The 112,452-nt window shown below is 40.5% G+C and carries 96 protein-coding genes, 1 tRNA gene and 9 pseudogenes; 56 read left to right on the top strand and 50 right to left on the bottom strand.

From position 1 onward, the window contains the following. Positions 1-320: 320 nt before the first annotated feature. Genes gatB through gatC form a run of 3 tightly spaced genes read right to left on the bottom strand, consistent with a single transcriptional unit; the run spans position 321 to position 3,654 of the window. Entirely contained in the window at positions 321-1,805 is a 1,485-nt protein-coding gene (gene gatB, locus F991_RS04710; protein ID WP_004669368.1) for an Asp-tRNA(Asn)/Glu-tRNA(Gln) amidotransferase subunit GatB, read from the bottom strand. Beyond that, positions 1,805-3,283 carry an Asp-tRNA(Asn)/Glu-tRNA(Gln) amidotransferase subunit GatA gene (gene gatA, locus F991_RS04705; protein ID WP_004669366.1) on the bottom strand — a complete coding sequence of 493 codons (1,479 nt, stop codon included), beginning with the start codon at positions 3,281-3,283 and terminating at the stop codon, positions 1,805-1,807. The genes gatB and gatA overlap by 1 nt, the downstream gene beginning before the upstream one ends. Positions 3,284-3,336: 53 nt before the next feature. Continuing rightward, positions 3,337-3,654 carry an Asp-tRNA(Asn)/Glu-tRNA(Gln) amidotransferase subunit GatC gene (gene gatC / locus F991_RS04700; protein WP_004669364.1) on the bottom strand — a complete coding sequence of 106 codons (318 nt, stop codon included), beginning with the start codon at positions 3,652-3,654 and terminating at the stop codon, positions 3,337-3,339. 133 nt (positions 3,655-3,787) lie between these two features. On the opposite strand from gatC, the gene F991_RS04695 reads away from it, so the two are divergent. The 6 genes from F991_RS04695 (at position 3,788) to F991_RS17440 (ending at position 8,549) form a co-directional block, all read left to right on the top strand. Then, positions 3,788-4,834, top strand: a complete 1,047-nt coding sequence (locus F991_RS04695; RefSeq protein WP_004669362.1) for a rod shape-determining protein — start codon at positions 3,788-3,790, stop codon at positions 4,832-4,834. Between the two features lie 17 nt (positions 4,835-4,851). Beyond that, complete coding sequence (gene mreC / locus F991_RS04690) at positions 4,852-5,709, top strand: rod shape-determining protein MreC (RefSeq protein ID WP_004669359.1); 858 nt, start codon at positions 4,852-4,854, stop codon at positions 5,707-5,709. Beyond that, on the top strand, positions 5,696-6,190 hold the full coding sequence (gene mreD, locus F991_RS04685; RefSeq protein ID WP_004669357.1) for a rod shape-determining protein MreD: 495 nt from the start codon (positions 5,696-5,698) through the stop codon (positions 6,188-6,190). The genes mreC and mreD overlap by 14 nt, the downstream gene beginning before the upstream one ends. Continuing rightward, positions 6,178-6,744: a Maf-like protein gene (locus tag F991_RS04680; protein WP_004669355.1), complete on the top strand. Its 567-nt coding sequence runs from the start codon at positions 6,178-6,180 to the stop codon at positions 6,742-6,744. The genes mreD and F991_RS04680 overlap by 13 nt, the downstream gene beginning before the upstream one ends. A gap of 42 nt (positions 6,745-6,786) precedes the next feature. Continuing rightward, positions 6,787-8,241, top strand: a complete 1,455-nt coding sequence (gene rng / locus F991_RS04675) for a ribonuclease G (protein WP_004669353.1) — start codon at positions 6,787-6,789, stop codon at positions 8,239-8,241. Positions 8,242-8,375: 134 nt separating this feature from the next. Beyond that, positions 8,376-8,549, top strand: a complete 174-nt coding sequence (locus F991_RS17440) for a PA1571 family protein (RefSeq protein WP_004669351.1) — start codon at positions 8,376-8,378, stop codon at positions 8,547-8,549. Between the two features lie 35 nt (positions 8,550-8,584). Here the strand turns inward: F991_RS17440 and F991_RS04670 are convergent, their stop codons facing one another. Both F991_RS04670 and F991_RS04665 read right to left on the bottom strand, forming a co-directional pair. Then, positions 8,585-9,970, bottom strand: coding sequence for a WS/DGAT/MGAT family O-acyltransferase (locus F991_RS04670; RefSeq protein ID WP_004669349.1), 1,386 nt, complete (start codon positions 9,968-9,970; stop codon positions 8,585-8,587). Between the two features lie 224 nt (positions 9,971-10,194). Beyond that, on the bottom strand, positions 10,195-10,926 hold the full coding sequence (locus tag F991_RS04665) for a phosphoadenylyl-sulfate reductase (protein WP_004669347.1): 732 nt from the start codon (positions 10,924-10,926) through the stop codon (positions 10,195-10,197). 173 nt (positions 10,927-11,099) lie between these two features. Between F991_RS04665 and thrH the strand changes: the two genes are divergently transcribed. Continuing rightward, positions 11,100-11,717 carry a bifunctional phosphoserine phosphatase/homoserine phosphotransferase ThrH gene (gene thrH, locus F991_RS04660; protein ID WP_004669345.1) on the top strand — a complete coding sequence of 206 codons (618 nt, stop codon included), beginning with the start codon at positions 11,100-11,102 and terminating at the stop codon, positions 11,715-11,717. Positions 11,718-11,795: 78 nt separating this feature from the next. Here the strand turns inward: thrH and F991_RS04655 are convergent, their stop codons facing one another. Beyond that, complete coding sequence (locus tag F991_RS04655) at positions 11,796-13,025, bottom strand: OmpP1/FadL family transporter (protein WP_004669343.1); 1,230 nt, start codon at positions 13,023-13,025, stop codon at positions 11,796-11,798. Between the two features lie 223 nt (positions 13,026-13,248). Beyond that, positions 13,249-14,748, bottom strand: a complete 1,500-nt coding sequence (locus F991_RS04650; protein ID WP_004669341.1) for an outer membrane protein transport protein — start codon at positions 14,746-14,748, stop codon at positions 13,249-13,251. Positions 14,749-15,303: 555 nt separating this feature from the next. On the opposite strand from F991_RS04650, the pseudogene F991_RS17075 reads away from it, so the two are divergent. The 4 genes and pseudogenes from F991_RS17075 to F991_RS04635 form a co-directional block, all read left to right on the top strand. Continuing rightward, positions 15,304-15,495 (top strand): annotated as a pseudogene (locus F991_RS17075) (winged helix-turn-helix domain-containing protein); the annotation flags it as partial. A gap of 146 nt (positions 15,496-15,641) precedes the next feature. Then, positions 15,642-16,313, top strand: a complete 672-nt coding sequence (locus F991_RS04645; protein ID WP_004669339.1) for a CsgG/HfaB family protein — start codon at positions 15,642-15,644, stop codon at positions 16,311-16,313. Positions 16,314-16,330: 17 nt separating this feature from the next. Continuing rightward, complete coding sequence (locus F991_RS04640) at positions 16,331-16,699, top strand: DUF4810 domain-containing protein (protein ID WP_004669337.1); 369 nt, start codon at positions 16,331-16,333, stop codon at positions 16,697-16,699. Then, positions 16,696-17,373, top strand: coding sequence for a DUF799 domain-containing protein (locus F991_RS04635; protein ID WP_004669335.1), 678 nt, complete (start codon positions 16,696-16,698; stop codon positions 17,371-17,373). Before F991_RS04640 ends, F991_RS04635 begins: the two co-directional genes overlap by 4 nt. A 59-nt stretch (positions 17,374-17,432) precedes the next feature. Here F991_RS04635 and F991_RS04630 read toward each other — a convergent pair whose 3' ends face one another. Continuing rightward, positions 17,433-18,893: a coniferyl aldehyde dehydrogenase gene (locus F991_RS04630; RefSeq protein WP_004669333.1), complete on the bottom strand. Its 1,461-nt coding sequence runs from the start codon at positions 18,891-18,893 to the stop codon at positions 17,433-17,435. 193 nt (positions 18,894-19,086) lie between these two features. On the opposite strand from F991_RS04630, the gene F991_RS04625 reads away from it, so the two are divergent. The 3 genes and pseudogenes from F991_RS04625 (at position 19,087) to F991_RS04610 (ending at position 20,553) form a co-directional block, all read left to right on the top strand. Continuing rightward, on the top strand, positions 19,087-19,491 hold the full coding sequence (locus F991_RS04625; RefSeq protein ID WP_000669095.1) for a transposase family protein: 405 nt from the start codon (positions 19,087-19,089) through the stop codon (positions 19,489-19,491). A 37-nt stretch (positions 19,492-19,528) separates the two neighbouring features. Continuing rightward, positions 19,529-19,921, top strand: a pseudogene (locus F991_RS17070) (transposase family protein); the annotation flags it as partial. Positions 19,922-19,998: 77 nt separating this feature from the next. Next, a complete protein-coding gene (locus F991_RS04610) occupies positions 19,999-20,553 on the top strand; it encodes a phosphatase PAP2 family protein (RefSeq protein WP_034595398.1) in 555 nt (184 codons plus the stop codon). A 39-nt stretch (positions 20,554-20,592) separates the two neighbouring features. On the opposite strand, the gene F991_RS04605 is transcribed toward F991_RS04610, so the two are convergent. Further along, a complete protein-coding gene (locus tag F991_RS04605; RefSeq protein WP_004669330.1) occupies positions 20,593-21,825 on the bottom strand; it encodes an HmuY family protein in 1,233 nt (410 codons plus the stop codon). A gap of 14 nt (positions 21,826-21,839) precedes the next feature. Beyond that, entirely contained in the window at positions 21,840-23,870 is a 2,031-nt protein-coding gene (locus F991_RS04600) for a TonB-dependent receptor plug domain-containing protein (RefSeq protein ID WP_416201911.1), read from the bottom strand. A 168-nt stretch (positions 23,871-24,038) separates the two neighbouring features. On the opposite strand from F991_RS04600, the gene F991_RS04595 reads away from it, so the two are divergent. Further along, positions 24,039-25,025: a DUF6607 family protein gene (locus F991_RS04595; RefSeq protein WP_004669326.1), complete on the top strand. Its 987-nt coding sequence runs from the start codon at positions 24,039-24,041 to the stop codon at positions 25,023-25,025. A 469-nt stretch (positions 25,026-25,494) separates the two neighbouring features. Next, positions 25,495-26,304, top strand: coding sequence for a metal-dependent hydrolase (locus F991_RS04590; RefSeq protein ID WP_171063396.1), 810 nt, complete (start codon positions 25,495-25,497; stop codon positions 26,302-26,304). A gap of 52 nt (positions 26,305-26,356) precedes the next feature. Here the strand turns inward: F991_RS04590 and F991_RS04585 are convergent. Beyond that, positions 26,357-26,432, bottom strand: a tRNA-Arg gene (locus F991_RS04585). Positions 26,433-26,502: 70 nt separating this feature from the next. Continuing rightward, positions 26,503-27,858 carry an amino acid permease gene (locus tag F991_RS04580; protein ID WP_004669322.1) on the bottom strand — a complete coding sequence of 452 codons (1,356 nt, stop codon included), beginning with the start codon at positions 27,856-27,858 and terminating at the stop codon, positions 26,503-26,505. Between the two features lie 355 nt (positions 27,859-28,213). Here F991_RS04580 and prpF point away from each other — a divergent pair, with 355 nt between their 5' ends. From prpF to F991_RS04565, 3 genes are all read left to right on the top strand, one after another. Next, entirely contained in the window at positions 28,214-29,401 is a 1,188-nt protein-coding gene (prpF, locus tag F991_RS04575) for a 2-methylaconitate cis-trans isomerase PrpF (RefSeq protein ID WP_004669320.1), read from the top strand. 171 nt (positions 29,402-29,572) lie between these two features. Next, positions 29,573-30,484, top strand: a complete 912-nt coding sequence (locus tag F991_RS04570; protein ID WP_004669318.1) for a polyprenyl synthetase family protein — start codon at positions 29,573-29,575, stop codon at positions 30,482-30,484. 56 nt (positions 30,485-30,540) lie between these two features. After that, on the top strand, positions 30,541-30,909 hold the full coding sequence (locus F991_RS04565; RefSeq protein WP_004669316.1) for an MmcQ/YjbR family DNA-binding protein: 369 nt from the start codon (positions 30,541-30,543) through the stop codon (positions 30,907-30,909). Between the two features lie 45 nt (positions 30,910-30,954). Here the strand turns inward: F991_RS04565 and F991_RS04560 are convergent, their stop codons facing one another. From F991_RS04560 to F991_RS04545, 4 genes are all read right to left on the bottom strand, one after another. Further along, a complete protein-coding gene (locus tag F991_RS04560; RefSeq protein WP_004669314.1) occupies positions 30,955-31,806 on the bottom strand; it encodes an SPFH domain-containing protein in 852 nt (283 codons plus the stop codon). A gap of 19 nt (positions 31,807-31,825) precedes the next feature. Next, positions 31,826-32,287 carry an NfeD family protein gene (locus F991_RS04555; protein WP_004669312.1) on the bottom strand — a complete coding sequence of 154 codons (462 nt, stop codon included), beginning with the start codon at positions 32,285-32,287 and terminating at the stop codon, positions 31,826-31,828. A gap of 98 nt (positions 32,288-32,385) precedes the next feature. Next, positions 32,386-33,303, bottom strand: a complete 918-nt coding sequence (locus tag F991_RS04550; protein ID WP_004669311.1) for a patatin-like phospholipase family protein — start codon at positions 33,301-33,303, stop codon at positions 32,386-32,388. Between the two features lie 62 nt (positions 33,304-33,365). Further along, positions 33,366-33,992 carry a 1-acyl-sn-glycerol-3-phosphate acyltransferase gene (locus F991_RS04545; RefSeq protein WP_004669310.1) on the bottom strand — a complete coding sequence of 209 codons (627 nt, stop codon included), beginning with the start codon at positions 33,990-33,992 and terminating at the stop codon, positions 33,366-33,368. A 144-nt stretch (positions 33,993-34,136) separates the two neighbouring features. On the opposite strand from F991_RS04545, the gene F991_RS04540 reads away from it, so the two are divergent. The 5 genes from F991_RS04540 to F991_RS04520 all read left to right on the top strand — a co-directional run bounded on the left by F991_RS04540 (position 34,137) and on the right by F991_RS04520 (position 41,095). Then, on the top strand, positions 34,137-35,411 hold the full coding sequence (locus F991_RS04540) for an MFS transporter (RefSeq protein WP_004669308.1): 1,275 nt from the start codon (positions 34,137-34,139) through the stop codon (positions 35,409-35,411). A 559-nt stretch (positions 35,412-35,970) separates the two neighbouring features. Next, positions 35,971-37,233: a DcaP family trimeric outer membrane transporter gene (locus F991_RS04535; RefSeq protein ID WP_004669305.1), complete on the top strand. Its 1,263-nt coding sequence runs from the start codon at positions 35,971-35,973 to the stop codon at positions 37,231-37,233. Between the two features lie 153 nt (positions 37,234-37,386). Further along, entirely contained in the window at positions 37,387-39,027 is a 1,641-nt protein-coding gene (locus F991_RS04530; protein ID WP_004669303.1) for a phosphoethanolamine transferase, read from the top strand. A 14-nt stretch (positions 39,028-39,041) separates the two neighbouring features. Further along, entirely contained in the window at positions 39,042-39,719 is a 678-nt protein-coding gene (locus F991_RS04525) for a DNA-binding response regulator PmrA (RefSeq protein WP_004669301.1), read from the top strand. Between the two features lie 5 nt (positions 39,720-39,724). Continuing rightward, on the top strand, positions 39,725-41,095 hold the full coding sequence (locus F991_RS04520) for an ATP-binding protein (RefSeq protein WP_004669298.1): 1,371 nt from the start codon (positions 39,725-39,727) through the stop codon (positions 41,093-41,095). A gap of 12 nt (positions 41,096-41,107) precedes the next feature. Here the strand turns inward: F991_RS04520 and F991_RS04515 are convergent, their stop codons facing one another. The 6 genes from F991_RS04515 to F991_RS04490 form a co-directional block, all read right to left on the bottom strand. Beyond that, positions 41,108-41,917, bottom strand: coding sequence for an RIO2 family protein (locus tag F991_RS04515; RefSeq protein ID WP_004669296.1), 810 nt, complete (start codon positions 41,915-41,917; stop codon positions 41,108-41,110). Between the two features lie 190 nt (positions 41,918-42,107). Further along, on the bottom strand, positions 42,108-42,833 hold the full coding sequence (locus tag F991_RS04510) for an amino acid ABC transporter ATP-binding protein (protein WP_171063413.1): 726 nt from the start codon (positions 42,831-42,833) through the stop codon (positions 42,108-42,110). 14 nt (positions 42,834-42,847) lie between these two features. Continuing rightward, positions 42,848-43,531: an ABC transporter permease subunit gene (locus tag F991_RS04505; protein ID WP_004669291.1), complete on the bottom strand. Its 684-nt coding sequence runs from the start codon at positions 43,529-43,531 to the stop codon at positions 42,848-42,850. 1 nt (position 43,532) lies between these two features. Then, positions 43,533-44,276 carry an amino acid ABC transporter permease gene (locus F991_RS04500; RefSeq protein ID WP_004669289.1) on the bottom strand — a complete coding sequence of 248 codons (744 nt, stop codon included), beginning with the start codon at positions 44,274-44,276 and terminating at the stop codon, positions 43,533-43,535. A gap of 156 nt (positions 44,277-44,432) precedes the next feature. Next, entirely contained in the window at positions 44,433-45,377 is a 945-nt protein-coding gene (locus F991_RS04495) for a transporter substrate-binding domain-containing protein (RefSeq protein ID WP_004669287.1), read from the bottom strand. A 436-nt stretch (positions 45,378-45,813) separates the two neighbouring features. Beyond that, on the bottom strand, positions 45,814-47,001 hold the full coding sequence (locus F991_RS04490) for an ammonium transporter (protein WP_004669285.1): 1,188 nt from the start codon (positions 46,999-47,001) through the stop codon (positions 45,814-45,816). A 414-nt stretch (positions 47,002-47,415) separates the two neighbouring features. On the opposite strand from F991_RS04490, the gene F991_RS04485 reads away from it, so the two are divergent. Both F991_RS04485 and F991_RS04480 read left to right on the top strand, forming a co-directional pair. Beyond that, a complete protein-coding gene (locus F991_RS04485; RefSeq protein WP_004669284.1) occupies positions 47,416-48,321 on the top strand; it encodes an AEC family transporter in 906 nt (301 codons plus the stop codon). Positions 48,322-48,449: 128 nt separating this feature from the next. Next, positions 48,450-49,466, top strand: a complete 1,017-nt coding sequence (locus F991_RS04480; RefSeq protein WP_004669280.1) for a hypothetical protein — start codon at positions 48,450-48,452, stop codon at positions 49,464-49,466. A 119-nt stretch (positions 49,467-49,585) separates the two neighbouring features. Here the strand turns inward: F991_RS04480 and F991_RS04475 are convergent, their stop codons facing one another. The 3 genes from F991_RS04475 to F991_RS04465 form a co-directional block, all read right to left on the bottom strand. Next, positions 49,586-50,260 carry an HNH endonuclease family protein gene (locus F991_RS04475; RefSeq protein WP_004669278.1) on the bottom strand — a complete coding sequence of 225 codons (675 nt, stop codon included), beginning with the start codon at positions 50,258-50,260 and terminating at the stop codon, positions 49,586-49,588. Continuing rightward, positions 50,260-51,687, bottom strand: a complete 1,428-nt coding sequence (locus F991_RS04470; RefSeq protein ID WP_004669276.1) for an AAA family ATPase — start codon at positions 51,685-51,687, stop codon at positions 50,260-50,262. The genes F991_RS04475 and F991_RS04470 overlap by 1 nt, the downstream gene beginning before the upstream one ends. Positions 51,688-51,754: 67 nt before the next feature. Then, positions 51,755-54,655 carry a valine--tRNA ligase gene (locus F991_RS04465; RefSeq protein WP_004669274.1) on the bottom strand — a complete coding sequence of 967 codons (2,901 nt, stop codon included), beginning with the start codon at positions 54,653-54,655 and terminating at the stop codon, positions 51,755-51,757. 254 nt (positions 54,656-54,909) lie between these two features. Here F991_RS04465 and F991_RS04460 point away from each other — a divergent pair, with 254 nt between their 5' ends. The 4 genes from F991_RS04460 (at position 54,910) to F991_RS04445 (ending at position 57,892) form a co-directional block, all read left to right on the top strand. Continuing rightward, the gene (locus F991_RS04460; RefSeq protein ID WP_004669272.1) at positions 54,910-55,590 is read left to right on the top strand and encodes a hypothetical protein; all 681 of its coding nucleotides are present in this window, start codon (positions 54,910-54,912) and stop codon (positions 55,588-55,590) included. A 115-nt stretch (positions 55,591-55,705) separates the two neighbouring features. Beyond that, complete coding sequence (locus F991_RS04455) at positions 55,706-56,377, top strand: hypothetical protein (protein ID WP_004669270.1); 672 nt, start codon at positions 55,706-55,708, stop codon at positions 56,375-56,377. A gap of 4 nt (positions 56,378-56,381) precedes the next feature. Continuing rightward, entirely contained in the window at positions 56,382-57,188 is an 807-nt protein-coding gene (locus F991_RS04450) for an SDR family NAD(P)-dependent oxidoreductase (protein WP_004669268.1), read from the top strand. Further along, positions 57,185-57,892 (top strand): Dph6-related ATP pyrophosphatase, encoded by a 708-nt coding sequence (locus F991_RS04445; RefSeq protein WP_171063412.1) that lies wholly within the window; start codon positions 57,185-57,187, stop codon positions 57,890-57,892. The genes F991_RS04450 and F991_RS04445 overlap by 4 nt, the downstream gene beginning before the upstream one ends. Positions 57,893-57,933: 41 nt before the next feature. Here F991_RS04445 and F991_RS04440 read toward each other — a convergent pair whose 3' ends face one another. The 8 genes and pseudogenes from F991_RS04440 to sdsA form a co-directional block, all read right to left on the bottom strand. Next, positions 57,934-58,374 carry a YbjQ family protein gene (locus F991_RS04440; RefSeq protein WP_004669264.1) on the bottom strand — a complete coding sequence of 147 codons (441 nt, stop codon included), beginning with the start codon at positions 58,372-58,374 and terminating at the stop codon, positions 57,934-57,936. Positions 58,375-58,383: 9 nt separating this feature from the next. Next, positions 58,384-58,734 (bottom strand): YbjQ family protein, encoded by a 351-nt coding sequence (locus tag F991_RS04435; protein WP_034594934.1) that lies wholly within the window; start codon positions 58,732-58,734, stop codon positions 58,384-58,386. 105 nt (positions 58,735-58,839) lie between these two features. Then, on the bottom strand, positions 58,840-60,297 hold the full coding sequence (gene adeK / locus F991_RS04430) for a multidrug efflux RND transporter AdeIJK outer membrane channel subunit AdeK (RefSeq protein ID WP_004669260.1): 1,458 nt from the start codon (positions 60,295-60,297) through the stop codon (positions 58,840-58,842). Next, positions 60,297-63,467 carry a multidrug efflux RND transporter permease subunit AdeJ gene (gene adeJ / locus F991_RS04425; protein WP_004669258.1) on the bottom strand — a complete coding sequence of 1,057 codons (3,171 nt, stop codon included), beginning with the start codon at positions 63,465-63,467 and terminating at the stop codon, positions 60,297-60,299. Before adeJ ends, adeK begins: the two co-directional genes overlap by 1 nt. A 12-nt stretch (positions 63,468-63,479) precedes the next feature. Continuing rightward, the gene (locus F991_RS04420; protein ID WP_004669255.1) at positions 63,480-64,703 is read right to left on the bottom strand and encodes an AdeA/AdeI family multidrug efflux RND transporter periplasmic adaptor subunit; all 1,224 of its coding nucleotides are present in this window, start codon (positions 64,701-64,703) and stop codon (positions 63,480-63,482) included. Then, a pseudogene (locus tag F991_RS04415) lies at positions 64,690-65,338 on the bottom strand (phosphatase PAP2 family protein). The gene F991_RS04420 and the pseudogene F991_RS04415 overlap by 14 nt, the downstream one beginning before the upstream one ends. A 158-nt stretch (positions 65,339-65,496) precedes the next feature. Then, positions 65,497-67,539 carry a site-specific recombinase gene (locus tag F991_RS04410; RefSeq protein WP_004669252.1) on the bottom strand — a complete coding sequence of 681 codons (2,043 nt, stop codon included), beginning with the start codon at positions 67,537-67,539 and terminating at the stop codon, positions 65,497-65,499. A 14-nt stretch (positions 67,540-67,553) separates the two neighbouring features. After that, a complete protein-coding gene (gene sdsA, locus F991_RS04405) occupies positions 67,554-68,531 on the bottom strand; it encodes an All-trans-nonaprenyl-diphosphate synthase (RefSeq protein ID WP_004669250.1) in 978 nt (325 codons plus the stop codon). Between the two features lie 451 nt (positions 68,532-68,982). Between sdsA and rplU the strand changes: the two genes are divergently transcribed. Next, the gene (gene rplU, locus F991_RS04400) at positions 68,983-69,294 is read left to right on the top strand and encodes a 50S ribosomal protein L21 (protein WP_004669248.1); all 312 of its coding nucleotides are present in this window, start codon (positions 68,983-68,985) and stop codon (positions 69,292-69,294) included. Positions 69,295-69,312: 18 nt separating this feature from the next. Continuing rightward, positions 69,313-69,567 (top strand): 50S ribosomal protein L27, encoded by a 255-nt coding sequence (rpmA, locus tag F991_RS04395; RefSeq protein ID WP_004669246.1) that lies wholly within the window; start codon positions 69,313-69,315, stop codon positions 69,565-69,567. A 58-nt stretch (positions 69,568-69,625) separates the two neighbouring features. Here the strand turns inward: rpmA and F991_RS04390 are convergent, their stop codons facing one another. Further along, positions 69,626-70,504 (bottom strand): pirin family protein, encoded by an 879-nt coding sequence (locus F991_RS04390; protein WP_004669244.1) that lies wholly within the window; start codon positions 70,502-70,504, stop codon positions 69,626-69,628. Between the two features lie 296 nt (positions 70,505-70,800). Between F991_RS04390 and lolA the strand changes: the two genes are divergently transcribed. From lolA to F991_RS17435, 6 genes and pseudogenes are all read left to right on the top strand, one after another. Then, positions 70,801-71,496 carry an outer membrane lipoprotein periplasmic chaperone LolA gene (lolA, locus tag F991_RS04385; protein WP_004669242.1) on the top strand — a complete coding sequence of 232 codons (696 nt, stop codon included), beginning with the start codon at positions 70,801-70,803 and terminating at the stop codon, positions 71,494-71,496. A gap of 116 nt (positions 71,497-71,612) precedes the next feature. After that, a complete protein-coding gene (locus tag F991_RS04380) occupies positions 71,613-72,392 on the top strand; it encodes an RsiV family protein (protein ID WP_004669240.1) in 780 nt (259 codons plus the stop codon). 96 nt (positions 72,393-72,488) lie between these two features. Further along, positions 72,489-73,760, top strand: a complete 1,272-nt coding sequence (gene serS, locus F991_RS04375; protein ID WP_004669239.1) for a serine--tRNA ligase — start codon at positions 72,489-72,491, stop codon at positions 73,758-73,760. 66 nt (positions 73,761-73,826) lie between these two features. Beyond that, positions 73,827-75,203, top strand: coding sequence for a siroheme synthase CysG (cysG, locus tag F991_RS04370; protein WP_004669237.1), 1,377 nt, complete (start codon positions 73,827-73,829; stop codon positions 75,201-75,203). Positions 75,204-75,411: 208 nt separating this feature from the next. Beyond that, the gene (locus tag F991_RS04365) at positions 75,412-75,882 is read left to right on the top strand and encodes a tRNA (cytidine(34)-2'-O)-methyltransferase (RefSeq protein ID WP_004669235.1); all 471 of its coding nucleotides are present in this window, start codon (positions 75,412-75,414) and stop codon (positions 75,880-75,882) included. 74 nt (positions 75,883-75,956) lie between these two features. After that, a pseudogene (locus F991_RS17435) lies at positions 75,957-76,085 on the top strand (NADPH-dependent FMN reductase); the annotation flags it as partial. Between the two features lie 56 nt (positions 76,086-76,141). On the opposite strand, the gene F991_RS04360 reads toward F991_RS17435, so the two are convergent. The 6 genes from F991_RS04360 to rpoD form a co-directional block, all read right to left on the bottom strand. Next, on the bottom strand, positions 76,142-77,539 hold the full coding sequence (locus tag F991_RS04360) for an APC family permease (RefSeq protein ID WP_004669233.1): 1,398 nt from the start codon (positions 77,537-77,539) through the stop codon (positions 76,142-76,144). A gap of 316 nt (positions 77,540-77,855) precedes the next feature. Continuing rightward, a complete protein-coding gene (locus tag F991_RS04355; RefSeq protein WP_004669231.1) occupies positions 77,856-79,040 on the bottom strand; it encodes an iron-containing alcohol dehydrogenase in 1,185 nt (394 codons plus the stop codon). A 1-nt stretch (position 79,041) separates the two neighbouring features. After that, positions 79,042-79,575, bottom strand: a complete 534-nt coding sequence (locus tag F991_RS04350) for a hypothetical protein (RefSeq protein ID WP_004669229.1) — start codon at positions 79,573-79,575, stop codon at positions 79,042-79,044. An 81-nt stretch (positions 79,576-79,656) separates the two neighbouring features. Then, complete coding sequence (lipB, locus tag F991_RS04345) at positions 79,657-80,313, bottom strand: lipoyl(octanoyl) transferase LipB (RefSeq protein ID WP_004669227.1); 657 nt, start codon at positions 80,311-80,313, stop codon at positions 79,657-79,659. Between the two features lie 185 nt (positions 80,314-80,498). After that, positions 80,499-80,786, bottom strand: a complete 288-nt coding sequence (locus F991_RS04340; RefSeq protein ID WP_004669225.1) for a YbeD family protein — start codon at positions 80,784-80,786, stop codon at positions 80,499-80,501. Positions 80,787-80,939: 153 nt separating this feature from the next. Continuing rightward, entirely contained in the window at positions 80,940-82,817 is a 1,878-nt protein-coding gene (rpoD, locus tag F991_RS04335) for an RNA polymerase sigma factor RpoD (RefSeq protein WP_004669224.1), read from the bottom strand. 346 nt (positions 82,818-83,163) lie between these two features. On the opposite strand from rpoD, the gene F991_RS04330 reads away from it, so the two are divergent. Both F991_RS04330 and F991_RS04325 read left to right on the top strand, forming a co-directional pair. Continuing rightward, positions 83,164-83,370, top strand: a complete 207-nt coding sequence (locus F991_RS04330; protein WP_004669223.1) for a PA3496 family putative envelope integrity protein — start codon at positions 83,164-83,166, stop codon at positions 83,368-83,370. Between the two features lie 71 nt (positions 83,371-83,441). After that, positions 83,442-83,969, top strand: a complete 528-nt coding sequence (locus F991_RS04325; RefSeq protein ID WP_004669221.1) for a YecA/YgfB family protein — start codon at positions 83,442-83,444, stop codon at positions 83,967-83,969. A 129-nt stretch (positions 83,970-84,098) separates the two neighbouring features. Here F991_RS04325 and F991_RS04320 read toward each other — a convergent pair whose 3' ends face one another. Beyond that, the gene (locus tag F991_RS04320) at positions 84,099-84,704 is read right to left on the bottom strand and encodes a LysE family translocator (RefSeq protein ID WP_004669219.1); all 606 of its coding nucleotides are present in this window, start codon (positions 84,702-84,704) and stop codon (positions 84,099-84,101) included. 102 nt (positions 84,705-84,806) lie between these two features. Between F991_RS04320 and F991_RS04315 the strand changes: the two genes are divergently transcribed. Beyond that, entirely contained in the window at positions 84,807-85,682 is an 876-nt protein-coding gene (locus tag F991_RS04315) for a LysR family transcriptional regulator (protein WP_004669217.1), read from the top strand. Positions 85,683-85,761: 79 nt separating this feature from the next. Here the strand turns inward: F991_RS04315 and tmpT are convergent, their stop codons facing one another. The 3 genes from tmpT to F991_RS04300 all read right to left on the bottom strand — a co-directional run bounded on the left by tmpT (position 85,762) and on the right by F991_RS04300 (position 88,120). Then, positions 85,762-86,406 (bottom strand): thiopurine S-methyltransferase, encoded by a 645-nt coding sequence (tmpT, locus tag F991_RS04310; protein WP_004669215.1) that lies wholly within the window; start codon positions 86,404-86,406, stop codon positions 85,762-85,764. 26 nt (positions 86,407-86,432) lie between these two features. Next, positions 86,433-87,044 (bottom strand): DedA family protein, encoded by a 612-nt coding sequence (locus F991_RS04305; protein ID WP_004669213.1) that lies wholly within the window; start codon positions 87,042-87,044, stop codon positions 86,433-86,435. Between the two features lie 143 nt (positions 87,045-87,187). After that, a complete protein-coding gene (locus F991_RS04300; protein WP_004669211.1) occupies positions 87,188-88,120 on the bottom strand; it encodes an oxygen-dependent tRNA uridine(34) hydroxylase TrhO in 933 nt (310 codons plus the stop codon). A gap of 110 nt (positions 88,121-88,230) precedes the next feature. Here F991_RS04300 and F991_RS04295 point away from each other — a divergent pair, with 110 nt between their 5' ends. Beyond that, positions 88,231-88,719: a DUF1289 domain-containing protein gene (locus tag F991_RS04295; protein ID WP_004669209.1), complete on the top strand. Its 489-nt coding sequence runs from the start codon at positions 88,231-88,233 to the stop codon at positions 88,717-88,719. Between the two features lie 85 nt (positions 88,720-88,804). On the opposite strand, the gene gltA is transcribed toward F991_RS04295, so the two are convergent. Then, positions 88,805-90,079, bottom strand: coding sequence for a citrate synthase (gltA, locus tag F991_RS04290; protein ID WP_004669207.1), 1,275 nt, complete (start codon positions 90,077-90,079; stop codon positions 88,805-88,807). 902 nt (positions 90,080-90,981) lie between these two features. Here gltA and sdhC point away from each other — a divergent pair. The 9 genes from sdhC to sucD all read left to right on the top strand — a co-directional run bounded on the left by sdhC (position 90,982) and on the right by sucD (position 102,907). After that, the gene (sdhC, locus tag F991_RS04285) at positions 90,982-91,383 is read left to right on the top strand and encodes a succinate dehydrogenase, cytochrome b556 subunit (RefSeq protein WP_051064201.1); all 402 of its coding nucleotides are present in this window, start codon (positions 90,982-90,984) and stop codon (positions 91,381-91,383) included. Next, positions 91,383-91,748 carry a succinate dehydrogenase, hydrophobic membrane anchor protein gene (gene sdhD, locus F991_RS04280; RefSeq protein ID WP_004669203.1) on the top strand — a complete coding sequence of 122 codons (366 nt, stop codon included), beginning with the start codon at positions 91,383-91,385 and terminating at the stop codon, positions 91,746-91,748. The genes sdhC and sdhD overlap by 1 nt, the downstream gene beginning before the upstream one ends. Positions 91,749-91,757: 9 nt before the next feature. Continuing rightward, positions 91,758-93,653 (top strand): succinate dehydrogenase flavoprotein subunit, encoded by a 1,896-nt coding sequence (gene sdhA / locus F991_RS04275; RefSeq protein WP_034595396.1) that lies wholly within the window; start codon positions 91,758-91,760, stop codon positions 93,651-93,653. 14 nt (positions 93,654-93,667) lie between these two features. Continuing rightward, a complete protein-coding gene (locus F991_RS04270; protein WP_004669199.1) occupies positions 93,668-94,378 on the top strand; it encodes a succinate dehydrogenase iron-sulfur subunit in 711 nt (236 codons plus the stop codon). 725 nt (positions 94,379-95,103) lie between these two features. Beyond that, on the top strand, positions 95,104-97,944 hold the full coding sequence (locus F991_RS04260) for a 2-oxoglutarate dehydrogenase E1 component (RefSeq protein WP_004669197.1): 2,841 nt from the start codon (positions 95,104-95,106) through the stop codon (positions 97,942-97,944). Further along, the gene (gene odhB / locus F991_RS04255) at positions 97,944-99,137 is read left to right on the top strand and encodes a 2-oxoglutarate dehydrogenase complex dihydrolipoyllysine-residue succinyltransferase (protein ID WP_004669195.1); all 1,194 of its coding nucleotides are present in this window, start codon (positions 97,944-97,946) and stop codon (positions 99,135-99,137) included. The genes F991_RS04260 and odhB overlap by 1 nt, the downstream gene beginning before the upstream one ends. A gap of 130 nt (positions 99,138-99,267) precedes the next feature. Next, complete coding sequence (gene lpdA / locus F991_RS04250) at positions 99,268-100,701, top strand: dihydrolipoyl dehydrogenase (RefSeq protein WP_034595395.1); 1,434 nt, start codon at positions 99,268-99,270, stop codon at positions 100,699-100,701. A 136-nt stretch (positions 100,702-100,837) separates the two neighbouring features. Continuing rightward, entirely contained in the window at positions 100,838-102,004 is a 1,167-nt protein-coding gene (gene sucC, locus F991_RS04245) for an ADP-forming succinate--CoA ligase subunit beta (RefSeq protein ID WP_004669191.1), read from the top strand. A gap of 12 nt (positions 102,005-102,016) precedes the next feature. Next, complete coding sequence (sucD, locus tag F991_RS04240) at positions 102,017-102,907, top strand: succinate--CoA ligase subunit alpha (protein WP_004669189.1); 891 nt, start codon at positions 102,017-102,019, stop codon at positions 102,905-102,907. Between the two features lie 73 nt (positions 102,908-102,980). On the opposite strand, the pseudogene F991_RS04235 reads toward sucD, so the two are convergent. After that, a pseudogene (locus F991_RS04235) lies at positions 102,981-104,471 on the bottom strand (flotillin family protein); the annotation flags it as partial. A gap of 53 nt (positions 104,472-104,524) precedes the next feature. On the opposite strand from F991_RS04235, the gene F991_RS04230 reads away from it, so the two are divergent. Then, on the top strand, positions 104,525-105,457 hold the full coding sequence (locus F991_RS04230) for an IS5 family transposase (protein ID WP_004669181.1): 933 nt from the start codon (positions 104,525-104,527) through the stop codon (positions 105,455-105,457). 53 nt (positions 105,458-105,510) lie between these two features. On the opposite strand, the pseudogene F991_RS04225 reads toward F991_RS04230, so the two are convergent. Continuing rightward, a pseudogene (locus tag F991_RS04225) lies at positions 105,511-105,738 on the bottom strand (hypothetical protein); the annotation flags it as partial. 32 nt (positions 105,739-105,770) lie between these two features. After that, a pseudogene (locus tag F991_RS04220) lies at positions 105,771-106,229 on the bottom strand (YqiJ family protein); the annotation flags it as partial. A 59-nt stretch (positions 106,230-106,288) separates the two neighbouring features. Here F991_RS04220 and F991_RS04215 point away from each other — a divergent pair. Beyond that, positions 106,289-107,221: an IS5 family transposase gene (locus tag F991_RS04215; protein ID WP_004669181.1), complete on the top strand. Its 933-nt coding sequence runs from the start codon at positions 106,289-106,291 to the stop codon at positions 107,219-107,221. Positions 107,222-107,268: 47 nt separating this feature from the next. Here the strand turns inward: F991_RS04215 and F991_RS04210 are convergent. Together F991_RS04210 and trpS are read right to left on the bottom strand one after the other, a co-directional pair. After that, positions 107,269-107,463 (bottom strand): annotated as a pseudogene (locus tag F991_RS04210) (hypothetical protein); the annotation flags it as partial. A gap of 416 nt (positions 107,464-107,879) precedes the next feature. After that, entirely contained in the window at positions 107,880-108,893 is a 1,014-nt protein-coding gene (gene trpS, locus F991_RS04205) for a tryptophan--tRNA ligase (RefSeq protein ID WP_004669177.1), read from the bottom strand. A 164-nt stretch (positions 108,894-109,057) separates the two neighbouring features. Between trpS and F991_RS04200 the strand changes: the two genes are divergently transcribed. The 3 genes and pseudogenes from F991_RS04200 to F991_RS04190 form a co-directional block, all read left to right on the top strand. After that, positions 109,058-109,981 (top strand): DUF808 domain-containing protein, encoded by a 924-nt coding sequence (locus F991_RS04200; protein ID WP_004669175.1) that lies wholly within the window; start codon positions 109,058-109,060, stop codon positions 109,979-109,981. A 37-nt stretch (positions 109,982-110,018) separates the two neighbouring features. Then, on the top strand, positions 110,019-110,912 hold the full coding sequence (locus F991_RS04195) for a KPN_02809 family neutral zinc metallopeptidase (protein ID WP_004669173.1): 894 nt from the start codon (positions 110,019-110,021) through the stop codon (positions 110,910-110,912). Positions 110,913-111,043: 131 nt separating this feature from the next. Then, positions 111,044-112,357 (top strand): annotated as a pseudogene (locus F991_RS04190) (cation:proton antiporter); the annotation flags it as partial. Positions 112,358-112,452 lie beyond the last annotated feature (95 nt).

Below are 112,452 nucleotides of genomic sequence, written 5' to 3'. Positions count from 1 at the left end.
TTGAGTTTGAAGCAATGTACTATGATAAGATTAATCCGTTAGGTCAGGTGGCCTAACTTAAATAAAAAAGTCTCCGATAAACCCGGTACGGTTCATATTGTGGTGATTATTCAAAGATAAATGGATCTAATGGAGATGGCGTAGGGTTATATATGTCAAGCTTGATGCTTAAAAAAATTAATGGCAACATAACTCTTGAACGTAAAGAAGAATATTTTTTTAATAACAATACATATCAAAGAAATATTTTCAAGATTAAGGTGGACTTGGAGTAGTAAAAACCCGCTCTAAAGCGGGTTTTCTTTTGAACTCAGATGGTATTAACCAATCAACTTCTTCATCAATTCATTCACTTGCGCAGGGTTAGCTTTGCCTTTTGCAGCTTTCATCACTTGACCGACAAGACCGTTAAAGGCTTTTTCTTTACCAGACTTGTACTCTTCGACCATTTTTTCATTGGCTGCAAGTACTTCTTTAATGATCGCTTCAATCGCACCTGTATCGGTTTCTTGCTTCAAGCCTTTCTCAGCAATAATGTCATCCGCAGATTTTCCTTCTGCTTCCCACATAAAGCCAAACACTTGCTTCGCGATTTTTCCGTTAATGGTGTTATCGACAATACGTGCCACCATGCCACCAAGTTGCTCCGCAGAAACAGGAGAATCTACCAATTCTAGGCCAGCTTTGTTTAAAGCACCTGAGAATTCACCCATCACCCAGTTAGCCGCAATCTTACCTTGCTTCGCACCGCCAGCAGCCACCACAACAGCTTCATAGAAGTCTGCTATTTCGCGTGACAGCGTTAAGACATGTGCATCGTATTCAGTCACACCAAAGTCAGCGATGAAACGTGCACGACGCGCTTTAGGCAACTCAGGAAGTGCAGCGCGAGCCGCTTCGATTTGCTCATCAGCAATGATGACAGGAAGCAGGTCAGGGTCAGGGAAGTAGCGATAGTCGTTCGCTTCTTCTTTCGAACGCATCGAACGAGTTTCCATTTTCACTGGATCGAACAAACGTGTTTCTTGGTCGATCTTACCGCCGTATTCCAAGATTTCCATTTGGCGTTCAATTTCAACATTGATCGCTTGCTCAATGAAGCGGAATGAGTTGAGGTTTTTCAACTCACAGCGTGTACCAAATGGCTGATCTGGACGACGTAAAGACACGTTACAGTCACAACGGAATGAACCTTCCGCCATGTTGCCATCAGAAATACCCAACCAACGCACTAAAGTGTGAATCGATTTGATATAAGCAACCGCTTCTTCAACCGAACGCATATCTGGTTCAGATACGATCTCAAGTAGCGGAGTACCTGCACGGTTTAAATCGATTCCTGACATGCCTTCAAACTGGTCATGGATCGATTTACCTGCATCTTCTTCAAGATGCGCGCGAGTAACGCCTATGCGCTTGATCGTGCCATCTTCTAGCTGGATATCAATATGACCCAAACCGACGATTGGATTGTCCATTTGGCTGATCTGATAGCCCTTTGGAGAGTCAGGGTAGAAATAGTTCTTACGTGCAAACACAGATGCTTGGTCAATATAGGCATCAATCCCTAAACCAAAGCGAATCGCAAGATCAACGACTTCGGCATTCAATACAGGCAATACACCCGGCATCGCCAAATCAACAAGGCTAGCTTGTGTATTTGGGTCTTGGCCAAATTCAGTTGATGAACCCGAGAAGATTTTAGATTTGGTTGCAAGCTGCGTGTGAATCTCGATGCCGATAACAACTTCCCAACCGTCAATCAGATTTGATTTTGGTTTAGCTAACTTTTGAGCTTCAGTCATTATGCAGTCTCCTCAGCAACGCTAGCGCGCTTGGTATGCCAGTCTGTGTTTTGTTGATATTGATGCACAATCGAAAGCAATTGTGATTCTGACCAGTAGTTACCAATTAACTGTAAGCCGACAGGCAAGCTTTCTTGATCAAAACCAACAGGGGCGTTAATAGCTGGAAGACCTGCCAAGTTCACCGCGAGAGTATAGATATCACCTAAATACATTTCAGTTGGGCTGAGATTTGCACCGATCTTATACGCTGTGGTTGGCGCAGATGGCGCAGCGATCACATCGACATTTTCAAATGCTTTTAAGAAATCTTGTTGGATCAGACGACGTACTTTTTGTGCTTTGACATAGTATGCATCGTAATAACCAGCAGAAAGGGCATAAGTACCAATCAAAATACGACGTTGTACTTCTGCACCAAAACCTTCTGAACGTGAACGCTTGTACAAGTCCATCAAGTCCACAGGATTTTCACAGCGGTAGCCATAACGTACACCATCAAAACGTGACAGGTTTGATGATGCTTCCGCAGGAGCGATCAGGTAATAAGTTGGAACATAGGCTTCAGTCATGTTGAGATCAATCTCAACCAAGCTTGCACCCATTTCTTCAAGCTTTTTCAATGATTCTTCGACACGAGCTTTGACCTCAGCATCCAAACCAGAGACGTTGAAGTATTGCTTAGGAATACCAATGCGTAAACCTTTGACCGATGTAGCGTTCAAGTTGGCAACGTAGTCATCAACTTCTTTATTGATAGAGGTTGAGTCTTTGGCATCATGGCCTGCGATTACATTCATCAAGTAAGCACAGTCTTCGGCAGAACGTGCCATTGGACCGCCCTGATCCAGTGATGAGGCATAGGCGATCATCCCGAAGCGAGAGACACGACCATAGGTCGGTTTTAAGCCTGTTAAACCGCAGAATGAGGCAGGTTGACGGATTGAACCGCCAGTATCCGTACCTGTAGCAATCGGTGCGAGATCAGCCGCTACAGCAGCAGCAGAACCCCCTGATGAACCACCCGGTACATGATCAAGTGCCCAAGGGTTGCCTGTTGCGCCAAAGTAAGAGCTTTCCGAGGTTGAACCCATGGCGAATTCATCCATGTTCACCTTACCTAAGGTCACAAGACCCGCAGCTTTGGCTTTGGCCACCACAGTTGCATCATAAGGGGAGATGAAGTTATCCAGTATTTTTGAACCAGCAGTGGTTTTGATGCCTTTGGTACAAAAAATATCTTTATGCGCCAGTGGAATACCTGCAAGCACAGATGCATTGCCAGCTTTCAGTACAGCATCAGCGGCATCCGCTTCAGCTAAAGCTTGTTCTGCTGTAACCGTCACATAACTCTTTACTTTTGTGTCAATTTTGGCGATACGTTTTAAATAATGTTCAGTCAATTCACGTGATGAAAATTGGGCTTGTTGTAAGCCTTCAGAGAGTTCACGAATTGTTAAGCGATGTAAATCTGTCATATGAAAAATTTCTTTACATTCTAAATATAAAATATTGACTAATCGAATAAAAATTATTCAATTACACGAGGGACTAGGTACAAACCTGCTTCTGTCGCAGGAGCGACCGCTTGGTATTCATCACGGTGATTAGTTTCACTCACAACGTCAGTACGTAAGGGTTGTGGGTGATCAAATGGGCTTTTTAAAGGTTCAACATCATCGGTGTTAATGCCTTTTAACGTTTCCATCATACCTAAGATTTTATTCAAACTTTGAGCATATTCAGCAGATTGCGTGTCATTTAGGGATAAGCGAGCCAAATTTGCGATTTGCGATACAGTTTGCGCATTTAGATCCGCTGTCTGTGACGCATCAGATGATGTAGACATAACTTTACCTAATTCAGTATCAAAAAAATTCAAAATATAGTGCGTTATAATAAGCGATTGACTTGTTCAAATCATCACATTTAGTTAAAGTTGCCACCTTGTATTCACACAAAGTTTAATTGAGAACGCCCCCGTGATTCTAAAAAGACTACTTGGCTTGTTTTCGCCGGATTTAGCCATAGATTTAGGTACTGCAAATACACTTATTTATGCACCAGGCCGTGGCATTATATTAAATGAACCGACAGTTGTGGCGATTCGTCACAGTGGTTCACAAAAAATAGTTGCTGCTGTTGGTCTTGATGCTAAACAAATGTTAGGCCGTACCCCAGCGAATATTTCAGCCATTCGTCCCATGAAAGATGGTGTGATTGCTGATTTTGAAGTTACTGAAACAATGCTGCATCAGTTTATCAGTAAAGTACATGAAAAACGCTTGTTTCCGAATCATCCAAAAGTTGTGGTCTGTGTACCATGCAAATCAACTTTGGTTGAACGTCGCGCGATTCGTGAAGCTGTATTTAATGCAGGTGCGCGTGAAGTTCGTCTGATCGAAGAGCCAATGGCTGCTGCGATTGGCGCAGGTATGCCAGTTGAGCAAGCATGTGGTTCTATGGTGGTTGATGTTGGTGGTGGTACCACTGAAATTGCCATTATTTCATTGCAAGGTTGTGTTTACGCGGACTCTCTACGTATCGGTGGTGATGTTTTTGATGAGCAAATTATCAATTATGTGCGTAAAGCGCATGGTTGTGTGATCGGTGAAACAACTGCTGAAGTCATTAAAAAAGAAGTCGGTATGGCGATTGGAGATGCAGATGGCAAAACGCTTGAGATTGAAGTGCGTGGTCGTAACTTGGCTGAAGGTGTTCCTCGTGCCATTACCGTGACTTCTGATGAAATTACCCAAGCGATTACTGATCCATTACAAAGTATTGTCAGTGCGGTGAAATCAGCACTTGAACAAACACCGCCTGAACTCTCATCTGATATTGCAGAGCGTGGGATCGTACTGACTGGTGGTGGTGCATTACTCCGTAATCTCGATAAATTGATCGCGCAAGAAACAGGCTTACCTGTCGTTGTGGCAGAAGAACCGCTGACCTGTGTTACGCGTGGTGCAGGTAAAGTATTAGAGTTCTTTGACAATCCAAACCATGACATGCTGTTTGTTGGTTAATTCATAAGGAATAGGCGGTGCAACCGAATCTTTTTTCAAGAAAACCGCCCTCTTTTCGTTCGTTTGTTATTGCGGTCATCACATGTTTGGTCGTGCTTTTCTTTGATTGGCGCATGCCGCATGTGGTTCAACCTGCCAGAGAAGTATTGTATGCTGCGTATAATCCAATTTATGCGCTGGCAAGTTATCCCGTACTGTCGCGTGAATGGCTGAATCAACAAACCAAGTCTGAAGCTCAGTTGCGCCGTGAAAATACCGCGATGCAAGCTGAGTTATTGCAAGCACAGGTTCGCTTGCAAAAACTTTCAGAACTTTCTGCTGAAAATAATCGATTGCGTGGTCTACTTGATACGCCATTGATTATTGATGGGCGTATGCAAATCGCCGAAGTAATTGGTACAGATGCAGATCCACTACGTCATATTATTATTATCAATCGTGGTGCGCTCGATCAACTTAAAATCGGTCAGACCGTTTTAGATGACAAAGGGATCATGGGACAGATTATCGATGTCTATCCGCATAGTGCCCGAATCATGTTGCTTTCAGATAAAGAACATTCCTTATCGGTACGTTTAGAGCGTACAGGAATGCGAGCGATTGTGTCTGGTACTGGCGATTTGGGGCAGCTAAAAATGCAATATGTGCCAACTAGTGCAAATATTAAAGTGGGCGACAAAGTTTTTAGTTCTGGTTTAGGTGAACATTTTCCAGCAGGTTATTTAGTTGGAACAGTCTCTAAGGTCAGCCGTCATAACTCGGGTGAGTTTGCTGAAATTGATGTCATGCCGACTGCACAGTTGGCCAGTGGTCATCATGTCGTGGTTCTGTTCTCAGAATCTTTGGCAAAGGAGCAGCCTTATGCCGATCGCTAAATTAAATTACGCCAGAACCAATAAAGACCCACTTTGGATGATTATTCTCTCCATTGTGATTGGGTCGGTACTGATGGTCTATCCATTGGCTTATGATACATCTGGATGGCGACCGTCGGTAATGTTGATGATCACGCTATTTTGGATTCTCTATCAGCCCGTTTGGTGTGGTATTTGGTTCGCATTTGCGATGGGGATCTTTGTCGATTTATTGTTAGATGCACCGCTTGGCTTAAATGCACTGAGCTTTGTTCTGATTTGTTTTTCGACACGCTATTTTATCCGTGAACGTCGAATTTTGACCTTTGGTAATTCATGGGTGATTGCGATTATTGCCATTACTGCACATATTACCTTTTTATGGGTGGCTCAGACGATTGCAGGTACACATTTCTCAATTGCACGACATTGGCAACCGCTCATTACGGGTATACTTGCATGGCCTGTCATTTATTATTGTTTACATAAATGGCGAATATAATTTTAGCATCCAGCTCTCCTCGTCGACAGGAGTTGTTACAGCAACTCGGTTTGGACTTTCAGGTTTTTAGTCCAGAGGTTGATGAAACGGTGTTAGCGGGTGAAACAGTTGAACACTATGTTGAACGTTTGGCAAGAAACAAAGCCAAAGTTGTTTTAACGCGTTATCCTGAATCGATCGTGATTGCGGCAGATACCAGTTTGAGTTTTGCTGGAAAGATTATAGGTAAACCCGAGTCAAAGCAGCACGCCTTTGAAATTTGGTCGACGCTTTCAGGACACTGGCATGATGTGTTGTCTGGACTATGCGTCGCTCAATCCTCTAAGATGCTCAGTACAGTTGTAAAAACTCAGGTTGAGTTACAAGTCTTGAGCCATGCAGAAATGGAAAAATACTGGGCAACGGGTGAGCCGATCGGAAAGGCAGGGGCATATGCGATACAAGGAATTGCTGCACAATATATTCCTCAGATTCGTGGCAGTTATAGCAATGTCGTTGGTTTGCCTTTGCATGAAACAGCACAGTTATTAGAAAGCATAAAGGCATTTCGCTGATACTTTCGGATATAAGAATTTTTATAAAGTTTTGAGTTGGTTATGGCTGAAGAGTTGCTAATTAACGTCACACCGATGGAATGTCGTGTGGCATTAATCGAAAATGGTACGGTCAATGAGCTATTTGTTGAACGTACAGTAAAACGTGGGTTGGTCGGTAATATTTACAAAGGTAAAGTTGTACGGGTATTACCCGGTATGCAGGCGGCTTTTGTGGATATCGGTTTATCGAGAACTGCCTTTTTACATATCAATGATATGGTCTGGCCGCGTTCACAGCCGACCCCAAATGTTTTTGAACTTTTGCATCCGGGGCAAATGCTTACGGTTCAAGTCATGAAAGACATGTTGGGGACCAAAGGTGCACGTTTAAGCACGGATCTTTCTATTCCATCGCGTTATCTCGTGCTTATGCCTTATGGCAATCATATTGGGGTATCCCAGCGTATCGAATCTGAGGAAGAACGAGATCGACTGCGTGGCATCATTGAGCACATTCAGGAAGAACATCTTCTTCCCGGTAGTGTGATTGTACGTACGGCAGCAGAGGGTGTGGACGAAGCTGCAATCGCCCAAGATATGAATTATCTAAGTAAACTTTGGGAATATATTCAACGCAAACAAAAAGAAGTTGCGACCCCTGAAATCATTTTCGAAGAATTGCCACTTCCACAGCGAATTGTGCGTGATCTTGCAAGTGGTGAAACCGCTAAAATCTATGTTGATTCACGTGAAATTCATGCCAAGCTCAGTGAGTTTGTTGATGAATTTGTACCGATGATCAAAAACCGCCTGATTCACTATCCGGGGGAAAAGCCATTATTTGACTTGTATAACGTCGAAGAAGACATCCAAAAGGCATTGCAAACACGCGTCGCACTTAAATCTGGTGGTTATCTGATGATCGACCAGACTGAGGCAATGACCACAATCGATGTCAATACAGGTTCTTATGTGGGTGGTCGAAGCTTAGAAGATACGGTTTTTAAAACCAATATGGAAGCCACGCAAGTGATTAGTCGGCAACTCCGCTTGCGTAACTTGGGTGGCATTCTGATCATTGATTTTATTGATATGCAAGAAGCTGGGCATCGTGAAGAGGTGATGCGTCAGTTTGAGAAAATGCTCGAACGTGATCATGCGAAGACCAAAATTACTCAAGTTTCTGAGCTTGGTTTAGTGGAAATGACACGTAAACGTACGCGTGAATCGTTGGAACATTTGCTTTGTGAATCCTGCCCAACCTGTCAGGGGCGAGGATATGTGAAAACAGCAGAGACAGTATGTTACGAAATATTTCGAGAGGTCATGCGATATGCCCGTGCATTTGACTCCAAGGGTGGCTTTACTGTCGTTGCGCATCCAGCGGTGATTGATCGGCTCTTAACAGCAGAAGCCCCAGCTGTGGCGGATTTAGAGCATTTTGTGAACCGCGTCATAAAATTTCAAGTTGAAAATCTATATACGCAAGAGCAATACGATATCATTTTAAGCTAAAGTTGTAACAAGATTTCGCTTAATCCTTGTTACAACTGAAATTTTACTTTCTATCATGAATTTTAAATACTAGAACCATAAGATTAGCCATAGGCATTTTTCAGTGCCTTAGCAAATATAATGAGGTATATAATATGAATGTTAGTAAAAGATTAGTGAGTCACGGTTTTAAGCATGTTTTGGACAGCACCCCTGTAAATACATGTTACATGGTCGATAGCCAAGGTAAAGAAGTTCCGATTACTACGGCTATGATCCGCTCTGCTTGCCATCAACTGCTACAACGGTGTCGCGCAATTAAAAAATAAGGGGCTATGAAAAGCCCCTTAGTTTTTTCTGAAAGTTAATTCGCAACTTTTTGCTTTTCGAACTCTTGAATCTTTTGTTCAAAGCGTTGAATTTCTTCTTCTAAATGAGTCAGTAGATTTTGCATTTTAGGCAATGCATTGCGGCATGCAATCAATCCCACCTCAAGTTTATCGAGATAACTGGTCAAAGTAATATTCAGCGCTTGGCCATCCATAACGATTGAAGCAGGGTACAGCGCATCCAGTCTTGCACCATTCCAATATAAAGGCTCACGCGGACCGGGTACATTCGAAATCACAAGGTTAAATGCTTGGCGTTTAGGTAGCATGCCTGAAACGATATTTAGACCTGCTGGACCATACACAACAGCACTATAGTTCAAAATCTCATTTGCAGTCATACGGCTAAAACGTTGTTTAGAGTTTTGTACGCTACGACGAATAATTTCTAAACGTTCAATCGGGTTTTCAATGTGCGTCGCAAGATTTGCCAAAATCATGGTAATGCGGTTACTGACGTCTGAATCATCAGTACGTAATGACGCAGGAACCATCGCAATAAGCGGTTTTTTCGGCAGACTATTTTGACTAATTAAATACTCACGCAATGCACCTGAGCACACGGTAAGTACTACATCATTGATGGTCACACCCAAGACTTTAGCAATATAGCGCAAGCGATTCAGTTCAAAAGATTGTGCTGCGAAACGACGAGAAGAACTGACACGCTGGTTTAAAATTGAAGGCGGTGCTTGGAAGGTTGAAACGTAGTCTGGGTTTTTCCCCATTTCTTTAAATATTGTTTGAGACAACTCTTGCATGACCTTAGGGGTGACTTCAAGCTGAGATTTGATCCCATCTATAAAGCCTTTGATTTTGCTGACGGTCGGTGGCTTTGGTACTTTTAGACGTTTACCGCGTGTTCCTTCAACACACCATAACGGTACAACGTGTTTTTCATTTGGATCTTTAGATAGTGATTTTTCAATTAAGCGCATACCCGCAACGCCATCGACCATCGCATGGTGTATTTTGAAGTACATGGCAAAGCGATTGCCTTCAATACCTTCAATAATGTCACAGGTCCATAATGGCTTAGCACGATCAATCAGTGAACTATGCTGCTGTGAAATATAGACCAGCAATTCGCGAATACGACCAGGGTTGGGTAGTGCAATATGGCTGAAATGATGATCTAGGTCGAATTCATTGTCTTCACCCCAAAATAAACCATTGAGTTGGTTATTAAATGGAGGCACTGGAATGCTTTTTGATTGACGAATTTCTTCCACTAAGTCATGTACGAAAGTCGGCGAAGCATTCTCAGGAAGTTCGAATAAAAACAATCCACCTACGTGCATAGGCTGTTGTCTTTTTTCTAATGAAAGAAAAATGAAGTCGATTGGGTGTAATGGGCGCATAGCAGATTAGCCTCTCGTCGCATTTTTTATAAGATACTCGTAGGATTTGCTGATATTTCAACCATGAAGTGCCAACAAACCCTATAACTCTTATTAGAATTATTGAACCGTTGTGTCGAGTATATACGGTTTGTTCTGGTTAAAATATGACTTTGTACACGGCAGTCATAAAAAATAAAACCACTGATGAATCAGTGGTTTTAATATACCAAATCTGTAATTGATTATTTTTTGAGGTTGCCAGCATGTAAGCCACATTCTTTGTGTGTGGCTTCTTCCCACCACCAGCGTCCCTCACGTTCATGCTGATTTGGAAGTACGGCACGGGTACATGGCTCACAACCAATCGAAATAAAACCACGCTCATGCAATGGATTGTATGGGATTTCCATCATACGGATATAACTCCATACATCCGCACTGCTCCAGTTCGCAAGTGGATTGTATTTAATCAGTTGCTTACCTTCACCTGAAAAACCTACATCGGCTTGAACCACTGGAACGTCACTCCGCGTTGGGCTTTGATCTTTACGCTGACCTGTAATCCAGCCGTCTAAAGTTGCCAACTTTTTACGTAAAGGCTGTACTTTACGAACGCCGCAACACTCCTGATGACCATCTTCAAAAAAACTAAATAAGCCTTTTTCATCTACAAGTTGCTGAACTGCTGCTGATTCAGGAAAGCAAATTTCGATATTGATCTTGTAATGTTTACGCACAGTTTCGATGAACTGATATGTTTCGGCATGTAAACGTCCCGTATCTAAACTAAATACACGGAATGGTTTACCAATACGAGATGCGATATCAATTAATACAACATCTTCAGCGCCTGAAAAAGAAATAGCGATTTCACCTGATTGGCTTAAAGCAAGTTCTAAAATTTCTCGTGGTGATTTATCTGCATAGTCAGCAGCGAGAGCATCTACAAGGTCAATAGTCGGAATAACAGTCATGAATGTTCCTGGCGATAGGCTTGGGCATAATTGTAAATCATTCTAAGCAAAGCGGAGGGCTTGCCGTCAACTTTAATCTTGCAGAATAAAGTTGTTTTATTCAACAACAGCGCAAAAAATTGAAAATGTTAATGGTATGATACAGCAATTTTTAACCAACATTGGACGCATTCATGGAAATCGTATGCCTAGATCTTGAAGGGGTTTTAGTTCCAGAAATCTGGATTAATTTTGCAAAAAAAACAGGGATTAAAGAACTCGAAGCAACCACGCGTGATATTCCAGACTATGATGTGCTGATGACACAGCGTCTAAATATCTTAAAACAACATGGTTTGGGTTTAAACGATATTCAGGCTGTGATTGCTGATATGGGGCCTTTTGAAGGGGCGAAGGAGTTTGTTGAATGGGTGAGTACTCATTTTCAACTGATCATTTTGTCTGATACTTTCTATGAGTTTGCGCACCCGTTGATGAAGCAACTTGGTTGGCCAACTATTTTCTGTCATAAATTAGAGACAGATGAAAATGGCATGATTACCGCGTATAAATTGCGTCAACCTGATCAAAAGCGTCAAGCCGTCAAAGCATTACATGGTTTGAATTTTCGTGTAATCGCAGCGGGCGATTCTTATAACGATACCACGATGTTGGGCGAAGCAGATCATGGTTTCTTATTTGATGCACCAGACAATGTGATCGCTGAGTTTCCACAATTTCCACCACTTCATGGTTATGAAGCATTGAAGCAAGCAATTCGTTCAGTATCGCAACGCAATATTCCAGAATAATATGTGTTTTTTCACCATCGCGTGAAAAACGTATAAAACAAAAGGCGCATCAAGCGCCTTTTGTTTTATCAAACGCAATTAGAACTTATAACCAATTTTCAGACCGTAAGCGATCGCATCGTTATTGTTAAACTCGGCGATATAATTAGGCGTATCAAACTGAGAACCAGATTGTGCTTTGGCATCACCTAACCAGAAATATTTTACGCCACCTGCGATGAAGTAGTTTGGAGCAGGGCTGTATTGAACACCTATGCCTACATTCCAGTATCCTTCTGTTGGTCCAAGTGTGGTGACTGGATTACCTGCACCAGAGTCCCAACCGACAGATAGATTACCTGCCCATTGATCATTCAGTTTACGTCCTACACCCGCAGTAACCGAATATTGATCGTCGGTATAAGCGACGAGATCAAAACCTTCTTTTTTGCCAGTGCCACTCACAACAGGAGCGAGTACGGATGCAGCACCAAACTTATAAGGACGAATAGCAAAGTCTTTCCAGTTGACCCAACGTATGTTAGCAAAGGCAACGGTATTTTCCATGATCCCTGTTTGTAAGTCGAGATTGATCGACTGTGGGGTAGTAATCTCAGTTGTACCTTCTGAATGATTAATTTGATTTAAAATAGCATCAAAACCAGCATTGCCAGTCATACCTGCTACGCCATGTTTTTCATAAGCATTCATTTCGTGCTTGATCTTCGCACGGTAGGTTAGGGATGCTTTAAGGGCGATTTCAGGGATTTGATAAGCGACACCCGCTAACCAACCCACTGCTTCATCTTTACCTGTTTTAAAGTCATAGCCATTGTATGCACTATAGCTCGTGCCACGTAATAACACGGTGCTGTCTAGAGTTTGATAAACCGCACCTGCATAAAGATTCCAGTTTTGATTTGGCTGATAACCAAAAAGTAAATTTAAATTTTCAGTGCTTACCGTAACCGATGTTCTGCCGTTAAAAGGTACTGGTCGATTTTCGACAAAATTGTTTTGACCGTGATATTCAGCATCGGCACCATAAGGATGATCATAGAGTAGACCAATCGAAAAATGCTCAGTTGCTTGAATTTTTAATGCGGCACTTGGTGAGTAATACTGGTTTGCCATATCACCCGTGGAATTTTGTGAAGTATCTTTTCCTGAAACATCTGCGCTCAGAAAGGTAATACCAGCTTCAAAATAGTTGTCTGGCTGTAAAAATGCAGCGATTGACTGACCCGAACGATCTAATGCAGCAGCAAAGGCTGAGGTCGTTGGTAGTAAACTGAGTAAAACAGCTTTTTGAATGGCATGTAGCTTCATTGATATTTTCTCTCATATCACGGTATAACAAGAATGCCGCGGAAAGTAACATAATTTTGGGAAGCCTAAATATTTTACAAATGTCAATAAATGAACTGCTAAAGTCATGGAAAGGTGTTGAGTTATATGTACTTATAGATTAATCACTCTAATTTTTTTATTTAACGGTAAATTATGAGCAAAAAAAGACCGTCTTGTGACGGTCTTTTTTCGTTGATATAGATTAGAAACGGTAACCGATTTTTAAGCCATAAGCGATTGCATTGTTGTCTTCAAACTTTGCAACATAATCATTGCTACCCGCTTGAGCGCCAGTTTGAGCTTTAGCATCGCCTAACCAGAAGTACTTCACACCACCAGCAATAAAGGTCGCTGGAGTAGGGCTGTACTGCACACCTAAACCAACATTCCAATAACCATCAGTTGGACCTAAAGTCGTAATTGGGTTGCCTGCGCCTGAATCCCAACCTACAGAAACGTTACCCGCCCATTGTTCGCTGAGTTTGCGACCAACACCTGCGTTTACTGTCCATTGGTCTTCAGAGTATTCTACTAAATTGAAACCATTAGGGCGATTTACAGCTTCACCAATCTGTTTTGACAATAGACCAAACTTATATGGTTGGATCGAGAAGTCTTTCCAGTTCACCCAACGTACATTTGCAAATGCGACAGTGTTGGCCATAATTCCCGATTGGAAATCAAGGTTGACAGATTGTGGAGTTGTAATTTTTGTTTTTTCAGAGCTGTTGTTAATTACATCGATAGCATCACCTTTACCTAATAAGTTTAAAGCAGGTAAAGTTGGAAGCGTCTCATTTATATCAACTTTATGATCTATCTCAGAACGGTAAGTAACCGATGCTTTAAGTGCAATTTCCGGAATTTGATACGCTGCACCTGCAAGCCATCCCACACCGCCAGTCTCTTTGATGTTTGCATCATAGCCATTGTAGATACTATAAGCTTGACCACGAAGATTCACGGAGCCTTTTACTGTTTGATATACGCCACCAGCATAAAAGTTAAGGTTTTTATTAGGCTGGAAACCAAAAATCATAGATAAATTCTGTGAGTCTACTTTTACTTTGGTATTTCCTTCTCCAAGTAAACCGTTAACTTGCTGTAAACCTTGATCAACTAAGTTTGTTACACCTTGTTTAACGCCAGCGTCAATTTGAGCTTTTGTCGCTGGATCATTATTGTACGCAGTTAAAGTGTTCGCAAACTGTTGTTGACCTGCTGGAGTAGTTAAGTCAATACCTTGTGCTGTTAATGCGGCACCAACACGTTGTTGAGCAGAAAGATTGTTGAATTGAGTGTCGATAGTTGATTGGCGAATAACATCTAATCTATCTTGAGCTAAAATTGTATCTGATGGACTAGAAACAAACACATTATTACCAGTATATGCAGCATCTGCACCAAATGGCTGGTCGTAGAGTAAACCGAATGAGAATTTATCTGTTAATTGAAGTTTTAAAGCCGCGCCAGGGAAAAAATAATCTCCCGCCATATCATCAATTTTACGTTTACTAGTAGATTCCCCAGCTTCTTGCCCTTTTACTGTAGGATCCAAAACTGAAATTCCAGCTTCAAAGTAGTTGCCTGGCTGTAAAAAAGCAGACATAGACTGACCTGAACGGTCTAACGCCGCTGCAAAAACTCCAGTTGCAGGTAACGTTGCTAAGATCATTGCAGTGCTAAGGTGTTTTAATTTCATTTTAAATCTTTCCTTGAACTTTTAAGATTCTTAAGTGTTGAGAAGCTATGAATTAACAACAAAACAGTTGTCTATTGTGATTGGCTATAACTTCATGTAACAAAAATACCATAATTAAAATAAGAGTAAATGTTCTAAATGAACTATTCAGTACGATTTTTTACATGAAAATGAACGGAAAATAATCTATATATATTTTATACATCTGTGTTTTTATTGATAAAATCATGAAAAATATAAATTATTTTTTTTGGAGGTGTGGTTTTTTTTTGCATTTTTAAGAAAATTATTTTTTTTAAGGTCAAAGATTTTTTGTAATAAATAGGAAATTTTTTCAATACTGTTCTTTTTATTACGCTATCAGGTGGTTTAGGTACGCAGTAAATAAGTTTACGCAAAATTTACGCATCTGTCTTTTTTCAATATAGAGAATTTATGCACTCAATTTCCATACTTATGCCGAACTATTTTTTATGGCATTACCGATGTGGGAATTTATTTCCGTATTTATGTTTGCATTGCTTCTAGCGTACCCCTTAGGACGCTATCTAGCCGTTAATCCGTCACCAAGGCAAAATAGTGACGCAAAAACAAATTATGAATGAGTTGTGGGGCATCACCCATGAAGAAGATACTCACTATCTCAGAATTTTACTGAAAAAGCTTAGAACTAAAATTGGTGATTCTGCCGCAACGCCACATTATATTTTTACGATTGCTGGAGTTGGTTTGCGATTTTGCGAATAGTGTCGATTAAGTCGATCTAATTGATTGGATTATAAAATGATTTGTTCTGATTTAAATGGATGCTTGAATTGTAAATTGTTAGGTGGTTAAACGTTTTTAAGCTATAATTTTACGGTTTTTTTTATCTTTATTTTGATTGAGCAACAATGAAAAAATTATTAGTGATTACGGCATTTAGTTCTTTAGGCTTAATGGCCTGTTCAACCACAGAAACATCAAAATCAATTCAAAGCCCACAAGTGACGGCCGCGGTACAACAAATTAAATATAACGGAGCGAAAGTACCTGTTTCGATTGGTAAGTTTGATAATCGTTCAAGTTATATGAGAGGAATATTCTCGGACAATGTCGATCGTCTTGGTGGACAAGCGAAAACCATTTTAGAAACTCACCTACAGCAAACTGGTTATTTCTCGGTTTTAAACCGCGATAACTTGTCTGAACTCAAGCAAGAAGTAGGCTATAGCAATACCACTCAAGCGATCAAAGGCGCGCGTTATGTGCTCACAGGTGATGTATCTGAGTTCGGCCGCAAAGAAGTTGGTGATCAGCAATTATTTGGGATTTTGGGGCGAGGTAAACAACAAATTGCTTATGCCAAAGTGAACTTGAATATTGTGGATGTGAAAACATCAGAGATCGTGCATTCAGTGCAGGGTGCGGGCGAATATGCATTGAGCGCGCGCGAAGTACTTGGTTTTGGTTCTACAGCTTCTTATGACTCAACCTTGAACGGTAAGGTACTTGATTTAGCGGTACGTGAAGCAGTCAACAGTTTGGTTACTGATATTCAGAATAACCGTTGGACTGCACAATAAGACAGGGTCGCTGTAAAATGAAAAAAATTCTTTTCACCAGTCTGATGAGTATTGGATTGGTTGGCTGTGCTGCTGGACCTCAACCTTTATACAGTTGGGGGTCTTATACGCAACAGACCTATTTGATGTATAACGCGCCAGAAAAAGCCACGCCCAATGCACAAATCATCAAGTTAGAAGCGGAAATAGAAAAAGCAAAAGCCAAAAATCTGGCTGTTCCACCGGGACTCTATGCGCATTTAGGGTTGTTATTTTTACAACAGAACAATGCACAAAAAGCAGTTGAATATTTCCAATTGGAACGACAAGTTTATCCAGAATCAACCGTGTTGATGGATCGTTTGTTGCAGAAAATGAATGCCAATGTAGGATCGACACAGCTATGATCAAGACGTTTTTAGTTGCGAGTCTGTTGCTCACAGGTTTGGTGTTTACGGGCTGTGCATCCTCACCTGTGGTAAATAAAGATATGACTGTGTATAAGCAGCATATGCCAAAATCAATTTTGGTATTACCGCCTGTCAATGATTCCCCAGATGTGAAGGCAACCTATAGCTATTGGCCAACTGTGATCACACCTGTTGCTGAAGCAGGTTATTATGTCTTTCCAATTTCTGTGGTTGATTCGATGTTTAAAGAGAATGGCGTGACCAATGGTCATGATGCTCAAAGCATTCCGACTCAGAAATTACACGAAATTTTTGGTGCTGATGCTGCACTTTATATTCGAATTAAAGAATATGGCTCTAAATATCAAGTCATCCAAAGTGTTGCGACGGTCAGTGTAGAGGCAAAGCTGGTTGATTTAAAAACCAATGAGACGCTTTGGACAGGTGAGAAAAAGGCAGTTCAATCAAGTAATAATGGCAATAATGATTTACTCACTGCACTTGTTGGGGCATTGGTTGAACAAATTGCGGGTAGTTTAAATGATCGTGCTTATCCTTTAGCAACGATTGTGAATACGCAATTATTTACACCGACGCAGCATAATCCGGGTTTGGGCTTACTCTATGGACCACGATCTCCTCGATATCAACAAGATGGTGTTGTGAAGTAATCCATTGTTCATACACATAATAAAAAAGCCTCTGAATGAGGCTTTTTTATTATTGAAGGTTATTTAATATTTGGATCGCCTTTTTTCAAAAAGAAATGCAAAGCGAGTTTTTGTACCCATGTACCATAAGGTGGATAAAATAATTGGGTTGGGAAGAATCGATGTCGAATAAAGACTGTTTTTGCATGTGAAAGTTCTCGGAAACCTTCTACACCATGATATGTACCCATACCTGAGTTGCCGATCCCACCGAATGGTGCATCATGGTTGACAACATGCCAACCCCAGTCATTGATGGTGACACCGCCAGAGTGAGTCTGTTTTAAAATGTGATCACGTTCTGTGGCGTCATGAGTAAAGCAATATAAGGCTAATGGACGTTCACCCACTTTAATATAATCAATCGCATCATCTAAGGTGTCGTAAGTAACAACAGGGAGTACAGGTCCAAACAACTCTTCTTTTAAAATGCGCATCTCTGCTGTGCAGTTCAGTACGATATGCACTGGCATACGGCGCGCATCTTTCTCAGTGTCGTAATCACCACACACAATGATTTGAGCACCTTTGGTTTTTGCGTCTTCTAATATTTCTTGAATACGCTTTAAATGCCGGTCATTTACAATCGAAGTGTAATTGTCATTATTGTGAATATTGTTGCCATACATCGCCGTGAAATTGGTTTTACATTCCTGCACGAACTGCTCAACTTTTTCTTTAGGCACGAGCGCATAGTCAGGGGAAACGCAGATCTGACCACAATTGGTGGCTTTACCATGCAAAATACGTTTTGCTGCATCGGCTAATGGATAATTTCGGCTAATCAGTGCAGGGGACTTACCACCTAATTCAAGTGTTACAGGCGTTAGGTTTTCTGCAGCTGCGCGCATCACAACACGTCCGATCGCAGGTGAACCCGTAAAGACGATGTGGTTAAACGGTAGCGATGTGAAGAGTGATGGATCAGTGATTTCCTCACCAAACACACAGACTTCATCTTCACTAAAAACTTCAGCCAACATTCTTTTGAGCATGGCATTGGTGGCTGGGGTAATCTCAGGAAGTTTGATCATGACGCGATTGCCTGCTGCAATCGCTGCAACGAGAGGACCGAGCGCCAAATAAACGGGGAAATTCCACGGTACCACAACACCCACCACGCCTTTGGGTTGGTATTGCACACGTAAACGATTGGATAGGAAAAGTAATTCAGTACTGCGTTTGCTCGGTCGCATCCACTTACGTAAGTGACGAATCGCATGTTCTGCTTCTAATACTGAACCCAGTAAATCCAGTAGTTTGGATTCGTCTAGTGAGCGTGAACTAAAGTCAGTGTTGATCGCTGTTGCGATTGCATCTTGATAACGAATGATCTGTTTTTTGAGGTTAAATAATTTGCTGCGACGTGTGTCTAGGTCTGGATAGGGTTGAGCATCGAAAGCCGTGCATTGTTGAGTAAAAACGGTCTGCATCTTTTCATGAGCAGTATGCTCAGATGACTGTGAATGTGGGGAATTCATCATTGCTCCTTTTATGCTTCATTATCTCGATTGTTTAAATATTCTAAAGATTTTGTCTCAATGGCTTGGGTTTGGAGAATCGAATACATCATTCGTTCATCTTACTAGACTTCCGTCATAAATCAAAAAACGTACAATTTATTTGATCTTAAATTAATCAGCAAAATTATTTAATTCAAGAGATAATCCTTGGATGAAATTCAAAGATATTCAAAAATTATCAAACGTTAAGTTTCGTAGGCTTACCGGTGTTAGTTGGGCTACATTTAACCTCATGTTGGCCGAGCTAAATAAGCATTTACCTCGTCATATTGGTAAAGGACGACCGCATAAATTACCGTTGGAAGATCGTTTGCTCTTATGTATAGAATATTGGAGAGAATATCGAACATTTTTCCATCTTGGTATGAGTTACGGTGTATCTGAAACGAGTGCAATTCGTATCACACGTGTTATTGAAGATACCTTAATCCGTTCTGGAAAATTCAACTTGCCAAAACAACTTCCTAATCGAGATGAAGTGGATTGGGAAGTTGTTGTGATTGATGCCACTGAAATATTAGTTCAACGTCCAAAAAAAACAGAAGAAATGGTATAGCGGTAAAAAAAAGCGACATACCTTTAAATTTCAGCTATCTATGCACTATATAACAGGTGAAATACTGAGTGTATGTGGAAGTCATGGAAGCATGCATGATTTTAAAATATTTAAAAAAAGCATGAGGAAATTAAAATTTAAGCCCTTTTTTATCGTTGATAAGGGTTATTTAGGGATAAAGAAATTGGGTTTTGGATGCCTCATGCCATCTAAAGCAAAGAAAACTGAAAAACTAGATTCTGAATTAAAAAAGTTAAATAAAGAGATTGGTCGTAGACGAATTCAAGTAGAGCATGTATTTGGAAGGATGAAATGTTTTAAGATTTTATCTTGTGTATATAGAAATCGTCGTAAAAGATTAAACCTGCGGTTTAATTTACTTGCTGGCATATACAATTTAGATTGGGTGAAAGATAAACAATTAAATTGATTGAAAAATGATTTATGAAGGAAGTCTACTGTTGTACAATTATTGGAACTCATTCATTGATCAAAAATAGACTTGAGATGATTTTTGAAAATTTAAACCTTCATTTATTTCATTGTATAAATTCTTTTGCTTTGAAATATCCGATTTTAGACAAAATAGCGATATTCTTGGCTGATGATTTAAACACAGTCTTTATCAGTTTTCTTGTGTTTTTATTGGTTGTGCAGTGGAAAATCTACAATGTAGTGTTTGCAAAAACATTGTTCATCGTTCTTATATCATTGTTATTTTGTGATTTAGTGGATGCTTTCTATCATCATCCACGCCCATTTCAATTTGGGGTGGGACATAAATTGATCGGTCATGGTTCGAGTTCATCCTTTCCGAGTCAGCATACCTTGACGATGGTGATCATTGCATGCTCATATTTGATGGCTGGATTTAAGCTGATTGGCGGTATCGGCTTAGTTTTGAGTCTCGTGGTTGGATTATCTCGAATTTATGTCGGCGTACATTTCCCATTTGATATCATGGGGGCTTTCTTGATTGGTTTTATGTTGGTGGTAGCTGTCAATTATGGCTTAAAAGAATTGGCAATAAGATTGCGTAAAGCGATACCATTACTGAATTAAATCTAAAGAAAAACGGAGCATTGCTCCGTTTTTTATGGTTTATTTTGCTGGTTGAATATCAAACTCAAAGGTCCATGTCGTTGAGCTGTTATAGTCCGTTGGATCTGCGTAACGGATATCGGTGAGATGCATACGTGCATAGCTATTGCCTTTGTTACTACGGATCATACTTGCACCAGTAGGGTCTGCTTTAAGCGTATGCATCGCTTGTAATCCATCTGCTTGAGCAGCCGCCAGCGTTGGATAGTAGTTATACCAGCCATACGATAGTTTTTGTGGATAAGTCCCTTTATACGCTGGGTTCAGGATAGAGCTAATGGTGTTAGAACCCCAACGCGTTATTTTTGCTGAAATAGCTGCTTTGAGGTCTGCTTCAGTGCTCGCATAGGCATTGGTATCTTTGAATTTATCTAAGATGACTTTGCCTTCAGCAGAGTAGAATCCTTCAGGTTGGGATGCAACTGCACTACCAATATTTTGATTTACTTGCACATAGTAACGATTAAATGCGAGTTGCCATTTTGCTTGAGTATCTGTGGTTGTGGTGCCGCTGACAAGGTCAACATAGTTCCAGCCTTTAGTGGCATCAACGGTTAAGGTTTTGACATCATTCGGATACCGAGTGTCGATATAACGGATCGAAACATATCCTGACGTAGTTCCTTGGTAATAGTTGTATATTTGTACTGCAAATACAGGTTGATCTGCACTACCAATCACATTAGTTGAGGCAGTATTGGTGGTCACCAAAAAGGTTTTAAAATTTGGTGACATGCGATGATCACCAAATAAGTTATATTCTAAGAAACTGTTATAACCATTTGTCGTTGCCATAAATGCATTGCTGTAGGCATCTATATTCCAAGCTTGACTTGGTAAACTTCCACCTTGGGTTGCATCCAGCTCTTTTGAGAGTTGTTCCCATGTTGCTGAGAAGGGTGAATAGAGTGCTCCGCCATTACCAGATCCACTCACACCACTGTTGGTAAATAACATTGGCGTACGTGTACCCATTGCAAATTGCAAATCCCAATCCGATGCTGTACATGAAACTTCTGCTTGCGTGTCAATGTCATAGCAATAGGAAGAATTTGCACTGGGTGTAATCGTCCATTGCGCTGATTTGATTTTAAATTGGTCGGTATTGCTGGAACCATTATTTGATGCGTTGTTATTACTACTGCTTCCGCCACCCCCACCGCATGCAACCAGTAAAGCGCTTAAGGTACTTAATGCAAAAAGCTTGCAGAAATGTGTGCTTAGATTAGACATACTCTATTGATCCTTTAAAAATTATTCCAGTGAAAGCGCACACCCATGTAGCTATAGCGACCAGCAAGTGGTCGATAATCGACAGGGGCAGAGAAATCACGCTGTTCATTAAAAATGTTGTCGATGCCGACAAAGGTGCTGATCATCGGGTTGATTTGATAATCAACTTGAGTGTCGATGCTGAACCAATCTGGAGAACGAAGTTTGTTGCTGTTATCGGTGTATTCTTCACTTTGATAACGAGCGCGTATGGTCAAATCAAGCTGATCATTGAGTGCAAAATCACTACCTAGACGCGCGATATGTTTTGGTCGGCGGGTTAAGAAAGTACCTAGGGTTTTATCTTTTGCTTCGGTGTAGGTATAAGCGCCGTTTAGTGACCAAGACGGGGATATTTTCCATTGTGCTGAACTTTCAATGCCTTTGGTTTGAGCCTTTGCGACATTGCTATAGCTGTATTGGGTAATGCCGTTGTTGCTGCTTGCATTGTCATAGTCTGTTTGGATGAGGTCTTTAACATCATTCCAAAACAGATTGATGTCAGCATTCCATACTTCATTTTGAACAAGGCTAAGTCCGAGTTGGTAACTATCCGATGACTCTGGTTTTAAGTTGGGATTGCCAATGACGACATAACCTAAGTGGCTGTGATCAAAAGAATAAAAACGTTCTTTTAAATTGGGTACGCGATAGCCTTGACCGTAGCTAAAACGCAGATCAGCCAAAAGATTGTTGTGGTCATAAGCGCGATATTTTGTGCTGAGTTTAAAGGCATTGTGGTTGCCAAAATCATCATCATTCTGAAAGCGCCAGCCTAACACTGCATCTAGATTTTTGAGTAGATTGAGATCATTTTGTAGATAAAACTCATGGCGATCGCGTTGTACTTTACCGCCTTGCATTTCAAACTTACCGTTATTGCTTTGTTCTAGTTTTTCTTCGTGCCAATCATATCCGAATTGCCAATTTTGCTTATGCCAAGTCGGGAATGAAAATTGTGAACTGAAATGGTTATTTTCTTGTTTTGAGTTACGCAGTGCAGATAGAAAACCATCTACAGTTTGAACTGAAGTTGTATCATAGGTTTCATGGACAGCCTTTAAATCAAGTTTACCTAAATCTAAGAGTTGCAGTTGTGAACCTGCACTGATGCGTTGACGTTCAATGTCTTCAACTTTGTATTGTTTTAAGTTGAAAGGAGAGACAAAGAGTAAATCTTTTTGATGATCTTTTTCTTTATATTGATTGAAATCGCTCCATAACATGAACTGATCATTTGGCTGCCAAGCGCCATAAAGTGTGTATTGTTGACGTTTTTGTTCATCACCTTGCAATGGATAATCACTCGGTTTAACTGCAAAGCCATCGCTGCTGAGTTGATCTGCTAGCAAACGACCTTTCAGTGTGGCATTGGCTGCTTCAATACTGATTTTTTGATGATGGTTGTTGATTGAGGCTGATTTTCCATTGGCATTTTGTTTGCCATAAGAACCGATATCGACTTGTCCTGAAACAGATATACCTTCTTGGACTTTGTTTGTGATGATGTTAATCACACCGCCCATCGCTGATGAGCCGTATTGTGCTGATGCGGCTCCTTTAATTACTTCAATATGATCAATACCGCCAATTAGATATTGACTTAAATCAACGGTTGAACCTGTGCTTGCCGCTAAAGGTAGCCCATCAATGAGTACGAGGACTTGATCGCTACTTAGACCTTGCAATGAAATTTCATAACCTGATTTACCATGAATTTCTCGTAATAAAATTCCAGGAATATTTTTCAAAGCATCTTTTAGGGTGGTGGCGTTGGTGCGTTTTAATTCATCTTGATTGATGATCTCGGTCCGAATCGGGCTATCCAATAAGCGTTTTTCTGAGCGTGTACCAGTAACAACAATCGTATCCAATACATGTGGTGTTGACTGTTGAGCGGCATGAAGTGAATTTTGATCCGCTTGTGTATGGGTAGAAACTAAGCCCACGGCAAGTAAAGACGTAAATAAAAAGCATGGTTTAGATAAGCATGGGGGAGATTGAATAGTCACAATATGATCACTAATGAAAATTATTTCATAATGTAAATGGTAATGATTATCGTAATAATTTACAATACCTTAAATATTTATTTCAAAAAGATACAAACACTTATATGAGTGTTTTATTTTTATTGATTTAAATCAGTATCTTAAATAGGATTGGACGTTTTTATGCAACTTAATTTGTCTTATGTTTTAGTCGCAGTATTGGCTCTGGGGGGAGTAAATGCAAATGCTCAACAGCAACCAGCTAAATTAGCTGAGGCATTACAGTACTCATCTTTACATCAAAACTTAACCCAAGAACAAGCTCGTCAAGCAATATTGAAAATGGCGGGTGAGTATCGAGTTGATTTTCGTTTTGAAGAGCTGTATGCATTGAAAGATGGTTATTCGATCAAAGATGATGACTTATCAAGTGGCTATGAAACTGTAATTGTGCTTGAAAATACAGCCAACAAAGTTTCTTTACAGCATATTTTGGTTGCAAGTGGGCATGTTGTTAAGCATTGGCGTCAAGACTGGGAATATGAACCTAAACACATGTGGAGTTATATTGGCGATTACAAATGGCAAAGTATTCCATTAAAGAAACAAGAAACTAAAGGCAAGTGGTTACAAACTGTTTGGCAAGTGGACGACTCTCCTCGATATGCAGGTCTAGGGCAGTGGACGCAAAATAATGGTGCGGTTGAATGGGTCTCGAATGAAACTTATCGACCATTGCCACGTCGTGAGCATACCATTCGGAATGATTACGATGTGATTATTGGTATTAATCGCCATGCCTTAACTGCAACGGGCTGGGTGCATGAGCAAGATAATATTAAATTTGATACCAAGACCAAGACTGCGCTTGCGCGTGAGTTGGGGGTGAATCAATACAATAAAGTGGGTAATTTTGATTTCAAACCTGCTTATGATTATTGGAAAGAAAATGCAGCTTATTGGAGTGCGGTAAGAGCTGCATGGGATCAGGCATTTAATCAAAATAAAGTAGTTGCTTTAAAATTTGCCAAGAAAGATGAGAAGTCGCATTTTAGCTATTTTAATGATGAGGCGGCATCAGTTGCTGGCAAATCGGTTCAAGCAGATCAGCTGAAATTACAAGCTAAAACGCTACTTAATCAGCAGCTTGTTGAAGGTAAAATTCATTAATTAACTATAGCTTAAATCCCATGCTTTATTGAGGCATGGGATTGTTTAAAATTTGCGGAACTAATAATTATTTTTAAATAGTCGAATAAACATTCATCATAACTTTTCAAGTCGAAAATAAAGGGGATTATGTACTTTTGATTGAATATCAAAATGTTGATTAGCTTATATTTTAGAGCAAAAAATAGATATATTTTTTTCTTTATGGCGTAATTCCTATGAGGTCACAAAATGTCTTTATAGGACGAATTATGGTAATACTCTAAAAATGAATTGACAGTATGTATAGTAAGCTATAATTTAATTGTTAGTTCCAATTTGGAACTTAACTGAGGTCTCAAGAGCCATTTATATCGCTGAAGTGATTTCTTATTGGCTTGTTTTTGGGGATTATACTTTTTTCTTAATGAACTCCGTGAAGGTGATCGTGTGATTGCTTGCTAAAGCTTTATGGACGAGGGAAGCCATGATGTCAAAAGATATAAATACAATTACTGTGCGTCAAACGCAATTCAAAGCGGAGAAAATTAAAACGCATTATACTGAATCGACTTTGATGTCACATTTTCTCACAGCATTATCCATGAGCTTTCCTCAGGGCGAACGATTTTTTGTAGAAACTGTTCGAAATGTTCGTGATCAAATTAGTGATGAGCAACTACAAAAAGATATTTCAGGTTTTATTGGTCAAGAGGCACATCATGCCCGTGCTCATGAACAGTTCAATCAATTGGTTCAAAGCAGCGAATATCATTTGAAAAAATTTGAAAAGGCTTACGAGCAGGAAATGATTCGCTTACGGACTTTAAGTCCGCGTCGTCAATTGGCAGCAACGGTTGCACTTGAGCATTTTACAGCGATGATGGCGGGTTATATGCTTGAGTATCCAAACATTGTGTTCAAGGGTTTATCCGAAAATATGAGAAATCTTTGGCTTTGGCATGCTGTTGAAGAAATTGAACATAAACATGTTGCATTTGATGTATATCAGCAGATCTTTTCCAATCTGCCTCAGCGCCGTAGAAGTATGCGAACAATTACAGTGGGGTTTATCAGCAGTACCATAGTGATGACAAGTCATCTTGTATGGCAAGACCGTAAAAATACTTTATATTCGCCTGAGCAACTCTTAAAAAATGCACAAACACTTTTAGTTCTAGTACAAATGATGTGGCGTTTATTACCTGACTATTTAGCATTTTACAAAGAAAATTTTCATCCCTCCGATATTGATCAGCAGGATTTATTGATAAATGCTAGAGAATTACTAGCCAGCTAATTTATTGATACTATATTCAAACATGTCTATTCGTGTTGCTGCTTGATCAAAATGGTACGCTCAGCGGGACTCGAACCCACGTCGGTCGCTTAGGAGGCAACTGCTCTATCCAGTTAAGCTATGAGCGCATAGTGCAATGATTATAAACAAAAAAGTGATTGCCGAAGCAATCACTTTTGATCAAACCGACCAATTGCCTTATTTGTCTTTAAGATTTAGTGCTTTATAAAGAACAAACATCAATACAATCCAGATTGGGATCATCAACACAGACTCTTTAAAGCCTTGCTGCCACATGATATAGAGAACTACAGCAATAAATGCTAATACTAGATAGTTACTAAAAGGTGACCAAAGCGCAGGGAAGCTGGTTTTTAGGTCTTTCTGTTTTACCATCGCCTTAAACTTCAAGTGCGTTAAGCTGATCATTGCCCAGTTTAGAACTAAAGCACCGACAACCACATACATCAAATGACCAAGTGCTTCTTCTGGCACAAAGTAGTTCAAGAGTACGCAGCCAAAGATCAATAACGCAGAGAGTAAAACAGCAGGGATTGGTACGCCTTGTTTGTTGGTTTTGGCAAAGACCTTCGGTGCATTACCTTGTTGAGCTAAACCAAACAACATACGGCTATTGGCATACATACCACTGTTATAAACTGAGAGTGCAGCGGTTAAAATAATAAAATTCAATAAATGAGCAGCCCAGCCGATCCCCATCTGACTAAAAATCATTACAAATGGGCTTTTATCCAAACCACCTAAGTCGAGCTGATTCCACGGCACAAGCGATAGTAAAATCGTTAATGAACCGATATAGAAAATCAGGATACGAAACACGACTTGGTTAATGGCTTTCGGAATCGTTTTCTTTGGATCTTTCGCTTCAGCCGCCGCCATTCCGATTAGTTCAATACCACCAAAAGCGAACATCAGGAAAGCCAACATGAAGAATAAGCCTTCAAAACCATTTGGGAAGAAGCCGCCATGGGTCCAAAGATTACTAAATGACGCAGTTGAATTTGCATCAGCAGTCGCAATCAAGAACAAACCAAAAAGAATCATCGCGATTACTGCGGTGACTTTGATGATTGCTAACCAAAATTCTGACTCGCCGTAGAATTTAACATTGGTTAAGTTGACCGCGGTGATGACCACAAAGAAAAATAAGACTGAAGCCCAAGCAGGAATATGAGGCCACCAGTAACTAATGTATTTTGCGACAGCGGTGAGTTCCGCCATGGCAACTAAAATATAAAGGACCCAATAGTTCCAACCAGACAAAAAGCCTGGAAATTTACCCCAATATTGATATGCAAAATGACTAAATGAACCTGCAACGGGTTCTTCGACGATCATTTCACCGAGTTGACGCATGATTAGAAAAGCAATCAAACCGCCAATCGCATAACCTAAAATAATAGATGGTCCAGCAGACTGGATCACTTGTGCAGAACCTAAAAATAACCCCGTACCAATTGCCCCACCCATTGCGATGAGTTGGATATGACGGTTTTTTAGTCCACGCTGAAGTTGAGAGGAATCGTTGTTCAAAGGACTGAGCTCGACGAGGAATAAGTGGATTATTCTAATAGATTGAAAGATTTTCGCCTAGTAAAAGTACAGGAAGGCTATGACTGGAAAGTAGTTTGGAAAAATATTTTAAAATCATATATTTGAATTGACGGTAAAATGGTGGGAGAAGAATATTTGAGCAACCAAAACACTGTTTTGCTGTTTAGATCACATTTTTTTATTTTGTTGCCATTGTTAAATCATCTCAATATGCAGAATATACAGAGTAGATTTTAACCCTGACCTTAGACTTAGAAAAATAGGGTATATCGCTATACCGTAATTTTAGATGCAACATTTTGTACCAAGAACATGATAAAAGGATGAAATTAACATGAGTTCAGTTCCACAGATTAAAGTCCCAGCAACCTATATGCGTGGTGGTACAAGCAAAGGTGTGTTTTTCAAATTGGATGATTTACCAGAAGCGGCACAAGTCGCTGGTAAAGCACGTGATTTACTGCTTTTACGTGTTATTGGTAGCCCAGATCCATATGGCAAACAAATTGATGGGATGGGTGGAGCAACTTCGAGTACCAGTAAAACCGTGATTTTGGCGAAAAGTTCAGAACCAAACCATGATGTAGATTATTTATTTGGACAAGTCTCCATTGATCAACCTTTTGTAGATTGGAGTGGTAACTGTGGCAATCTCACTGCTGCTGTGGGTTCATTTGCGATTTCAAATGGTTTGGTCGAAGCAGATCGTATTCCTGAAAATGGGATATGTACGGTACGTATTTGGCAGAAGAATATCCAAAAGACCATTATTGCGCATGTACCTATCACCAATGGTCAAGTGCAGGAAACAGGTGGTTTCGAGCTGGATGGCGTGACATTTCCCGCAGCAGAGGTTCAAATTGAATTTTTAGACCCTGCTGATGATGGTGAGGAGGGAGGCGATATGTTCCCTACTGGAAATGTCGTTGATCAACTCGTTGTTCCTGAGGTTGGGACTTTCCAAGCAACTTTTATTAATGCCGGTATTCCAACGATATTTCTGAACGCAGAAGATATTGGTTATCAAGGTACAGAGTTGCAAGATCATATCAATGGAGATGCCGCTGCATTGGCTCGTTTTGAAAAGATTCGTGCTTATGGTGCAGTTCAAATGGGACTATTTAAAGATATTTCTGAAGCTGCATCACGTCAGCACACCCCGAAGATTGCTTTCGTCTCTCAACCTAAAACATATCCATCTTCAAGCGGTAAAACTGTTGAAGCAGCTGACGTTGATTTACTGGTTCGTGCGCTTTCTATGGGTAAATTACATCATGCCATGATGGGAACTGCGGCTGTTGCAATTGGTACTGCGGCTGCGATTCCAGGTACTTTGGTCAATTTGGCTGCTGGTGGTACTGAGCGAGAAGCGGTTCGCTTTGGCCATCCATCAGGCACGCTTCGTGTTGGCGCTCAGGCTGAATTTATCAATGGAAAATGGGCTGTGAAAAAAGCCATTATGAGCCGTAGTGCGCGTGTGTTAATGGAAGGTTGGGTACGTGTACCTGGTGATACGTTCTAAATTCATTGCGTGATGTTAGATAAAGTCTCCATTTTCGGGGACTTTATTATTTTGATTTGATTAAAAATTCAAACACAATTTAGGATCATAAATAATGTTATGATATCGCCATTCTGACAGGCTAAAGTGTCTTGTCATTTTATTCTTCCATTCAGATTTCCCGAGGCAATTGTGTCATCTATTTCTCAAGTTAATGCGGATGTTTTAAAACAAGCTCAACAACGTATTCAACAAGATTTATTGACCGCATTGGCTGCGTTTTCAATTCCAGAACCTTTAAAAGCAGCAGTTCACCACACCGTGATGTTGGGTGGAAAGCGTGTTCGTCCTGCTTTGTGCTATGCAACTGCTTCATTACAACCCAGCCCTAATTTTGCCGCTGCTCGTCGTGCGGCTGTTGCAGTGGAACTGATTCATTGCTATTCATTGGCACACGATGATTTGCCATGTATGGATAATGATTTATTGCGCCGTGGACAACCAACCTGTCATGTCGCTTTTGGCGAAGATACTGCTTTACTCGCAGGGGATATTTTGCAGTCGATGGCATTTGAGATTTTGGGTAGTCGTTTGTTCGATGAGCAAGGGCAGGGAACAGATGCCGCAATTGTGCTTAAACAAGTTCAGATTTTAGCAACAGCCAGCTCAAAAATGGTTTGCGGACAGGTTTTAGATATCCAAGCTGAAGCTCGAATGGTCGATCAAGCTGAATTGGAAAATATTCATCGCAATAAAACAGGGGCGTTGATTCAAGCTGCAATTATGATGGGTGCAGTGACGATTTTTGCAGGGACGGATCAGGCGATTCCTAAATTACGTCAGTTTGGACAGGCCATTGGTTTGGCTTTCCAAGTGCAAGACGATATTTTGGATATTACCGCGAGCACAGAAACTTTAGGTAAAACGGCGGGTAAAGATGAGCAGGTTCAAAAATCGACTTATCCTGCGCTTATGGGATTAGAACAAGCCCAAGCTTATGCTCAAACTTTGCATGCTCAAGCTTTTGAGGCCTTAGCACACTTTGGTGATCAAGCTCGGGAGTTGTTGGAGATTTCACATTTCCTGCTTGCACGAAAAAGCTAATTTTTTGTCATTTTAATGATCTTGCCGATTGGGATAAATTCATCGAGGAGCATCTCATGAATGGAGAGCAGTTACATCAAGAGGCACTAGAGATTGCAGCACAACTTCCTTTTGCTCAGCATACCCAGCCTTTCGGACCTGATTATGAAGTTTTTAAGATTTTAGGTAAAATCTTCTTGCTCACGGCCGAGGTGAATGGTGTCAAAATGGTTAATGTAAAATGTGATCCATATAAAATTCTAGAATACCAAGAATTATATTCTTTTATTAAACTTGGCTATCACATGAATAAAAAACACTGGATTTCTATTGTTGCAAACGATTTACTCAGCTACGACTTACTAACCGATTTGATTCATGATTCTTATACGCTCGTCGTGAAAAAGCTTCCACTCAAAGATCAAAAACGTTTGAAGGCCCAATAAAAAAACAGCCCGTAGGCTGTTTTTTGGGATATCGGTAGAGACAGTTTAGTGTTTACCCATCAATCCACGAATCGTATTCAAGACGTCAGCAGGCAATACCACAGTTTTGGCATTGCTTGATTTAGCTAACTCTTGCATTGCTTTCACATATTGTTCACCAAGCAAGTAAGCAACAGGCGTTTCTTTGTCACCAACAGCACTTGTTACCATTTCAATGGCACGTTTTGATGCTTCAGCAAGAACAACTTGTGCTTCTGCATCACGACGAGATGCTTCTAAACGACCGTCTGCTTCTAAGATCGCCGCTTGTTTCTCACCATCAGCTTTGGTTACGGTTGCACGACGTTGACGTTCAGCAGCCGCTTGAGCTTCCATTGCAGATTGCATGGTATGTGATGGTTGAATATCTTGGATCTCAACAGTTTTAAGGGTAATTCCCCAATCTGCAATATCATCAGAAATGGCTGCTTTAAGTTTTGCCTTGATCTGATCACGAGAAGACAAAGCATCATCTAAGGCCATTTCACCAGCGATTGAACGAAGAGAAGTTTGAACCATGTTCTGAATCGCCCAAGTATAGTTCTCAATACCATAGACTGCTTTTTCAGGTGTTGTAATATTGATATATGCCACAGCATTCATTACTAAAACAGCATTGTCACGAGTAATCACTTCTTGCGACGGAATATCCAAAACAATATCTTTGGTGGTGATTTTATAAGCGACTTCGTCAATATAAGGAATAACGAAATTTAGACCAGGACGTAAAGTGGTATGGTATTTACCCAATCGTTGAACAATCCATTTGTAACCTTGAGGAACGAGACGTACCCCTTTGAAAATGGTTGTCGCAACAAATGCTAAAAACGCAATGACAACTATAGTACCGACAGACATTTGAAACCCTCTTTTTTGTTTATGAAATGCAGTGTGGTTGGACGACTAAATCATTGCCCAAAATATCAATTACTCGAACGCGATCACCCACTTTGACTGGCGTTGTACAGCGACAATGCCATTCATCAGAACCCAATACAGGGAGTGAAAAGCGGACTAAAATTTGTTCGTGCTCAAGCCCAGTTTGGATGACCATCCCAACTTGCCCGATAGTCGCTTCACGAGATAGTCCTGCTTTGGTTTTATCTATTGAAAGTGGCTTGATAAATTTGAACCAAAGAATGGTACATAAAATAGATAAAATGCCCCAAGTAATGACCTGCGTTGGAAAGCCCATCATCGGGAAAAGCCACAATAAAATGCAGACCATGACTGCTGCGATGCCGAACCATAAAGCGGCGAATGCAGGTATGATCAATTCTGAAAGAATCAGTAAAATCCCTAATACAAACCAGTGCCAAGGTTCAACTACAAACTCCATAGATTTGCTCGCATTATTAAAGTATTGGAGGTGAATAAATATTCACCTCCAATACTCTAGCAGATCATTATCTTTATGAATATAAAAAGATTGTTTTTTTAGAATTTAGGCGCTGGAGCAGGCTTTAATGCAGCAGGTGACTTCTTAAAAGCAGTGATTGCATTTTGAATGGCAACAATCTTCGCTTGAGCGGCTTTCTCGCCTTCTAGGATGGCTTGATTACTCGATTTGAGATCAAGCACGCCTAAATGTCCTACTTTGGGTTGAATGACCACAGTCGCTTGTCTGAGTTCTTCATTAATACTGTGTTGCCCCATAATATTAATGGTCTGATCTAACAGCCCCCACATGCTCAAAGGCTTATCACCCGTTGGGCGAGCAGAAATATCGACTGCAATCACGATATCAGCACCCATATCTTTTGCTGTTTTAACAGGGATTGGACTGACTAAACCACCGTCAACATATTTCGTATTCCCGATGAGTGCAGGTACAAATACGTTTGGAATGCTACAAGATGCACGAACTGCTTGACCTGCATTGCCTTTGATAAACTCGGCTTTTTTACCATTATCTAAGCGTGTTGCAACAGCAGCAAAGCGGATTGGAAACTTCTCTATCGGTTTATTGCCAATTTGTGTGTTGACGTAATTCTGTAGCTTCTGACCCAGAACGAATCCTTGGCTATTAAGGGTTAAGTCACGAATATCAGATTCTTGTAGTTTAAGTGCAAGATTTTGCATTTGATAAGGGGTTTGCCCGCTGGCATAAATACTGCCAACAAAGCTACCTGCACTGGTTCCCGTCACAATTTTGGGTTTAATCCCATGTGACTCCAGTACTTTAATTACACCTATATGGGCAAAGCCTTTCGCACCACCGCCACCCAAAGCGATCGCAATAACAGGCTCACGCGCTTGAATCGTTGGAGTAGGGACAGTTTTTTTTGCAGTGGGATCACAGCCAAATAATGTGAAGCTAACAAGTGCCAAACAAGACAGTCGAGCAATATTCATATCGAGTGTAGATAAATTAACCAATGAGAAGGGCACATCAGATCAGATTTGCCCTTTTTTTTCTAGTTTTTTTTCACAAGTTTTTGTAATGGCTCGGCCAGCCATTCTGGATTCTTTGGAGAGAAGTGACCTACATAGTGTTGCATGATCTGCTCAAGATCTTGCTGATAATGTCCTGTTGGTGTGAAAGCACCTAAGCTATAAATAGTTTTGTGATCATAATCAAAGGCAAACATGACGATCGGGATACCAGCTGCATGTGCAATATGATAAAAACCACTTTTCATTTTCTCCGCTTTTTTTCGTGTACCTTCTGGCGCCATCCCGACCCATATTCTGTCGTATTGTTGAATGGTCGCAACCACTTGTTCGGTCAGACCGTGGGCAGTGTCACGATGTACAGGCACTAGTCCAGCCCATTTGAGAAAAGCTTTAAAGGGCGGTTTAAATAAAGTATCTTTGCCTAAAACAGTGACTTTTAAACCTAGACCGCCGATGGCTAGAAAACCATACCATCCATCAATATTCGAGGTATGTGGTGAGATAATTGCAACGGCTTTGGGTAGATTGGGGATTTCGCCTATGATCTTCCAGCCTTGGCGAAGAAAAAGTTTTTTACATAAAGCGCGACTAGACGCGGTTCCGCGTTGTGGAACGAGTGGCGGTAAATCAGGAAAATGTTGTGGCATAAATGAAGATATATAATGACAACTTATTTTATGTTAAACGCTGATTAAATCGGCTGCATTGGCAAAAAATAAGATTTTATTGTCACTATGCTGGAAGAATTAGATACTTAGGCGCGCTGATTGAACTCTAAAGGAATGCAAATAATGCCGAATATGCGGCAGGTTTATGTCCTGTTATTTTCTTTATATTGGGCACAGGGATTACCTGTTGGCTTTATGACGCATGCTTTGCCTGTGATTTTAAGAGCACAAGGGGTGTCATTGGCACATATTGGCGGTTTTGGTCTGTTGATGTTGCCTTGGGCGATTAAAATTTTTTGGGCACCCTTTGTTGATCGAATCGGATTGTCGCGCTTAGGGCAGTACCGCAGTTGGATCATTCCAACGCAATTATGCAGTGTGATTATCCTAATTATCCTTTCATTTTTCCCGATCCAAAGCTTGGATCAACCGAGTTATTTACTCATTTTCTTTGCATTACTCTTTCTAATGAATCTAACGGGTGCAACCCAAGATATTGCAACAGATGCGTTGGCTGTAAATTTACTAAAAAGTGATCAGCAACATTGGGGCAACACTTTTCAAGTGATCGGTTCGCGACTTGGTTTTATTGTGGGTGGTGGGGCCGTGCTTTGGGGCTTAGACTGGCTACACTGGCAAGCGACTTTTTTGACATTGGCTGGATTGGTTTTTTTGAATACGCTGCCTGTTTTGTTTTTTCAAGAACCAATACATTCCAGCAAACAAAATAACCCTGATGCAGTTGCCACTTCCGGTATTCAAGCCATTAAAAACTATTTGAATTATTTTAAATCATCCGCAGAGTTAAAAGCATGGTTGATTATTTTAGTGAGCTTTAAAGTTGCAGATGGTTTATCTGGGCCATTATTAAAACCCTTAATGGTTGATATGGGTTTAAGCTTTTCGCAGATTGGGGTTTACATCACCATGTTTGGTGCTGTTGCGGCACTCATCGGAGCAGGGCTTGCAGGTGTATTACTTAGATCTGTTTCCAGACCCTCAGCCTTGATTTTTTTCTCAGTTTTAAAAATCAGTAGTTTAATCGGTTATGTGTTTTTAGCATTTGCCTATGAACAGCAATATCAGCTTAGCCCTGTGTGGTTATATGCAGTCAATGCATTTGAAGATGCCTGTTCTGCAATGCTGCTGGTGGTGATGTTGACTTTGATTATGCAATACAGTCGCAAAGCATTTGCAGGAACAGATTTTACTTTTCAGGTGTCGATTATGGCGACAGTAAGCGGTTCACTGTACATGGTCAGTGGTGTGCTGGGGGATTTATTTGGTTATTATCATTATTTGATTATTATTGTGATTGTTGGTGTATTTACATTAATGCCGATTTACTTGTGGAAAAAAATAGTTTCACATAAAAATAATCATAAGTATTTGAAATAAGAATTTTAAATATCAAAGGTAACTCATTTCAATATTTTGAATATGCTTTTTAAGCATGCTGTGAAGTGTATGTTTTAGCCATAACCCTATGGGACAGGGACATTTTTTGCTGTTACTACGTTATGTCTTTCTCATTTAGAATGACTAAATTTCGAAAAACATGCCTTGTACCATCTAAAAAATGTCCACTGTCGCAAGCATCTGTGAAATGTCAACAGACCCTACACATAACTTATATGAATTAGGAATAAAAAATCAAAAGGAGTTGTCTGGCAATAATAAGAAAAATCATGTGAATATCTAAGTAAATTTACAAGACCTCATCGCCCTTGGGTATTAGCCTAAAGTCTAAATAAGAATAATGAAATAATTTTTTAATCGTTCTGTAAGATAAAGGTGCTGTGTAGGATTTGTTACTCAAAGAAGTAAGGGTAGAAACTTAGTAACCAAATCCATGCAACTCAATACTTTGGAAGACAGTTGGTTTTTCGGTTCTTAGGAATAGTGCAGATCAACTTAGCATGGATAGGCAATATAAAATATAGATTAGGAGTTTTTGATGGAACTATTTTTTAATGGTAAATCATTTTTAATTAAAGGCTTAGCGCTTACAGTTACGGCTTTGATGATGAGTGGGGCACATGCGGCAGCTTCAGATAAAGAAGAAATTCAAAAGCTTCGTCAAGAAGTTGAAGCTCTAAAAGCTTTAGTTCAAGAACAACGACAAGTACAGCAACAACAGCAAGTACAGTTAACTGAAGTTAAAACACGGCCTCAAGTAAATGCACCTGTTTCCCCATTAGCTTCGTTAAAATCTAAAACAGGTGCTGATGTGAGCCTGTATGGTTTCGTTCGCGGGGACGCGAACTATATTATTGAAGGTGCTGACGATGATTTTAACGCTGTAAGTAAGTCAACTGGTGAAACAAAAGATAAATTACGAGCCACAGCGAAAACGACGCGCCTTGGTTTAGATTTTACCACGCCAGTGGGTGATGCGAAGGTTGGGGGGAAGGTTGAAGTAGACTTCGCGGGCACCAATGAAGCATTACGTATCCGCCATGCATACTTAACTTATAACAACTGGCTTTTTGGTCAAACGACTTCTAACTTCTTATCGAGCCACGCACCTGAAATGATTGACTTCTCCACCAACATTGGTGGTGGTACAAAGCGTCTTCCGCAAGTACGTTATAACTACAAATTGAGCCCGACTACACAATTACTTGTTTCAGCAGAAGAAGGCGATAGCTCAGCAACTGATGATAAAGTTAAGTATAGATTACCTGTGCTGACTGCTAAAGTGACGCAAGCTTATGCGGAAGGTAAAGGTTCGGCTTCAGCGCGGGCTTTAGTTGAAAACTATAAATCAGAAAATGCGGGTGATGATAAAACCGGTTGGGGGATTGCTGTAGGTACTGACTTTAAAGTTGCTGACCCGTTGAAGCTTTTTGCTGATGCCTCTTATGTCGTGGGTAATAGTAGTTATCTATATGGTAGCAACACTGCTTATACAGTAGTGAATAATGATATTGAGCAGAATGAAGTAATCGCAGTGCAGGTAGGTGGAACCTATAAGATTTTACCGAACTTGCGTTCGACTTTAGCATACGGTGCTCACTTCGCTGATGATGGTACTGACTATGCCAAAGCGAATGTTACAGCCAATGAAAAAGTCCAACAAGCTTGGATCAACTTTATCTATACGCCAGTAAAACCAATTGATATGGGGGTAGAGTATATCAATGGTAAACGTGAAACTTTTGATGGCAAGTCTTATAAAGATAATCGTGTTGGCTTGATGGCTAAATACAGCTTCTAAAATTGATCAAAACTTAAGTTATAAAAAGTCGAGGTTAACGTTAACCTCGACTTTTTTTATATGAATAGCCACCAGTTTCGTAGAGAGCTTTAAGTCATTTTTAAGTTTCTTAAATTATATTTAAACAGCTCAGAAATCGAATTTTACAATGTGATGCCGCCACAGGAAATCAAGACCAAGACTATCTCACTATTTGCATTCAATCTGATGCTTGCAATTTGGTTAGGTGTTTTTTTGAATATTGTATTCTACGAAAAAATACAGGCACTAACGCCATATACTGGGATCAAGTCAGGATTGTTCATCACTGCATCGGTGATTGTGGTTGCAGCCGCATATTACTTTATTTTGCAGATTTTCAGTTGGACATGGACGGCTAAGCCGCTTGCGATTGTATTGGTGGTGATGGGTGGCTTTTCCTCCTATGTAGTGACGAGCTTAGGGGTGTTGATCACGCCAGACCAAATCCAGAATTTGATGCAAACCGATATCGCAGAAGTACGTGATATATGGTCTTGGGATTTGGTGATATGGGGCTTAGGCATGGTGGTATTGCCCACTATTGTGATTTTGTCCGTGACATTGAAGTCAGAATCGTTTCTTCAACACATCTGGAAAAAAGCAGTTTCTCTTGTGCTTTCGTTGCTATTGATTACGGGTTTACTGTTTATCTTTTATGTCGATTTTTCAGCGATCTTTCGTGAAAATCGTGATTTGAAAGAAATGATTTCACCACAAAATCTGATCGCATCTGTTGCATCGTATTATAAGCACAAAGCACCGAAACAGAATTTAGCATTGCTAAGCTATGGTGAAGACGCGAATATACAGGCAAAGAGTGCATCAACATTGCCGAAATTGATGGTGTTGGTCGTGGGTGAGACTGCACGCGCCGAAAGCCTTTCGTTAAATGGTTATGAAAAAGAGACCAATCCAAAACTCTCCAAGCAAGATATTCTAAACTTTTCTCAAGTCAGTTCATGCGGTACAGCCACCGCAGTCTCCGTTCCATGTATGTTTTCAGGCATGCCGAGAAAAGCCTATGATGAACAGCTTGCGAGTCACCGTGAAGGCTTATTGGATATAGCAAAGCGTGCAGGTTATCAAGTCACTTGGATTGATAATAATTCTGGCTGTAAAGGGGCATGTGATCGTGTTGAACAGTTTAAAACCCCTGAATCTTTACAACAGAAGTGGTGTAATGAGGGTGAATGTCTAGATGATATTCTCGTTGATAGCCTTGGTGTTTATTTAGCTGAACTTGATCAAAAGGACAAGCGACCGCGATTAATCGTACTCCATCAAATCGGCAGCCATGGGCCAGCCTATTACAGACGTGTTCCGTCACAATTTAAAGTGTTTAACCCAACCTGTGAAACCAATGCCATTCAAGGGTGTACACGAGAACAATTGATTAACAGTTATGACAACAGTTTGCTTTATACCGATCATATTTTAGATGTTTTAATTAAAACACTAAAAAATACAACGCAATATCAAACAGCTTTATGGTATTTATCAGATCATGGTGAGTCAACGGGTGAAAGCGGTATGTATCTACATGGTGCGCCTTATGCGATTGCACCCACCCAACAAACGCATATCCCGATGTTGATGTGGTTTTCTGACGCATGGAAACAACACGCAAAAAAACAAGTACAGTGTCTCGCTCAGCAAGCCAAAGATGAGCTTAGCCAAGATAATTTATTTCCAACCATGCTGAGCTTGTTGGATATTAAAAGTAAGATAATTAACCCTAAAAATGACATGTTAGATACATGTTTGAATCCATAAGGTGAGATGAAATCATGACCAAAATCTTGATGATAGAAGATGATTTTATGATTGCAGAGTCTACTTTGACGCTATTGCAATATCATCAGTTTGATGTGGAGTGGGTCAACAATGGCGTAGATGGCTTGGCTTTGTTAAGCAAACATGCTTTTGATTTGGTGTTATTGGATTTAGGTTTGCCTTTGATGGATGGGATGCAGATTCTTAAACAACTTCGTCAGCGTACCTCGATCCCAGTATTAATTATTTCAGCACGAGATCAATTGCAAAACCGTGTGGATGGTTTAAATCAAGGTGCAGATGATTATTTGGTTAAACCTTATGAGTTCGATGAGTTGCTGGCAAGGATTCATGCATTATTGCGGAGAGGGCATTCGGATACGGCTCAGCTAAAAAATCAGTCGCAGCTACTCAAATGTGGTGAGTTGGTACTCGATGTGGAACAACATTTGGCGACCTTTAAGGGGCAACAAATCGAGTTGTCTAATCGTGAATGGGCGATTCTAATCCCGATGGTCACACATCCCAATAAAATCTTCTCTAAAGTAAATCTTGAAGATAAGTTATATGATTTTGATAGTGAAGTGACCAGTAATACCATTGAGGTTTATGTACATCATTTACGTGCCAAGCTGGGCAAAGATTTTATTCGCACCATACGTGGCTTGGGTTATCGTTTGGGGCAAGCATAAACGTGATGAAAAAAGCTAAGCATTATTCGCTCAAGAAAAGACTGATCTGGGGAACCTCGATTTTCAGTCTATTGTTGGGTTGTGTATTGATTTTAGCCGCCTACAAAATTTCGTTGCATGAAGTCGATAAGATTTTAGATACGCAAATGCAGTATATGGCAGAGCAATCCGCAACTCGCCCAGTGCCAAGTATGGCGAGTCGTATCGAATCGCACGAAACCTATTATTATCATAAAGAAGCGCTGTTGGTTGATATTTGGGCATATCAAGATCACAACCATTTATCTGATCCAAGTCAGTTATTGCTTCCGCCAGTCAAACAAGCAGGTTTTTATCGCCAGCAGACCAATCAAGGGAACTGGCGTGTTTATATCATTCCGCTTAAACACTATCAGATTCAAGTCAGTCAACGTGAAAGTGTACGCCAAACCTTTGCGTGGGAGTTGGCGGGCAGTATGTTTATGCCATATTTGCTGTTATTGCCGATTGCGATCTTGGTTTTGGCTTTTATTATTAGTTTGAACTTAAAGCCTTTGGATGATTTTAAGACAGAACTGACTCAGCGTGATTCGGATGGACTCGCACCGATTAATAGTGATCATTATCCTCAAGAGCTTATGCCGACGATTGAAGAAATGAATCGTTTATTTGAGCGGATTCAACATGCTCAAACTGAGCAGAAACAATTTATTGCGGATGCTGCACATGAGCTGAGAACCCCTGTAACTGCATTGAATTTACAAACGCGAATTTTGATTAAGCAGTTTCCTGAACATGATGCCTTACAAAATTTAAGTAAAGGTTTAGCGCGAATCCAACATTTGGTCACACAGCTTTTAGCACTGGCGAAACAAGACGTGGCTCTGAGTTTGATTGAGCCGAATACACAATTTCGCCTTAATGATGTGGCCTTAAATTGTGTTGAGCAATTGGTCAATTTAGCGATGCAAAAAGAAATTGATTTAGGTTTTGTACGCAACGAATTGATTGAAATGCAGAGTCTTGAATCAACAGTACATTCGATTATTTTTAATTTGATCGACAATGCGATTAAGTACACGCCCAATCAAGGCATTATCAATATTTCGGTTTTTAGTGATACGGATGACTTTGCTTATATCCAAATCGAAGACAGTGGTGCTGGGATTGAGCCAGAAAAATACGATGAAGTATTGAAACGCTTTTATCGTATCCACCATCATTTAGAAGTGGGGAGTGGTCTTGGGCTTTCGATAGTCGATAAGGCGACTCAACGTTTAGGTGGTGTTTTGACGTTATCGAAAAGCCTTGACTTGGGTGGTTTATCGGTATTGGTTAAATTACCAAAGAAACTAGAGTTATATGAAATAAGCACCAAATTTGATGCTAGAAAATAAACAAAGCCTTTTTTAGCTCGTTGTGGATTCGGCGTGATCTCTTAAATAGCGTAGAAATAACACACATTTTTGAATGCGTTGTCCATCATGACCTACTTTATTGACATGAAGACGTAATACCCAATTTAAACGTTTACCGATTTTACAGATATCTTTATAGACTTGTGGTTCAGTCTGTAAAGCGTTATGAAAAATTTGGCTTGCTTGGGTTAATTGCTCTGACTCAAAATGATAAGCTGTGGAGAAAATAAAAAGTATCCAATCACGGACAAAGCAATCATGTAAGCTGAGTACATCTCGCGGGTCTGTTTCAAAATCAATAAAACTAAACTGATTCTGCTTATCGACTAAAATATTACGGGCAAATGCTTCACTTAAATACCCCTCTTTTGAATGGATATTTTGGATGGCTTGAATTGCTTGGGTAAATAATAAAAATTGTGCTTCGGGCTTTGTTCTTCGACTCGTCAAGGCTTGATCAAGTTGTTTTACTTTACTTTGATGTTGAGCACTAATATCTTCTAACAAAATCCCTTTTTCAGATAGTGCTAAAACATTTGGAGTGGAAATCCCGAGTGTTTTGAGTTGTTGGATACGTTTATATTCACATTGAATCGCAGCAGCCCCACCTTGATTGGGTACAGGGATCATGGCACCAAGGTTAAATATTTTGGCTAACCATTTTAAAGGAGTATATAACCACAACCCATGACGTTCAGACGCTTTCTTTAGCCAGACTTTACCCGTGCTTAATTCATATGCTTGGATTGAATCTTGTTGAGTGATAACAGTGGTTTCTAAGAATTTTTGAAAGTCATCCATTAGCAGCAATCTATTCCTAAGTCATCATATCCATTTCAATCAGCAGTCACTTTATCATATTGTGGTTCATTTACGGAATTGAAAATACATCTAGTGATGTGATTGATCAGAAGATAAATCATTTGATCTTATTTCAGCATAAAGCAGCCCAAAGAGGCTGCTTTATTAGCGGTTGGTATTTAAAAAAATATCAGTGCAAAATTTTATCAAGAAACTGTTGAGCACGTTCACCACGTGGGGTGCCAAAGAATTCATCCTTAGAACAGTCTTCCACAATTTTCCCTTGATCCATGAAAATAATGCGATTGGCAACCTGACGAGCAAAGCCCATTTCATGGGTGACACACATCATGGTCATGCCTTCTTTAGCAAGTCCAACCATCACATCAAGCACTTCATTGATCATTTCGGGGTCAAGTGCAGATGTTGGTTCATCAAATAACATCGCAATGGGGTCCATACATAGGGCACGGGCAATCGCGACACGTTGTTGCTGACCGCCTGAAAGTTGGGCTGGATATTTGGCAGCTTGTTCGCTTAAGCCAACTCGATCTAGATAGGCCAGTCCTTTCTTATTTGCCTCTGCTTCTGAGCGGCCAAGCACCTTGATTTGCGCAATGGTCAGGTTCTCGGTAATGCTGAGATGCGGAAACAGTTCAAAGTGCTGAAATACCATGCCTACACGACTGCGTAATTTGGTCATATCCGTTTTAGGATCATGAATGGGGATGCCATCCACAATAATTTTACCTTGCTGAAAAGGCTCAAGACCGTTCACTGTTTTAATCAGTGTCGATTTTCCAGAACCAGACGGACCACACACCACAACCACTTCACCTTGACGGATTTGAGTAGAGCAATCAGTCAGTACCTGAAATTTTTCATACCACTTACTGACATTTTGGAGGTCTATCATTACTTTATTGTCGCTCATACACGTAACCTCCTTTGTAAACGTTTAACTGCGAATGTCGCAATGGCACTGACGGTAAAGTACACCAACCCTGCAAATAAAATATATTGGGTCAGCAAGGCCATTAAGTCTCCACGGACATAGTTTGTTCTGAAAAAGTCCAGCAAACCAATGGCATACACCATGGTAGAATCCTGAAATAGAATAATGGTCTGTTGAAGCAGCAACGGGGTCATTTTCCGAAAAGCTTGAGGAAGAATAATCAGCCGCATAGATTGACCATAACTCATGCCCAATGCTGCTGCTGCTGCTGCCTGACCTTTGGGAATCGACTGAATACCTGCACGTACAATTTCAGAAAAATAGGCGGCTTCAAACAGCATAAACGCCACAATACTGGAAACGAGGGCGGTATCAATGGTCAGATATTTGCCTGTGATTGCGGTATAGATAAACGGAACCGCAAAATAAAACCACATCAGTACCAACAGCAGGGGGATGGAACGGAATAGGTTCACATAGGCCTGAGCAATCAGATTTAGGATTTTAATCGAAGATAGACGCATCAGTGCGAGCAGCGTACCAATGATAATACCGCCAATGGTGGCAATGACTACCACTTTTAAGGTGATGCTGAAACCGTGCCAGAGCGCAGGTCCAGATTGCTGCAAATCATTTAGAAAAGAAGTAAGCCATTCCATACTACTTCCCTCCTGAAATTAAACCAGGAATACGCAGACGTTTTTCCAGTAGGCTCATTGCAGAAATCAGACAGACATTGATGACAATGAAAATCAGGGTGACAAAGGTATAAATTTCGATGGTGTTTTGGGTATATTCACTGATGGTTTTCATCTGCGAAATAATTTCAGCAACCCCAACTAGCGAAGCCACAGAAGTGTTTTTTACGCAGTTGGTTAGTTCTGAACTAAGCGGGGGTAAAATGGTACGGAAAGACTGTGGCAGAATCACATAGCGATACAATTGCACCGTCGAAAAACCCATGGCATAACCAGCATTGATCTGACCTTGGGGTAAGGCTTCAATGCCCGTCCGAACTTGTTCGCAGACACGTGCCGCGGTAAACAAGCCTAGTCCGATACTGGCAGAAATCAATGCTGTAGTATTGGCACCAAGATCACTCATCCACCAGTTTTTAATTGGCGCAGGCAGAAAGTTGGGAACCACATAAAACCAAATAAATAATTGAACGAGTAAAGGAACATTCCTAAACAGAGTGACATAGGCCGTACCTATGGCTCTGGCTGTTTTATTCGGGAGCGTACGCATGATGCCAAGGATGCTGCCAAGAAGCATGGCAATGGTCCATGCCACCACAGCAATAACCACTAGCCATCCCAGACCCGTTATAATCCAGTTCAGGTAAGTGGTATCTCCCACACCTGTAGACTGCCACAAAACTCCCCAGTTCCAGCTATAATTCATAATAACTCCTGAGAAGAAGCGGGAGAACATCCATTGTTCCCCGGTTCCGCAATAATATTTTAGTTATCGAAGATAAATGACTCGATCTCTTTCATAAGTTTTACTCTTCTTTTATTTCTCCCATCGGGAGAAATAAAAGGGATTTATGCAAGAAGTCTACTGATCTCGATCATGCGGATTGCTGATTAACGCTTTTAGTTGATCAGACATCTCAAAATTTAGGTTAATGTTTTTAGGTGGAATCGGTTGCTGGAACCATTTTTGATACATTTGATTGATTTCGCCTGAAGCATAAGTCGCTTTGATTGCATCATCGACCACCTGTTTAAAGCCTGTATCGCCTTTGCGCAGCATACAGCCATAAATTTCTTGGATAGGTGCAGTACCGACAATATCCCATTTACTTGGATCTTTGGCTTTGGATTTCTCACCTGCAAGTAGAATGTCATCCATCATGAACGCGACAGCACGACCATTTTGTAACATCAGGAATGACTCAGCATGGTCTTTGGCTGAAATGATTTCACCAATTCCTAATTCTTGTTGATGCTGGCGAATATAGCGCTCAGATGTGGTGCCTGCGGTCGTAACTAATTTTTTACCTTTTAAATCAGCAAAATCCTTAATTCCTGAATCCTTCGCCGTTAACAGTCTTGAGCCGACCTCAAAGAAACCGATAGAGAAATCGACTTGTTGCTGTCGCTCTTTATTATTCGTGGTAGAGCCACATTCCAGATCCACCGTGCCATTCGACACCAACGGAATACGATTTTGACTGGTGACGAGGTTATAGCGGATTTTCAGGTCAGGCATGTTGAGTTTTTGCTTAACGGCCTCTACAACTTTAAGTTGTAAATCATGCGCATAACCGACAGGTTGGTTCGGGCTTGCTGCAATGTAGGAAAATGGAATGGACGAATCGCGATAGCCCAGCACGATGGTGCCAGAGCTTTTGATTTTGTTTAAGGTACCTGATGTGGAAGTGTCACCTTCAGTGGCTTTATCACCAGCAGCGGGTGCTTTGTTGTCACTACAAGCACTTAAGCCGAACATTAAAGCGCTTGCGCAAAGCAGAGAGGTCATGGTGCGTTTATGTGTCATGTACAAAACTCCTTTTGTATCGTTATGGACGCATTCGTCATTGTTGCTATTGAGCGGTCAGTTTTTATGAAAATTAATATCTTTTTATATGTATAAAAATACATTCGTTTTCATATTAATAGACTTCAATACGGTTGCTCAAGCGATATTCTTTACGGTTTTGTTACCAGTAACTATTGATGAATTAAGCAATTTTTAAATCTGTGAATTACAGTAAAAATTGCAGGAAATAGAAAGCATAATGTGTGCCATGATTTATATTTTTTCGACAGTTTAAAAGATAAGATTAATTTTCAGTGCGTATTGAATCATTATGAGAATCTAGAATAGATGTGCCGCTTTCACTGAGACAGCGGGGAGGAAAATACGTTGAATCAAAAGATTTTTTAAAGGGCACAAAAAAAGCGGCATTAAGCCGCTTTAAAGTATTGAAAAATTAGAACATTGATTCGTCAGAATTTGCTGAAACCTTATGAATCGAAAGGTCAGCACCACGATATTCATCTTCTGCTGATAAACGGATGCCAATTGTCAGTTTTAATAAACCATAGACGATAAAACCACCAATCAACGCAACGCTAATCCCTAAACCTGTGCCGATCAATTGAGAAATAAAAGAAACACCGCCTAAACCACCAAGAGCCTGTTGACCGAATATTCCTGCTGCAACTGCACCAAAAGCACCACAGACACCATGCAAAGGCCACACGCCAAGTACATCATCGACTTTGAGTTTGTTTTGCGTGTAAGTGAAGAAGTAAACAAAGATTGCACCTGCACATGCGCCAATCATCAATGCCCCAATTGGATGCACAATATCAGACCCAGCACAGATTGCTACAAGACCTGCCAGCGGACCATTGTGTAAGAAACCAGGGTCATTTCTACCCATAAAGTTGGCTGCCAACGTACCACCAGCCATCGCCATAAGTGAGTTGATGGCTACGAGTCCAGAGATGGCTTCGACACGTTGCGCACTCATCACGTTAAAGCCGAACCAACCAACAATCAAAATCCATGAACCTAAAGCTAGGAATGGAATTGATGAAGGTGGATGAGCGCTAACACGACCATCTTTTTTATAGCGACCATTTCGAGCACCTAATAACAGCACCGCCGCTAGCGCAATCCAACCGCCCATGGCATGAACAACCACTGAACCAGCAAAGTCATGGAAGGGTGCACCAAATTGGTTTTCTAACCATGTTTGCACACCATAGTTACCATTCCAGATCATACCTTCAAAGAATGGATAGATCAGGGCAACCAGCAGTAAAGTCGCTAATGCTTGCGAACGCATCTTTGCACGTTCTGCAATACCACCAGAAACAATCGCTGGAATGGCGGCTGCAAAGGTGAGTAAGAAGAAACAACGCATCAGATCATAGCCATGATTGGCAGATAGCAATTCGCCCGTCACGAGGAAGTTTTGACCATAGGCAATCCAATAGCCAACGAAGAAGTAGGCGATGGCTGAGATACAGAAGTCAGTTAGGATTTTGCTGAGTGCATTGACTTGGTTTTTGTGGCGTACTGTGCCTAACTCGAGGAATGCAAATCCTGCGTGCATTGCAAGCACCAATACGGCACCAAGTAATAGAAAAAAGATGTCTACATTTTGCATAACATGCTCGATATAAGTGCTAAATCCAATTCTGATGCAAAATAAACGATCATTTTTTGCACCAAAATGGATTTATCGAATCTAAAGAACCTGAGCCATCTTAGGGAAGCTCATTTTGATGTACTGAGCTATGCAAAAAACGCACCAATTTAGAGGGTATGTTTTATTTTTGGTGAAAAGTGGTGCATTTATAAATATATATCAGATAGATCGCGCTATTTTTAATGAGCCGTGCAACATTGCAACGCTTGAATCAGAATTAGAAGTACGATGTTCTAGGCTCCAAAAATTATGTTGGGTTTATGACGAGGAAAAACTGGTTTTAATATGTGTATAAATCATCTTTAATAAATGGCGTGTTGGGTTCATTGCAAAAACGCCAATGAACAGTAGAAATAAAAGCTGAGTAAAGTAATGAATAATATTGTTCTGGCCCTGTTTCCTTTGGTTGCATTCATTGCATCAGGATATCTATTTAAAAAATATAATTTTCTGAGTAAAGAGTTTTGGGCTGGGGCAGAGAAGTTAAATTACTATATTTTATTTCCAGCGTTATTGTTCCATACCTTAGCGACCACAAAAATTGATTTGCACAGCTTGAGTAGCGCTGTTGTTGCGATGTTGATCGTGGTGCTGACGGTCACGGCTGTCATGTATGTATTACGAATGTTTTGGGATATTCAGCCCGCGCGTTTTGGTGTGCATGTCCAGAGTATGGTCCGTTTCAATACTTATATTGGTTTAGCGTTGGTCGCCTCTCTCTTTCAAAAAGAAGGGATGGCGATTTTGGTGATTTTACTGGCGCTTTGTATTCCATTGGTCAATGTAATTTCAGTGCTGGCTTTAACCACCAAAGAGCAAATGGCGATCAAGCCTGTTTTGATTGCATTGCTGAAAAATCCGTTGATTGTTTCTTGTATTGTGGGTGGGTTAGTCAATGTATTAAACATTCCGATTTGGGAAGGTCTTTCTAGTTTGATCAAGCTATTCTCCGCATCGAGTTTGCCGTTAGGTTTGTTATGTGTTGGCGCAGCTTTGCAGTTTATGCAGATCAAAAAAGATATTGTGGTGTTATTAGCTGATACTTTTGCCCGACTCTTGGCTGTACCTGCATTGGCTTTTCTCGTATGTACATGGTTGGGCTTGCCAAGTTTGCAAACCCAAATTTTAGTGGTGTTTTTTGCTCTGCCAACGGCTTCTGCTGCTTATATTTTAACAAAAGTGTTGGGTGGAGATAGTCAATTGATGGCCGCCGTAATTAGCTTTCAGACCTTATGTGCTGCCGTGACCTTGCCATTGGTGATTTGGTGGATATCTTAAGCGATGAATACCTGAGCTAGCCACTTTGGGTTCTTTTAAAAATAATATGCTGTTTCATACACAAAGGAAGGTTTACTACCTTCCTCGTTTGATTGTTGCTACACTTTTTCCTTTTCAGGTGGATGAGCATGTCCTTTGATCTCAAAGTCAGCTTACAGCAAGGAGCTGAGCCGTCTGCACAGCAGAAAAAGCTGAATCGCCTGATTGATAAAATAGAACAGCAAAAAATCAGTCTTGCCACATGGCGAAATGCTCAAACCGAAATTCAACAGCACACGCGGCAAAAACTGATGCCTGTGTATCATGAACTACATGAGGTGTTATTTCAGCAGTTAGATCAACTTTGGAATCTGTTACACAGCCATGAGTTTTCCAAAGTTGATGTGCAACAACTGGATGAGAAAATTTCCCAACTTGCGCACATGTTGAAACGCTCTCAGATGTTGAAGGATGAACAGTTAAAGCTGGTGCAGCAAATCGATAGCTTTTATCAGCAACATGCACAACAATCGATTAAAAAGACTAAGAAGGTGCAGTCAGCCAAGTTTGAACAAAATGAAAGTTTTGAGCAAAGTGCAGAATTAGAAGATGAATTTGAACAGTATGCTGCGGAACAACAACAAGCTCGTGAACAAGCCAAACAACTTAGACAACAACAGAAACGTGAACAAGCTGAGCAAATGGCAGCGCAGTCGTTAAAAACCGTGTATTTAAAAATTGCTGCGATGATTCATCCTGACCGTGAGCAAGATGAAACCAAGAAAGAGGAAAAAACTGAGTTATTCCAACAGGCAAGTCAGGCTTATGAACAGCAGGATTTGTTTTATTTATTGAAACTTCAATTACAGCTTGAACAGAATAAGGGGTTAGGGGCGAAAGAATTATCTGCCGAACAATTGAAGTTTTATAAACTGGCTTTGGATGCACAGAGTCAGCAGCTAGAAAGTCAAATTAGCGAGATTTTAGATTCTTTTCAGTTGGCGAAAAAAGTCAAAGCCGAGCATGTTCATATGAGTGATGTATATAAAGCTATAGATGCTGATTGTGCTGAGTTAAAGCAGCAGTTGAAGTGGGAAAAGGAACGTTTAAAGCATATGAAAAAGGTGAGTGGGGTAGAGATGTTATTGGGGTGTGGGGTTTTGTAAACCTTAAAAAGTACCTCTCCCTAACCCTCTCCTAAAAGGAGAGGGAACGTTGTGTATCTAATAACTATTAAATTCACAAAGAATGCCCCCCTCTCCCTATGGGAGAGGGGCAGCTTAAACTAAAAGACATTACCAACTAATTGCGATAAATCTTCATCTAGAGTAATAGCCCATTTCCAAAAAGCAGAATATGAAAATTGAGGTGAACACATAGCTTTTAATTTTTCGATTTTTAGATCAATTTCGGATTGAGCTAACGGTTCAGTAGGAAATAGCAGTTCATTTTTGAGCTTTTGTAGCTGAAAACTATATCTTTGAATATCTTTGATTAGTTCACTTCTACTAATACCTCTAATCCCAGTTGATGTATTGTTATAGCATTCATCCAATAACATTACTGTAAAGTTAATAGGTTGTTGGCTTGTGATACCACTTTCTTTAACAGTTACTTTAATACTTTTATTATTTGTTATAGGACAGTCAAGTATAAGATAGCGAGATACATCATCATTAATTAGTGAGCAGTCTACTATGTTTGTATGAGTATGACTTTTAATATTATTGCAACGACTACAACTGTAGAACAAATTATTCCAATTAAATTTCTTAATTACATCCCCTCTATGTGGATCAAGATGTTCAACCTCAATATCTAATATATTAGCTCTCTCGCATAAATAACACTTCCCATGAAACATTTGTTTTAAGGTAACCACTACCTCTTCGGATCTATAATCTTTATTAGTACCTGTCAGACTTTTAGGAACTGTATTTGGTCTACTAACTGAAAACATCAATTAAGCCCTTCCTGACTTAGTTTTGCGAGTTTATTTTTTGCAACAATATATTGTAATTGAGATTCAATAGAAAGTTTTGGTAAATCCACCTCTATCCTGTCTAGAACATTTTTTATTTCAAGTAAATTATCTCTATGCATATCCTTTTCGACGAATTCGATAATAAATTTAGAAATATTAATTGTCTCATTACTTTCTGGATTAACATGAAAAAGTTCTTTAATTATGGAGTCATGAGAATAAAAACTTAGATCTTCTTCAAACAAATCACCACTAGAAATATCATAAACTACAGTCTCATTATCCGTAGATGTAATAACAAATGGCGAGTGGGTACTCACAATGAATTGTACTTTAGGAAAAGCTTTAATAAGAAATGGCAAAACTTTCTTTTGTAAAGAGATATGAAGATGTACGTCTATTTCATCAATAATGGCTATGCCGATTAAACTCTCAGGAGCTAAATCTTTTATTTGTGCACGCATTAATAAGTTGGCGTAAATGTTAAAAATTGCTTTGAAACCAGAAGATAACTCATCAAAATTAAAAAAGTTTGAATCCTGTTGAATAAGCACTTTATTGCCAGTTCTAGTAAAAATCAATTTAGTTGAATTGTTTTCAAATATCCATTTTAAATCTGATTCAACTTTTTTAAACCATCTTTCTAGTTTATAAATTTTTTGGTTATTAATACTATTTATTTTAATTGAACGTGATAAAGATAGAAGTGCTAATTTATTTAGTAATAAGTATGCTTCTAAAGCACCTTCAATATCAGTAATAGAGTGCTCTTGTGCATATTCATCATATGTTTTAAATTGATCGAAAGAAAAATCTTTTACACTTACTCTAGCAGCATCAAAATAATAAATCATATCCTTATTTAAATCATTTCCAATAATCTCTAAATTATTTTCTTTATTGATATATGAATTAATTAATTTATTGGTATTATTGAAATAGTTGTCAATATGTTGTGGTTCTTTAATGTAGAAATAGTTATTGCTCAATTTTTCATTTATTTTGGCTATTTTTTCTATTTGCCCTTTTTCTTGTAAGTCTGAGTTGGAACCTTTAAATATTTGATATCTGTTTTTTAAAATATTTGAAAAAAACTTTAAGAATTCGTATAGCTCGTTAAAGCTTAAAGTTCTAGCATCAGCTAATAACTCTTCTATAAATTCATTTTCAATATCATTAAAATTTAAAATAGAATGGAAATTTTTAGCACCGAACTGGATTTCGGAAATAAGTTTTTTTCGTAATAAATCATTATAAAAACTACTCTTCAGGCCTCTCAAATTATTAGATACTTCAGTTAGGAAGCATGTTTTACCTGAACCATTATTTCCAGTGATGATTAAGTTTTTTCCTTTAAGAGGAAGAGTTATTTCATTGTAGATAATTTTTTCGATTGACGGCATGTTTAAAATAGTAAAAGGGCTGAATCATCAGCCCTTTATACAATATATTAGATTAAATCTGCAACACTTAAAGCGCAGCAATTTGCTCCATACTTGCTTTAATTTTACTTAATTGATCAGCAAACTCAGCCAATTTCGCTTTTTCACCTTCAACCACAGCCGCAGGGGCTTTTGCCACAAAACCTTCATTTGCTAATTTTCCTGCGATTTGATCATGTTGCTTTTGAACTTTGTCTAAGTCTTTCTGCAAACGACCCAATTCTGCTTTAGGATCAATCAAACCTTTCATTGGTACAAATACTGAAGCATGGCTGACAACGCTAGAGCAAGAAAGTGGTGGTTCTTGATCTTTGGTTAAGAACTCAATACTTTCAACTTTTGCGAGTGCTTTGAATAACGCTTCAATACGAATGATTTGTTCACGCTCAACATCAGAAGTGTTTTGCAATAACACTGGCAGTAAACGCGCATTACCCAAGCCCATTTCACCACGAATATTACGCACCGCACCGATCAAACCTTGTAGCCAATGCATATCAGCTTCAGCCTGTTCATTTACACGCTCAGGGTTCGCAACAGGGTATTGCGCAAGCATAATACTTTCGCCTGAAATACCAAGTTTCGGTGCAAGTGTTTGCCAAATTTCTTCAGTCAAATACGGCATCAATGGATGTGCAAGACGTAAAGAGGCTTCCATCACCGCAAGGAGTACACGACGAACTTCTGCTTTACGTTCAGTAGATACATTTTCATCGTTCAGAACAGGTTTGGTTAACTCAACATACCAGTCACAATATTCATTCCAAATGAACTCGTAAATTGCTTGCGCAGCCAAATCTAAACGGTAAGTCGCAAAGGCTTGTTGTACCGCAGCTTCTGCTTTTTGCAGACGGCTTACGATCCACTGTTCAGGCAGTTCCCAAAGGTCTTGACGAATTTCAGAACTAATTTCTTGGTTTTCACAGTTCATCATCACGAAACGCGTTGCGTTCCATATCTTGTTGGCAAAGTTACGATAGCCTTCAACACGCTTCATATCGAACTTAATGTCACGACCTGTGTTGGCAAGGGCGCAGAATGTGAAGCGAACTGCATCCGTACCGTAAGCTTGAATACCTTCTGGGAATTCTTTACGCGTTGATTTTTCAATCTTCGCTGCTTGTTTCGGATTCATCAAACCTGTGGTACGTTTTTGTACGAGGTCTTCAAGGTCGACACCGTCGATTAAATCGAGTGGGTCGAGTACGTTACCCTTAGACTTCGACATTTTCTGACCTTCGCCATCACGGACTAAGCCATGAACGTAAACCGTTTTAAACGGTACTTGTGGCGTACCATCTTCATTCTTCATGAAATGCATCGTAAACATAATCATACGAGCAACCCAGAAGAAGATGATGTCAAAACCAGTGACTAAAACATCTGTTGGGTGGAAAGTCTTGAGGAAATAGTTTTCTGCATCTTTCTGGGCATCACCGGTCCAACCTAAAGTGGAGAACGTCCAAAGCGCAGATGAGAACCATGTATCGAGTACATCTTCATCTTGGTTTAATGCAACATCAGCGGGGATGTTGTTTTTTGCACGTACTTCAGCTTCGTCACGACCGACATAAATATTGCCTTCAGCATCGTACCAAGCTGGGATACGATGACCCCACCAAAGCTGACGTGAAATACACCAATCTTGGATATTGTTCATCCACGCCATGTACATGTTGCTGTACTGTTCAGGTACAAATTTAATGTCACCATCTTTCACTGCTTTAATCGCAGGTTCAGCCAATGGCGCAATTTTTACATACCATTGGTCTGTCAATAATGGCTCAACGATCACACCTGAACGGTCACCGCGAGGTGGTTTCAACGTATAAGGTTGAATTTGGTCTAACCAACCTTCAACTTCTGCTTGTTCAACCAATTTTTTACGTGCAACGAAACGCTCTAAACCAATATAGTCCGCAGGAGCAGCAATGCTTTTGGAGATTTGTTCACCCGCTTTCGCGATGTATTCAAATTCAGCCAACACTTCCGCATTTTTATTGAAGATATTGATGATTGGTAGTTCACAACGCTTCCCGACTTCATAGTCATTGAAGTCATGTGCAGGGGTGATTTTTACACAGCCTGTACCGAATTCTTTATCAACATATTCATCTTTAACGATTGGAACTGCACGACCTGTAATCGGTAGGATAATGTTTTGACCCACAAGATGCGAATAGCGTTCATCATCAAGCGCCACGGCAACCGCAGTATCACCCAATAATGTTTCAGGACGCGTTGTTGCAACCACGATGTGGTCTTTACCATCATGGGTACGCAGTGATTTGTCTTCAAAGAAATATTTGAAGTGCCACAATGAACCTGCTTCTTCTTTATCAGATTCTACTTCTAGGTCAGAAAGGGCAGTTTGTAACTTAGGATCCCAGTTAACGAGACGTTTACCACGATAAATCAAACCATCTTCATGTAGTTTTACAAAGACTTCTTTCACTGCATTGGACAAACCTTCATCCATGGTGAAGCGTTCACGTGACCAATCTACCGAAGAACCTAGACGACGGATTTGACGTGTAATCGTACCGCCTGATTGCTCTTTCCATTCCCAAACTTTTTCGATGAATTTTTCACGACCTAAGTCATGACGGCTAACACCCTGAGCACCCAATTGACGTTCAACCACCATTTGCGTTGCGATACCTGCATGGTCTGTACCTGGTTGCCACAAGGTGTTTTTACCTGACATACGGTTATAACGGGTCAGTGCATCCATGATGGCATTGTTAAAACCATGCCCCATATGCAAGCTACCAGTGACGTTCGGCGGTGGAATCATGATACAGAATGATTCACCTTGACCTGACGGTTTGAAATAACCTTTTTGTTCCCAAGTTTGGTACCATTTTTTCTCGATCTCAGTTGGATCGTAAGTGGTTGCGATATTTTGAGCAGATTGAGCGTCAGTCATAGTACAGAAGATCAAAATAGAATAAAAAATTGTGTCTATTGTAGCAAAAAACTGTCGAATCTGTTGTCATTTCACTGATGCCAAAGCTTATCTCATTAAATAACTTCACAAAGTGGCAACAAGCCGACGAAATGCGTTGGTTTTTTACGAATAAAACGTTAAGTTTATGTATATTGGATCACATAATTAAATAATGATGATGCATAAAACAACAAAATAACAATGCTAAAAACTTAAATAAAGGGATGGTTCATATGAGTTATTCAATTCTTTTGAAAATTAACGACGTTACACATGGGCAGTTTGAGTCGATCCGTAAACAATTAAATGCGGGCAGTAATGAAAGCCAATCCCGTGTTTTGGGGGAGGTGCTTTCCGAGATCGCGTGTGACATCGTAGAGCAAGTCTTCTCGGTCTTACTGATTCAAAACCGTAAACCATCCCATTTGACCCAACAAAATTCAGCAGAATCAGAAAAAGTCATTCAGCAAATCACGGGTGCCGTACGCAAATATATGCCGTGGTCGATTGCTTTGTTTAGCAATGATCGTTTATGTCCTTTTGCCAATTATTTTTCCGATATGATCAAATATCACGATGATCAAGTCTATGTTTCTTATCCGATAGATCCGCAATTGGTACAGCAGGTACATACCTTAGTAGAACAATTAAAACAAAATGAAATCAAGGATATGATGGATGTTTTTCAAACATTGATTCAGATCGTCGATTTGGGTGTGACCAATTTGATTCGTGAGCCGAAAAAATGTCTGAACTTTAATCGGATAGTAGATAAAACCTTAAGCGGCGTCATCAATATGACCGCACAATTGAGTTATAAGCGTTTAGAGAAAATGGGAACGCAGGTCGACACTGGCGCGGCTACCGCATGTGTGAACCATTTTTTGGCACTTATGCATACAGAACCGAATTAGGTTGTGCTAAAGTCGGTAATGAAGAGCCAAAACGATAGAAATGATCATTTAATTTGATAAAAGGCTTGTTTTGACAAGTCTTTTTTTATGGAACTCAAAAATTAAGGTTGTGAGGATGAAGACCGCCGTTTTTTTAAATATTCATGCGGATACATACGCCAGATTTGCCCATATTCGGACACAATTATTGCAAACGAGTAAAGAAAGTCAGGCAAATGCATTGGGCAGTGTTCTGTCTGAAATGGCTTGTGAAGTGGTTGAACAAGTCTTCATGGTGCTATTAAACGAAAACCAACAGCACTCAAAAACAGGTGAATCTGAAAAAGTCATTCAGCAAATATTAGAAGCGATTCGAAAATATATGCCTTGGTCGATTTCTTTTTTTAGCAATGAACGTTTAGTCCCTTTGGTAGAGTATTTATCGAAAACACTTTTAATCGAAGATGACAAGATTTACATGACTTATCCTGTAGAGCAACAGCTTGCTCAGCAGGTGATCGCCTCGGGACAGAAACTCGCTGAAGGCGATAGTCGTGAAGTCGCGAATGCATTAAAACGATTGACGGAAGTGATTGATGTCGGTGTTACCCACTTAATTCGTGAGCCTAAAAAATGCTTAAAGTTCAATTTTGTGGTCGATAAAACTTTAAATGGTGTGATCAATATGACCACACATCTCGGTTATAAGCGTCTAGAAAAGTTAGCCACTCAACTCGATCAGCAAGTGGCAGTGACTTATGTTGATTATTTCCTAAAATTTATGCGTCACCCAACGGACAGAGGATAGAGATATGGCAAAGCTTAAAACTCTTGAAAATAAAGTGGTATGGATTACTGGAGCATCTTCTGGTTTAGGTAAAGCCTTGGCACGTGAATGTGCTTTGCAAGGTGCGCAGGTGGTGTTGACCTCACGCCGTTACGACGAGTTAGAAGCCGTTCGCATCGGTCTACTCAAGCCTGAGCAACATATTTCAATTGCCGCTGATATTACCGATGAAGCACAAGTTCGTCATGCTTATGAGCAAGTCTTGGCATGTAAAGGGCGTATTGACTGGCTCATCAATAATGCAGGACTGAGCCAGCGTGCTTTGATCCAAGACACCACCATGCAAGCTGAACGCACCATCATGGAAGTGGATTACTTTTCACAAGTGTTCTTGACCAAAACGATATTGCCGACTTTTCTAAAGCAAAAATCAGGTCGTGTCGTCTTTGTTTCGAGTGTCGCTGGTTTGTTGGGTACGCAATACCGTGCGAGTTACTCTGCTGCCAAAGCCGCTATTCACATGTGGGCAAATAGCTTACGTGCTGAAGTGGCTAAAGATGGAGTTGACGTATCGGTGGTTTTCCCAGGTTTTGTCAAAACCAATGTTTCCTTTAATGCCCTAAATGGTCAAGGGAAGCCCCAAGGTCATCAGGACGAAGCGATTGAAAATGGCTTAGATGCTGATATTTTTGCGGAACGTGTGGTTGCATCGCTGATGGCTGGTGAAGAGTATATTGTGGTCGGCGGTAAAAAAGAGCAACTGGGTGTATTGGTATCGCGCTTGTCACCAAGTTTGTTGTACAAAATGATTCGTAAAAGCAAAGTGAAATAAGTGTGAGTAGTCGTAAAAAAGCAGTCTTTAATTGGAGTGGCGGAAAAGATTCAGCTTTAGCGCTTTATACTGTATTGCAGCAAAATGAGTTCGAAGTTGTTGCGTTATTAACAACGGTCAATGAAGAAACTGAATTGTCTTCGATGCATGCCATTCCACATGCACTGCTTGAAAAGCAAGCTGAAAGTATTGGGATTCCGTTGTACCCAGTGCTATTGCCCAAAGATATAAATATCTATGAACAGCGGATGCAGGATGCTGCCAATCATTTTAAAGCACAGGGCGTTCAACATTTTATCTTTGGGGATATTTACCTCAGTGATGTACGCAAATATCGAGAAGATCGTTTACATCCTTTAGGGATCGAAGTGGTCGAACCGATATGGAATCTAAATTCAACCGAAGTGATGCAGGATTTTCTAGCTTCTGGGATTCGCACCAAAATTATTGTGACCGACGCGACCAAGCTAGATGACAGTTTTATTGGGCAAGATATTGATGCAGCCTTAATCGAGCGAATGCCCGCAGAGGTTGATGTATGTGGTGAAAATGGTGAATACCACACTTTTGCTTACGCAGGGGCGATATTCAAGCATCCTGTAGATTTTGAAATTATTGAAACTCGCAAGATGTCTTATGCGTTTAAATTAGAGGATGGTGAGGAAAAAATCTATCACTATTGGCAAGCGATTTTTGCAGCGTAAGGTGGATGTCCTGTCCAATTGAAATTGCACAGGACATTTTTTTAATGCGGTGTGATAATCACTGTGCCATAGGCAAACACTTCAACCATTCCGCCTTGCATTCCCATTTCAGTGGTGCTGAGGCGCACACCTAAAATCTGATTGCCTCCCATGGATCTAGCTTGTTGTTTTAAACGCACAATCGCTTCGCGACGGGCGCGTTCGACCACACTTTCATAACTGATTAAGCGGCCACCTAAGATATTTTTAATCGATGCAAGTATGAATTTAAAATAATCATGTGAAATGACCACATTGCTGCTAATTAAATGCCCAGCATGCTCGCTGCTTGCAAATCGACGGCTATCCAATTGAATATCGGCCAACAAGCGCTCTTTTTCATCGAGCTCTCTCAAATGTTTTTGTTCGTTATAACGACCAAAGCCCCAACCTACAGAAAAGAGAATCAGGAAAATGACAATTTGAAAAATTAAGCCATCCATTGCATTTTCCTATGAACTAAATGGATCTGGGAGTTTTGGAACAATTGGTTGTACCACCACAGCAGTGCCATAGACGAAAAGCTCCGAAGCACCCTGCGCAATGTTAGAGGTAGAAAAACGAATCCCAACGACAGCATTGGCACCTAAGCCTTTTGCTTTCTCAACCATACGTTGCATCGCTTCTTGGCGAGACTCTTCTAACAATTCTGTATAGGCCGTTAATTCTCCCCCGACAATATTTTTTAGACCTGCGAGAAAGTCTCTGCCGACATGTTTACTGCGAACTGTACTGCCATAAACAACATCAATTTGACGTAAAATCTCGTGACCGGGAACTGATTCTAAATTACTTAATAACATCGTATTTTTTATACCATTAGACATTCCCCTTGAAGATAAGAAATATTGAGCATGCTTGCAATAAAAAAGCCCACCGAAGTGAGCTTTTCTTTAAAATAAGAAAGATTATGGTGTGTAATGCTTTTCAGAACTCGAAAGTTGCGGTGCCACTGTTTCATTCGTGCTGGCTTTTAACCCGCCACCCAGTGTTTTATACAGCTCAACCTGATTGTTTTGTTCAGCTTGTTGTAACAACAATAAACCTTGTTCTGCTGAGTACGCAGAACGTTGAGCAGCCAATACAGTTAAGTAGCTATCAATACCTGCACGGAAACGGGCATTAGATAGTTTATAGGTGGTATTGGTTGCTTCAACTAAACGACGTTGTGCCGTTAAGCGTTCACCAATATTGGCGCGTGTTGCCAGTGCATCATTGACTTCACGGAAAGCGGACTGTACTGACTTTTCATAGTTAGACAGTGCAATTTTCTGATCAGTTTCAGAGATTTTGATATTGGCTTTGCGAGTGCCCCAGTCAAAAATTGGTAAATCGAGACTTGGTCCAATTGACCACGATGCATTGCCAGATTTGAATAGATCACTCAAATCAGTTGATGCATAGCCAGCGGTACCTGTCAGACTAATGGTCGGGAATAATCTCGCTTTTGCAGCACCAATATTTGCACCTGCAGCACTTAAATTATATTCCGCAGCTTTAACATCAGGACGGTTATTGAGTAAATCACTCGGTAAACCAGCAGAAGATACATTTTGCTGCGTAACACGTTGCACAGGTTGCTTAGGTAATAGGTTTTGCGGTACAGGTTGACCTACTAACAGATTCAACAAGTTGCTTGCCTGAGCAATTTGAGTTTTATAATTTGCAACATCATTACGCGCGGTTTCAACTGAAATCTGAGCTTGACGCAAAGGCACTTCACTGTCGATGCCGACATCAAAACGCTTTTTGTTCAGGTTATAAGAGTCGAGTTGCGCTTTGAAGGTCTGTTCTGCAAGTTTCAAATTTGCAGTCGCAAATGAATAACTTAACCATGCTTGTGTCACTTCACTAATCAAACTGATTTGTGTTGAGTCACGCGCACTTTGGGTCGAAAGATAACTGTCGAGTGCAGCATCTTTTAGGCTACGAACTCGGCCCCAGAAATCTAACTCATAAGCGGTCACACCCAAACCAACTTGATAAGTTGAATATGGGTTATTTGGATCACGGGTAGGGGTCACTTGACGAATCGCACTACCACTCGCCCCAATCGTTGGGAGTTGATTGTTTTGTGTAATTCGATACTGTTGTTGCGCACGTTCAATATTTAAAGTTGCTGTACGCAAGTCACGGTTGTTACTCAAAGCTAAATCAATCACTTCAAGCAGGCGAGGGTCCGCAAAGAACTGCTTATAACCCTGTTCAGCAATAGAAGTACCAGAAGCGCTGTTATATGCATAGCTTTCTGGAATATCGGTTTTCACGACCGGTTCTGGGCCGCGCATGCTTTGACATGCAGTCAAAGCAAGCGCAAGTGCAGATACCGCAATGCTACGACCTGAAATAGACCATACTGTTTGCATCACGATTTATGCTCCTGAATGTTTGTAGTTTTTGGTTGGTACTTAAAGATACTACGAATCCACACGAAGAACACAGGGATAAAGAAGATACCTAAAAGTGTTGAGGAAATCACACCACCCAATACACCGTAACCAACCGAATGTTGACTACCAGCACCAGAAGAAAGTGCGAGTGGAAGCACACCAAAGCCGAAGGCAAGGGTGGTCATAATGATTGGACGTAAACGCATTTTTGCTGCATGCAACGTGGCCTCAAGCAGCTCCTCACCTTGTTCTTGTAGATCTTTTGCGAATTCTACGATCAAGATCGCATTCTTTGCAGAAAGACCAATCACGGCAATAATCGCGACTTGGAAGTAGATGTTATTCGAAAGATTTGGATCATCTTTCAGTACCATACCAAAGTAAGTTAACAAAATTGCACCGATGATGCCGAGTGGTACAACCAGTAATACTGAGAATGGAATAGACCAACTTTCATACAATGCGGCTAAGCAAAGGAAAACGATGAGTAATGAAAGCGCATATAAGAATGGTGCTTGAGCACCTGATTCACGCTCTTCAAGTGATAAACCTGTCCATTCGTAGTCGAAACCTGTTAAGCCCATCGATGGCAGTTTGGCAATAATTTCTTCTACGGCTTTCATGGAATCACCAGAACTTGTACCTGGCGCAGGTGTTCCTTGAATATTCACTGATGACACACCGTTATAACGCTCAAGACGCGGTGAACCATAAGTCCATTTGCCTGTCGCAAACGCTGAGAACGGAACCATTTCACCTAAGCTGTTACGAACATACCATTTGTTCAGGTCGTCAGGCATCATGCGGCTGTCTGCTTCGCCTTGGACATAAACTTTTTTCACACGACCACGATCAATGAAGTCATTGATATAAGAACCACCCCAAGCCATGCTCATAGTACTGTTGATGTCTGCAATGCTAACACCCATCGCACCAGCTTGCGCCTGATCGATCATGATTTGATATTGAGGTGTATCTTCTTGACCATTTGGACGTACGCCAACCAGTCGTTTGTCTTGCGAAGCTAAGCCTAAAACAGCATTACGTGCTGCAATCAGTTTGTCATGACCTTGACCCGCAGAGTCTTTCAGTTGCAAGTTAAAGCCAGCAGTAACACCCAATTCAGGCATAGCAGGGAGCTGTAATGGCATGATGTATGACGCATCTTTGACGATCATATTGAGTGCCATACCACGCTGAATAAGTGCACCAATCTGCGTCTCTGGTGTCGAACGACTAGCCCAATCTTTTAACTTAATAAAGCCAATACCCGCATTTTGTCCCACGCCTGTAAACGAGAAACCAGAAACGGTAAAGATAGATTCGACAGACTCTTTTTCATTCATAAAGAAGTCAGTCATGGTATCAATGACTTTATCGGTACGATCAAGTGTTGCATTCGGCGGCAATTGAACCAACGTCATGACCACACCCTGATCTTCTTCTGGTAAGAATGAAGACGGAAGTTTTTGGAACATGAACACCAATAAACCAATCACGGCTACATACAGAATGCCAGAGAAAAACTTAGCAGTCAGCATACGACTCACGCCGTTTTGATAGCTATGTGAAACGCGTTCAAAGCTACGGTTGAACCATCTAAAGAAGCGAGCAAAGATATTATTGCTTGGTGCTTTATTTGGATCATGCTGTTTCAATAGTGTGGCGCACAGGGCAGGAGTGAAGGTTAACGCAACAATCAAAGATAAAACCATTGCGGTAACGAGCGTAATCGAGAACTGTCGATAAATCACCCCAGTGGTTCCGCTAAAGAAAGCCATCGGTACGAATACTGCACTCAGTACGCTGGTAATACCGACAAGCGCACCAGAGATTTGTTTCATTGACTTTTCAGTCGCCGCAACAGGATCAGAGTGTTCCTCTGTCATCACACGCTCGACGTTTTCAACCACGACAATCGCATCATCGACCAGTAGACCGATCGCTAGTACCATCGCAAACATGGTCAATGTGTTGATCGAGAAACCAAAAATATTGATGACAGCAAATGTACCCAATACCACAACAGGGATTGCCAATGTTGGGATAATGGTGGCACGCCAGTTCTGTAAGAACAGGAACATGACGATAAATACCAAGATCACCGCTTCAATTAAAGTATGAACAACACTCTCAATCGATAGCTTAATAAATGGTGTAGTGTCATACGCCAGTTTATCTTCAAGACCCGCAGGGTAGTTTTTGCGTAATTCAGATAAACGTTCTTCAACGGCTTCTGCGGTATCCAGTGCATTGGAACCTGTTGCCATTTTAATGGCAAGACCACCTGCAGGCTTCCCGTTAAACATTGAGTTAAACGCATAGCTATCAGAGCCTAATTCTACACGAGCAACATCTTTTAAACGGACTTCAGCACCAGCAGCAGTGTTTTTTAAGAAAATATTCTTAAACTGCTCAGGGGTTTGCAATAAACTTTGCGCATTTACAGTAGCATTGATCACTTGATCTTTAACTGCAGGTGCACCACCCAACTGACCCACTGCAACTTGTGAGTTTTGCGCTTGTAGCGCTCTCGCAACATCACTTGGGGTGAGCTGGTAGTTTGTTAGTTTTGCAGGATCAAGCCAAATGCGCATCGCATAAGAGCCACCAAAGACTTGTACTTCACCTACACCGGCAACACGACTAATCGGTTCTTTAATCGATGAGTTTACATAGTCCTTAATATCTGAGTCTGACAAACTATTATCTGGTGAATAAAATGCAATCACTTGCAAGAAGCTTGCACCAGATTTTGTGACAGTTACACCTTGACGTTGTACGTCTTCAGGTAGAAGTGCCGTTGCTGATTGTAGTTTGTTTTGAACTTGGACTTGAGCAATATCAGGATCAATACCTTGTTCAAAGTTGATTTCAATCGATGCTTGACCATTACCAGAACTGTTAGACGAAATATAACGTAAGCCATCTAAACCATTCATCTGTTGTTCGATGATCTGGGTGACCGTATTTTCAACAGTTTCTGCTGAAGCACCAGGATAGGTTGCAGAAATGGTAACGGTTGGTGGAGCAATCGTTGGATATTGGGCAATAGGCATCTTTGACAAGGTTAAAATACCTGCCAACATGATAACTAGTGCAATCACCCATGCAAAAATGGGGCGATGGATAAAAAATTGAGCCATTCAATCTGCCCCTTATGCTTTCACAGTTGCTTTTTGTTCTGCTTGAGCTGGTTTGGTTGCATTTTGTGGATTTGCTGGTTGAGCTTGATAAGGTTTTGCTGAAACTTCCTGACCATCTTTCACTTTAGCAACACCATCAACAATCACTTTGTCTCCAGCTTTAAGACCATTGGTGATCACCCAGTTTTGACCTTGTACATTTGCAGTCTCGACTGGACGTGTTTCAACCGCACCTTTGGCATTGACCAACATCACTGTCGCCTGACCTGTTGGTAAGCGTGTCACTGCAGCTTGTGGAATCAAATAAGCATTTGGAACCACACCCTGAACAATTTGCGCTGTTGTATACATGCCTGGAAGTAACAAATGGTTTGGGTTCGAGAACACCGCACGTAAGGTTACTGTTCCAGTATCTTGGTTAACAGATGCATCAGAGAAAGTGAGTTGCCCTTCGATTGGATAGGTTGAACCATCTTCAAGTTTCAACTTTACTTTGGTGTTGTTGCTGTTGCTTAAGCTGCCTTTGCTGAGTTGTTGGCGTAAACGCAATAACTCGGCGCTAGACTGGTTAATATCAACATAAATCGGATTAAGTTGTTGAATCGTCACCAATGGCGCAGCTTGGTTCGCAGTAACCAATGCACCTGCTGTTACAGATGAACGGCTTGATTGACCTGAGATAGGCGAGCGAATGGTTGAATAACCAAAATCAACTTCAGCATTATTAACTTGAGCCTTAGCTGCTGAAACTTGCGCTTCAGCGACATTCACTTGGCCAAGTAAGTCATCATACTCTTGCTTCGATACAGCGTTGCTAGAAACAAGTTGTTGATAACGGTTTAGCTTGGTCCGAAGAGACGCTAAATTTGCTTGTTGTTGCAAGAGCGAAGCTTTGGCCGTGTCTAATGACGCACGGTTAGCACGAGAATCAAGCTCATATAGTGCTTGACCTTCAGAGACATAACTGCCTTCAGTAAACAGACGTTTTAAAATAACACCACTGGTTTGTGGGCGAACTTCTGAAATTTGATACGCAGAGGTTCGGCCTGAAAGTTCAACGTTTTGTTCAATACTCTGTGGTTGTGCAACAATAACACCGACTTCAGTAGGTGGCATTTTTTGTGCAGCAGCAGCTTGCTGTGCATCTTCTGGATCTTTGCTACAACCAACAAGTGCAATGCTTGTTGCTAATGCGCAAGCAGTGAGGGCGGGTGCCCAAAGCTTAGCCGACATCATTGTTCCACCTCAATTTAGATTTTGGATCTAAAAAAATTGTTGTTGAAATTGCTTTGATACAGCCATAACCAAAGCAACGAAGTCCAAATTAACCCAATTCCCCAACCAGCGAGTACATCTGTCGGGTAGTGAACCCCTGCATAAATTCGCGATAACCCCATCATAATAAACCACAAAGTAGATACTAAAATGACAGGAGTACGGTATCTGTGCTGTTGCAGCAGCAACATGACTAAACTCGCAAGGGTTGCAGCATAAAGACTATGGCCACTTGGGAATGATGCGCCATAAGGTTGGACCAAGTGGTAAATCTCTAAAGGTCTTGCTCGATCAACGCTCCATTTCAGAAGCCAACCAATCGTAATACTTCCACTTATACTCAATGTGATAAAAATTAAACTTTTATAGTTTTGAATCCAAGTTTGATATACACACAAAAAAGCAGTGAAAAAGAATAAAAATGGCATTCCGCCGAGTAGCGAAAGCACAATAGCAGCATGATTCAATGGAGCTGAACGATGCTCAAATAATGCTTGAATACTCAATGGATCTAAAGTTGATGTGGTTGGATAAAACAATCCAACCCCACTTAAAACTAAAAAAAAGCAACCAATACAAAGTAATAGGTACGGCATGCGGAACTCGTTATTGGCATAACCATTTTCAGGGCTATAGAAAGTTTGAAAGTGTACTCTCGAGTACACTTTAGGTCAAGTCTTGAAATTTTATGATAATTTATTTCAATGTTTTTTTAAGGTTTAGTAAAAAAATATAACAAAATTTGATGAGCGTCTCACTTTTTATCTGTTGTACTTTTTTCTTCCACGGCAACAGGTTGCTTAGGTGGCCAGAAAAAATCACTTGTTCGAGTGAGGAAATGCGTCATGACCAAATTTGCCAAAGGTTTCCATTGTGCAAAACGAACACGACGGGCACGTAAAGCCACGATAATGGTCAGGGTAAAGCTCACAAATAAGTTGGTTAAACCAATCAGCAGAACACCCAAGAATGACACAACGATTAAACCAATATCAGGTGAGCCAATGGTCATCAAACCTTGAATGAAATTGGCCGAAGCAAAGGCGATGTGACGAATATCTAAAGGAAGACCTAAAATAAAGCCAATCGTTCCCATGCTGCCTAACATGATCCCAAATAGGAAATTACCAGCCAAAGCCCCTAAGTTGGTTTCAATATAATTGGCAAATTTGTCGAGTCGTTGTTGTCCCATCCAGCGTTTCAAACGGCGGTGTTGTTTTAATCGAGGACCGACGTTGCGGTAAACGGCTAAATTATCGAAATAACCCGCAATCAAACCTGAAAAGAATAAACACACGCCCGCGATTGCTGCATGAGGAACTGCAAGCGAGGTAAAAGGATTTAAGCTATGTAGTAAGGCTGCTGATTTGGCGTGATTGAGTAAAGGTTCATCCAAATAAAACTGCCATGAAAAAGTGATCAGCGCTGCAATAGGGATCGCAATCGAGATATTGCCGAGGATCGCAATAAACTGAGTACGGATAATATTAATAATCAGCGCTGCTAACTCAGCTATTTGTGCGGTTTTACTACCTTTTTGCTGTTGAACGGTCGAGGCCAGTGCAGCGGCGGTCATTGCCGGTTGTTTGGTTGCAACAGTGAAATGCAACACATGGATCAGCATAAAGCCCAAAGCATAATTCATGCTATACAAGAATGCGTGGGCAAAAGGCGCGAGTACCAATCGAGCGGTTAATATCTTCAAGGTTGCCATCATGGCAATGATTGCACCTGCACCTGCCGCCGCTTTGTACATGCCAAAGAAGCCAGCTTTGTCTGTACTTACATAATGTTCGCCAGTCTTACTTGCATTTTCAGTCACTTGCAGCGCAATCAGTTCACTGGTTGAAGAGAGCAAGTGGCGGACACTTTTTTCATCATAATGGGCTTTGGTTAAATCGATCAGGAGTTCGCCCAGTGATTTATATCGGATTTCATCTTTACTGGCCAATAAACTCAGTAACAGTTCAATCCGGTCTATGGCTTGTTCTAATAAAGAAAGCAGATATGTCAAACTAATGCTGACACCAATTCGCCTAGTGGCGCGGCGAATCTTGAGTACAACATCACGACATTGATCTAGCATTACAAAGGCTTGCGAAGCATCTGGCGGTGGAAGCACCACAACTGCATCTTGGTCGTCGATTTGCTTTTTATACTTTTCAATAAAATCAACAATATCTCGGTTTTGCGCTAAAAACGGAGATTCATATTCGGTAATATCAGGCTGAGCATTAATAAATTCAGGGTATAAACCGATACCACTAATCCGATAGGACAAAACCGTAATGGCTTTAATCAGCTCACTTTTAGAAATTTGCTTTTCGAGGGTATTACTTTGACCTTCACCAATTAAATTAAACAGCGTAACCCAATCTTGGTTTTCAATCAGCTCTAACCACTCATGATCATTTTCTTGATGAAAAACTTTTCCAATCAGTGTTCTGAGTTGATTGCCTTGTTCTACTAAAGGGAGGAAGTGCGCGCCTAGACGTTGACTTAACTGATTCCAGAAGCCATCTAAAGATAAAATCCCGCTGTCAGCATATAAGCTAATTTGTTTGTATTGACTCATCAATCTGACGATGAAGTCTTGTAATAAAGTTGCAGAAGTGGGTGTCAATAATAATATTCTGACAAAAGCTTGAAGACGCTGTTTAACCTCTTCAGCGTCATTGGGATTTTTGGGGCGTAAACGATTGACCAATTCAATAATCAGGTTTTCGTCAAGAACAGCTTGTGGTTGATCAAGCTGTTCCTGCATTTTTAAAAATAAATCAGATAAATTTAAATGCATGGACACTCAGAAAGTTATTGTAGTCGATGTAATGCCATTAAAGTCAAATTGATCAATGCTTGGCGATATTCATTATCTGGTAGCGCTTTTAAGGCTTCTAAAGCGGCATCCGTTTCCTGTTGGGCACGTTTTTGACAATAGTCTAAACCGCCCGAGTTGTGCACTATTTCAATGACTTTATCCAAATGTTCAACACCACCAGTAGCGATGCTACGACGAATAATCGCATGATCTTCACCAGTAGAGTGAGCCAATGCAGAAATTAACGGTAAAGTGGGTTTACCTTCCATCAAATCATCGCCAATATTTTTACCTAATGTTTCTGCATCAGAGGTGTAGTCTAAAATATCATCAATAATCTGGAATGCATTGCCAAAATGTCCTGCAAATCGGCGTAAAGGTTCACGATACTCTTCTGTACCTGCCAAAATTGCAGCACCTTCGGTTGCGAGTTCAAATAAACGAGATGTTTTTCCGTGAATAATTCTTAAATAGGTTTCTTCAGTGGTGTCTGGTTGATGTTGTGATTGAAGCTGTAACACTTCACCCTCAGCAATTTCACAAGTACCTGTCGAAAAATCTTTTAATAAGGTCATGTTATTTAAATCGACCAAAAGATCGAACGCACGTGAAATCAAGAAGTCGCCGACTAAAACAGCAGTTTGATTGTTCCATGTTGCATTGGCCGTTGGTCGTCCACGACGCAAGTTAGACTCATCGACAACATCATCATGAACCAAGGTTGCCGTGTGTAGCATTTCAATCACAGCCGCCAAATGTTGGGCTTGCTGCATGTTGGCTAAACCACAGGCACGAGCAGCGAGTAGGCACATAATTGGGCGCATACGTTTACCGCCAGCTTCAACCACATGTTTACTAACCGACATAACCAAGCCAACTTTAGAGCTGATCCCTTCATTGATGAGTTGATCCATCGCAGCAAAATCTGTCGCAACAGGGGAGAGAATGTCTTGCTTGAAATCGACGACCATATGAAGAAGAGCCTCGTATAGATGGGTGAATGGTGTAAGTGTACCAAGTAATCTGTTGCTAAACAGTGATAGCAACTGTGTAATTTGTCATTTAAAACATGACGATGTATTTTCTGATCTTAATTTAGCCACAAACAGGGCGCTTCTCAGATAATACAGAGACGGCACTGTGTGAGACCTTCTATAAACACAGTTCATTTTGGTCATATTTACTTTTTGAAAATGTATTGCAAATCACAGAAAGAATCAATCAAAACAATGTGTCATCAATCTATTTGATTTTATTATAAAAAATAAATAATGCGTGTATATGTGTGCATTTATGCAAAATAACTTGTTGTTTGATCAAATTTCACTTAAAATTTGTCCCCTTATATACCCCAGTGGCGTTCGTTTTAAGCTCGATATCTTCCTTTATCGGCACGACGACACGGGCATGTTGGAGTACATTATGTACGCAGTAATCCAAAGCGGTGGTAAACAGCACCGTGTGGTTGAGGGTGAAACCCTTAAAGTTGAATTATTGAAAGCTGAAACTGGTGCAACGATTACGTTTGATGACGTACTTATGCTTGTAAACGGCGATAGCATTCAAATCGGTGCTCCAGTTGTTGCTGGCGCGAAAGTAACCGCAGAAATCGTTGGTCATGGTCGTCACGACAAAATTCGCATTATCAAAATGCGTCGTCGTAAACATTACCGTAAACAACAAGGTCACCGTCAATGGTTTACCGAGTTGAAAATTACGAGTATCGCAGGCTAACACGAGGAGTAAATAGACATGGCAACTAAAAAAGCCGGTGGATCGACGAAGAACGGTCGTGATTCGAATCCTAAGATGTTAGGTGTTAAAATGTACGGTGGTCAAACTGTGACTGCTGGTAACATCATCGTTCGTCAACGTGGTACCGAATTCCACGCTGGTGCAAATGTTGGTATGGGTCGTGACCATACTTTATTTGCAACTGCTGATGGCGTGATCAAATTTGAAGTGAAGGGTCAATTTGGCCGTCGCTATGTAACTGTTGAAGTGTAAGCTTTAATCGTTCAGAAGAACCCGCATTTGCGGGTTTTTTTATGACTGCTTTTTGGACTTATGTGTTTTCGTTTGAATATTTCCCAAACTTTCCTGTTTTTAAGTCTTCGTAAGCTTGTAAAATTTCATCATAGTTATTCATCACAAAAAAACCATGCCCATTTAGCGGTTCATGTAGAGGCTGGGCTGATAAGAATAAAAAATCGCAATTTTCTAAAGCAGTGATTTCAACATCTGTGTCGAAGCTAGACATCATCGCCATCGCTTGTTCTTCTAAAATATCTTCGTCTACGTTGAACTGAATTTTTCCTCTACGCAAATAAATCAGCGTGGTATCACCATGACTCGCAGGAAGTATAGTTCGATGACCTTTTTTAAGGTGTACATCCAATACGTTCATTGAAGTAAAGGTTTGGGCAATGCCTTGAGTCTTTTGGTATTGACCAGCAACGATACGGACATAGCCAGTATCATTTTCAAATAAGATTTTAGGAATATCTTGGTTTAATAAACTTTGGTAACGTGGCGCAGACATTTTATCTTTTGCTGGTAAGTTGACCCATAACTGCACCATTTCGAAATAACCACCTTTCTCACGAAATTCAGGGCTAAATTCTTCAATATGCTGTATGCCTGATGCAGCGGTCATCCACTGCACGTCACCTTGATGAATAATCCCGTGATTACCGGTCGAGTCGATGTGCTGTAATTCACCTGAGAAAACAAAGGTAACTGTTTCAAAACCACGATGTGGATGTTCACTTACACCCTTTTTATGACTTTTGGGTTCCAAAAGACCGGGTCCGAGATGATCCAGCAACAAAAAAGGCGATGTGGTATTGCCAAGTTCATGGTGAGAAAATACAGAAAGTGCAGGGTAGAAGTCCCCGATGGCAAATCGAGTGTCATTGCGATGGATAAAGGCGAGGCTTTTCATTATTTATACTTTTCCAGTGAGTCGTCTTTAGACTAAAAAATCCCGTATTGCGTTTAGTTTATTCTTTATCCATGACTTCTACTATCTTAAAGAATGGGAAAAGTTGTAGGGCTGTTTTAGTCATTCAAAATCAAATTTTTGCTATTACAATATCTACATAAAGCCTGCAACTTCATACATAATGCAGAACTTTGCGACACGAACTACACAAAACCGATGCTTTTCTTCATTCTTTTCATGATTGAAAACAGTAAGATGTCGTCATTACAGTAGAAATTTGATAGAAGGTTCACTTTATGAATTTCGTAAAACAAATAGCTTATGCTGCAACGCTTAGTGCAATGACACTGGCTCCTGTTGTAACGACTCAGTTATATGCTGCACCTGTCGCTGCATCGGCTCAGCAAGCAACCACAAGTTTGGTTCAGCAGTTATCCAGCTTACAGCGATTCACTGCAGATTTTGAACAAACCACCAAAGTGACCAATAATAAAGCTGTACAAAGAAAAGGACTGACTGCTCAACACATGAATCAAACCTTTAAAGGGGTGATGAAGGTTGAACGTCCAGGAAAATTCTTCTGGGAAATCACCAGTCCTTCTAAACAAACAATTGTGACGTCTGGAAAAACTGTTTGGATTTATGATCCAGATTTGCAGCAGGCAATTCGTCAAAATTTAGATGATCAAGTTGCCAATACCCCAGCATTGTTATTATCGGGTAATACCAATCAGATCATGCAGTCCTATCGAGTGACGCAACCTGATCGCTCTAAGCTGTATTACACATTATTTCCTAAACAGGAAGATAGTACATTTCAGAGTTTAACCATTAGCTTTGGTGCAAATAAAGCGCCAAACTTGATGATTTTACAAGATTCATTGGGTCAAACCACGTATGTACGTTTTAGTAATGTGAAAGTCAATCAAGCCATTCCTGCTTCGGTCTTTAATTTTGAGCCACCGAAAGGCACAGATATTATTGATCAGTGAACATTTTGATCAACTCAGCAAAAAGCCGCATTTATTGCGGCTTTTTGCTAGATACATTTCTTAATTTCAACTCTGAACAAAGCTTTGTATAGTGGGCTAAAAGATCTGAGACTTGTATGACAATGAATCCGTTAAAATTATCAAAAATTATTCCAGCACTTTCTATTGTTACGGTGATTGTATTTACAGGGTGCCAACCGAAGCAAGATCCGCAAAATAACAGTGCGACAGACGCGACAAACAAAGTAGATATTCCATTGATTCAGGCACAAGTGGTGGCTGTTAAACTGCCTAAACAGCAAGTATGTTTGGAAGATGGTTGTACCAATTATGATCTTCAAACCGTAAAAACCAATCAGCAGTGGATTGATGATTATTTTATCAATCGTATGAAGAAGGCAGAGCCGAATGCATTTGCTGATTTATCAGATCAACAAGTAAAAGTACCAGAAGGCGAACCATCTTTAAGTGAGAGTAGTACTTATGTGCGCTTTGTAGGACAGAACTACAATCTGGCGACATTTGCCATTCATAGTTATGCTTATCCCGCTGGTGCGGCGCATGGTATGTATCATCAAGAATTTGTAAATTTTGATTTAGCGACTAAAAAACATATTAATGTGAGTGAATTGATCAAAGACGGTGTGGAACAAGAATTGCGTGATGAGCTGTATGTTGCAAATCAAAATTGGTTAGATGAGCACAATATTAAAAAAGATCAATTACAGGTCAGCGATAATTATTACTATGGTGTAAATGGGATTGTCTTTGTTTATCCACTGTATGAGCTGGCTTCCTATGCAGAAGGGATGAGTGAGTTGAACTTGCCATATTATGCCGCAAAAGAATTTATCAAAGCAGAATACTTACCAAGCTTGCCTAAAGTCCCGAACTAATCTAAATACAGCATCTGCAATTGCGAGGTAGATGCTGTATTTTTTTGGGTTAAAGCCTTACACTATAGCCAGTTTTTTCTCTATTCATGATTGATTATGATCGACCCAAAATTACTTAGAAATAATATCGAAGTGGTAAATGCTGCTTTGGCAAAACGTGGTATTCAGCTCAACGTACAAGAGTGGGCTGATTTAGAAGTACGCCGTAAAGATTTGCAATCCAAAGCTGAAAACTTACAAGCAGAGCGTAATGCTGGTGCAAAGCAAGTGGGTCAGATCAAAAAGTCGGGTGGAGATGCTTCAGAAATCATGGCGCGTATGGCTGCGATTGGTGATGAAATCAAAGCGGCTGAAGTCGCTTTGGCTGAGTTGCAAGCCGAACTTGAACAAAAATCGCTTGCGCTTCCAAACTTGCCAGATGAGTCTGTACCCGCAGGTAAGGATGAAAGTGACAATGTCGAAATTTTGAAGTGGGGCACACCGCGTCAATTTGATTTTGACATTAAAGACCACACTGATCTTGGTGAATGGATGGGCGGTCTTGAGTTTGAAACTGCCACCAAACTCACGGGTTCACGCTTCAGCGTACTTAAAGGACCTTTGGCTCGTTTACAACGTGCCTTAACCCAATTTATGTTGGATACACACACGCTTAAAAATGGTTATACCGAGGCCTATGTGCCGTACTTGGTCAATGCAGAAACTTTGCGTGGCACAGGGCAACTGCCTAAATTTGAAGAAGATTTATTTAAGCTTCAAGGCGAAAAAGAATACTATTTAATTCCAACTGCTGAAGTGCCAATCACAAATTTCGTTCGTGATGAAATCATTGATGCAGATCGTTTACCGCTTAAATACACTGCACATACACCATGTTTCCGTAGCGAAGCAGGTTCTTATGGCCGTGATACACGTGGTTTGATTCGCCAACATCAGTTCGACAAGGTCGAAATGGTGCAAATCGTCAAGCCAGAGCACTCAATGCAGGCACTCGAAGATTTAACTGCACACGCAGAGGGCATTTTGCAGGCATTGGGCCTACCATATCGCAAAATTTTGCTCTGTGGTGGTGATATGGGATTCGGCGCTATCAAGACTTATGACTTAGAAGTGTGGGTACCAAGCCAAGAAACTTACCGCGAGATTTCTAGTTGTTCGAATATGGGCGATTTCCAAGCACGTCGTATGAAAGCACGCTACCGTGTGGATCAGAAGAAGATCGAATTGGTGCATACTTTGAATGGTTCAGGTTTAGCGGTTGGGCGTACTCTACTTGCTGTGATGGAAAACTACCAGCGTGCTGATGGTTCTATCGAAATTCCTGAGGTTTTACGTCCATATATGGGTGGTATTTCGTATATCGACTAAAATGCATCGAATTTGTGCATAGTTTTTGCTTTAACTCAATCAGATCTAAAAATATAGAGGCGTAGCGTGGATATTTTCCCAATCTCTTTAAAGTTGCAACAGCAACGTTGTCTGATTGTGGGTGGTGGGCATATTGCCTACCGCAAAGCAAATCTGCTAGTCAAAGCTGGTGCAATTGTTGATGTTATTGCACCAGATATTGAGCCTGAACTGCGTTTATTGTTAGAAAAATCATCAGGGCAATATATTCAAACGGCTTTTTCTGAAAATATTTTGGCAACGCCATATCGTTTAGTGATTGCGGCAACAGATCAAGCCGAAGTGAATAAAACGGTATTTGAGCAATGTGAACAGCGTAATATTTTAGTGAATAGTGTGGATGATATTCCACACTGCCGCTTTATGGTGCCTGCGATTATTGATCGTTCACCTTTGGTCATTTCAGTTGCTTCAAACGGTGCATCACCTGTTTTATCGAGACAGTTACGTACTCAGATTGAAACGATTGTGCCGCATGGCATGGGTAAGCTTGCAGAGTTTTCTGGACAATGGCGTAAACAAGTCAAAGCTAAAATAGCCAATCCTGATGAACGTCGTATCTTTTGGGAAAATTTGTATGCCAGCCCATTAAAAGAGCAGATCTTTAATGACAACGTGGATGTGGCAAATGATCTGATTCAGCAAGCACTCACTGAATGGACTGCACCCAAGGGTGAGGTATATTTGGTTGGTGCTGGGCCGGGTGATCCTGAGTTATTGACATTAAAAGCATTACGTCTCATGCAACAAGCCGACGTGGTGATTTACGATCGTTTGGTTTCAGCACCGATTATGGAACTTTGTCGCCGCGATGCCACCAAGATTTATGTGGGTAAGGCGCGTTCCAATCACTCTGTGCCACAAGATGGCATCAATGCCTTGCTGGTTGAGTATGCCCAACAAGGGAAACGCGTTTGTCGTCTAAAAGGCGGCGATCCATTTATCTTTGGTCGTGGTGGTGAAGAGATTCAAGAGTTGGTTGAAGCAAATGTCACTTTTCAAGTGGTGCCTGGTATCACCGCTGCTTCAGGCTGCTCTGCCTATGCGGGTATTCCGTTGACACATCGTGATTATGCCCAGAGTGTCCGTTTCTTGACGGGACATTTAAAGGAGGGTTCACCTGAACTGCCTTGGAATGAACTGGTTTATGAAAATCAAACTTTAGTTTTATATATGGGCTTGGTCGGTTTGGAACGCATTTGCCAACAACTGATTGCACATGGTCAGCGCCCAACCATGCCTGTTGCTTTAATTTCTAAAGGTACAACCCCTGAACAAAAAGTTGTGGTGGGAACATTGGCGGACATCGCCACCAAAGTATCCGAACATCAAATCGTAGCACCCACTTTAACCATTATTGGTGAAGTCGTCAGTCTACGTGAACAGTTAAAATGGCATGAGTGAGGGAAAGCAGCGATTGATTATCGCTGCCCGAAGCGCAAGACGAAGGCTATGCCTGAGTAAAGAGGATAAGCAGAACAACGTTTGCCCTGAGGAGTGAAAACTCCGCAAGAAGGCGAAGGCTATGCCTGAGAGACGCTCATGATTATATTCCCTACTAAATTAGGGTCCTGTGCCAAGCTAGCCAATATATGTATAAGTGAGTAATTAAGTGATTCATGTCGTCCTATACGAACCTGAAATTCCAGCGAATACAGGTAATATCATCCGTCTATGTGCCAATACAGGTGCGCAACTACATTTAGTGAAACCTTTAGGCTTTGAGCTAGATGATAAAAAGTTGAAACGTGCAGGATTGGACTATCACGAATGGGCGAGAATGCAAATTTGGGACAATATCGAATTATGTCTTGCTGATTTAAAAGCCAAAGGCGTAGAACATGTCTTTCCACTTACGACAAAAGGCTCTGCAACACCGCATACTGTTGATCTCAACCGTCCTGTTGCGTTGTTAATGGGACCAGAAACCCGTGGCTTACCTGAGCAAGTACGTTTGATGTTTCCACAAGAACAGTGGATACGTCTGCCAATGGCTGAAAACTCCAGAAGTTTAAACCTTTCCAATGCAACTGCAGTTATTGTGTATGAAGCGTGGAGACAGCAAGGCTTTAAACAACTCTGATTTTATAGGGCTTTATATATCACCACAGCCCGCTTTGTAGACCAAGCACAGTTTGATACCACTGACTGGTTTTCTCAGTTGGCTTATTGGTCCAGTCGCCATCTGATGCGAGTATTGATGAAATTCCAGCAGGGGATTTAGAAACGGCAAAACACTATGCCCAACGTGTAAAAACGATTGTAGATCGTCTTAGTACTACTTAAAAGAAAGGTGCAGTTTGAAAACTGCACCTTTCTTTATGAGTCAGATAGCGACTAAATTAGTGTTTATCGTCAAACTCATTGTATTGTGGCGCATTGTACTTAAAGCCTTTGGTTTTATAACCGAGGTAAAGCACACCAAACATCGCCCACCATAAGCCATATTTCAATGCTGTTTCTTCAATCTCGAGCCATAAGGCAAAGATACTGATAAAACCACATAATGGCACGACCACATAGTAGATGATGTCCTTTATATTCTTGGTTCGACCATCACGTAGTGCATAACGTGAGATTACCGACAAGTTTACAAAGGTAAAGGCTGTTAAAGCACCAAAGCTGATTAATGAAATCACTGTATCGAGTTTCATAAAGCCTGCAGACAACGCCACGATACCTACGATCACGATGTTATACGAAGGTGTAAAACTTTTTGGGCTGATGTGACCAAAGATCTTTTTGTTAATGATGCCATCACGACCCATCACATACATCAAGCGAGAGACGCCTGCATGGGCAGAAATTCCTGAAGCCATGACCGTTACAATTGCAAATGCAAGTACGTATGATTGGAACAGTGAACCACCTACGAGCAATAGGATTTCTGGTTGTGTTTCAGCAATATCTTTAAAGTAACTGCTTGGGTTACCAGGGAAATAAAGCTGAATGAAATACGTGCTGATAATGAAGATTACGCCTGCAAATAAGGCAGTTAAGAAAATTGCTTTAGGCAGAGTCTTCTCAGTATCTTTGGTTTCTTCAGCAAGTGAACTCAATGAGTCAAAGCCGGTAAATGAGAAGCAGAGCAGGGTTGCACCAGTGACTAACGCACCAACTGAGGTGAGCTCATTCCAGAATGGTTCTAAACTCCAGAGTTGGTATTGGGTTTCGGCAGTGATCGGACCATCCGCGTTTACACCCATCTGCAATTTGCTGTAAACCAAGTAGGTAAATGTACCGATAACAATTAACTGTACCAGTACGATCCAACTATTAAAGTTTGCAACGAAACGCACACCGCGTAAGTTAACGCCCGTCATAAAGGCCGTCAATAGAATCACCCAAACCCAATGATTAACACTTGGGAATAGTGCAGTAAGATAAATTCCTGCAAGGATGATATTGACCATTGGTGACAGTAGATAGTCTAACCAAGACGACCAGCCCACCATAAAACCGACATTCGGATGAATCGATTTTTGAGCATAGGTATAGGCTGAACCAGACGATGGATAGCGTCTAATCATATGTCCATAGCTAATCGATGTCAGCAAAATGGCAACCAGTGCGAAGATATAAGAGGTTGGGACGTGGTGATTACTTGCTTCCGATACTAGACCGAAAGTATCAAATAACGTCATTGGTTGAATATATGCCAAACCAATAATAATGACGTGCCACAGACCTAATGTTTTTTGCAGTTTAGCTGCTGATTGAGTCCCAGAGATGTTTGTCAACGGCGTTACCCTCGTTATCGTTGATCAAGGATCAGCTATGGTTTAAGGATCATTCGAGACGAAAATGATCCCCCCTACAGAAAAAAAAGCGAAGTGCGCCAATCTATCCTAAATTGGCATAAATTGTCAGCCCTTTTATGCTTTTTTAGCAATTTTTTTGCCAATTGGGGAGAAAAGTAGATGAATTATGGGTTCACTTGAAATACAAAAAACCCTGAGTACCATTCTTGCGGAGTCATGCTCCTTGTGCTTTGGTTGCACTGCAAGGTTAGGGTATCAGGGTTTTGAGTAATAATTATTTATTTAAATAATTGAATTACCATGCTTTTTGTAAAATCTCGCGAAGTTCTTTGAGGTTGGCTTCTTTTGGATTGTAAATGATAGAACCATCATTCAAAGCCTTTTCTGCCACTTCATCGAGTTGTGCTTCAGTGATTTTACCTGTTTCACGTAATGTACGTGGGAGTTTGGTCAGGCTATATAAACGATCACGCATGGTCAAAATTGTCGCAATTGCTTTATCTGCACGTTGGTTTGCTGGCGTTTGCGAATAAATGTCTGCACCCGCAAGTGGCAATAATAACTCACCAATTTTCTGACCATTCACTTCTTTGTTGTATTCCAACACATACGGCAGGAATAAACTCATGCATAAACCATGAGGTAGGTGAGCAACTGCACCCAAAGCGTGACCGAGTGAATGCACTAAACCAACCATTGAGTTAGAGAATGCAATCCCTGCCATAGTTGACGCTTGCGCTAGTTCTAAACGACCTTGGGCATCACTTGGATTGTCTAAAACTTTAAATAGGTTTTCACTAATCTTTTTGATACCTGCACTGGCATAAGCATCGCTTAATGGATTCGCAGCTAAACATGTATAGGCTTCAACACAGTGTGTAAGCGCATCCATACCTGTCATCGCTGTCAGATGAGGCGGTAGCGTCATGGTCATCCGTGGATCAAGAATCGCAGCGTGTGGCATCAGGTAATATGATGCAAAAGCCAGTTTTACATTACGTTGCGTATCGGATACCACAGCCACCATGGTTGCTTCTGAGCCTGTGCCTGATGTGGTCGGAATAACAAAGAATGGTTTTAATGGTTTTGGTAGGTTATGCGCACCTGAGTACTGGAGTAGGTCATCGCCGCCCTCAGATACCAAGATGTTGGTGGCTTTAGAGGTATCAATGACCGAACCACCACCAATCGCAATAATCGCATCACAGTTTTGCTTACGGTAAAGTTCAGCCGCTAAACGTACAACTTCTAAGCTTGAATCTGGTGGAACATCATCAAAGATTGCACCGATGACGGCATCTGTGGTGCTAAAAGCAGCTTCAATTGGGCTAAGCAAACCATTTGCACGTACGCCTTTGTCGGTAATGATGAGCGGACGTTTAGAGCCTAAAGTCGCGAGTTCAAAAGGGATGTGCTCTAACGCAGCGTTACCAGCAATGACTTTTACAGGACAGAAAAATTCGTAATAAGGCTTAGCCATGTTAAGCGCTCCGTTTGAAATATGATTTAGCGACTTTGAGATAAATGTTTTTTGCACCTGTGAATTTTTCTTTTAATGTCAATTCAGCTGGGTAGCGTTTTACTGCAAGTGAAGCGACCAATTTAGGCAAGATCAACGCTTCCATTTTATTTAAGCAACGTACTAGACGAATTGCACTGGATACATCGCCATCAGCAATCATACGATCATTGGCAAAGGCTTGAGCTGTACTTTCCTGAAAAGAGAAAACCAAGAAAGCATGGGTCAAATGTTTAAAGGTAATGGTTAAATCAGGCTTGCCTTTGTAATTAGATAAAAGCTCTAATGTTTTATCTTCTGTCACTCGTGCAACAAATGCAGGTCCATTTGGAAACACATTCATTGAAAGTATAAAATGAACAGGAAACTTTGACACTTCCTCGTGTACTTCATCATCCACTTGACTTGCCATGACTAAACCGCGACCCACGACATCCATCATGAGTTTGACGTAGGCAAGTTGCAAAGTGGGCTTCACTGCTTTGGTTGAAATCACTTGCGTATCCCTTGTTAAAATTGTGCAAAAGCAAATTTAGAGTATTTACTCTAATTTATTTTTTTGAAATTGAAAAGTAGTTTATTCAGATTTGACTGAGAGGTCACGAAAGAAATCTGTATTCTGTAAATAACAAATAAAATCCTGACTGACTTGCTCAAAGCTTGGGTAATTCTTTAGCAAGTCTTGTAAGCGTACCATTTCTAAACCTGCGTATCCACAAGGATTAATGGTCTGAAAACCCGCGAGGTTACAATTAATATTGAGCGCTAAACCATGATAACTCCGACCACGGCGAATTTTAAAACCCAGTGAACCAATTTTACGGTCATCGACGTAAACACCGGGAGCATCGGACTTGGCATAAGCTTTAATTTGGTATTGTTGAAGTATATCGATCATGGCTTGTTCAGTAAAACTGACCAAGCTGCGCACGTTCCATTTCAAGCGATTTAAATCAAAGAGGAAATAAGCCACCAGTTGTCCTTGGCCATGCCATGTGATTTGCCCACCACGATCAGTCTGAACGATCGGGAGATCACTTTGCATCAGGATATGTTCAGCTTTGCCTGCTTGTCCTTGAGTCAGTACATCTTGGTGTTGTAATAACCAGACCTCATCAGGTGTATGTTCATCCCGAGTCTCGGTAAAGTTTTTCATGGCTTCAAAGCGATCTGTGTAGTCTTGAAGATCATTGAAGCAACGAATGATTAAAGAGGGCTTATGATCAACGCTCATTACAACCTTATTTCCTTTGGTTATTCAACTTGAACATTCAACTCACGAGATTGATATTGATGATGCAATTATTTCGAAGATATAAACAGAGAACCGTTAAAACGCTGTGCCATGATCTAAGTTTTTACGTATTTTTCCCGTTTAAAAGAAAAATCCAAAACACTTTCGTATTTTGGATTTCTTCATTAAAGCGCTGTCTTAATTAAAGGACAAGCGGCAAGATCTGCGTATAAGGCATGAACTTGTTCCAATTCTTCAAAACGCAATTGCGCTGTTAAAGAATGGTATTTGCCTGTACGTGAAGGCTGAACTTTTACTGTTTCGCCATCAAATTCAGGGAAGTGCTTCTGCAAAATATCAACAACAGCCACTCGAAGTTCATCCCCTGCATTACCAATCAATTTGATCGGATAGTCCATTGGGAAAACCCAAAGATGTTCTTGCAATTCACGAGAAGGAGTGCGGTCTAACATGAGCAACCTCTTTAATTTGAAACGCCTGCATCAGCGCAGGCGTTTTTGATCTAATAGATAAATGGGGATGAAGTGCTTAACTTCAAGTCCTGCACGATCACCTTGTAGCGTATGCTTCTCAAGCTTTGATCGTAGCGCAAAACTTCCCAAATATTAGTCGTTTTCCAAGAATGAACGTAAGTGTTCTGAGCGAGAAGGGTGGCGAAGTTTACGTAAAGCTTTTGCTTCAATTTGACGAATACGCTCACGTGTTACATCAAATTGTTTACCTACTTCTTCTAAAGTATGGTCGGTTGGCATATCGATACCAAAACGCATTTTCAATACTTTAGCTTCACGTTCAGTTAAGTTTTCAAGCACTTCGCGCGTTGCTTCTTTTAAGCCTTCTGAAGTAGCAGCATCGATTGGAGATGTGATGTTGCCATCTTCAATGAAGTCACCAAGATGCGAATCTTCATCATCACCGATCGGTGTTTCCATCGAAATCGGCTCTTTAGCGATTTTAAGCACTTTACGAACTTTAACTTCGTCCATTTCCAGACGTTCGCCTAATTCTTCAGGAGTAGGCTCACGCCCCATTTCCTGAAGCAACTGACGAGAAACACGATTGATCTTGTTGATGGTTTCGATCATGTGTACTGGAATACGAATGGTACGCGCCTGATCCGCAATCGAACGCGTGATCGCTTGACGAATCCACCAAGTTGCATAGGTCGAAAATTTATAACCGCGACGATATTCAAACTTATCTACGGCTTTCATCAAGCCGATGTTACCTTCTTGAATAAGATCGAGGAATTGCAGACCACGGTTGGTGTACTTTTTCGCGATCGAAATAACCAAACGTAAGTTTGCTTCAACCATTTCTTTCTTAGCACGACGAGCTTTCGCTTCACCAACAGCCATACGTTTAGAAATATCTTTAATATCCTTAACGTTTAACTCAAGCTCTTTCTCAATATCGGCAATCTTTTGTTGAAAAGCCAATACATCAGGGCGAACTTTTTCTAAATGTCCTTTGATCTCAGCAGGTGCCTTCGCGATTTGCTCATCTAACCATGCTGGGTTAGATTCTTGCTCAGGGAACGAAGTACGGAACTGGTGACGATCCATACGACCACGACGTACTGCATAGCGCATGATTTCACGTTCATTGGTACGGATTTGTTCATGTGTACCACGAATCATTTCAGAAATGATGTCAAATAGACGCGGGGTAAATTTGAACATCATAAAGACAGTTGCGAGTGACTCGAGCGCAACTTTTGCTTCTTCGCTATTGCGACCATGCTCTGCGATAACCGTCTTTGTTTCGTTCCAAGCTCTTTCTAATTCAGTGAAACGCGCTTTAGCAATTTCTGGATCTGGACCTGAGTCAGCTTCAGAATCATCATCGCTTTCAGATTCTTCTTCGTCATCATCGTCTAGTTTAACTTCTTTGGTTGTTTTTACAGAATCAGTTTCTTCTACAAGTTCTGCTTCTTCAATGACTTCAGGAATTTCTTCGTCAGATTCTGGGTCTAAATAACCAGACAGAATATCGGCAAGACGACGTTCACCTGTTAAATAATCATTATATTCTTGTAATACCACTTCGACTGCGTTTGGCCAGTATGCGATAGAATGTAAAACATCACGTATGCCTTCTTCGATACGTTTTGCAATACTAATCTCGCCTTCACGAGTAAGGAGTTCAACTGTACCCATTTCACGCATATACATACGCACAGGGTCAGTCGTACGACCAGGTTCGCTTTCAACCGACGCTAATACAGCAGCAGCTTCTTCTTCAGCAACTTCATCTGTTGTTTCAGTAGATTCACCAAACATGGTGTCATCGGTTTCTGGTGCACGTTCATGCACAGGAATACCGACATCTTGAAGCATTTGAATAATGTCTTCAATTTGCTCACTTTCTGTAATTGAGTCTGGGAGATGATCGTTAACCTCAGCGTAAGTTAAGTAACCTTGTTCTTTGCCTCGGCTAATCAGAGCCGCTACTTGTGAAGTAGGGGAATGCATATCGCTCATCTTTGCTTACTCTTTGTTGAATCTGTGGCGGTGAAAAACCGTGCATGATAGCACAATTCACTGGGAATGTTTTGGATTTGATCCGTTTGCTTTAAATAAAAAATATGTTTGATTTTAAGGTCGTGTGTTAAATATGGGGTTAAGCAATAATTTTTCAAGACTTAAATTCCTAAAAGCGTTTTTTATTGGTAATGTCCTTAGACTATAAATACACAAAAAAACCGCCGAAAAAAAGTACAAAACATCATTTTATAGCGAAAAAATCAAATAAAACTTGACACGGAAATCTAAGACAGATAAATAGCGGCTAGACCCATTTATATTTTTGCATTACGAGGTAGTGTTAGTGTCTTCTACAGATTTTGAATTAGATGATGATAACTACGGTGAGGACGATGCTGGTTTTGATGAGTCGTCAAGTAAACTCACCGCTAAAGAATCATTAGAAAAGCGCCGTTTAATTGATGATCTACTGGCTCAACGCCGTTTGGAACGAGAATTAAAAGATTTTGACTATGATTTCGACGACGATGATCTTGATGACGAAGACTAAGCAAAATTGCTGAGACTTTATGTCCTAAAATGTTATGCTGTTGTGGATGAATTTTTAGAATTGGATAGAGAATGAGCACGTTAGATTTAGACTTATTGAGTAATTATCTTGACGGTGATCAAAACGAATACGGTCTAGATTTCGCTGCGACTCATGGCTTTTTGTGTGCGATTGCGGTCGGCCCAAAATTTGATCGTTGGTTAGATGAGTTATTCGATAGTAATCAAAAGAAAGTTCCAACTGAAGTGATTGAGCAAATCAAGCTTTGGTTGGAGGCGCTTCGCCAAAATTTAGCCAATGAAGATGGAATCGAATTTCCATTTGAAATCGAAGAAGCAGATGTGGAATCGAGCTTGGGTGATTGGAGCGTTGGTTTTGTTGATGCGATGTTCTTAAATGAAGATGCTTGGTTTGCACCTGAGTTCGAAGAGCAGTTGATTGATCTAACTTTGCCGATCATGGTGTTTAGTGGGATTGATGAAGAAGATCCGCAAATGGAATCTTTCCGTCGTAATGGTCAGTTGATGGACGAATTAGCTGAAGAAATTCCAGATAATTTGAATGAGCTTTATTTAATGTACCACACGCCAGCTAAATAAGTCTCAAAGATCTAAGTTTAGTCGCTTACGATCTGTGTAAAAGATTAAAACGTCCCTAGAGGACGTTTTTTTTCAACTATTGCAAGTTAAAGATAGGGTGATCATTGAGTGGAGTTGCTCTATTCAGCACTATAAATTTGCAAACAATAAACTCAGACCTAAAGCACTGAGTACAACACCAATAATACGATTGATTGCTACTTGTTTGGCGAAAATTTTATTTCTAATCATTTGGGTAGAGCAAAAGACAGCAATTAAACCAAACCAGAGTAAATGGCTACCAGATATAAAAATGCCATAAGCAAAAAGTCTGCTTATATTATTTTCTGAGGTCAAAATTTGCGAGAAGATACTGATCACAAATAAAGTGGTTTTAGGATTAAAACTATTGGTTAAAAAGCCATGTTTGAATGCTTGTCTGCTAGTTATATCTGTACTGTTTTGATCAAAAATAACGGGTGCTTGAGTGAACGTTTTGTAGCCAATACAGACCAAATACGCTGCACCAATGTATTGAATAATATAAATTAGGTTTGGAAGGTATTGTTGCAGAAACGTTAGTCCAATTAAGCTGTAGCTGATATGGACCCAAACACCACAAGCGATTCCATAGGCAGTCCAGACCCCAGATTTTCGACCGTAGAGATAACTATTCCGCGTGACCAAGGCAAAGTCTGCGCCGGGACTCATAACGGCAAGTATCGTGACCACAGTTATCGCTATTAGCTCATTCACTCATCTATTCCTGAAATATTGATTCTAAGTATCTTTATATTTTTCATATATTTGTTATATTGAAAATCGAAATTAATTCTTATTTATGTATGAGTTTTTGGAATGATAGAGCGGTTATCCTTGAATTCACTTAAGTTTTTTTATTATGTGGCGCGTTATGAAAGTATGACGATTGCTGCGGAAAAGTTATTTGTGACTCAAGGAGCGGTCAGTAAGCAGCTTAAAAATCTGGAAGATAGCTTAGGTTTTAGCTTATTTATCCGTGAAACTAGAAAGTTACGCTTAACCAGTGAAGGCGAAGTGTTGTTCGATTGCTGCCAGCAAGTTTTTCAGCACATTGATCAGTGTTTGATGCAGTTGCAAGATAAGACTAAAGCACAAAGAAATTTAGTGCTTTCGTGTGAGCCAACTCTTGCAATGAAATGGTTGATTCCACGGTTGGCGCAATTTAAACAGCTTTACCCTGATTTTGAGGTCAGCCTTTTCACGGGTGGTGGAGCGGTCAATTTTAAGGATCAAAATATAGACTTAGCCCTTAGGCGTGATGATTTTGATTGGGGGAAAGCGATTTATAGTGAAAAAATTGCAGACGAATATATGTTGTGTGTCGCTACAAAAAATAATTCACGACATGCTAAGCAGATGTTTATTTCCACATCAAGACCAAGACTATGGCAACACTTTAAAGAGACTCACAAAGGACAGTATCAAGACTGCAAGAAATCCTCACTTGAGCATTTTTATTTATGTATTGAAGCTTGTTTAGCTGGATTAGGGGCTACTGTTGTATCTGCGTATATGGTTGAAAGGGAGATAAAATATCAGATGCTGGAGCTGCTTCATCCTGTATATCAGGATGGTTCTGCTTATTTTTTATTGTCGGCTCAGCCATTTGAAGATGATATGCGTAAGGTGCTGTTTCGAGACTGGTTGAGTGCTGAGATGAGAGCAAGTCAACTCAGGTTTGGTTTGAGCTAAATCTTATGATGACTTGGGTAGATCAAAAAGCATTGATCGCTAAAGAGATTAATCAATACTTTTGTGTCCGACATAAGGTTTAATCATTCGTCGAATGTTTGCTTAGACACCAAGCATGTTCATATGCGGTGAGTTTGCCTTTTAGATTTTCAGTGTTTGATGCTAATAATTTAATATCGTAATAACTTGCATAATGTGCCACTAGTTCATATTCAGGAACAGAAAAGGGCGGTCCTGCTAAGAGGTTTTGATCGTAGTCTAAGCTGATAAGTAATTGTGGTGCTTGGTTTGTGATTTTTAAAAGATGTTGCGTATATGATGTGCGCATTTGCTCTGGTAGTGCGATTAGCGCTGCTCGATCATAAATTGCATCAATCTTACCGATTTGGGCTGCTGTTAACTCAAAGAAATCACCGACAAAGAGGTCAATCTGAGTATGCTGAAAATGAGTCAAGTGACCTATTTTAGCTTCTTGAAAAGAGAGTCCTAAATCTAAAATCAGCTCTTGAATCGCAATTGGACTTAGATCTATTGCTATCACATGATAGCCTTGCTCAATGAGCCAGTTTATATCTAGGCTTTTACCGCATAGAGGAACAAAAATGCGTGCATTTTTCGCAAGATTTAGGCTGGTTAAATATTTTGTAAGTAAGGTGTGAGGCTGGTTTTGATGAAAGCCGATACTGTTGGTTTTCCATTTGTCATGCCAAAAATCATGTTGCATTTTTAAGTCTCAATCTTTATTTAGAATTATCTTTTTGATAAATAAAATTTCTTTGCCAATCGCCACAAAATATAAAAGACAGCAATGGTTAAAATGATATAACCGACGCGTTGTATGACCGCGGTCATTAATGCCTGATTTTCACTAAAATAATAACCGACAAAGGCAAGAAAACTGGTCCAAATTATGGTTCCAGCAGCGCTATACGTCATGAATTTACCAAAAGGCATCTTGCTCATTCCCGCAGGAATACTAATCAGCGAGCGAACTGCAGGAATCATTCGACCAAAAAAGACAACACGATGCCCGTGCTTTTCAAACCAAGTTAAAGATTTTTCCAAGTCAGTTGTGCTTATTCTTAAATATTTCCCATAACGTGCAATAAAATGGAATAAGTGTTGCTGTGGAATCTTTCGACCAACCCAGTACAACAGCATTGCGGCTAACAGTGAGCCTGCACTTCCTGCAATAATCACACCGATCAAACTCAGGTCACCTTTCGCAGCTGTGTAGCCCGCTGAGGTCATAATCACTTCTGAAGGTATCGGTGGAAAAACATTATCGAGAAACATGAGAAATGCGATACCTAGATAACCTAGTTTCTCCATGATGGATAAGACCCAATCTTCTAGTCCCATAGTGCCTTTGAATATTGTTTATGAATTTAAAGCAGCTTAATTGTGATTCGATGAATGCTCAATAAGGTATTGGTTAACCGTTTTAACAAAACGAAAAAGCCTTAGTAGAAACTAAGGCTTTTGAAATTCGGGTGTATACACGCTTATAGGCGTTTGCGTTTTGCAGCAGTAATTTGTGATTGACGCATACGGAAGCCTGCTTTTTGTTTGTCCGTTGTTTTATCAATACAATAAGCACATGAAACACCGTGTTCATAGCTTGATAACTCTGATTCGGCTTTGGTCAGAGGCCAGCCACACGCATGACATTTGATGTTTTCACCTTCTTCAACACCGTGCGTCACCGCAGTTCGACCATCAAAGACAAAGCATTCACCTTCCCAAAGACTTTCTTCGGCAGGGGTTTCTTCGAGGTATTTTAAAATACCGCCTTTAAGGTGGTAAACTTCGTTAAACCCTTCTTGTAAGAGTAGGGAAGTTGATTTCTCACAACGAATACCACCTGTACAGAACATCGCAATTTTTTTGTCTTTATGCTGCTCAAGGTTTTGTTTTACGTAGTCTGGAAATTCACGGAAAGATTCAGTTTTAGGATCAACTGCACCCTTAAATGTACCTGCTTTATATTCGTAATCGTTACGTGTATCAATTAAGATCACATCATCACGCGCAATCAGTTCGTTCCATTCTTTTGGATCAAGATAGTGACCCACTAAATCACGTGGTTTAACTTCGACACCTAAAGTCACAATTTCATTTTTAAGTTTGATTTTCATTTTACGGAATGGTTTGTCAGAGCTATGAGACTCTTTGTATTCCATTGACGTAAAACCTTCATCCAGTAAAAAACGATGAATTGTATCAATTGCTGCACGATCACCTGCAACCGTACCGTTGATTCCTTCTGAAGCTACAATCAGAGTTCCACACAAATTGATACGATTCACTAAGTCTAAAAGACGTTGTTGCAGATCAGCTGCATCTGAAACTTCTTTAAATTGATATAGTGCCGCAACAACCCAATTTGTGGTCGCTTGCTGTTCTACAGGTGCAAGCTGTTCTACAGTAGCGTTCATGGATAACTCCAAATGTATTAAGATAGGAAAATTAAGGCGCACATTTTAGCGCGAAATCTGAAAATAAGCGAGAAAACCATAAAATTAATATGGTTTTATAGGAGTTGGTTTTGAGTAGTGATCGTCGAATTCCATCATTGACGCCATGTGCAGGGCGTTGTTCAACGGTATTTGGTGATCTGGTGTGTCGTGGTTGTCGCCGTTTTAATCATGAAGTCATTCAATGGAATACATATAACCCAGAACAACGATTGGCAGTGTGGCGGCGCTTAGATGCGCAGCTAGACCAAATCTTGGTTCCGTTGTTGCCCAATGCGGATTTTCAGCAAGTTGAAGGTTTTATTCATAGTCGGCATATTCGCATACTGGACACTGCGAGCGCAGGGCGTAAGCTTTATCACGCGCTAAAGCTTTGTGAAAAAAATAAACAACTTGCCCATGATAGTGGTTTGGGTGTTACTGATAAGCAAGTAAAGCCGATCTGGGATGAGTTTGAGCGTCGTGTATTGGCTTTGGCCAAGGCGAGTTATGAATTGGCTTGGTTACGGGCAAATGGTATTAGTCATAACTTGATGCGTTTATTGGAAGATGATGATTGATGTGTTGAATACGTATGTTCTTTTGATTTTCAAATAAAAAAAGCTGCCATATGGCAGCTTTTTAAACATTAACTTTATTTTAAAATTAACGTTTGATATCGCGTTGAGTCTCGCCAGTATAAAGCTGACGTGGGCGACCGATTTTGTACGGAGATGCGTGCATTTCTAACCAGTGGCTGATCCAGCCAACGGTACGACCAAGTGCAAAAATAACAGTGAACATATCAGTTGGGATACCGATTGCTTTTAAGATAATGCCTGAGTAGAAATCGACATTTGGATAAAGCTTACGTTCAACGAAGTACGGGTCGTTCAGTGCAATTTTCTCAAGTTCCATTGCAAGTGCAAGCTGAGGATCATTGATACCAAGCGCTTCAAGAACTTCGTCACACGTTTGTTTCATGACTTTTGCACGTGGATCAAAGTTTTTATACACACGGTGACCGAAGCCCATGAGTTTAACTTCTTTGCGCTTCACTTTTTCCATGAATTCAGCAACGTTTTCTACGCTACCTATTTCATCTAACATGCGAAGTACAGCTTCGTTTGCGCCGCCGTGAGCAGGTCCCCAAAGTGCAGAAATCCCTGAAGAGATACATGCGTAAGGGTTCGCACCTGTAGAACCAGCGAGACGTACTGTCGATGTAGACGCATTTTGCTCATGGTCAGCATGAAGCGTGAAGATACGATCCATTGCTTTAGCAAGAACAGGGTTTACTTTGTAATCACGGTCAGCAGGTGTTGCAAACATCATGTGTAAGAAGTTTTCTGCATAACCTAAATCATTACGTGGGTAAATGAATGGTTGACCTACTGTGTACTTGTAGCTCCAAGCTGCAAGAGTAGGGATTTTTGCAATTAAACGAATTGCGGTAATTTCGCGGTGATTAACATCTTCAATATCTAAAGCGTTGTGATAGAACGCAGATAAAGCACCAACAACACCAACCATGATCGCCATAGGGTGAGCATCACGACGGAAACCATTAAAGAAACGGCTAACTTGATCGTGAACCATCGTATGGTTGCGCACTTTAGCGTCAAATTCTGCTTTTTGTTCAGCAGTTGGAAGCTCACCATTTAACAATAAGTAGCAAGTTTCTAAGTAGTCTGCTTGAGTCGCTAATTGATCAATTGGATAGCCACGGTGTAATAACACACCTTTGTCACCATCAATGAATGTGATCTTAGATTCGCAAGCAGCTGTCGCCATAAAACCAGGATCGAAAGTAAAGTGACCCGATGCCAATACATCTTTAACGTCAATTACATCTGGGCCCAATGTGCCGCTGTAAATTGGTAATTCAATTTCTTTGCCATCAAGCTGTAATACGGCTTTTTTGCCAGTTGCTGCAGACATTCAATAGATCTCCTGTCCTGGTGAATGATTATCTGACTCGAAATCCTAATCTTGTCATGTGCGAATCAGACGGTGTCAAAATTTGCTATAAGATTAGTGGCTACTAAAATTTTGTCAATTATACTTAGGGATAAAAAATGACGTTGCTACAGTCAATTAGTCATTCAGTATCAAAGGAAAAACTGAGTAAAATCACAGCACCGGTCGAGTATAATATGTCAAATCATGTTTCAGGTGCATAAAAAAAATGAAGCATCAGTACAATTGTAAGTAAATTTTTATTTCGGCAATATTTTGGTGCTTATAAAATAAAGACTTAGAATAATTCAAAATCCTATATACCTCATGGCTTAGAGCTGAATAGTCATTGAAAAAATACTGGAAATGTGTATTCATTTTGGAATAATTGATTCATTGTGGTGCGCTTGTTTGTATAAAAAAAACTCACTTCTTTTTTGTATGAGATCGCAAGGAATAGATTATTGATTATTCATATTTAATATATAAATGGGGGGTATTATTTTTGACAATATTTATAACGGTGTGATTTGCACTGAATTTACGCTAAAAACGTGTATTTTTTATGAAATAAACAAGAAAAAATCAATGGAAGTGAAAAATATTTATAAATAATCCCTTGTTATTTTTATCTTTAAAAAACATGTGGATATCTTATTTTTATTTGGTGGTTTATCATTGTTGTTGTCGCTGCACTCGTGAATGATTCTTATTTAATGGGTTTTTAGACTAAAGCGAAATCTGATTGTTTGTATTTTGATATTTCACGTCTTATAATTCGGTGTCGTTATATATAGGTTAGGCATGTGCTGTTCTTGCCTGACAATGCCAGCTTTCCTTTGAATTAATTCAAACAAACTCCAGTTGGAGTTTCTACCTACAGGATGCCCGCTGTGAAAAGCAACAGACCTGTCAATTTGTCCATGGGTCAAGTGTTAGCGGTAAATTTACGCTCACCCGTGGCTATTGCATCAATTCTACACCGTCTATCAGGTGTAATCGTTTTCTTACTCGTCGCAGTTCTTTTATGGATTTTGGATAAATCTTTATCTTCACCAGAAGGATTTGACTACGTTAAAAATGTCGTTTTCGGAAATATCTGTGTACGTTTTATCGTATGGGTATTTGTAGCCGGCCTAATTTTCCACTTCATCGCAGGGATCAAGCATTTGCTTGCTGATGTCGGTTTTGCTGAAGAGTTACAAAGTGGTCGTATTGCAGCTACAGTTTCATTAATCTTGTCTGCGGTTTGTATTGTCGCAGCCTTCGTATGGATTATGTTCTGATGAAAAGTGCTACAGGTTTAACAGGTTCAGGTTCTCGCGATTGGTACATCCAGCGTGTTAGTGCTGTGGTGTTGGCTGCTTATACTGTTGTTATATTCGGTTGGATCCTTTGCAATAGCGGATTCGGTTATGAACAGTGGGCTGGCTTTATGTTGACTTTGCCAATGAAGATTTTTTCTTTATTAGCAGTGTTGTCGCTGGTTGCACACGCTTGGATTGGTATGTGGCAAGTCTTTACTGATTATGTAACGACTCGTCAAATGGGTCCTTCGGCTTCAGGTTTACGCCTTGTGCTCACTACTGCTGTGATTATTTCAGTATTCGTGTACGCAATCTGGGGTATCCAGATTTTCTGGGCAAATTGATAGGAAGAGATCATGGCAACTACCCCTAAAGAAAATTATTCAAACATCCAAACCCTATCATTTGACGCCGTTATCGTCGGTGGTGGTGGTTCTGGTATGCGTGCTGCTTACCAACTTGCTCAAGCTGGTTTAAAAGTTGCGGTATTGACCAAAGTATTCCCAACACGTTCGCATACGGTTGCTGCTCAAGGTGGTATTGGTGCGTCGTTAGGTAACATGCAGGAAGATAACTGGCACTATCACTTTTATGACACGGTTAAAGGTTCTGACTGGTTAGGTGATCAGGACGCAATCGAGTTTATGACGCGTGAAGCACCGAAAGTTGTTTATGAGCTTGAACACTTAGGTATGCCTTTTGACCGTAATGAAGATGGTACGATCTACCAGCGTCCATTTGGTGGTCACTCTGCAAATTACGGTGAAAAAGCTGTTCCTCGTGCTTGTGCTGCTGCTGACCGTACCGGTCATGCATTGCTTCATACTTTGTATCAAAGCAACGTGAAAATGGGGACTCAGTTTTACGTTGAATGGATTGCATTAGATTTAATCCGTAACGAAGCAGGCGACGTACTTGGTGTGACAGCGATTGACCAAGAAACAGGTAATATTGCTGTGTTCCAAGCCAAAGCAACATTATTTGCTACTGGTGGTGCAGGTCGTGTTTACCGCGCATCTACCAATGCCTATATCAATACTGGTGACGGTCTTGGTATGGCGGCGCGTGCAGGTATTCCATTACAAGATATGGAATTCTGGCAGTTCCACCCAACAGGTGTTGCGGGCGCGGGCGTATTGTTGACTGAAGGTTGTCGTGGTGAAGGTGGTATCCTTCGTAACAAAGACGGCGAACCATTTATGGAACGTTATGCTCCGACTTTAAAAGACTTGGCACCACGTGACTTCGTATCACGTTCTATGGACCAAGAAATTAAAGAAGGTCGTGGCTGTGGTCCTAAAGCGGATTATATCTTATTGGATATGACGCATTTGGGTGCTGAGACGATTATGAAGCGTCTACCATCTGTATTTGAGATTGGTAAGAAGTTTGCAAACGTTGACTGTACTAAAGAGCCAATTCCTGTTGTGCCAACAATCCATTATCAAATGGGTGGTATTCCTACCAATATTCATGGTCAAGTGGTTGTACCGCATGGCGTGGAAGAAGGTGAGTTTTCTGCACATTATGATAAAGATTCGAAAGAATATACCTATAAAGGTACGCGTGATTATGTAAAACCTGTTAAAGGCTTTTACGCAATTGGCGAATGTTCTTGTGTGTCTGTACATGGTGCAAACCGTTTAGGTACGAACTCATTGCTTGATCTTGTTGTGTTTGGTAAAGCAGCGGGTGAACATATCATTGACTATGTGACTAAACATCATGGCGATGACTATGCTCCACTTCCAACAGATGTATTGGAAAATACATTGGTGCGTGTGCGTAAATTGGATGAATCTGCTACGGGTGAAAATGCACAAGAAGTTGCAGATGTTATTCGTGACATCGTACAAGACCATGCTGGTGTATTCCGTACTCAAGCGTTGCTTGACAAAGGCGTGAAAGAAATTCTTGCGATTGAATCACGTGTGCGTAACATTCATTTAAAAGACAAATCTAAAGTGTTTAACACAGCGCGTGTTGAAGCATTAGAAGTTGAAAATTTATATGAAGTTGCAAAAGCAACCTTGATTTCTGCTGCTGCTCGTAAAGAGTGTCGTGGTGCGCATACCGTTGTTGATTATGAATTAGCACCTGATCACCCGACTTATTCTTATGGTCGTCGTGATGATGAGTGGATGAAACATACGTTATGGTATTCAGCAGACAATCGTCTTGAATATAAGCCAGTACGTTTCCAGCCATTGACGGTTGAAGCAATTGAACCTAAGCCACGTACATTCTAATTGGGAGAACAAAGATGAGTAGAGGCACTCGTACATTCGAAATCTACCGCTATGATCCTGATAAGGATAAAGCGCCGTACATGCAAACTTATAAACTTGAGTTAACCGATAAGCACCGTATGTTGCTTGATGCGTTACTTGCGTTGAAAGTGCAGGATGAGACATTAACATTCCGCCGTTCATGCCGTGAAGGTATTTGTGGTTCGGATGGTGTGAACATCAATGGTAAAAATGGTTTGGCTTGTTTGTGGAACCTGAACGACTTACCAGAGAAGATTGTGATTCGTCCTTTACCTGGTTTGCCAGTCGTAAAAGACTTGGTCGTAGATATGAACCAATTCTATGACCAATATAACAAGATTCACCCATTCTTGATCAATGATCAACCTGCGCCAGCTAAAGAGCGTTTACAGTCTCAGTCAGAGCGTGAACATTTAGATGGTTTGTATGAATGTATTCTTTGTGCATGTTGTTCAACAGCATGCCCATCATTCTGGTGGAACCCTGACAAGTTCCTTGGACCATCAGCTTTGTTAAATGCATATCGTTTTATCATTGACTCTCGTGATACAGCGACACAAGAACGTTTGGCTCGTTTAGATGATCCATTTAGCTTGTTCCGTTGTAAGGGCATCATGAACTGTGTATCTGTATGTCCTAAAGGGCTAAACCCGACGAAGGCAATTGGTCACATTCGTAATATGTTGTTAGATCAAGCGGGTTAATTTCGTTTTCTAACGCAAAAACGGAAGTTTCGAAAGGAGCTTCCGTTTTTTATTTATTGAAGTTTTACTTCTAAAAATTGCAGGTGAATAAGTCCCTGAGTGTGTTAATTAGACATATAAGTCATACTGTTAAGCTTAATAATAAAAATGGATATGTGATGGAGTGGCTTATTTTTAAACACTGTGCGTGATGTTTGTGCAAGAATTGTAGCGTTTGTTAAACTTTGGTCGATAAAAGCGCAACTTTTATAAAAAGGGCGGTATATTAGAGCATAATTTGATGTATGTATTTCGCTGCTTTATGGATGGTATGTGTCAAAAAAATCAATCCCCGCTTGATAACATGTTAGCATTTCTGTCACAGCTAAAAGCAAAAAATAAGTTTATTCTTAGAGGTGTCTTCGGCTGATATCTCAAGCTTTTATTTTGGCTTTTTTTACTGGGGAAGTCATTTTAGAAAAGTTAAAGTTTGATTTAATTTTTCTAAAATGATTTGCAAAAAATTGCTCGATTTCATCGAGTATAAGAATGAGTTATGTGCTTTGAATTGAAAGTGCATAGCTCATTTATTACATCAAAGGAAATATTCCGGATGTGTAGTAATGATGTCTCAAGGTCGTAAGATCTTGGGCTGTAGTGTCTTGTTACCAATTTGACATTATGAATCATGGGTGCGCTTAAAAGGCAACCCGTAATATTTTTTGCAATAGGAAATGGGTCCAAAAATGCAAGAAGTTGCTGACGCGCTGCGTCTTGACACTGAACTTTCTGCTGATAGTGCAGCGTATATTGAAGATCTTTACGAGCTGTACCTATCATCTCCAACCTTAGTCTCTGAGGATTGGCGTGAATATTTTGATAAATATCCTAAAGGTGATCAGCCACACGGTAATGTGCGTGAACAGTTCCTTTTATTAGGACGTAATGCCAATCGTGTGCAACCTATGGTACAAAGTACTGTTAGTACAGAGCACGAGCGTCGTCAAATTGGTGTTTTACAACTCATCGCTGCGTACCGTAACCGTGGTCATCAAAAAGCTAAACTTGATCCATTAGGTCTTGCGAAACGCGAAGAAGTTCCTGACCTTGATTTATCTGAACATAATTTAACTAAATCTGATCTAGATACTGTATTTAATACAGGTAATCTTGCAATTGGAAAAGCAGAAGCAACATTGTCAGAAATGATTGAGGCAATGGAAGCAACTTACTGCGGTTCAATTGGTGCAGAGTATATGCATATTGTTGACACCAAAGAAAAACGTTGGATTCAACAACGTTTGGAAAGTGTTCGCGGTAAATTCCAGTTAAATGCAGAGCAGAAAAAAGCTGTACTTGAGCGCTTAACGGCAGCTGAAGGCTTGGAAAAATACCTTGGCAACAAATTCGTTGGCGCAAAGCGTTTTGGTGTGGAAGGCGGTGAGTCTTTTATTCCAATGGTCAACGAGCTGATTCAACGTGCAGGTGCAGTTGGTTGTAAAGAAGTTGTAATTGGTATGCCACACCGTGGTCGTCTCAACTTGCTTGTCAATATTATGGGTAAAAACCCAGCTGACCTTTTTGGTGAGTTTGAAGGTAAAAGCATTCATAAGAAAGGCTCTGGTGATGTGAAGTATCATCAAGGTTTCTCATCAAATGTTATGACCCCAGGTGGCGAAGTTCACCTAGCTTTAGCATTTAACCCATCCCATTTAGAAATCGTTGGTCCAGTGGTTGAAGGATCTGTACGTGCACGTCAAGTTCGTCGTAAAGATATCGGCGGTGATGACGTACTTCCATTGATTGTTCACGGTGATGCTGCATTTGCAGGTCAAGGTGTGAACATGGAAACCTTCCAAATGTCACAAACGCGTGGCTATACGGTTGGTGGTACGGTTCATATCGTGGTCAATAACCAAGTCGGTTTTACCACTTCAGACCCACGTGACACACGTTCTACAGAATACTGTACTGATGTAGCAAAAATGATTCAGGCGCCTATTTTCCATGTCAATGGTGATGATCCTGAAGCTGTTATTTTTGCGACGCAAATTGCACATGATTTCCGTCATGAATTCCGTAAAGACGTGATTTTGGACTTGTTCTGCTACCGTCGTCGTGGTCATAACGAAGCGGATGAGCCATCTGGTACTCAACCATTGATGTATCAAGTCATCAATAAAAAAGCGACAACTCGTACTTTATACGCAGATCAATTGGTACAAGAGAAAGTGCTTGATCGTTCGACTGCTGATCAAATGGTAGAGGATTATCGCGCTGATTTAGAGGCTGGTAATCACGTTGCCAATGCATTAGTACGTGAACCAAATAAACATATGTTTGTCGATTGGACACCGTATCTAGGTCACGAATATACAGATGTTTGGGATACAACTTTTGATATCGATCGTTTGAAAGAACTTGGTAAAAAGATGAATACATTACCTGAAGGTTTTGTGTTGCAACGCCAAGTGCAAAAAGTGATTGATGACCGTGTGAAAATGCAAGCTGGTGAAATGCCACTCAACTGGGGTGCTGCTGAAACTTTAGCTTATGCAACACTTTTGGATGACGGTTTCCTTGTGCGTATTACAGGTGAAGATGTCGGTCGTGGAACGTTCTCTCATCGTCATGCAAAATTACACAACCAAGTTGATGGTTCTGTATATATTCCTCTTTGTCACATTAAAGAAAATCAGCCTCGTACAGCGGTATATGATTCTTTATTGTCTGAAGAAGCTGTACTTGCATTTGAATATGGTTATTCAACTACTTTGCCAAAGAGTTTGATCGTTTGGGAAGCACAATTTGGTGATTTCGTTAACTGTGCACAAGTGGTGATTGACCAATTTATCGCTTCGGGTGAGACCAAATGGGAACGTGTATGCGGTCTTACCATGTTGTTACCTCATGGTTATGAAGGTCAAGGCCCTGAGCATTCATCTGCACGTTTAGAGCGTTTCTTACAGCTATGTGCTGAAGAAAATATGCAGGTGATGACACCAACGACTCCAGCGCAAATCTTCCATGCGTTACGTCGTCAAGCGGTTCGTCCTATTCGTAAGCCTTTGATCGTGATGTCACCGAAATCTTTATTACGTCACAAACTTGCGACTTCAACTTTAGATGAATTAGCAAATGGTGCATTCCAAACTGTGATCGATGAAGTGGATCAAATCAACAAAGCTGAAGTGACTCGCTTAGTGCTTTGTGGTGGTAAGGTTTATTACGATTTACTCGAAAAACGTCGTGAGCTTGGTTTAAACAATACTGCGATCGTTCGTATTGAACAATTGTATCCTTACCCAGAGCAGCGCTTAGCTGAAGTCATGGCTACATATCCAAACATTGAAGATCTTGTTTGGGCACAAGAAGAACCGAAGAACCAAGGCGCTTGGTTGTTCATCGTTCCTCGTTTATATGAAGACATGCTTAAATCTGGTAAACAAATTCGTATTAGCTATGCTGGTCGTGAAGCATCTGCCGCACCTGCCTGTGGCTCACCGTACTTGCATGCAAAACAACAAGCTCAGCTCGTCAATGACGCACTTGCAATTGAAGCTGAACAATCAGGAGATTCTCAATAATGGCAACCGAAATTAAAGCACCGGTATTCCCAGAGTCAGTTGCTGACGGTACGATCGCAACTTGGCACAAGAAAGTAGGTGAACCTGTATCACGTGATGAAGTGATCTGTGACATTGAAACCGATAAAGTTGTTTTAGAAGTGGTTGCTCCAGCTGACGGTAGTTTGGTTGCAATCATCAAAGACGAAGGCGAAACAGTACTTTCTGACGAAGTGATTGCACAGTTTGAAGCTGGTGCTGTTTCTGCGGCTGCTCCTGAAGCTGCTGCACCAGCGGCTGAAGCTCCTGCTGCATCTGCGCCAGCGGCTGCATCAACTCAAGCAGTTGATCAAAACCAAGCGCCTGCGGTTCGTAAAGCATTATCTGAAACAGGTATCAATGCTGCTGACGTACAAGGTACAGGCCGTGGTGGTCGCATCACTAAAGAAGATGTTGCTGGTCATCAAGCTAAACCTGCTGCATCAGTTCAACCATTAAGCGTTGCTGTAGGCGAGCGTATCGAAAAACGTGTTCCAATGACGCGTTTACGTAAGCGTGTTGCTGAGCGTTTATTGGCTGCGACACAACAAACTGCAATGTTAACGACATTCAACGAAGTTAACATGAAGCCAATCATGGAAATGCGTAAGCAATATAAAGATGCTTTCGAGAAGCGCCATGGTGCGCGTTTAGGCTTTATGTCTTTCTTTGTTAAAGCGGCGACTGAAGCACTAAAACGCTACCCAGCGGTGAATGGTTCTATTGATGGCGATGATATCGTTTATCACGGTTTCTATGACATCGGTGTTGCTGTATCGAGTGAACGTGGCTTAGTTGTTCCTGTACTTCGTGATACTGACCGTATGAACTATGCAGAAGTTGAAAACGGTATCCGTGACTACGCTTATAAAGCACGTGACGGTAAATTAGGTATCGAAGACATGACTGGTGGTACGTTCACGATCACCAATGGTGGTACTTTCGGTTCATTGCTTTCAACGCCAATTTTGAATACGCCGCAAACAGCTATTTTGGGTATGCATAAGATCCAAGAGCGTCCAATGGCGGTAAATGGTCAAGTTGAAATCTTACCAATGATGTATTTAGCACTTTCTTATGACCACCGTTTAATCGATGGTAAAGAAGCTGTAGGTTTCTTGGTAACAATCAAAGAGTTGTTAGAAGAGCCAGCTAAACTCATTCTTGACCTATAACTTATTACTTAAAAATCCCCCTAAATCCCCCTTTATAAAAAGGGGGACTTTCACGAGTCATAAACGTATTAAGATTTGTGAAAATTCTTTTTCAAAAAAAGGTTAGGGGGAGATAAAAATGGAGATAAAAATGTCTCAACAGTTTGATCTTGTTGTTATTGGCGGTGGACCTGGTGGTTACGAAGCAGCGATTCGTGCTGCACAACTGGGTTTTAAAGTTGCTTGTATCGAAAAACGTATTCACAACGGTAAGCCATCTCTAGGTGGTACGTGTTTAAACGTGGGTTGTATCCCTTCTAAAGCATTACTTGATTCTTCTCACCTTTATGAAGCAACGATTCATGAACTTGCTGAACACGGTATTAGCACAGGTGAAGTTAAATTTGATTTAGATACTTTGCTTGCTCGTAAAGACAAAGTTGTAGAACAATTGACAGGTGGTGTTGCTCAATTACTGAAAGGTAATGGTATCGAGTGGTTACAAGGTACGGGTAAATTACTTGCTGGTAAAAAAGTAGAATTTACGCCTTTCGAGGGTGATGTACAGGTTTTAGAGCCTAAGTACGTGATTCTCGCGACGGGTTCTGTGCCAGTAAATATTCCTGTAGCACCTGTTGATGAAGACTTAATCGTTGACTCGACTGGCGCATTAAAATTCCCAGAAGTTCCAAAGCGTCTGGGTGTGATTGGTGCTGGTGTGATCGGTTTAGAACTTGGTTCTGTATGGCGTCGCTTGGGTGCAGAAGTTGTTGTATTTGAAGCAATGGATACTTTCTTGCCGATGGCGGACAAAGCATTGGCGAAGGAATATCAAAAAATCTTGAAGAAACAAGATTTAGATATCCGTATCGGTGCAAAAGTATCTGGCACAGAAATTAACGGTCGCGAAGTAACCGTTAAGTATAACCAAGCTGGCGAAGACAAAGAGCAAGTGTTTGACAAGCTCATCGTTTGTGTAGGCCGTAAAGCGTATGCAGAAGGTCTATTGGCAGAAGACTCTGGTATTAAATTGACTGAACGTGGTTTGGTTGATGTCAATGATCAGTGCTTAACCTCTGTTGAAGGCGTTTATGCAATTGGTGATTTAGTTCGTGGTCCAATGCTTGCACATAAAGCAATGGAAGAGGGCGTAATGGCTGTTGAGCGTATTCACGGTCATGCTGCTCAAGTGAACTATGACACGATCATCAGTGTTATTTACACGCATCCAGAAGCAGCTTGGGTTGGTCTAACTGAAGAACAAGCCGTCGATAAAGGTCATGAAGTTAAAGCAGGTCAGTTCCCGTTTGCGGTGAATGGTCGTGCATTGGCTGCTGGTGATACTGCTGGTTTTGTTAAATTCGTTGCTGATGCCAAAACAGATCGCCTGTTAGGTATGCACGTTGTTGGTCCAAATGCATCTGATATCGTACATCAAGGTATGATCGCACTTGAATTTGTATCTTCAGTTGAAGATTTACAATTGATGACTTTTGGTCATCCAACATTCTCTGAAGTTGTACATGAAGCAGCGCTTGCTGTTGATGGTCGTGCAATCCACGCGATTCAACGTAAGCGTAAATAAATTAAAAGTGTGGTTCGCCACACTTTTTTTGAATGATGATGATCGCTTTTATACGGTGATCATTTACTCAATATGTAGCAGTCTAGTTTTAAGTATATCTAGGCTGTATCACACAAACAACATAGTAGGTAACTAAATGAACTTACATGAGTATCAAGCTAAAGCGTTATTGAAAGAATATGGTATGCCAGTACAAGAAGGTATCTTGGCAACCAATGCAGACGAAGCAGTTGCTGCATTTGAACAGCTTGGTGGTAAATTCGCAGTAATGAAAGCGCAAGTTCATGCTGGTGGCCGTGGTAAGGCTGGTGGTGTTAAAGTTGCAAAATCTAAAGAAGATGTTATTGAATTCGCTAACAACATCATTGGTACTCGTTTAGTAACGTATCAAACAGATGCAAATGGTCAACCTGTTAACAGCATTATCATTGCTGAAGACGTTTATCCAGTTGAGCGTGAGCTTTACTTGGGCGCGGTTGTAGACCGTTCTAGCCGTCGTATTACTTTCATGGCTTCTACCGAAGGTGGTGTAGAAATCGAGAAAGTTGCAGAAGAAACGCCTGAAAAAATTATCAAAGTTGAAGTTGATCCACTCGTTGGCTTACAACCATTCCAAGCACGTGAAGTTGCGTTTGCTTTAGGTTTGAAAGACAAGCAAATTAGCCAATTTGTAAAAATTATGGCTGCTGCTTACCAAGCATTTGTAGAAAATGATTTTGCATTATTTGAAATTAACCCACTTTCAGTTCGTGAAAATGGCGATATTTTATGTGTTGATGCGAAAGTAGGTATCGATTCTAACGCGCTTTACCGTTTACCTAAAGTTGCTGCTTTACGTGACAAATCTCAAGAGAATGAGCGTGAGTTAAAAGCATCTGAATTTGATCTTAACTATGTTGCTTTAGAAGGTAACATCGGTTGTATGGTGAATGGTGCTGGTCTTGCAATGGCTACAATGGACATCATCAAGCTTTATGGTGGCCAGCCTGCAAACTTCCTTGACGTTGGTGGCGGTGCAACTAAAGAGCGCGTAATCGAAGCGTTCAAAATCATCCTTGCTGATACGTCTGTACAAGGTGTTTTAATCAACATCTTCGGTGGTATCGTACGTTGTGACATGATTGCTGAAGCAATTATTGCAGCGGTTCAAGAAGTAAATGTAACTGTACCAGTTGTTGTTCGTTTAGAAGGTAACAACGCTGAGTTAGGTGCTAAATTACTTGATGAATCTGGTTTGAAATTAATTTCTGCGAACGGTTTATCTGATGCCGCAGAAAAAGTTGTAGCTGCAGTTAAAGCGTAAGGAGTATCAATCATGAGCGTATTAATTAATAAAGACACTAAAGTATTGGTACAAGGTTTTACTGGTAAAAACGGTACTTTCCACTCTGCACAAGCTTTAGACTACGGTACAAAAGTTGTTGGTGGTGTGACTCCGGGGAAAGGTGGTTCAACTCACCTTGACTTACCTGTATTTAACACAATGAAAGAAGCTGTACGTGAAACACATGCTGATGCAACTGTGATCTATGTACCAGCTCCATTTGTTTTAGACTCAATCATTGAAGCAGTTGATTCTGGCGTTAGTTTGATTGTTGTGATCACTGAAGGTGTTCCAACAATCGACATGCTTAAAGCAAAACGCTACTTAGAAACTAACGGTAACGGTACGCGTTTAGTTGGTCCTAACTGCCCAGGCGTGATCACTCCAGGTGAATGTAAGATTGGTATTATGCCAGGTCACATTCATCAACCAGGTCGTATTGGTATCATCTCACGTTCAGGTACATTGACTTATGAAGCAGTTGCTCAAACAACTAAGCTTGGTTTAGGTCAGTCTACTTGTATCGGTATTGGTGGTGACCCAATCCCAGGTATGAACCAAATCGAAGCACTTCAATTGTTCCAAGACGATCCAGATACTGATGCAATCATCATGATCGGTGAGATCGGTGGTACAGCAGAAGAAGAAGCAGCTGAGTTCATCAAATCTAACGTGACTAAGCCTGTAGTTGGCTATATCGCTGGTGTAACTGCACCTAAAGGTAAGCGTATGGGTCACGCTGGCGCAATCATTTCTGGTGGTCAAGGTACTGCTGAAGAGAAATTCGCTGCATTTGAACGTGCGGGAATGGCTTACACTCGTAGCCCAGCTGAGCTTGGTTCAACGATGATGCAAGTTTTAAAAGAGAAAGGTTTAGCGTAATTCGTTAGATTTTAATCTGAAAAAAAACCCCAATATTTTTTATTGGGGTTTTTTATTGGAGTGAATAAATAATTTATTCAGATTTTGGCTTTAAGTTCTGAGTCAAACCATTAATATCACCGCCTTGTAAGCCAAGTTCACTCATCAAACTATCGATGAGAGGCGCTTGTGAGCGATAGCGTAGGGCGCTATTAACGACCTGATCAGATAAAGAAGTTTGGCTATTTTCAACTGCTTCGCCAGATCCGCCGCTTCCACCAGCAAAGCCACTCAAACCATTGACCTGTAAAATTTTGATGTCATCAATATTTTCCATTGGTTTAACACTTTCACGGATAATATCTGGTAAATGTTTAAGAAGTGCTAAGCGTACTTGCATTTCTACCTGTTCAGCAGAGAGTACGTTGGCTGCTTCATTGACCGCACGTGTACCTTCAGCATCAACTTGGTATTGTTTTTCCAAGGCTTGAGCAAGCAATATTTTTGCATCCGCTTCACCTTTTGCTTTTAAGCGAACTTTTTCAGCTTCGGCTTCAGCACCAATACGAACTGCCTCAGCTTCATCAGCAGCAGCCTTTTTACCTGCATCAGCTGCAACAGTAATCGCAATCGCATCTTTCTCAGCAGATTGTTTTGCTGCAACCAATTCAACGGCTTTCTGACGCTCTGCGCGTTGTGTTTCACGTACGGTGATGACTTCTTCTTCTGCTTTTACTGCTTCAGCACGTGCTTTATCTGCTTGCGCTTTTGCTTCAGATTCAGCACGTGACTTTTCAGCAATGGCAATGGCGCGATCTTGCTCTGCAAGTTCAATGGTTTTCTTTTGTTCAACTTCTGCTTTTTGAATGAGCTGTGCTTTTTGAATATTTTCATTTTCAACATCACGTGCCGCAGCAATACGCTTCAATTCAACTTCACGCTCAGCAGCAATACGTGCTTCTTCTGCTTCACGTTTTTTGCCAGCTTCTTGAGACGCAATTTCAGCCGATTGTTCAGCTTTTCGAATTGAAATTTCTCGCTCTTGTTGTAGTTTTGCGTATTCTTCTTCACGTGAAATTTCAAGACGTTTACGTTCAGCTTCTAAATCTTTACTGCGAATGGCAAGATCAGTATCTTGTTCGATATCGTTACGTTTTTTACGACGATCCTCAATGGTTTCTGTCAGCTTGGTTAAACCTTCAGCATCGAACGCATTTTGTGGATTAAAGAATTTAAAGCTGGTTTGATCCAAGCCTGTTAATGACACTGTTTCAAGCTCTAAACCATTCTTTGATAAATCTTCTGATACCACTTGCTGAACTTTTTGCACGAAGTCGACGCGTTTTTCATGTAGCTCTTCCATTGCCATTTCTGCGGCAACTGCACGTAAAGAGTCTACAAACTTACCTTCAACTAAATCTTTTAGTTCAGGTGGGGACATGGTCTTTCTACCCAGCGTCTGAGCAGCCGTTGCAATTGATTCAGCCGTTGGTTTAACGCGAACATAAAACTCAGCCATAACATCGACACGCATACGATCACGGGTAATTAAAGCTTGGTCGGCAGCACGTTTCACTTCTAAACGGCTTTGTTGCACAAACCTATCTGTAAAGGCTTTTTCAGCGATATAATTTTCAAATGAAGAAGCCTACACACAAAATCTACCGCACAACCAATTGGCCCGCATATAACCGAGCACTCATTAATCGCGGAAATATTGCCCTTTGGTTTGATCCTGCTACGCAATGGTATGCTCCATCAAAAGGCAAACAAGGGCGAAATCAAACCTACTCCGACGCAGCCATCCAATGCTGCTTAATGATTAAATCCTTATTCCGTCTATCTTTACGTATGGTCACTGGCTTTGTGCAAAGTCTGATTAAACTTTGCGGATTAAATTGGACCGCACCAGATTACAGTACGCTTTGTAGAAGACAAAAGCATATTGATATTGTAATCAGCTACCAAAAAAGTAGCGATGGGCTGCATCTACTCATGGACTCTACAGGCATGAAGTTTCTAGGTGAGGGCGAATGGAAACGCAAGAAACATAGACCTGAATATCGTCGCCAATGGCGTAAACTTCATATTGGTATAGATGCTAAAACCCTACAAATACGAGCAGTTCAGCTTACAACCAATAATGTCAGTGATTCACAGGTGCTTGGTGATTTACTTAATCAGATTCCACAAGATGAGCAGATTAACTCTGTTTATACCGATGGAGCTTATGACACCAAGCAATGCCGTCAGGTCATTGCAGATCGGCAAGCGCATGCGGTGATTCCACCTAGAAAAAATGCGAAACCATGGAAAGATACAAAGAGTAGCTCGCTAGAGCGAAATGAATTACTTCGAGCAATTAAACGTTTAGGCAGGACACTATGGAAAAAATGGTCAGGCTATCATCGGCGAAGTTTGGTTGAAACTAAGATGCATTGCATCAAATTATTAGGAGATAAACTCAGTGCAAGGAGTTTTGATAGCCAAGTGAATGAGATCCATGCACGTGTAGCAGTCCTTAACAGATTTACGGAATTAGGTCGCCCACTTACCCAAGTTACGCCTTAAATTTGGCTCAATTAGGGGCGCTTTGCATTTCAAATCTTTGTGCAACAAAGCCCTTCTAAACGTAAAGTATTCATATTTACAGGAATGATTTCATGTAAAACTGGTAGTACAATCGCACCACCATTTAAAATAACTTTTTCACCGCCCCAACCTGTACGTACAAAAGAGACTTCTTTACTTGAACGTGTATATAATCGAGCAATTACAACACCAATAAAAATCAGTACAGCAAAAATAATACCCGTAATAATTAGAATTTCAGTCAATGCTGAAGTAAGCATTTAAATACCCTCTATGTAAATAATATAAAAAATTAAGTGGCAATTGCTTGAAAGCCAATTTTGGTTCTTTGCGTTAAAATAACGTCTTGTCCTTGATGAAATATAATATCAAGTTCCGGTTCAACCAAGACATAATGTGTCTGACCAAATTGGTCTTTAACTTTTGCTTGAGCAGGGGAGTTGGGTTTTGCTTCACCCAAAATAATCTGTGCTGTAAGTCCAATCAGTTCATCACTATGAATCGCGGTAGTTTCATCTTTTGGGATAATTTTTGCAACGAAAGCAGCGCTATAGCGCACAATAGGCATACAAAGAAACAGACATGCTGGTGCAATCAACCAAGCTGAAAAATAATGCTCAGTCAAAAGGAAAAAAATATTCTGAATAATTAAGCCAGTTAACCCATAAGCCGTTAGAAAAATGATCAGCCAAATTAATAGTGGAACTTTACCCAGATATAACCATTCTAGAAGTTGAGTAAATACGTTATTTGAATGGCTTTGTTGCACAAACCTATCTGTAAAGGCTTTTTCAGCGATATAATTTTCAAATGAAGAAGCCTACACACAAAATCTACCGCACAACCAATTGGCCCGCATATAACCGAGCACTCATTAATCGCGGAAATATTGCCCTTTGGTTTGATCCTGCTACGCAATGGTATGCTCCATCAAAAGGCAAACAAGGGCGAAATCAAACCTACTCCGACGCAGCCATCCAATGCTGCTTAATGATTAAATCCTTATTCCGTCTATCTTTACGTATGGTCACTGGCTTTGTGCAAAGTCTGATTAAACTTTGCGGATTAAATTGGACCGCACCAGATTACAGTACGCTTTGTAGAAGACAAAAGCATATTGATATTGTAATCAGCTACCAAAAAAGTAGCGATGGGCTGCATCTACTCATGGACTCTACAGGCATGAAGTTTCTAGGTGAGGGCGAATGGAAACGCAAGAAACATAGACCTGAATATCGTCGCCAATGGCGTAAACTTCATATTGGTATAGATGCTAAAACCCTACAAATACGAGCAGTTCAGCTTACAACCAATAATGTCAGTGATTCACAGGTGCTTGGTGATTTACTTAATCAGATTCCACAAGATGAGCAGATTAACTCTGTTTATACCGATGGAGCTTATGACACCAAGCAATGCCGTCAGGTCATTGCAGATCGGCAAGCGCATGCGGTGATTCCACCTAGAAAAAATGCGAAACCATGGAAAGATACAAAGAGTAGCTCGCTAGAGCGAAATGAATTACTTCGAGCAATTAAACGTTTAGGCAGGACACTATGGAAAAAATGGTCAGGCTATCATCGGCGAAGTTTGGTTGAAACTAAGATGCATTGCATCAAATTATTAGGAGATAAACTCAGTGCAAGGAGTTTTGATAGCCAAGTGAATGAGATCCATGCACGTGTAGCAGTCCTTAACAGATTTACGGAATTAGGTCGCCCACTTACCCAAGTTACGCCTTAAATTTGGCTCAATTAGGGGCGCTTTGCATTTCAAATCTTTGTGCAACAAAGCCTATTTGAATGTTCAATCGAGACATCGGCATTATTGATTTCAGTTAGGCTATCTGGTAGAAATTGTTCAAAGAAACTAGAGCTGCCACCCAGTAATAATAAAATGATTTCAAGAACACCAATAAATAAACAGAGCAATAATGCAATGCTAAAAATAAAATTGGATGGGTGGGTGAGGAGTTCTAAAATCATTCGCATTACTCTTATTTCTTTTTTTCAAAGAATTAATAAATTTTTATAAAAATAAAACAGTTATAAGGATAAATGTAAGTGACTTTAAATTCAACTTAAATTACGCGTTGTTGCAGGCGAAAAAAAACGCAATGATTGGGGTGATCACTGCGTTGAACAACGAATCTGTTTAAAACAGTTTCGGTTGAAAAGGAGAAATGTCATGAGATTAGTGTTTGCTAACCTACTTCGCTATAATATTTAAAAACCTGACCAGATTCATGGGTATTCGTGTTACCTACTGTTAATAGATGTTAATAAGTGACAAAAAGTGTTAGTTTTTGATTTTAAAGAAAAGTTCTTAAATTAGACTTAAATCAAGTGTTTATACAAAAAAAGCCCATTTTGTGGACTTTTTTTGTGAAAAATAAACTAAATTAGAATTTGAATAATCCTAATCCTGCTTTTACTTCATCCAGCGTTTGCTGCGTAATATCTCGGCATTTTTCAGTACCTTGTTTGAGAATATCCATGATGTAATCAGGATCTTTCTCTAGCTCTGCACGACGATCACGGATTGGGGCGACCAGCTCTTGTAAAATAGCTTCTAGGCGTTTTTTCACCGCACCATCACCTAAACCACCACGACGATAATGTGCTTTTAACTCTTCTACTTCTGCTTTGTTCGGATCAAAAGCATCGAGGTAAGTAAATACAATGTTACCTTCCACTTGACCTGGATCTTCAATTCGCAAGTGATTTGGATCGGTATACATCGCGTTCACAGCTTTTTTGATGTCTTTATCTGAAGCATTTAACACGATAGTGTTGCCCAAAGACTTCGACATTTTGGCTTTACCATCGAAACCAGGTAAACGTGCCATATTTGATAATAATGCTTTGCATTCAGGCAATAGATCATGACCAATTTGGCGGTTGACACGACGAACAACTTCGTTGGTTTGCTCAATCATTGGTAGTTGGTCTTCACCAACAGGGACAACCGTTGCTTTAAATGCAGTAATATCTGCTGCTTGAGCGATTGGATAACACAAGAAACCCGCTGGAATATCGCGTTCAAAGTTACGAAGCTGAATCTCTGCTTTCACGGTTGGATTTCGCTCTAAACGCGCTACGGTAACGTAGTTGAGATAAATCATCGTGAGTTCATTGAGCGCAGGCAAACAAGACTGTACACAAATGGTGGTTTTACTTGGGTCAATACCGACCGCTAAATAATCTAACGCAACTTGCAAAATGTTATTGCGTACTTTTTCTGGATTATCAGCATTATCCGTGAGTGCTTGGGCATCCGCCAATAAAAGGTGTTGATGATGACTATCTTGTAAACCTACACGTGAACGTAATGAACCGACGAAGTGTCCGAGATGAAGTTGTCCAGTAGGGCGGTCGCCTGTCAAAATGATTGGGCGATTATCAGCATTACTCATGATATGTTCCAAGATTCAGTGATTTGATCAATATAAGATTGGGATTATTGTACGGTAAATAATTTTTTTTCGTCAGCGATTGCTTCAAATTTTTATTAAATTAATGTTGTGAATTTATTGAGTGATTCTAAAATAGTAAAAATAACTACAAATTAGGAAATAAAATGGCCAGTGGTCTATTGTTATTACTCGATGATATTGCAACGGTATTAGATGATGTGGCGGTCATGAGCAAAATGGCTGCAAAAAAAACGGCAGGTGTGTTGGGAGATGATTTAGCGCTCAATGCACAACAAGTGAGTGGTGTCCGTTCTGATCGCGAATTACCCGTTGTTTGGAGTGTTGCAAAAGGGTCGTTTGTAAATAAATTAATTTTAGTCCCATTAGCGCTGTTGATTAGTGTTTTTGCCCCATGGTTAATTAACCCATTATTAATGATTGGTGGCTTATTTCTTTGTTATGAGGGCGTGGAAAAGGTAGTCCACACATTCCACCATAAAAAAGCAAAAACAGCTGAGGAGGCAAATGAAAGCCTACAAGAAGTAGAGGTTGATTTAGAGAAGTTTGAAAAAGAAAAAGTAAAGGGCGCAATTCGTACAGACTTTATTTTATCTGCTGAAATTGTGGTGATTTCGTTAGGTACCGTTGCAACAGCAGCATTTATGACTAAAGTGTCAGTATTAAGTGTTATTGCAATTGCCATGACCATTGGGGTCTATGGTTTCGTCGCGATGATTGTAAAAATTGATGATTTAGGTTTGTATTTAACCCAACAAGTTTCTGAATTTAAAAATAAAATAGGACGTGGGTTACTCGCTTTTGCCCCGGTTTTAATGAAAACGTTATCTATTGTTGGGACGATTGCGATGTTTTTAGTCGGTGGCGGCATCATCACACATACGATTCCATTGCTACATCATTTGACTGAAGAAACAGTAGATCATTTAGAACTTATTCCTAGTGTCGGCTCAATCATTGGTGCTGTAACACCGACATTGATCAATTTTGGGGTCGGTTTAGTTGCTGGTGTGATTGTATTGATTGTCGTGGGTCTTATTCAAAAAGTATGGTCAAAAGCATCTGCTTAGAAAGAGATCGTCATCATTGTAAGCGTGTGAGGTGTTTATGCGTTGGAAAGGTCGTCGAGTGAGTAGCAATGTTGAAGATCGTCGTGGTGGTGGCGGAGCAAAAGCTGGTGGTATTAGTATTATAGGTTTAGTGGTTGCTTTTGTCGCTTGGAAGTTTTTTGGTGTTGATCCACAGCAGGCTTATCAGGCAACTCAAGCAGTGACAAGTGCTCAATCTACCCAAGATGGGAGTGTGCCTCAAAACTTAACCGCTGATCAAAAAGAAGCAAGCGATTTTGTTGGAACCATTTTGGCCGATACAGAGGATACTTGGACACCTATTTTTCAGCAAATAGGAATGACTTATAAACCACCCAAGTTAGTTTTATTTAGTGGCGTGGTTCGTTCTGGTTGTGGTTCGGCACAAGCGGCTATGGGGCCATTTTACTGTCCTGCTGATCAGAAGGTTTATATTGATACCTCTTTCTTTCAAGATATGCGGCAGCAAATGGGCATTTCGGGGGAGCAAAATCAAACAGAACTTTCTCGTCAAGATCAAGCGGGTGATTTCGCTCAGGCTTACGTAATTGCTCATGAGGTTGGACATCATATTCAAAATTTATTGGGTATTTCGAGTCAAGTGCAGCAAGCACGTGCTCAAGCGAGTCAAACTCAAGGCAATCAACTTTCAGTTCGTTTGGAGTTGCAAGCAGATTGTTTTGCAGGGATTTGGGCGCACCAAAATCATCAACGCACTCAGTTTCTAGAGCAAGGGGATATTGAAGAAGCGATGGATGCTGCCAAAAAGATTGGTGATGACTATTTACAGCGACGTGCTACAGGGCAGGTCGTACCAGATAGTTTTACGCATGGTAGCAGCGAGCAGCGTATGCATTGGTTTCAGCAAGGTTTGAAATCAGGTGATATTAATCAATGCAATACCTTTGGCTAAGTAGCTGATATTTTTAATTTGTTTCTTATTTGTACAGAGGGTTTCTATTGATTTTTTTCAGTCTAGCGAATGATATTTTTAAAATTTAGATGAAATGTAGTGTGTTGAGTTGAGAACAATAAAGAGGTTGTATGGGTAATTATATTCTTTTACAAGCATTAACGGTGATTTTTGCATTATCCATAGCAACGACTATTTTTAATAAACGTATATTGGGTTTCCCACAAGCCATAGGTGTGCCTATCGTTTCTGCAATTTTTGTTTTTATATTGCAATGGGGTGCAAGTTTATTGAGTGGTAATCAGTTTATTACTATTAATATTCATAATATTGAAGCTGCTGTAAGAAATATCGACTTTTACGATTTTTTAATTAACGGTGTAATTTGTTTTATCTTAACTTCATCCGCTTTGAAATTTAAGATCTCAGACTTAAGGAATTATTGGAAGCCAATCAGTATTTTGGCCACGATTGCATTGGTACTCTGTGCTGGTTTTTATGCTGGGCTATTATATTTATTTCAATGGCTGATTGGCTATCATGTCCCATTTATTGTTTTATTACTCCTTGGCGCAGCCTTGGGTGCAACTGATCCCATTGGTGTTAAAGGGGTGTTGAGCTCGATTCGTGCACCACATCATCTAATGGTTAAGCTAGAAGGCGAGTCGTTGTTTAATGATGCAATGTGTATTGCCTTATTTATGACGTTGCTCAATGTTATACAGGGTGAACATTTTTCATTAATCGCAACAGTTGAAACCTTGTTATATGAAATTATTGTTGCTGTGATCATTGGTTTTGCATTTGGGTTGGGTATCTTGCGTTTGTTACGTGGCAAGCATGAAATGGAATCATTGATATTAACCACGGCTTTACTTGCAAGCGGTTCGTATCTGGTTGCTTTATTTGCTCATGCCTCGGCGCCAATTGCATGTGTTATTGGTGGTTTGATTGTTGGGAACAAATGGCATGAGATTCGTGAGCAGCGCGAAATACGTGAGGTGAATCACTTTTGGCATACCGTCGAAGGGATCATTAACTCATTCCTTTTTACCTTAATTGGCTTGGAGTTATTTATTTTAGACTTAAATGCAGGTTTGATTATTGGAGGCGTTATTGCTTTCCTTATCTTACATTTATCTAGATTCGTCGCGAATTTTTCTGCATTTGCTTTGTTTCCTTCGTTTCGTAAAAAGAGTTATAACGGGAGTCTAGCGATTTTATCTTGGGGTGGTGTGAGAGGAGGTATTTCGCTAGCATTGATTCTTGCTGTTGCAAATATCCCTGCACTTAGCGCCTATAGTAGTATTTTAATTGGTTATACTTTTATTAGCGTATTGTTGTCTGGTGTGGTGTGTGGTTTAGGCTTGCCAGCAGTAATGAATGCTTTTTATTATAATCCGAATACGGAAACTAAGGGTTTAAAAGGCTTTTATCAACGCATGGGCTTTGTTGCACAAACCTATCTGTAAAGGCTTTTTCAGCGATATAATTTTCAAATGAAGAAGCCTACACACAAAATCTACCGCACAACCAATTG

The sequence above is a fragment of the Acinetobacter sp. CIP-A165 genome, from assembly GCF_000367985.1.
Taxonomy (GTDB): Bacteria; Pseudomonadota; Gammaproteobacteria; order Pseudomonadales; family Moraxellaceae; genus Acinetobacter.
Note: the sequence above shows the minus strand (reverse complement) of the source record. Positions and strands in the feature narration are given on the sequence as shown.

Coding starts and splice junctions, on each gene's coding strand:
- gltA (WP_004669207.1), bottom strand. CDS start 90,079: ATGTCTGCAGCAACTGGCAAAAAAGCCGTATTACAGCTTGATGGCAAA.
- F991_RS04655 (WP_004669343.1), bottom strand. CDS start 13,025: ATGAAGCTACATGCCATTCAAAAAGCTGTTTTACTCAGTTTACTACCA.
- gatC (WP_004669364.1), bottom strand. CDS start 3,654: ATGTCTACATCATCTGATGCGTCACAGACAGCGGATCTAAATGCGCAA.
- F991_RS17440 (WP_004669351.1), top strand. CDS start 8,376: ATGAATGTTAGTAAAAGATTAGTGAGTCACGGTTTTAAGCATGTTTTG.
- rplU (WP_004669248.1), top strand. CDS start 68,983: ATGTACGCAGTAATCCAAAGCGGTGGTAAACAGCACCGTGTGGTTGAG.
- F991_RS04550 (WP_004669311.1), bottom strand. CDS start 33,303: ATGAATATTGCTCGACTGTCTTGTTTGGCACTTGTTAGCTTCACATTA.
- F991_RS04645 (WP_004669339.1), top strand. CDS start 15,642: ATGAAAAAATTATTAGTGATTACGGCATTTAGTTCTTTAGGCTTAATG.
- lipB (WP_004669227.1), bottom strand. CDS start 80,313: ATGAGCGTTGATCATAAGCCCTCTTTAATCATTCGTTGCTTCAATGAT.
- F991_RS04355 (WP_004669231.1), bottom strand. CDS start 79,040: ATGGCTAAGCCTTATTACGAATTTTTCTGTCCTGTAAAAGTCATTGCT.
- F991_RS04200 (WP_004669175.1), top strand. CDS start 109,058: ATGGCCAGTGGTCTATTGTTATTACTCGATGATATTGCAACGGTATTA.
- F991_RS04605 (WP_004669330.1), bottom strand. CDS start 21,825: ATGTCTAATCTAAGCACACATTTCTGCAAGCTTTTTGCATTAAGTACC.
- F991_RS04270 (WP_004669199.1), top strand. CDS start 93,668: ATGAGTAGAGGCACTCGTACATTCGAAATCTACCGCTATGATCCTGAT.
- F991_RS04455 (WP_004669270.1), top strand. CDS start 55,706: ATGAAGACCGCCGTTTTTTTAAATATTCATGCGGATACATACGCCAGA.
- gatA (WP_004669366.1), bottom strand. CDS start 3,283: ATGACAGATTTACATCGCTTAACAATTCGTGAACTCTCTGAAGGCTTA.
- rpoD (WP_004669224.1), bottom strand. CDS start 82,817: ATGAGCGATATGCATTCCCCTACTTCACAAGTAGCGGCTCTGATTAGC.
- F991_RS04590 (WP_171063396.1), top strand. CDS start 25,495: ATGTCAAAAGATATAAATACAATTACTGTGCGTCAAACGCAATTCAAA.
- sdhC (WP_051064201.1), top strand. CDS start 90,982: ATGCCCGCTGTGAAAAGCAACAGACCTGTCAATTTGTCCATGGGTCAA.
- mreD (WP_004669357.1), top strand. CDS start 5,696: ATGCCGATCGCTAAATTAAATTACGCCAGAACCAATAAAGACCCACTT.
- F991_RS04505 (WP_004669291.1), bottom strand. CDS start 43,531: ATGGAATGGCTTACTTCTTTTCTAAATGATTTGCAGCAATCTGGACCT.
- gatB (WP_004669368.1), bottom strand. CDS start 1,805: ATGACTGAAGCTCAAAAGTTAGCTAAACCAAAATCAAATCTGATTGAC.
- sucD (WP_004669189.1), top strand. CDS start 102,017: ATGAGCGTATTAATTAATAAAGACACTAAAGTATTGGTACAAGGTTTT.
- F991_RS04465 (WP_004669274.1), bottom strand. CDS start 54,655: ATGACTGACGCTCAATCTGCTCAAAATATCGCAACCACTTACGATCCA.
- F991_RS04670 (WP_004669349.1), bottom strand. CDS start 9,970: ATGCGCCCATTACACCCAATCGACTTCATTTTTCTTTCATTAGAAAAA.
- F991_RS04665 (WP_004669347.1), bottom strand. CDS start 10,926: ATGACTGTTATTCCGACTATTGACCTTGTAGATGCTCTCGCTGCTGAC.
- F991_RS04555 (WP_004669312.1), bottom strand. CDS start 32,287: ATGGAGTTTGTAGTTGAACCTTGGCACTGGTTTGTATTAGGGATTTTA.
- thrH (WP_004669345.1), top strand. CDS start 11,100: ATGGAAATCGTATGCCTAGATCTTGAAGGGGTTTTAGTTCCAGAAATC.
- F991_RS04565 (WP_004669316.1), top strand. CDS start 30,541: ATGAATGGAGAGCAGTTACATCAAGAGGCACTAGAGATTGCAGCACAA.
- F991_RS04480 (WP_004669280.1), top strand. CDS start 48,450: ATGTCCTTTGATCTCAAAGTCAGCTTACAGCAAGGAGCTGAGCCGTCT.
- F991_RS04595 (WP_004669326.1), top strand. CDS start 24,039: ATGCAACTTAATTTGTCTTATGTTTTAGTCGCAGTATTGGCTCTGGGG.
- F991_RS04545 (WP_004669310.1), bottom strand. CDS start 33,992: ATGCCACAACATTTTCCTGATTTACCGCCACTCGTTCCACAACGCGGA.
- F991_RS04535 (WP_004669305.1), top strand. CDS start 35,971: ATGGAACTATTTTTTAATGGTAAATCATTTTTAATTAAAGGCTTAGCG.
- F991_RS04490 (WP_004669285.1), bottom strand. CDS start 47,001: ATGCAAAATGTAGACATCTTTTTTCTATTACTTGGTGCCGTATTGGTG.
- F991_RS04475 (WP_004669278.1), bottom strand. CDS start 50,260: ATGTTTTCAGTTAGTAGACCAAATACAGTTCCTAAAAGTCTGACAGGT.
- F991_RS04500 (WP_004669289.1), bottom strand. CDS start 44,276: ATGAATTATAGCTGGAACTGGGGAGTTTTGTGGCAGTCTACAGGTGTG.
- adeJ (WP_004669258.1), bottom strand. CDS start 63,467: ATGGCTCAATTTTTTATCCATCGCCCCATTTTTGCATGGGTGATTGCA.
- F991_RS04680 (WP_004669355.1), top strand. CDS start 6,178: ATGGCGAATATAATTTTAGCATCCAGCTCTCCTCGTCGACAGGAGTTG.
- rpmA (WP_004669246.1), top strand. CDS start 69,313: ATGGCAACTAAAAAAGCCGGTGGATCGACGAAGAACGGTCGTGATTCG.
- F991_RS04450 (WP_004669268.1), top strand. CDS start 56,382: ATGGCAAAGCTTAAAACTCTTGAAAATAAAGTGGTATGGATTACTGGA.
- F991_RS04215 (WP_004669181.1), top strand. CDS start 106,289: ATGAAGAAGCCTACACACAAAATCTACCGCACAACCAATTGGCCCGCA.
- prpF (WP_004669320.1), top strand. CDS start 28,214: ATGAGTTCAGTTCCACAGATTAAAGTCCCAGCAACCTATATGCGTGGT.
- F991_RS04340 (WP_004669225.1), bottom strand. CDS start 80,786: ATGTTAGACCGCACTCCTTCTCGTGAATTGCAAGAACATCTTTGGGTT.
- F991_RS04640 (WP_004669337.1), top strand. CDS start 16,331: ATGAAAAAAATTCTTTTCACCAGTCTGATGAGTATTGGATTGGTTGGC.
- F991_RS04515 (WP_004669296.1), bottom strand. CDS start 41,917: ATGGATGACTTTCAAAAATTCTTAGAAACCACTGTTATCACTCAACAA.
- F991_RS04390 (WP_004669244.1), bottom strand. CDS start 70,504: ATGAAAAGCCTCGCCTTTATCCATCGCAATGACACTCGATTTGCCATC.
- F991_RS04540 (WP_004669308.1), top strand. CDS start 34,137: ATGCCGAATATGCGGCAGGTTTATGTCCTGTTATTTTCTTTATATTGG.
- F991_RS04625 (WP_000669095.1), top strand. CDS start 19,087: ATGAAATTCAAAGATATTCAAAAATTATCAAACGTTAAGTTTCGTAGG.
- F991_RS04315 (WP_004669217.1), top strand. CDS start 84,807: ATGATAGAGCGGTTATCCTTGAATTCACTTAAGTTTTTTTATTATGTG.
- sdsA (WP_004669250.1), bottom strand. CDS start 68,531: ATGGTCGTCGATTTCAAGCAAGACATTCTCTCCCCTGTTGCGACAGAT.
- F991_RS04260 (WP_004669197.1), top strand. CDS start 95,104: ATGCAAGAAGTTGCTGACGCGCTGCGTCTTGACACTGAACTTTCTGCT.
- F991_RS04630 (WP_004669333.1), bottom strand. CDS start 18,893: ATGAATTCCCCACATTCACAGTCATCTGAGCATACTGCTCATGAAAAG.
- F991_RS04460 (WP_004669272.1), top strand. CDS start 54,910: ATGAGTTATTCAATTCTTTTGAAAATTAACGACGTTACACATGGGCAG.
- F991_RS04495 (WP_004669287.1), bottom strand. CDS start 45,377: ATGACACATAAACGCACCATGACCTCTCTGCTTTGCGCAAGCGCTTTA.
- F991_RS04420 (WP_004669255.1), bottom strand. CDS start 64,703: ATGATGTCGGCTAAGCTTTGGGCACCCGCCCTCACTGCTTGCGCATTA.
- F991_RS04380 (WP_004669240.1), top strand. CDS start 71,613: ATGACAATGAATCCGTTAAAATTATCAAAAATTATTCCAGCACTTTCT.
- odhB (WP_004669195.1), top strand. CDS start 97,944: ATGGCAACCGAAATTAAAGCACCGGTATTCCCAGAGTCAGTTGCTGAC.
- trpS (WP_004669177.1), bottom strand. CDS start 108,893: ATGAGTAATGCTGATAATCGCCCAATCATTTTGACAGGCGACCGCCCT.
- F991_RS04230 (WP_004669181.1), top strand. CDS start 104,525: ATGAAGAAGCCTACACACAAAATCTACCGCACAACCAATTGGCCCGCA.
- sucC (WP_004669191.1), top strand. CDS start 100,838: ATGAACTTACATGAGTATCAAGCTAAAGCGTTATTGAAAGAATATGGT.
- F991_RS04325 (WP_004669221.1), top strand. CDS start 83,442: ATGAGCACGTTAGATTTAGACTTATTGAGTAATTATCTTGACGGTGAT.
- lpdA (WP_034595395.1), top strand. CDS start 99,268: ATGTCTCAACAGTTTGATCTTGTTGTTATTGGCGGTGGACCTGGTGGT.
- F991_RS04525 (WP_004669301.1), top strand. CDS start 39,042: ATGACCAAAATCTTGATGATAGAAGATGATTTTATGATTGCAGAGTCT.
- F991_RS04470 (WP_004669276.1), bottom strand. CDS start 51,687: ATGCCGTCAATCGAAAAAATTATCTACAATGAAATAACTCTTCCTCTT.
- F991_RS04610 (WP_034595398.1), top strand. CDS start 19,999: ATGATTTTTGAAAATTTAAACCTTCATTTATTTCATTGTATAAATTCT.
- F991_RS04635 (WP_004669335.1), top strand. CDS start 16,696: ATGATCAAGACGTTTTTAGTTGCGAGTCTGTTGCTCACAGGTTTGGTG.
- F991_RS04410 (WP_004669252.1), bottom strand. CDS start 67,539: ATGCATTTAAATTTATCTGATTTATTTTTAAAAATGCAGGAACAGCTT.
- rng (WP_004669353.1), top strand. CDS start 6,787: ATGGCTGAAGAGTTGCTAATTAACGTCACACCGATGGAATGTCGTGTG.
- F991_RS04305 (WP_004669213.1), bottom strand. CDS start 87,044: ATGGGACTAGAAGATTGGGTCTTATCCATCATGGAGAAACTAGGTTAT.
- adeK (WP_004669260.1), bottom strand. CDS start 60,297: ATGCAAACAGTATGGTCTATTTCAGGTCGTAGCATTGCGGTATCTGCA.
- F991_RS04300 (WP_004669211.1), bottom strand. CDS start 88,120: ATGAACGCTACTGTAGAACAGCTTGCACCTGTAGAACAGCAAGCGACC.
- F991_RS04650 (WP_004669341.1), bottom strand. CDS start 14,748: ATGAAATTAAAACACCTTAGCACTGCAATGATCTTAGCAACGTTACCT.
- F991_RS04510 (WP_171063413.1), bottom strand. CDS start 42,833: ATGATAGACCTCCAAAATGTCAGTAAGTGGTATGAAAAATTTCAGGTA.
- tmpT (WP_004669215.1), bottom strand. CDS start 86,406: ATGCAACATGATTTTTGGCATGACAAATGGAAAACCAACAGTATCGGC.
- F991_RS04435 (WP_034594934.1), bottom strand. CDS start 58,734: ATGTTATTAAGTAATTTAGAATCAGTTCCCGGTCACGAGATTTTACGT.
- F991_RS04530 (WP_004669303.1), top strand. CDS start 37,387: ATGCCGCCACAGGAAATCAAGACCAAGACTATCTCACTATTTGCATTC.
- serS (WP_004669239.1), top strand. CDS start 72,489: ATGATCGACCCAAAATTACTTAGAAATAATATCGAAGTGGTAAATGCT.
- F991_RS04195 (WP_004669173.1), top strand. CDS start 110,019: ATGCGTTGGAAAGGTCGTCGAGTGAGTAGCAATGTTGAAGATCGTCGT.
- F991_RS04560 (WP_004669314.1), bottom strand. CDS start 31,806: ATGTCTGTCGGTACTATAGTTGTCATTGCGTTTTTAGCATTTGTTGCG.
- lolA (WP_004669242.1), top strand. CDS start 70,801: ATGAATTTCGTAAAACAAATAGCTTATGCTGCAACGCTTAGTGCAATG.
- F991_RS04485 (WP_004669284.1), top strand. CDS start 47,416: ATGAATAATATTGTTCTGGCCCTGTTTCCTTTGGTTGCATTCATTGCA.
- F991_RS04520 (WP_004669298.1), top strand. CDS start 39,725: ATGAAAAAAGCTAAGCATTATTCGCTCAAGAAAAGACTGATCTGGGGA.
- F991_RS04440 (WP_004669264.1), bottom strand. CDS start 58,374: ATGGATGGCTTAATTTTTCAAATTGTCATTTTCCTGATTCTCTTTTCT.
- sdhD (WP_004669203.1), top strand. CDS start 91,383: ATGAAAAGTGCTACAGGTTTAACAGGTTCAGGTTCTCGCGATTGGTAC.